This window comes from Niveibacterium sp. 24ML, assembly GCF_026586805.1.
In the GTDB taxonomy this organism is placed as follows: domain Bacteria; phylum Pseudomonadota; class Gammaproteobacteria; order Burkholderiales; family Rhodocyclaceae; genus Niveibacterium.
In genome coordinates, this window is the sequence record NZ_JAPFHA010000012.1 from 1 (window position 1) to 113224 (window position 113224).

A 113224-nucleotide genomic window follows, 5' to 3' on the forward strand; every position below is an offset into this window, starting at 1 on the left:
CAGAGTCGTCAAGAACCGAGCACACAAATTTCCGACGAAAAAAATGCCAGACAGCGGTTAACTGACTGGCATTGGCCAACAGGCGGCCTTTTTCATTTTTTCAACGCATCACGCGGCTGCGACTTAGCCGCCCAACGCGTCAGCCATCACACGCCGGTAGAACTCGTGAAAGTGCTGCATGCCATCCTCCATCGGCGTCTGGTAGGGCCCCACTTCGTTGCGCCCCTCTTCCATCAGCGCTCGCCGGCCACGATCCATGCGCTCGGCAATCTCGTCGTCCTCGATGCAGGTTTCCATGTAGGCAGCCTGCTCGGCCTTGATGAAATCCGGCTCGAACGCAGCAATGTCCTCCGGGTAGTAGAACTCGACCACATTCGTCGTCTTGTCTACGCCGCGGGGAATCAGAGTACTGACCACCAACACATGCGGATACCACTCCACCATGATGTTGGGGTAGTAGGTCAGCCAGATAGCGCCGTGCTTGGGCAGTTCGCCACCGTAGTAATCCAGCACCGCCTTGTGCCACTTTGCATAGCTGGCTGAGCCAGCTTTGGCCAGCGAGGTAATGCCGACACGCTGCACCGAGTACCAATCGCCAAACTGCCAGGTCAGGTCGTCACAGGTAACGAAATTTCCAAGACCAGGGTGGAACGGCGCAACATGGTAGTCCTCCAGATAGACCTCGATGAAGGTCTTCCAGTTGTAGTTGCACTCATGGATCTCAACGTGATCGAGCACGTAGCCGCTGAAATCCAGCTCGCTGGCAAGTTTCATCCCGGCAAGATCGGCCTGGGGCGAGCGCGGGCCCTTGAACAGCAAACCATTCCACGATTCAAGCCGTTGCTTGTTCAGGTGTAAACACGGGTTCTGCGGAAAGTGCGGTGCACCGATCAGCTCGCCGGTGTTCTCGTAGGTCCAGCGATGGATCGGACAGACGATGTTGTTCGCCTTGCCGCTGCCCTGCAACATGATGGCCTGGCGATGGCGGCAAACGTTCGACATCAGCCACAAGTCGTCGGCATTGCGAATCAGCATTTTCGAGTGATCCATCCACTCGATCGAGCGATAATCGGTTTGCTCGGGGACCATGAGCTCATGCCCCACGTAGCCAGGCCCGGCATCGAAGATGAGGCGCTTCTCCAGTTCGAAGACCTTTTCATCGAAGTACCACGACACGGGCAGTTGCGACACTGCCGGCGCCAGCTGTTCACGCTGAGACATAAAGGAAATCCCCAACCTCCACCGCCGGCGCGGGCCGGCTAAGCAAAAAGCGTTAAAGTATAGTTAAACCAGTCACCTACGAAAAGCGCTCCGGCTCGGGCATGATACCGCTCCCGCTCCGGAACTTTTCCGCATCACGGCAACACATCCTCGATGGCCAAAACAAGCGACAAACCCAAATCCTTCGAGGCGGCATTGACCGAACTAGAGTCGATCGTTGCCGCCATGGAAACGCCCGATCTGCCGCTCGAACAATCGCTTGCCCACTTCGAGCGAGGCACACGCTTGCTCCGCTTTTGCGAAAACGCCTTGGGGGATGCTGAAGCGCGCATTCGTATTCTTGAAGGCGGCCAGCTCGAACCCTTCCAGGCCGCCACGACCGTGAAGCCCGACCAATGACCGACATGCAGCTCAGCGCATGGATGCGCCAGCGACAAGCCGAAGCCGAATCAGCGCTTGATCGCATCCTGCCCGACGCGGCAATCGCCCCCCAACGCCTTCACGAAGCAATGCGTTACGCCACGCTGGGTGGCGGCAAGCGCGTGCGCCCCCTGCTTGTATTCGCTGCGGGCGAGCTCGCGAACGCAAGTCAGCATGCACTCGAACAGGCGGCGTGCGCGGTCGAACTGATCCACGCCTACTCCCTCGTCCACGACGACATGCCTTGCATGGACGACGATGTGCTGCGACGCGGCAAGCCCACCGTGCATGTCCAGTACGACGACGCCACCGCGCTGCTGGTAGGCGACGCCTTGCAGACGCTGGCGTTCCAGAGTCTTTCCGAGACGGCCCTCTTCGACGATGCCGTGCGGCAAGTCGATGCACTGCGGCTGCTTGCGCTGGCCTCCGGCTCACGCGGCATGGCTGGCGGCCAGGCCATCGACCTCGAATCGGTTGGGCAGGCCATCAGCCGCGAAGCGCTCGAAGTGATGCATCTGCACAAGACCGGCGCGCTGATTCGCGCATCCGTCCAGCTGGGTGCCCTCTGCGGCAATGCCGACCCGGCATCACTCGCAGCACTCGATCGCTTTGGCAAGGCGATCGGCCTGCTCTTTCAGGTGGTGGACGATCTGCTCGACGCCGCCGCCGACACGGCAACGCTTGGAAAAACCGCCGGCAAGGATGCCGCCAACAACAAGCCGACCTACGTCACCCTGCTTGGGGCGACCGAGGCAAAGCGGCTTGCAGAAGATCTTCGACGTGACGCGCACGACAGCCTCGCGGCCTTCGGCGACCGCGCACGCCGCCTTGCTCAGCTGACCGACTACATCGTGGATCGGTCTTTCTGAGCACAGGCACATAACGCTTTTGGGACACCGCTTGACATGACCACCTATCCCTTGCTCGACCGCATCGAAAGCCCGGCGGATCTGCGCCAGCTCGATCGCAAGGACCTCCAGCCCCTGGCCGACGAACTCCGTGGCTTTCTGCTCGAATCGGTCTCCAAAACCGGCGGCCACCTGTCGTCAAACCTCGGCACGGTCGAACTGAGCGTTGCGCTGCACTACGTCTACAACACGCCCGAAGACCGGGTCGTCTGGGATGTCGGCCACCAGACCTACGCCCACAAGGTTCTCACCGGACGCCGCAAGCAGATGTCGACGCTGCGTCACTACAAGGGGCTGTCGGGGTTTCCGCGTCGCAGCGAAAGCGAGTTCGACACCTTCGGCACCGCGCACTCCTCCACCTCGATCTCAGCTGCGCTCGGGATGGCGATTGGCGCGCAGCGCGACGGCATCGCCCGCAAAGCGATCGCCGTGATTGGCGACGGCGCAATGAGCGCCGGCATGGCCTTCGAGGCACTCAACAACGCCGGCGTTGCCGACAGCGACCTGCTCGTGATCCTCAACGACAACGAGATGTCGATCTCGCCGCCGGTTGGCGCGCTCAACAAACACCTCTCACGCCTGCTCTCGGGCCGCCTCTTCAACGGTGCGCGCGAGATCGGGAAGCGCTTTCTCGAGCAGCTCCCACCGCCGGTGTTCGAATTGGCCCGCCGCACTGAAGAGCACGTGAAGGGCATGATGATGCCCGGCACCCTGTTTGAAGAGTTCGGCTTCCGCTATTTCGGTCCGATCGACGGACACGACCTGGAAGCCTTGGTGCCCATGCTCCAGAATCTCCGCGAGCTCAAAGGCCCGCTCTTCCTGCACGTCATCACGCGGAAGGGGCAAGGCTACAAACTCGCCGAAAACGACCCTATCCTCTATCACGGCGTCGCAAAGTTCGATCACACCGAGGGCATCGCCACCGGCGCGAGCAAAGTCGCTGGAAAGCTCACCTACACGCAAGTCTTTGGTGACTGGCTTTGCGACATGGCCAAGGCCAATCCGCGTCTGGTCGCCATCACCCCCGCGATGCGCGAAGGTTCGGGCATGGTCCGGTTCGAGCAAGAACACCCCGACCGCTACTTCGACGTCGGCATCGCCGAACAGCATGCACTCACGTTCGCAGCCGGACTCGCGTGCGAAGGCGCCAAACCGGTTGTTGCGATCTACTCGACTTTCCTTCAGCGTGCGTACGATCAGCTGATCCATGACATCGCACTGCAAAACCTGCCGGTCATGCTCGCAATCGACCGCGGCGGGCTCGTTGGCGCCGACGGCGCCACGCACCACGGCGCGTTTGACCTCTCCTTCCTTGCCTGTGTGCCAAACATGCTGATCATGGCGCCGAGCGATGAAGACGAGTGCCGCAAAATGCTCACCACCGGGTTCCTGCACGATGGTCCGAGCGCTGTGCGCTACCCTCGTGGCAGCGGCTGCGGGGCCAAGCCCGATCCAGCGCTGACCCCCCTGCCGATCGGCAAGGCCCAACTTCGTCGGCAAGGCAGGCGCGTCGCCCTGCTCGCCTTCGGGTCGATGCTGGGCCCCGCGCTCGAAGCCGGAGAGCGGCTCGACGCGAGCGTTGTGAACATGCGGTTCATCAAACCGATGGATCTCGACATGCTGAGCAACATCGCCAAGTCGCATGAACTCATTGTCACGCTTGAAGAGAACTCAGTGATCGGCGGCGCAGGTTCGGAAGTGGCCCGCGCCCTTGAGAACTTGGGCGTGGCTATACCCATGCTCCGGCTCGGCCTACCAGATCAGTTCATTGACCATGGCGAGCAAAGCCAGCTCCACAAAGAGATCGGCCTAACCGCCGAACAGATCTACGAGCGCATCTCGGCTCGACTGGCCTCTATCGAGCCCATAGTTTAGTCAAACCCAAGGGAATGCTAGGATCGCGCCTTGATTCGGGGCGCCTCCGCCCCCATCTCCCACAGATCCGGGGCAGCCGCCCGAACCCACGCAGGACAACGCCTTCCTCCGGCAGATCCAGTGAGCCCCGGCAGGAAAGGATGTATGGATACCAAGAACACCCGCGATGCCGCGGCCCCCATGGCTGACGTACAAGGCAGCGAAGACCGTCGCCAGCTCGCCATCAACAAGGTTGGCATCAAGTCGATTCGCCATCCGGTCAAGGTCGCTGACCGCAGTGGTGGCATCCAGCACACCGTTGCCACTTTCAGCATGTATGTGGGATTGCCGCACAACTTCAAGGGCACCCACATGTCTCGCTTCATCGAGATCCTCAACGGACACGACCAGGAAATCTCGGTCGAGTCATTTGAGCCGATGCTGCGTGAAATGATCGAGCGCCTCGAGGCCGAAACAGGTCACATCGAGATGACGTTCCCGTTCTTCATCAACAAGGCCGCCCCGGTCTCCGGTGTGAAGAGCCTGATGGATTACGAAGTCACGTTCGTAGGCGAGATCAAGCCCGGCGGGGAGTGCGAGTTCACAATGAAGGTGCTCGTACCCGTCACCAGCCTCTGCCCCTGCTCGAAGAAGATTTCCGATCGCGGCGCCCATAACCAGCGCTCACACGTCACGGTAAGCGCCTACGCGAAAGATCGCGTATGGATCGAAGAGATTGTGCAACTCGTCGAACAGGAAGCCTCGTGCGAACTGTTCGGACTGCTCAAGCGCCCCGACGAAAAGTGGGTCACCGAACGTGCCTACGACAATCCGAAATTTGTCGAAGACATGGTTCGCGACGTGGCAGGCCGCCTCAACGCTGAACCCCGCATCCACGCATACGCGGTCGAATGCGAGAACTTTGAATCAATCCACAATCACAGCGCCTACGCTCTGATTGAACACGACAAGAGGGCCCGCTAACGCAGCCAGCAACACAAGCGCACATCCAGAGAGGGCCGCCTGCGCGGCCCTTTTTTGATCTACCCGAACACGCAAAAGCAAAAAGCCCGCAGAAGCGGGCTTTTTGTACAGCTGAGGCGCAGGCGATCAGCGCTTCGAGAACTGCTTGCGACGACGTGCGCCGTGCAGGCCAACCTTCTTACGCTCAACCTCACGTGCATCGCGAGTCACGAAGCCGGCCTTCTTCAGCACAGGCTTCAGGGTCTCGTCATAGTCGATCAGCGCGCGGGTAATGCCGTGGCGCACCGCACCAGCCTGACCCGACTCGCCGCCGCCATCAACGTTGACCAGGATGTCGAACTTGCCGACGGTCTCGGTCAGCTCGAGCGGCTGGCGCACGATCATGCGACCAGTTTCACGCGAGAAGAAAACATCGACCGGCTTGCCGTTGACAACGATGTTGCCCGAGCCCGGCTTGATGAACACACGTGCCACTGCAGTCTTGCGGCGGCCCGTGCCGTACTTGTAAGGATTCGCGATCGCCATTGCTTGGCTCCGTTAGATTTCGAGGGCCTTCGGCTGCTGGGCACTGTGCGGGTGAGCATCACCGGCGTAGCACTTCAGCTTCTTCAGCATCGCGTAACCGAGCGGACCCTTGGGGAGCATACCCTTGACGGCCTTGGTCAGCACACGATCCGGGAAGCGCTGCTGCAGCTTCTGGAAGTTTGTTTCGTAAATGCCACCCGGATAACCGGAGTGACGGTAGTACTTCTTGTCCAGCGCCTTGGCGCCGGTAACACGCAGCTTTTCAACGTTAACAACGACGATGAAATCGCCGGTATCAACGTGCGGCGTGTACTCAGGCTTGTGCTTGCCACGAAGGCGGCTTGCGATTTCCGAGGCAAGACGGCCGAGAACCTTGTCGGTTGCGTCCACCACGTACCAATCACGCTTAACTTCGTGCGGCTTGGCCGAAAACGTCCTCATGAGAATGTCCCTTGGTTTCTTCTAGGACCCAGTTCTAGGCCCAAATGCGGAAAGCCGGCAATTCTACACGCCAACTCCCGAGAAAGTCAAACATCGATCGAAAGCAACAAAAAAAAACGCAGCCCGCTGGAGCTGCGCCAAGTCCACACCAAAGGAGGAGGGTGGAGGAGACAAACCCGGGGTATCTCCGGCTCGCCATTGCGTCACCAGATCAACCACTACGGTTCGCATTATGGGGATAGCGCTTGTGCAACGCAAGAATCCGGACCCTCGGCCCAAGCGAAGCTATTTATATCGGGATAAGTACTGCTTATGTTCGTGTAAGCAATTGTGTTTGCTGGAAATTTTATGTTGACTGACTCGTCATTCAGTGGGTCGTTAAGGCTGACAAAACAGCATGGATGCTGCATCGCAGCATTGCCCGGAAGCCGGTAAAATGTGCCGCGTAAAAACCTATAACGCGAACGCACAAACAGGAAACGCAAGATGGAATGCAGCGTGAAGTGGGTAGATGGAGCAACATTTCTGGCCAGCACGGGTAGTGGACACTTCTTGAACATGGAAGGCGCGGCGGACGCCGGCGGCCTGAATCGCGCGCCGCGTCCGATGGAGTTGCTGCTCGCGGGCGCCGGGGGCTGCTCCGCATTTGATGTTGTGACAATCCTGAAGCGGGGCCGCCATCCGGTCAGCGGCTGCGAAGTAGCACTCAAAGCAGAGCGCGCCGACGCAGACCCGAAGGTCTTTACGCGAATCCACTACCACTTTACGGTTCGAGGCAAAGGCCTGAAGCACGAGGCCGTCGAGCGCGCGGTGAAGCTATCCGCCGAGAAGTACTGTTCCGCGTCGATCATGCTGGGCAAGACCGCTGAAGTCACCCACGACTTCGAGCTGATCGAGGACTGAAATCAAAGACAAAGAAGGGCTGCTCGCGCCGCCCTTCCTCTCCTGATCGCCAATCCGTCCGCTAGATGCGATACGCGAGGCGAGTCATCACCCCTGAGGCCAGCTTCATCGCGCCGCGCACCGGCGCCGGCAACTCGGCGGCACCCAGGGCGAGCGCAGTCTCGGCGTGGCTCGCCTCATCGCGCTTCATCTGTTCAAGAATCGCCTGCGAACGGGTGTCCGACGGCGGCACACGGTCGATATGACTTGCAAGGTGCGCCTCAACCTGGCGCTCCGTTTCCGCCAGGAAACCAAGACTCCAGCGATCACCGAAGCGGCCGGCCAGCACGCCGATCGACAAGGCGCCGGCGTACCAGAGCGGATTGAGCAAGCTCTTGCGGCCGCCCACGTCCTGAAGCCGTTGCTCCGTCCACGCAAGATGTTCGGTCTCTTCATGAGCGGCCTGCCGCAGCGCATCGGTCACCGCGGGGTCGTGCGAGGTCAGCGCCTGCCCCTGGTAGAGCGCCTGAGCGCAGATCTCGCCAACATGGTTCACCCGCATCAAACCGGCAACATGAGCCCGCTCAGCGTCCGAGAGCGCCGCATCTTCCTGGCCTGCGCCGGGGGTCGGGCGACTGCTCCGCGCAGGCGCGAAAACGGTTCGTAGCGCTCGGTCAAACTCAATGATCAGACTGTCAATCATGATTACTCGGATGCGCCTCGCTCAGAACATAGTTCGCCGGCCGCTCGGGCGGGGTGCTGCCGCGAAAGAGCACGCCCGACAGTTCATTGAGCGCAAGTCGATAGACCTGCCGCTTGAACTCGATCACCGCCTCCAGCGGCACCCAGTAGCCTGCCCAACGCCAAGCGTCGAACTCCGGCTTTTCGGTTGCCCGTAACGACACGTCTGCATCGCGAGCAAGCAGGCGCAACAGGAACCAGATCTGCTTCTGCCCTCGATATGTATTGCGCCACTCTCGTTTAACCCAGTGGCGTGGAACGTCGTACCGCAGCCAACTGCGCGTGCGACCAAGAATCTTCACGTGCTCCGGCCGCAAGCCTACTTCCTCGTAGAGCTCGCGGAACATAGCCTGCTCAGGCGATTCCCCATGCTTGATGCCGCCTTGCGGGAACTGCCAAGAATGCTCGCGGATGCGTTTACCCCAGAAGACCTCGTTTCGCGCGTTGACCAGGATGATGCCGACGTTGGGGCGATATCCGTCCCGGTCGAGCATGAAAACCACCTGAAAAATAGCTGAATTGGGCTGGATTCTTCCACATGCGGCAAACGAAGGAAAGCGACGGCCGCTGCGCTAAAATGGCGGATTGACCCAATCTATCGAATCGACATGCGCGCACGCCAGTTCTTCATCACCACCCTTAAAGAAGCCCCCGCCGACGCTGAAGTAATCAGCCACAAACTGATGATGCGCGCGGGCCTGATCCGCAAGCTCTCTGCCGGGATCTACAACTACATGCCGATGGGGCTGCGTGTGATTCGCAAGGTCGAGGCGATCATCCGCGACGAGATGAATCGCGCTGGCGCGGTGGAACTGAGCATGCCGCTGGTGCAGCCCGCCGAGCTTTGGCAGGAGACCGGTCGCTGGGACAAGATGGGCCCCGAGATGCTGCGCCTGAAAGACCGGCATGAGCGCGACTTCGCGATGCAACCGACTTCCGAGGAAGTGGTGACCGACATCGCCCGTCAGGAGCTCAAGAGCTACCGCGCGCTGCCGAAGAACCTCTACCAGATCCAGACCAAGTTCCGCGACGAGCGCCGCCCCCGCTTCGGGATCATGCGCGGCCGTGAATTCACGATGAAGGATGCCTACTCCTTCGACCGCGACGTGGAATCGGCAGGCAAGAGCTACGAGAACATGTATGCCGCTTACCGCAAGATTTTCGACCGCCTTGGCCTCACCTACCGTGCGGTTGCGGCGGATACCGGCGCGATTGGCGGCGATCGTTCGCACGAGTTCCAGGTCATTGCCGAAACCGGCGAAGACTCCATCGTTTACTGCCCGACCTCGGACTACGCTGCCAACATTGAGCTTGCCGAAGCCCTGCCCTTACTGAGCGCCCGCGCCGCCGCCTCACGCGCGATGGAAAAGGTTTCCACCCCTGGCAAAACCTCTTGCGCCGACGTCGCCGCCCTGCTCGGCACCGACATTTCGAACACGGTCAAGTCGCTGGTGCTGGCGACCGACGAATTGAACGACGCTGGCGCAGTCGTCAAGACCACGGTCTGGCTGCTGCTGGTCCGCGGCGATCACGACTTGAACGAAGTCAAGGCCGGCAAGGTGGAGGGTCTGAAGAACGGCTTCCGCTTCGCCAGCGAAACCGAGATCGTCGAACACTTCGGCTGCAAGCCTGGCTACCTCGGCGCGATCGGCCTCAAGAAGCCGGTCAAGATCGTCGCCGACCGCACCGTCGCGCTGATGAGCGACTTCATCACCGGCGCCAACGAGCCGCACTTCCACATCGCGGGCGTGAACTGGGGGCGCGATCTGCCGGAACCCGACGTCGTGGCCGACATCCGCAACGTGGTCGAAGGCGATGCCTCGCCGGATGGCCAGGGCACGCTGGCGATCCAGCGCGGCATCGAAGTCGGCCATGTGTTCTACCTCGGCACCAAGTATTCAAAGGCGATGAACGCCACCTTCCTCGACGAGGATGGCAAGCCCAAGCACTTCGAGATGGGCTGCTACGGCATCGGGGTGACCCGCATCCTCGGGGCGGCGATCGAACAGAACCACGATGCGCGCGGCATCATCTGGCCGGATTCGATCGCGCCCTTCACGGTTGCGATCTGCCCGATCGGCTACGACCGTGCGGAAGAGGTGAAAGTCGCCGCGGACGCGCTTTACGCCGAACTTACCGCGGCGGGCATCGACGTGATCCTCGACGACCGCGGCGAGCGCCCCGGCGCGATGTTCGCCGACTGGGAGCTGATCGGCGTGCCGCACCGCGTAGTGCTGTCTGACCGCGGGCTCAAGGAAGGCCAGGCCGAGTACCAGGGGCGCCGCGATGCGGAAGCAACGAAGGTGGCCGTCGCTGAACTGGTCGCCTTCGTGAAATCGCGACTTGCGCCGTAAACAAGGCATGCGGATCCAATCAGTTGCCCTGCTGCTCAGCTTTGCGCTGCTTGCGCCGCCCGCTCTTGCGGGCGCGCAGCGGGAAGAGGATCTTTCGGCCAGCGTGCGGGCGGCGTTGCATGGCGCGGTCTCCGACCGCGCTGCGCCGGAGCCGGTATTCCCGAGCGCGACCGAGCGGGTGCGCTGGCTTGGCGAAATGTCGCAGCGGCTCTACAAGCGCATCCCGGATCCGCAAGAGCGTCTGATCTTCCTGAAAACCGTGTACTACGAAGCGCAGCGCGCAGGGCTGGATCCGCAGTTGGTGCTCGGCCTGATCCAGGTTGAAAGCGGCTTCAAGAAGTATGCGGTCTCGAGCGTCGGCGCCCGCGGCTACATGCAGGTGATGCCGTTCTGGGTTCGCGCGATCGGTACGCCAGACCAGAACCTGTTCCACCTTCGCACGAATCTGCGCTACGGCTGCACGATCCTGCGCCATTACCTCGACATCGAAAAAGGTGACCTGTACCGCGCGCTGGGTCGCTACAACGGTAGCCTGGGCCGGCCGGAATATCCGAACATGGTTCGGGCGTCGTGGGAACGTAACTGGAGCTGGCAGGCGGCGGAAACCCTTGCCCAGCAGCCGCTGCCGGCACGCAACTGACGGCCGCCTGCAGACCGATGCGCGGGGCACCCTTGATCGCAGCGGCAAGCACCCCAGTGCGCCCGGCACCCGCCCGCATCCGGCGCCGCGTGCTCACATGCGCGTTCGTCGCGCTGATCTCAGCGGGCTGCGCCAGTGCGCCAGACCGATCCGCATCGGCCCCAAGCCCGGCAAAGGCGCGCAATGGCGTACTCGCGAGCGCGTCGGGCAAGACGCTCTACACCTTCGACAAGGATTCGGCCGGTAGCGGGAAAAGTGCCTGCAGCGGCCGCTGTGCGCTTGACTGGCCACCGATGTATGCCGCGCCGGGCGCGAAGGGGGGTGGCGACTGGTCGGTGATCATTCGCGATGACGGCAAGCCGCAATGGGCATGGCGGGGCAGGCCCCTCCACTTCTGGCACAAGGACCTCAAGCCCGGCGACAGACTCGGCGATGGCATGAACGGCATCTGGCACGTCGCCAAACCCTGATCGCCCCACGCGCCCTTGCGCCCGCCGAGCCAGCGCAGCAGCCCGACGCCGACCGCCCCCGCGCCCGGGTTTGAACCAGCCGGCGCGCCGCGAGTCCGAAGCCATGTAAGCTCGGCGCCCTCGCCCCGGTCATCCGTGGCAGGCCCTCGCCATGCGCGATTGCCGTGCCGCCACCCAAGACCCGCCCGGAGAGCCCACATGCTGATTCGCATCAACCAGGATGCCCACCCGATTGCGCCCTCGGAGATCACGCCCGAGTCGCTCTACCGCGGCCGGCGCAACTTCATTCGCGCCGCGGGCCTGGGCGCTGCGGCGCTCGCCGTGTCGCCCGCGTTCGCGGCCGCCAAGCTGGGCGCGATCCAGAAAAGCCCGCTCTCAAGCACCGAAGCGCCCACGGCGCTCAAGAGCGTGATCAGCTACAACAATTTCTACGAATTCGGCACCGGCAAGGAAGACCCGGCTCGGAACGCCGGCCGCTTCAAGACCCGCCCCTGGACAGTCAGGGTCGATGGGCTTTGTGCCAAACCGCGCACCTTCGCGATCGACGATCTGCTCAAGCTTGCCCCACTCGAAGAACGCATCTACCGCATGCGTTGCGTGGAAGGCTGGTCGATGGTGATTCCGTGGAACGGTTTTCCGCTCGCCAGCCTGCTCAAGCAAGTGGAACCGCTCGGCAGCGCCAAGTTTGTCGAATTCGTCACCGCCGCCGACCGCGCCACCATGCCGGGCCTCGCCCTGCCGGTGCTCGACTGGCCCTACACCGAAGGCCTGCGCATCGACGAAGCCATGCACCCGCTCACGATTCTCGCCCTCGGCCTGTACGGCGAAGAACTGCTGGCGCAGAACGGCGCACCGCTGCGCCTTGTGGTGCCGTGGAAATATGGCTTCAAGGGCGCCAAGTCGCTGGTCAGCATCCGCCTCACCGACAAGCAACCGGCCACGGCCTGGAACATCGCCGCGCCGAACGAGTACGGCTTCTACTCGAACGTGAACCCTGAGGTTGACCACCCGCGCTGGAGCCAGGCAAGCGAACGCCGGATCGGGGAATTCACCAAGCGCAAGACCCTGCCCTTCAATGGCTACGCGGATCATGTGGCCCGACTCTATGCCGGCATGGATTTGAGAAAGTTCTACTGATGCGCGCTGCTGCACCCACCGCCCCACCACCTGGGCGCCGCCCACCGCACGGCCCGAGCGCCCTTCAGCTCGCGGCTGCCAAGTCCGCGCTGTTTCTGATCTGCCTGCTGCCGCTGGGGTGGTATCTGAACCGGCTGCTCAACGATCAACTGGGCGCCAACCCGATCGAAGCGATCACCCGCGCCAGCGGCGAGTGGACACTGCGCCTCTTGCTGGTGACCCTTGCCATCACGCCGCTGCGTCGCCTCACCGGCTGGCACTGGCTGATCCGCCTGCGCCGGATGCTCGGGCTGTTCGTATTCTTCTACGCCAGCCTGCATCTGGCCACTTACCTCTGGCTCGACCAGTTCTTCGACTGGGCCGCGATTGGCAAGGACATCCTCAAGCGCCCCTTCATCACCGTGGGCTTTGCGGCTTACCTGCTGCTGGTGCCGCTAGCCCTGAGCTCGCACAACGCAGTGATCCGCTGGCTAGGCGGCCGCCGCTGGCAGGCGCTGCACCGCTCGATCTACGCGATTGCGGTGCTGGGGGTCGTCCACTTCTGGTGGCTGGTCAAGCGCGACATCACCGAACCCCTGATCTACGCCCTCATCCTCGCCGCCCTGCTCGGCGCGCGGGCCTGGTGGCGCGAGCAGGAACGCCGCCGGCAGTTGGCGCCGCGGAGGCCACCGGCCGGGAAAACCGTGATCCCGATCGTGCCGCGCTGAACACAAGCGCCCGCGCGCATGAAAATCGGCGCCGCTTGGTACGGGCTACTGCCGTACAGGTTGCCGACCATCAGCTTTTGCGCCGTTGCCGGCCCCCTCCTGGAATGGTTCGCACCCGGCGGTCCCACGCTGCAGTTCAACGGCATCATCAATGCCGAACTGCGCATGCCGATCCTTCCCTGAACCCCCCGGCACAAAAAGCAAAACCCCGCCGCACCGGCCAGTGCTGCGGGGTTTCGTTTTTCCGCTCGCGGGGCCGCACACAGCCAGCCCCGGCATGCGTGGCGCTTACTTCACGACCAGCAGGCTCTCGTCCCACTTGGCGTGCTTCTCAAGGCCGAGCAGGTTGGCCGTGGTCGCAGCAATGTTCGACAGGCCGGCCTTTTCGGTCTGCTTGAGGCCCAGCTTGCCGCCAGTGACGTTGTCGTAAAGGATCAGCGGCACCGGGTTGAGCGTGTGCGCGGTCTTGGCCTTGAAGGAGCCATCGGCGTTTTGTGACGGCTGCTTGGTCTTCTTGTCCAGCTCGTACATCTCGTCGGCATTGCCGTGGTCGGCGGTGATCAGCGCCACGCCGCCCAGTTCGTCGATCACCGGCAGGATGCGCGCAAGCGCCAGATCCACCGCCTCGATCGACATCGTCGCGGCGCGGAAGTTACCGGTGTGGCCCACCATGTCGCCGTTGGCGAAGTTGCAACGCAGAGTGCGGTACTTGCCGCTGCGCAGCGCGTCGATCATCGCGTCGGCAATTTCGGCCGCCTTCATCCACGGGCGTTGCTCGAAGGGCACCACGTCGCTGGGCACTTCGAGGTAGGTCTCGCCGTCAAACTTGTTCGAGCGGTTGCCGTTCCAGAAGTAAGTGACATGGCCGAACTTCTGGGTTTCGGAGCAGGCGAACTGCTCGATGCCGCTCTTCGAGAACCACTCGCCGGTGGTGTCAAGAATGACCGGCGGGTTCACCAGGAAGCGCTTGGGCAGCTTCAGATCGCCGTCGTACTGCAGCATGCCGGCGTAGGTGACTTTGGGCACGCGCACGCGGTCGAACTTGCTGAAGCCGTCTTCTTCGAACGCGCGGGTGATTTCGATCGCGCGGTCGCCACGGAAGTTGTAGAACACCACCGAGTCGCCGTCTTCAATCGTGCCGACCGGCTTGCCATCCTTGGCGATCACGAAGGGCGGCAGATCCTGGTCGATCGTGCCGGGGAACTTGACGCGCAATTCCTTCACCGCCTGCGAGGCGCTGGCGAACTGGTCGCCCTCGCCCAGCACATGGGTGTGCCAGCCTTTGTCGACCATGCTCCAGTTGGCGTCGTAGCGGTCCATCGTGATGTTCATGCGGCCGCCGCCCGAGGCGATCTGCGCATTGAACCCGCCCGTGCTGATTTCCGCGAGGAAGGCCTCGAAGGGCTCGACGTATTCAAGCGCGCTGGTTTCCGGCACATCGCGGCCGTCGAGCAGTGCATGGATGCGCACGGCCTTCACACCTTCCTCCTTGGCCTTGACGATCATCGCCTTGAGGTGGTCGATGTGGCTGTGCACGTTGCCGTCCGAGAACAGACCGATGAAGTGGATCACGCCACGGCCAGCCTTGGCACCGGCCACGATCTGCTGCCATGCCTCGCCCTGCCAGATCGCGCCCGACGCGATGGCATCGGCCACCAGCGCTGCGCCCTGGCTGTACACCTGGCCCGCGCCAATCGCGTTGTGGCCGACTTCCGAGTTGCCCATGTCGTCGTCAGACGGCATGCCGACGGCCGTGCCGTGCGCACGCAGGGTAACGTTCGGATAGTTCGCGAACAGTTTGTCCAGCGTGGGCTTGCGTGCGGCGGCGATGGCGCTGCCGGCTTCGGTCTTCGGAATGCCGTAACCGTCCATGACGATCGTGACGACCGGGCCCTGGATGCCAGCGAAGGAGGAGAGTTTGTTGAGCATGGTGTATCCCTGAAAGAGATGATTGTTTTCAAGAAGGAGTTCTGTCCGACTGCGCCTTGCGGGCGTTGAGCCGGGCCACGAATCGCTGCGGACGCGCTCTTGCAGGCGTTTCAGACACGGTGATTCGTTGCGAGTGCCCGGCTGTCGGGCAATGCGACCACTATCGTGCGCCCAGGTAGCCGGGGGGCGGGCCGGGCGCGATCCGATGGCCGGCAATGATATGTCTTTTTGACACGCGAAACCTTGCGCTGACTGGGGGTGGATGCCACCTGACAGCAGCGCATCGAACGCCCCCGGACAAAGAGGCCGCTGCGGCAGCTGAGCGGCTTGCCGCCGGGCATCGCGACCAGCCGCCCGCTACGGCGGGGCGCGCGGGCATCTCAAGTCATGCATGGCGCGGCCGATATCGCTTTGAACAGGCGCCGTAGACATGGCCGGATCGGCTTCAGGAGACTCACCCAGGTGCCGCGCACCAAACCCTTCGATTTACTGCGGCAAAGCGCAATCCTGATACTCGCGCTGTACGGCGCACTGGCATGGATTGCGGCCTTGGCCGACGTGCCGGCCGCCAGCGCGAACGGCAGCTGGCTGCACCCCAGTGCCGGTGGCATGGCACTGGCGAGCGCGCTGGCCTTGTCCGCGCACGCCAAGGCCAGCCGCGTGCTGCGCGCCGCGATCCTTTTGCTGGTGGCGCTAAGCCTGGTGCCGCTGGCGCTGCCGGCCACGCAATCCGGCGCTGGCATTCGGCTCTGGCCCGAGAATGCCCGCAACTGGTCGGCCGTGTTGTGCGGCATCGGCTGGGTCGTCTGGGCGATCGGCACCGCCTATCCGCGCCACGCCGTGGCTCGCCTGCAGAACCTGTGCGCCGCCGCGCTGATTGCCGGGGCGGGCCTGATCATCACCAGCCACTTTCTCCGCCTCGACTTGATGTATGCAAACCCCGCGCTGTCGGCCAAACCGGTTGCGCTGGCGGTGATCTTGCTGATTCAGGCCGTGCTGCTGTTGCACGAACGCGCCGGACAGCGTGACGCCGAACTGCGCGAAGAGGCGCTCATCAGCCGCATCGGCCTCGGGGTGCTGAGCATCATCGCCTTTGCCACCGGGCTGATCAGCTTTACCGCCTTGCAGGACGAAATCGAATCAGCGCTGTACCAGCAGTTGCAGGCCAACCTGCAGAACCGGCAATTCGTGTTCTACACGGCCCTCGACGCACTTCACATGAACGCAGCGCCCCTGGTGCGCGACGGCGAGTTCAGCGCGGCACTCGCTGCGCTGGACGACAACACCCCGCCCGCGCAACGCATGAAGGTGCTGCAGATGGCCGAGAACCTGCTGCCACCGGCCAACCCTTCGCAAACCGCCCGCGGCAGCATCAGCCGGGCGATTGCGCTGCGCGACCTGAGCGGACGCGCCATCGCACAGAACGGCGCCTTCCTCACCGGCGAGACCCTGTGGCTCACGGCGCGCCGGCGCAGCGAAGTGCGGCTGATGTGGCAGGGCGAACTGCCCTTTGCCGTGCAAAGGCTCGAAATCGAAAACGCGCAGCGCACACGGGTCGGCGAGGTGCTGATCCAGCACCCGGTACCCGCTTGGGAACTGCTTTTCGGAACCAGTTTCGATCTGGGCCGCAGCGGGCAGATGGCGGTCTGCGGCCTCAACGAAGCAAAGCTTCTCTGCCTGCGATCGCGCGCGCGCAGCTTTGTATGGGATCCCGCGCACAACCCGATCCGCCAGCAGATCGAAGGGGCCGCCCTCTACAGCGATTCGGGCTCGCTCACCGAACCCCAGTTCGTACCGGGCGAAGACGGCCGGATGCTGGTGGCGGCCTATCGGCCCATCGCCAGGATGAACCTTTCGAAGCAGCTCTCGAGCAACGGCCTGATGATGATGATCACGATGCCGGCCGAAGAGTTCTACGAGCCATTGCGCCGCCATCTACAGAAAGTACTGCTGTTCGCGATCCCGACCATCGCACTGGGCGGCCTGCTCCTGATGCTGATGATGCGCCCGCTGGTGCGGGCCTTGCGCGACAAGCAGGCGCGCTTCCGCGAGCTGACCGAACTGTCGTCGGACTGGTACTGGGTGATGGACGACCAGTTACGCTTTACTGAAATGATGGGCAAGGGGCTGGCGGCATCGGGGCTGCTCGCCAGCGACTGGATCGGGCGCCGCGTCGATACCTTGCGCGCGGCCGCCGGCAGCGAGGTCGCCGCCAGCGAACTGACCAGCCGCATGCTGCGGCGCGAGACTTTCGCCGGCGCCAGCGTGGCGCTCATGATCGGCGTGCCGCCTGCGCCACGGCACCTGCAGATATCGGGCGCACCGCAGTACCGGGGCGCACGCTTTCTGGGTTATCGCGGCGTGTGCATCGACGTCACCGACAAGCAGATTGCCGCCGACAACCTGCGCCGCGCCCAGGAAGCCCTGATGCGCAGCGAGAAACTGGCCTCGCTCGGCAGCCTGGTTGCTGGGGTTGCGCATGAGCTGAACACGCCGCTGGGCAACGGCATCACCGCCGCCAGCAGCCTCGCGAGCGAAGCGCGCACATTCGGCGAGGCAGTGGCGGGCGGCACGCTCAAACGCAGCGCCTTGCTGCAATTTACTGAACAAGCCGCCGACAGTGCCGCGTTGATCGAACGCTCACTCGCGCGGGCGGCACATATCGTGCAGCAGTTCAAACTCGTGTCGGTGGACCAGCCCGGTGATGCACGGGGCCATTTTGATCTGGCCAGCGCGATTGGCGAGTTGCGCGGGGTGCTCGACCCGCGATTCCGCGACAAAGGCCTCAAGCTGCAGATCGAGATACCGCCCGGCCTGCGCTTCAACAGTTACCCGTCGGCGCTTCAGCAAGTCATGGAAGGACTCTGCGAAAACGCGCTGCTGCATGCCTTTGACGCGCAGTCCGATGGCACCCTGAGCATTGTCGCAACCCCTCTCCGCGACGGCCGTGTCCGCATCGAGGTGCGCGACGACGGGCGCGGCATGAACGAGAACGAGGTCGCCCGCGCCTTCGAGCCCTTCTTCACCACCCGGCTGGGAACTGGCGGCAGCGGACTGGGCCTGTACATCGTGCATTCGATCGTCACCGACGTTCTCGGCGGCCGCATCAGCCTCGCGAGCCAGCCCGGCGAAGGCTGCACGGCAACGCTGGAAATCCCGCTGGTGGCACCCTGAGCGCACGCCATCCGGGGGGCAAGCCTGCGCCGGTCAAGAAACCTGCGCATCGGCCGTTAATCCGGCACTAGCAGTTGCTGGGCCCGCGCGCGATCGGTTGCGCATTGCGCGCCCCGCGCGCCCCGCGCAGCACGCCAGCACTGCCCACGGACGACACACCCAATGCAATCACACAAAGCCTGCGCAACCCTGCTGATTTCAAGCCTTGGCCTCAGCCCTGCGCTCGCGCAGACCAACCCCGGTGATGCCGTGCTGGAGCTGGATCTTGCGCAACTGGCCAGCATCGCCGTGCCGCAGAGCGCGACGATCACGCCCACCACCGCACGCCGACTACCCGCATCGGTCACCGTGATCGACCGGCAGATGATCCGCGACACCGGCGCACGCAACCTGTTCGACCTGCTCGAAACCTACGTACCCAGCTTCCACTACCTGCCGCATCACTGGGAGGCGCCGCACATGGGCATGCGCGGCCTGATCGGCGACCGCGAAGACAAGTACCTGATCGTGCTCAACGGCCGCGTCCTGAATGAACGCACCCACTTCGGCGCCATGAGCGAACGCGATCTGCCGATGCTCGACGACATCCAGCGGATTGACGTGGTGCGCGGGCCAGGCTCGGTCGTCTACGGCCCCGGCGCGGTGTCGATGGTCATCAACATCCAGACCGAGAGCTTCGGCAACAACAGTGGCGACGCCGCCACGGTGAAGCTGGGCGCGGTTGAGACGTTTCAGAGCCTTGAGCTGAAGAAGGGGCTCGCTTTCGGCGACCCCGGCCATGGTCTGCTGCTGTACGCGGGCATCGCGGCTTACGAGGGCGCAGACCAGGATGACGCCCCGATGGTCTACGGCAACAGCTTCACGACCAGTTGGGGCCAGGTCATACATGCCGGCGAGCCGACCCCGTTCGAGGTGCCGGACAACCACGCCGCCTACCGCGACCAGGCCAAGATCAAGCTGCACGCCGACTACCAGTTAGGCGACTTCCGCGCCTGGCTGCGCTACACGCGCGGCGGCGAGGCGCTGACTTGGGAACACAAGAGCTTCGGCACCAAACCGATCGGCTCGGCCAAGCCGGGCACGCCGCAGTCGGCGATTCCGACGCAAGGCGTGGGCTACCAGCAAGTCACGCTGGATCTGTCGCAACGCTGGGTCTTGAGCCCTTCCTTGTCGCTTGAACTCAAGGGGGGTTATGACAGCTTCGACTACGAACGGGCGGTTTCCAGCGTCAACACGCCCTGGACGCCGGTAGAAAACCACCGCGAAGACCAGTTCCTGCTGCGTGCCACCCTCACCGGTCAGGCAAGCGAAACACAAACCTTCGCGGCTGGCGCCGAGTACAGCCACGCGAAGTACGGCATCGCGAGCCCAGGCTACCCCGACACACCGGCCTACTCCACCGCGCTCGGCCTGATGCCGGAGTGGGGCACATCGGCCTACGGGATCTTTGGCGAACACCAGTGGCAAGTGTCGGACACGCTGACCAACTTCCTTGGTCTGCGCATCGACAAGGACGATTACTCCGAATGGATGTGGTCGCCGCGCTGGGCGCTGGTCTTCGCACCGAATGAACGGGATACCTTCAAGTCGGTGCTCAGCCGCTCGGTGCGCAAGAACAACGCCGAAGAGTTGCGCAAGCAGCACCTTGGCGGCGCCACCTCCGAGCCCGAAATCGTGCAGGGCATCGAACTGATCTACCAACGCAGCTTCAGCCGCGAACTGCGGATGGATCTATCGACCTACTACAACGCCGCTGAAGTCATCGGCTTCGACTCCACAACCTTGGCATCAAACCGGGTCGCCGACTTTACCTACGGCGGCGTCGAGTTTGAGTTGAGCTACAAGACCGACGATCTGCGGCTGAGCTTCTCGCAGTCCTACCTGCGGCTCGACGACTTCAATGTCGAGCCCGGTGCGCGACAGAAGATATCCGTGGCCCACCTTGGCTACGGCAACGATCTGAGCAACTGGAGCAACAGCATGACCAAGCTCGCCGCCGCCTGGCAGGTGCATCCGGACTGGCGGCTGAGCGGCGATCTACGGGTATTCTGGGGCTATGCCGGTTCGGAATACACGACGCAGAACACCAACGACATCAATGACGGGCTCGCACCAGGCCCGTTCTCAACCACCGCCGTGTCAGACCGCGGATACACGGACAGCTTCCAGGAAGCCGCCTTCCTTGACCTGGGCGCGCAGTACCAGGTCAGCAGACAGGGCAGCCTGAGCCTGAATGCCTACAATGTGCTCGGCTGGTTCGACGAGCAATACAACAAGCGCATGTACCTCATCAACGTAAGCAACTACCGTACTGAAGCGCCGGCCGCGGCACTGACCTACCGGCATGCGTTCTGATTCATTGGCCGCGCACCGGCATCCCCCCATCACAGCAGGGAAGACTGGCTGAATCGATGCCCTGCCGGATCGCCAGAACCCTAAGATGGCTGGCCGCCAGCGCGCTGGCGCTGCTTGCCGGCGTTTGCCTGGGCGCGCCGACCGACGCCCAGGTCAAGGCCGCCTACCTGATCAACTTCACCCGCTATGTCGAATGGCCGGCGCCCGGCGGGCATCAGCTCTGCCTCGTGGGCGCCGACGAAATCGCCGAATGGCTGGAGCGCTCGCAAGCGAAGACCGGCTTCGTCGTGCGCCGTCTGCTCGACCCGAACGAAATCGAAGGCTGCACACTGCTCTTTCTGGGCCGCGACAGCACCCAGGTGCGCCAATGGCTCGCCGCGCGGCGCGACCGCGCGATTCTCACCGTCAGCGAACAAGGCGGCTTTCTCGACAAGGGTGGCATCATCAACCTGATGTACCAGAGCAACACCTTGCGATTTGAAGTGAATCTCGATCATGCGCGCCAGTCCCGCTTGCAGGTGAGCTCACGCCTGCTCGCGCTGGCCGAGCGGGTTGAGGGCGGCAAACCATGAAGCTGCAGGGCCGCCTGATCCGCGTGAGCATCGGCGTGCTGTTGCTGGGCCTGGCCCTGCACCTGGCGCTGCTGGTGGGCTACGAACAGCTCACCTACCGCGACCGCATCCTGCAGGATCTGCGCGGCCGTGCGCAGATCCTCGGGCTTAACAGCGCGGCGGCAATTTCCTTCAACGACGCACGGGCCGCGCGCGAAAACCTGCAGACCCTGCGCGCCGCGCCGGCGGTGACGCTGGCTTGCCTGTACAACGAACAGCGTGCCTTGCTGGCACAGTACGGCGCCGGCCAGGCACCCTGCCCGGCCCAGCCTGATGCGGCCCAGCGCGCCGGATTGATGCGCCACATCGAACCGATCCGCGTTCAGAACGAAACTGTTGGCGCAATCCTGCTTGAAGAGCGCCTGCCAAGCCTGAGCGAGCGCCTGCCCCGCTACGGCCTCACCCTGCTCAGCAGCATCGGTGTCGAAACCCTGCTGGTACTGGTGCTCGCCGTGGCCTTGCGCAGCCGCGTGGTGCAGCCGGTGCAACAGCTCGCCGAGCTGGCCGCGCGGGTGACCGAGAAGCGCGACTACGCGCAACGGGCCATGGTGCTCGGCAAGGACGAAATCGGCGCTCTGAGCGAGGCCTTCAACCGCATGCTCGCCGCGATCCAGGAACGTGAAGCGGCGCTCGAAGACGGCGCACGCCTGCTGCAGGCCCTGATTGACCATGCCCCCGCCACCATCACGATGAAGGGCATCGACGGCCGCTACCTGCTCGCCAACCAGCAATTCGCCCAACTGGCAGGCCGCAGCGGCAAGGCCATCATCGGCCAGCGCGACGAGGATCTTTTCGAGGTGCCGGTCGCGGCCTCGCGCGAGAACCTCGACCGCGCGGCCGGCGAATCGGAAGCCGGCCTGCGCAGCGAAGAACAGTTGGGCGGCCGCGTCTGGCTGTGTGAGCGCTTCCCGCTGCGCAACGCCGCCAACGAGATCTACGCCGTCTCGGCGATCTCGACCGACATCACCGAACAGCTCGAAACCCAGGCCTCGCTCGCCCAGGCGCTTGCACGCGTGACCGAATTGAACGAAACCCTTGAGGCCCGCGTCACGCAACGCGGTGCCGAACTCAAGCAGGCGATGGCGCAACTGGTGCATAGCGAGAAGCTCGCCGCACTGGGCAGCCTGGTCGCCGGCATCGCCCACGAGTTGAATACGCCGGTAGGGATGGTCGTCACCACCTCATCGACCATGGCTGACCGGGCGCGCGACTTTGAGAAGCTGGTTGCCGAAAACCGGGTCTCGCGCAGTGGCTTCAAGGACTTTCTCGATGACCTGCGCGACGGCATGCGCCTGATCGAAAACAACAGCCTGCGCGCGGGCCGCCTGATCAACGACTTTAAGCAAGTCGCGGTCGACCAGACCAGCATGCGGCGGCGCGAGTTCGCGCTCGACGAACTGGTCCGCAACACCCTGCATGCGCTCGGCCCCATGTTCCGCCACGCTGCACACCGGATCGAAGCCAACATCGATGCGCGGATCGACTGCAACAGTTACCCCGGCGCGCTCGAACAGATCATGACGAACCTGATCCAGAACGCGCTGGTGCATGGTTTCAAGGACCGCGATTCCGGCCTGATCACCGTCAGCGCCTCGGAATCCGACGGCATCGTCACGCTGCGACTGTGCGACAACGGCAGCGGCATCGACGCCCAGCACCTGCCGCACCTCTTCGACCCCTTCTTCACCACGCGGCTTGGCGAAGGCGGCAGCGGCCTGGGGCTCTACATCGTGCATAACCTGGCCAGCGGCATCCTGGGCGGCAAGATCGAGGTGAGCTGCCCGCCCGAAGGCGGCGCCTGCTTCACGCTCAGCTTCCCGGCCTGCGCGCCGCCGCGCGAGCGGATGCTCGACTGACGCCGCGATTCAGGCCTTCGGCCGCTGCGCGGACTTGGGCCGGAACGCCTTGACGATCGACTCGTCCGTCTCGATGTACGGCCCGCCAATCAGGTCGATGCAGTAAGGCACGGCGGCAAAGATGCCGGGCACGCGCACCGAGCCATCTTCATTGCGCACGCCTTCGAGCGTTTCGCGAATCGACTTCGGCTGGCCCGGCAGGTTGAGGATCAGGCTTTTGCCCCGAATCACGCCTACCTGGCGCGAGAGGATCGCGGTGGGCACGAAGGCGAGTCCGATCTGCCGCATCTGCTCGCCAAAACCCGGCATCACCTTGTGCGCTACCGCCAGCGTAGCCTCGGGCGTGACATCGCGTGGCGCCGGCCCGGTGCCGCCGGTGGTGAGCACCAAGTGGCAACCGGCAACATCGCACAGCTCGATCAGCGTGGCTTCAATAGCCCCCTGCTCGTCCGGGATCAGGCGGGTCTCGGCGCGCCAGGGCGTTGTGAGAGCCTGGCCAAACCATTCGTTGAGCGCGGGCAGGCCCTTGTCTTCATAGACACCGGCCGAAGCGCGATCACTGATCGACACCAGCCCGATGAGCAAGCCCTCGCTCATGCTTCGTCGGCCTCGCCATCATCTCCCGCGTCAGCCGCCTGATCCGGGTCTTCGGCGTATTCGAGCTCACGCAGAATGCGGAAGATCTCGCGATAGGCGCGCGGCGGCTTGGCTGCTTCACGTTCCTTGAGCGCATTGCGCCGCAGGTTGCGCAGGTGTTGCAGATCAGCGCCCGGATAAACGCTGGCAATGTCGCCCAGCGTGCCTTCATCTTCGAGCAAGCGCTCGCGCAGGCGTTCGAGCTTGTGCTGGCGCGCGATCTCGGCCTTCGAGACGCCGGCAATGGCGTCCAGCGCCTCGCGAATCGGCTCCGGGTCAACTTCGCGCATCAATTTGCCAATGAACTGCAGCTGGCGCCGCTTGGCTTCGTGCTTGCCGACCCGCGCATATTCGAGGATGGCCTCGTGCAGGCGCTCGGGCAGCGGCACCTTGGCCAGGCGCGCGGGCGACAGCAAGACAAGCTCTGAGCCCATGTCTTGCAGCTTGTGCATATCGCGCTTGCGCTGCGATTTGCTGGGGCCGTCGTACTCTTCCGAGTCGTCGTCATTCTGGTGCTGTGGATTGCGGTGCATGGAGTTTCCGAAGGCGATTTGGCCACATGAACGTAAAATTATAGCTTTCGACCCGATGGATGCTTCGAATGGCTACTGAAACCGGCTTCAGCTTCACCCAGGACTCGCTGCGCGAGATCGCCGCCGATGTGCTGCGCCATGCGAAAACACAGGGCGCATCGGCTTGCGACGTCGACGTCTCTGAGGGCTGGGGACACTCGGTCACGGTGCGCCAGCAAGAGGTGGACACACTTGAATACCACCGCGACAAAGGCGTTTCGGTCACCGTGTACCTCGGCCAGCAACGCGGCCACGCCAGTACCACCGATTTCAGCAGCAGGGCACTGCGCGATACGGTGGCCGCAGCCGTCTCGATTGCCCGCTTCACCGCGAGCGATCCGGCCGCCGGCCTGCCGGACGCCGATCAGCTCGCGCGCGACCCCCGCGATCTCAAGCTGTTTTCCCCCTGGGCTACCGATGTCGAGGCGTCGATCGACATGGCGCGCCGCTGCGAAGCCGCAGGCTTTGCGGTCAGCCCGCTCGTGACCAACTCCGAGGGGGCCTCGGTGTCCACCCAGCAATCGCAGTTTGTTGCCGCCAACAGCCTTGGCTTCTGCGAAGGTTACGCCAGCACCCGCCACGGATTCGGCTGCTCGATGATCGCCGGCGAAGGCGATGGCATGCAGCGCGATGACTGGTACGTCACCCGCCGCGACGCCGCCACGCTACCAAGCCCCGAATCGGTCGGCGACTACGCGGCCCGGCGCGCGCTATCGCGCCTGAACGCCCGCAAGCTCGCCACCTGCGAGGTGCCGGTGCTGTTCGAAGCACCGCTGGCCGCCAGCCTGATCGGCCATTTCGTCAGCGCCGCCAGCGGCAGCAGCCTCTACCGCCGCAGCTCCTTCCTGCTCGATGCGCTCGGCACCAAGGTGTTCTCGAACGCCGTCACCCTGATCGAAGACCCCTTCCTGCCGGGCGGGCTGGCAAGCGGCTGGTTCGACGACGAGGGCGTGGCCACCGCACAGCGTGAAGTGGTGACGCGCGGCAAGCTCAACGGCTGGTTCCTCGGCAGCTATTCGGCCCGCAAGCTGGGCATGCGCTCAACCGGCAACGCTGGGGGCGCCCACAACCTGATCCTCAAACCCGGCAAGCTGGATCTGAGCGGCCTGCTCAATAAAATGGGGCGCGGCCTGTTCGTCACGGAACTGCTTGGCCACGGCGTCAATACCGTCACCGGCGACTACTCGCGCGGCGCCGCCGGCTATTGGGTCGAGAACGGGGAGATTGCCTACCCGGTGCACGAGATCACGATTGCCGGCAACCTGCGCGACATGTTCAAAGACATCGTCGCCTGCGGCAACGACACGCTTGTGCGCGGCGCAAAGCACTGCGGTTCCGTGCTGGTGGGCAACATGACGGTGGCCGGCGACTAAGCACAGTGGGCGCGCAAGCCGCGCCCCTGAAGGCACCCCGCCAATGCTTACGCGCGCCTTACGCAGCAAGGCCCTGCGGCAGATGCACCACGTGCAAGGTCCCCCTTCACCTTTACACAAAAGCTCTCGTATAGTCGCGACGTTCCCGCACACACAAAACCCAACGACGAGAGGAGACAACGTGGAACGTCGCTCATTTTTGAAGAACGCCGGCGCAGGGCTTGCGGCGGGTGCCGCTGCAGTGGCCGGCCCGGCGATGGCCGCCGATCTGCCCACGATCAAGTGGCGTCTGGCGTCCAGCTTTCCGAAGAGTCTGGATACGATCTACGGCGCCGCCGAAACCATGGCCAAGCGGGTTGCCGAAGCCACCGGCGGCAAGTTCCAGATCCAGGTCTTCGCCGCCGGCGAGATCGTTCCCGGCCCGGGCGTGCTCGACGCGGTGAAAGACGCCACGGTCGAGTGCGGCCACACCGCGTCCTACTACTTCGTGGGCAAGGACCCGACCTTCGCGTTCGACACCGCCGTGCCATTCGGCCTCAACAGCCGTCAGCAAAACGCCTGGATGATGCAGGGCGGCGGCCTGCAGTTGATGCGCGAGTTCTTCAAGGATTACAACATCGTCAACATTCCTTGCGGCAACACCGGCGCCCAGATGGGCGGCTGGTATCGCAAGGAAATCAAGACGGTGAAGGATCTGGAAGGCCTCAAGATGCGCATCGGTGGGTTCGCCGGCAAGGTGCTCGCCAAGCTGGGCGCGGTGCCGCAGCAGATCCCGGGTGGCGACATCTATCCTGCGCTGGAAAAAGGCACCATCGACGCCGCAGAGTGGGTGGGCCCCTACGACGACGAGAAGCTGGGCTTCAACAAGGTCGCCAAGTTCTACTACTACCCCGGCTGGTGGGAGGGCGGCCCGCAACTGTCGCTCTACGTGAACCAGAAGCAGTGGGATGCGCTGCCCAAGGAGTACAAGGCGATCCTCGAAGTCGCTTGCGCCTACGCCAACACCGACATGCAGGCCGAGTACGACGCGAAAAACCCGCTGGCCTTGAAGAAACTCGTGGCCACCGGCACGCAGTTCCGGCCGTTCAGCCCCGAGATCATGGCCGCCGCGCACAAGGCTGCCTTCGAGCTTTACGACGAAACCGCCGCGTCGAACCCGAAGTTCAAGAAAGTCTACGACGCATGGCGCAAGTTCCGCGACGACCAGATCCTCTGGTTCGGCGTGGCCGAGAGCCGCTACGACAACTTCCTGCAACAGCAACGCGCCGGCGCTGCGGCTGACAAAAAGCCCAAGAAATAAGCGGCTGCCCGTCACAGAAACCCCCGCGCGTGCGCGGGGGTTTCCTTTATTGCATAACCCGACTAAAATACTCAGGAACAAAGGGGAGTAGCTCCCGATCGGATGTTCGTCAATACGCGGCCTTTCACAGGCAGCCGGACTTCCGGGCAGCACGCACAGCAGTGCGACTGCGAGCAAGACCTTTGCCGTCACTGGCAAAGGTCCGTCCATGAGAACGGCCTTTTCCGGTAACGGATGGGCCGTTTTTATTTGGATGTATTCGGGAGAATCAAATGGCAACAATTGGTACGTGGTGGATGTGGGCGGGCTTTTTCGTGCTCGTGCTCGCATTCATCCTGATGGACCTCTTCCTGCTCGGCGGCCGCAAGGCGCACAAGGTCGGGGTCAAGGAAGCGGCAGGCTGGTCGATCTTCTGGGTCAGCATTGCAATGGCGTTCGCCGCTGCGCTGTGGTTCTGGCTCGACGCCACGTCCGGGCGCGAGATCGCCAACCTTCGCACCACCGAGTTCGTCACCGGCTACCTGATCGAGAAATCGCTCGCCGTTGACAACGTCTTCGTCTGGCTGATGATCTTCAGCTACTTCGCGGTGCCGATCGAATACCAGCGCCGTGTGCTGCTGTACGGCGTGGTCGGCGCCATCGTGTTGCGTACCGTGATGATCCTGGCCGGCGCGGTGCTGATCGCAAAGTTCCACTGGATCCTCTACCTGTTCGGTGCCTTCCTGATCATCACCGGTATCAAGATGCTGATCGTCGCGGACGGCGAATCGGACTTGGCGAAAAACCCGGTGCTGCGCTGGATGCGCGGACACCTTCGCATCACCGACAAGATCGAGGATGAGTCCTTCACCGTCGTCCGCAATGGCGTGCGCTGGTTCACCCCAATGTTCGTCGTGCTGGTGCTGGTCGAGATTTCCGACGTGATCTTCGCGGTGGATTCGATCCCGGCGATTTTCGCGATCACCACCGACCCGTTCATTGTGCTGACCTCGAACATCTTCGCGATCCTGGGCCTGCGCGCGATGTACTTCCTGCTGGCCGACATGGCGGACCGCTTCGTGTATCTGAAACACGCGCTGGCAATCGTGCTGCTGTTCATCGGCGCGAAGATGATGCTGGTCGAGTGGTACAAGATCCCGATCGGTATCTCGCTCGGCGTGGTGGCCACCATTATCGCGACCGGTGTGATTGCAAGCCTCTGGCGCACACGCAAGGCGCTGCCTGCAACGCACACCTGACGCAGAAGGAAAAAGCCCCGCAGCGATGCGGGGCCTTTTTTTCTTTACTCGCTGGAGGGCGCGGGGTCGGGCGGCGGGATCTCGGGCGCGGGGAGATCGGGCTCTGGCGGCGTCAGCTCGGGTTCGAGCATCTGCTCCTGCGGTATCTCGATCTGAACGTTGTCCACATCCACATCGACCTTCTTGTCCAGCCCCATCGTCACCATGCCGGGGAACATGATGACCAAGCCAACCATGATGATCTGGATGACGACAAAGGGCACCGCCCCCCAGTAGATATCGGTGGTCTTCACCGCCGCAGGGGCAACGGAGCGCAGGTAGAACAGCGCAAAGCCGAAGGGCGGGTGCATGAACGAGGTTTGCATGTTCACCGCCAGCAAGACCCCGAACCAGATCAGATCGATGCCCAGCTTGTCCGCCACCGGCGCCAGCAGCGGCACGATGATGAACGCCAACTCGAAGAAGTCGAGGAAGAACGCGAGCAGGAACACCAGGATGTTGACCACGATGAGAAAGCCCACCTGCCCGCCCGGCAAGTCGATCAAGAGGTGCTCCACCCAGCGGTGACCATCGACACCGTAGAAGGTCAGGCTGAATACCCGCGCACCGATCAGGATGAACACGACGAAGGCGGTCAGTTTTGCGGTTGACTCCATGGCCTGCTTGAGCAACTTCACGTCGAGCCGTTTGCGCATCATCGCCATGACCAGGGCGCCGGTCGCGCCCATCGCCCCGCCTTCAGTCGGCGTTGCAATACCCAGGAAAATCGTGCCCAACACCAGGAAGATCAGCAGCAGCGGCGGAATCAGGACGAAGGTGACCTGCTCGGCAATGCGCGACAGCAAGCCCAGCTTGAAGAGGCGATTGAACATGGCGAGCACGAAGGCGAGCATCACGCCGGAGGCCATTACCATGACCACCTTCTCGTCCATCGGGGCCTGCGGCCGCTCTGCGTAGTAGTAGTGCTCGAAGCCCACCGCCGCGCACACTGAAAGTGCGAGCAGGATAGCCAGCGAACGCAGGCCGCTATGCCCGTTCGGTTCGCGAATCGTGCGTGCTTCCGCCGGCAATGCCGGTACCCAGGCCGGCCGCACCATCGTGATCAGCGCGATGTAGCCGACGTAAAGCCCCGCCAGCACAAAGCCCGGAATGAAGGCGCCCTTGTACATGTCGCCCACCGAACGCCCAAGTTGGTCCGCCATGATGATCAGTACCAGCGAAGGCGGAATGATCTGTGCCAGCGTGCCGGATGCGGCGATCACACCGGAGGCCACGCGTTTGTCGTAGCCATAGCGCAGCATGATTGGCAGCGAGATCAGGCCCATCGAAATCACCGATGCGGCCACCACGCCGGTGGTCGCCGCAAGCATCGCCCCAACGAAGATCACCGCGAAGGCGAGCCCGCCGCGCACCGGTCCAAACAGCTGGCCAATGGTTTCGAGCAGGTCTTCGGCCATGCCGCTGCGCTCGAGAATCAAGCCCATGAAGGTGAAGAACGGAATCGCAAGCAGGGTGTCATTGCTCATCACCCCCCAGATCCGATCCGGCAAGGCCTGGAACAGCGAAGGCTGCAAGAGCCCGAGCTGAATACCCACCAGCCCGAACACGACGCCCGTCGCCGCAAGCGCGAACGCCACCGGATAGCCCATCAGCAGCATGACGACCATCGAGAAAAAGATGATCGGCGCGATGTTATTGATGAGGAAGTCCATTACTTGCCCTCCCCTTCGGCCAGTCGGCGCATCTTGCGGATCTCTTCGGCCAGTTCCTCCTCTTCAGAGGGGCCCGCAATGCCTTCAGTTGGGTCGGGGCCCCGTCCGGCGAGGAATGCGACCCGCTTGAAGATCTCCGAGAAGCCCTGAAGGATCAGCATGAAGATCCCCACCGGCAGCAGCAGACGCGCCGGCCACAGCAACAGCCCGCCCGCATTGGCCGAGGTTTCGCCGCTGTGAAAGCTGCTCATGAACACCGGCCATGAGAGCTTCAGAATGATCAGCGCCATCGGGAAGAGGAAGAAGACAGTGCCGAAGATATCGATCCAGATCTGCGTGCGCTTCGAGAACTTCCCGTAGATCACGTCGATCCGCACATGCGCGTTCTTCTGCAGCGCGAAGGCGGCGCACAGCAGGAACACGGCGGAAAACAGGTACCACTGGATCTCCAGCAACGCGTTGGAACTCATGTTGAAGATCTTGCGAACGATCGCGTTGCCGGTGCTGATCAAGGTCATGACCAGGATCAGCCAGAACGCGGCGCGCGCGATCCGCTCGTTAAGCAGATCAATCAGGCGGGATAGCCGCAGCAGAATAGCCAAGGTGATGTCTCCTCACTGGTGGTTCCGGGCATTGTTTTGGGGGCCCGTTTATCGTTGTGGCGCCAGTATGGCACTGGCAGCGTCAGGACATAAAATCCACCTTCACACCAAGATGGACACCCTGCCGCATGACCGCCCGCCTCTGTCTCATCCGCCACGGCGAAACCGCCTGGAACGTGGAACGCCGTATCCAGGGACACACCGACATCCCGCTCAACCACACCGGGCAGGAGCAGGCGCGCCTGCTTGCCAGCAGCCTGGCCGACGAATCCTTCGACGCGATCTACGCCAGCGATCTGAGCCGCGCCCGCCAGACAGCAGAGGCGACCGCGCATCGCTTGCACCAGACCGTGACCCTGGACCCGAGCCTGCGCGAGCGCCACTACGGCGACTTCCAGGCGCGCACCTACGACGAATCACGCGCGCGCTACCCTGAGGCCTATGCCCGCTTCGAGGCACGCGAACCGGATGCCGCCTTCCCCGGCGGCGGCGAGAGCCTGCAAGTGTTTTTCGAGCGCGTTCGCAGCGCGCTCAACCGCATCGCCGACGCCCACCCATCGGGCAATGTGCTGGTCGTCACCCACGGCGGCGTACTCGACATGGCGCACCGCGTCGCCGCTGAACTGCCCTTGCAGCAACGCCGCGACTTCCCGATCAGCAACGCCACCGTCAATTGGTTGATGCGCGAAGCCGGCACCTGGCGCGTGCTGGTGTGGGACGAGCGCAGCCACCTCGACCAATCACTCGATGAGCTGCCGTAGGCTTCGCCGCACTGCAAAAAACCTGAGGAAACAAGCACCTGTCGCGTGCTAAAATGCACGTTTTACCCCACTGCCAGACCAACATCGCCATGTTCTCAAAGCAGCAAACCATTGCCAAAGCCGATCCGGAACTCTGGGCCGCGATCGAAGCGGAAAATCGCCGCCAGGAAGATCACATCGAGCTGATCGCCTCTGAAAACTACGTCAGCGCCGCGGTGATGGAAGCCCAGGGCTCGCAGCTGACCAACAAGTACGCTGAAGGCTACCCGGGCAAGCGCTACTACGGCGGTTGCGAGCATGTCGATGTGGTTGAGCAACTGGCCATCGACCGTCTCAAGAAACTGTTCGGCGCCGAAGCGGCAAACGTGCAGCCGAACTCCGGCTCGCAGGCCAACCAGGCCGTGCTGATGGCCTTCGCCAAGCCTGGCGACACCATCATGGGCATGAGCCTGGCCGAAGGCGGCCACCTCACCCACGGCATGCCGCTGAACATGAGTGGCAAGTGGTTCAATGTTGTGGCTTACGGCCTCAACGAAAAGGAAGCGATCGACTACGAGGCAATGGAAGCCCTGGCGCGCGAGCACAAGCCGCGCATCATCGTTGCCGGCGCATCGGCCTACTCGCTGCGCATCGACTTCGAGCGCTTCGCCAAGATCGCCAAGGAAGTCGGCGCGATTTTCTGGGTGGACATGGCGCACTACGCTGGCCTGATTGCCGCTGGCTACTACCCGAACCCGGTGCCGCACGCAGATGTCGTCACCTCGACCACGCACAAGACCTTGCGCGGCCCGCGCGGCGGCGTGATCCTGATGAAAGCCGAACACGAGAAGGCGCTCAATTCGGCGATCTTCCCCGGACTGCAGGGTGGTCCGCTTGAGCATGTAATCGCCGCGAAGGCAGTTGCGTTCAAGGAAGCGATGACGCCGGAGTTCCGCAACTACCAGGAACAGGTGATCAACAACGCCCGCGTGATGGCGCGCGTGCTGTCGGAACAGCGCGGCCTGCGCATCGTTTCGAACGGCACCGAAAGCCACCTCTTCCTGCTTGACCTGCGCGCGAAGAAGATCACCGGCAAGGACGCCGAGGCCGCACTGGGCCGCGCCCACATCACGGTGAACAAGAACGCGATTCCGAAAGACCCGGAAAAGCCCTTCGTCACCAGCGGCATCCGGATCGGCTCGCCTGCCATGACGACCCGCGGCTTCACCGAAATTGAAGCCGAACGCGTTGCGCACCTGATCGCCGACGTGCTGGATGCGCCGGCCGATGAGGCGGTGCTCGAACGCGTGCGCGGCGAAGTCTCGGCGCTGTGCAAGAAGTTCCCGGTCTACGGCGCGTGACGGCAAGCCTTCGACACCGCTAGACTCGACGGGCGCCGCATTGCGGCGCCCGTTTCACATCCAGAACACCATGCGAGCGCCCGAACTGCCATGAAATGCCCCTTCTGCAGCACCCCGTCCACGCAGGTCACCGACACCCGTGAGAACGACGAAGGCGACATCGTGCGCCGCAGGCGGCGCTGCATGCACTGTGACAAGCGCTTCACGACCTACGAGCGCATCGAGCTTCGCATGCCGCAGATCGTCAAACGCAACGGCAGCCGCACCGAATACGACCACGAGAAACTGCGCGGCAGCATGAAGCTCGCGCTGCGCAAACGGCCCGTCACCGCCGAAAGCGTGGACGCCGCCATCGGCCGCATCGAAGAGAAACTGCTCTCGCTGGGTGAGCGCGAAATCCTCAGTGAAAAGCTTGGCGAGTTCGTGATGCGCGAACTTCGCAAGCTCGACAAGATCGCCTACATCCGCTTCGCCTCGGTGTATCGCAACTTTGAAGACGCGGAAGAATTCTCCGAAGTCATCCGCGAAGTCAGCGCGCGCCCACCTGCGCGCGCCCGCAAACCCAAGGCCAGCGAGTGAGCTTCAGCTGCGACGACGACCACCGCCACATGGCGCGCGCGTTGCAACTGGCAGAGCGCGGGCGATACATCACCAGCCCCAACCCGCGCGTAGGCTGCGTGATCGTGCGCGACGACCGGGTTCTCGGCGAAGGTTGGACTCAACCGGCCGGGCATAACCATGCCGAAATCGAGGCATTGAATGACGCTGCCGCACGCGGCGAGGATGTCCGGGGCGCGACCGCGTATGTAACGCTTGAACCCTGCAGCCACTTTGGCCGCACACCGCCCTGCGCCGACGCGCTGATCCGGGCGGGCCTCGGGCGCGTGCTTGCGGCAATGGAAGACCCGAATCCGCTCGTCAGCGGAAACGGCCTGCGGCGCCTTGAGGCCGCCGGTATCCGCACAGCAAGCGGCCTGCTGGCCCAGGAGGCCGGCGAGCTCAACGCGGGCTTTGTCTCGCGCATGACGCGCGGACGCCCTTGGGTGAGGCTCAAGATCGCCGCGTCCGCCGACGGCCGCACCGCGCTCGCGAATGGCGAGAGCAAATGGATCACCGGCCCCGCCGCACGACGCGACGTCCAGCATTGGCGCGCCAGCGCCTGCGCAGTGCTCACCGGCATCGGCACGGTGAAAGCGGATGATCCGCAGCTGAACGTGCGCGAACTCGCGACGCCGCGCCAACCCATCCGGGTGGTCGTCGACGCCCGCCTCGAAACCCCGAGCGATGCCGCGATGCTGCGCAGCGGCGGCGCCGTCTGGATTGCCTGTGCGGATGATTCCGGCACGCGCGCTGACGCCTTGCGTGCGGCGGGCGCCCAACTGATTCCGTGCGCCACCCACCACGGCCGCATCGATCTCGCAACGCTGATGCAGCAACTAGGCGAACGGCAGATCAATGAACTGCTGGTCGAGGCTGGCGCGCAGATCACTGGCAGCTTCATTTCCGCCGGCCTGGCCGACGAAATCCTGCTCTACCTGGCGCCGTGCCTGATGGGTGATACCGCACGCGGCCTCGGGGCGCTACCCGAATGGCTGTCGATGGCCGATATCCCGCGCCTGCGGTGGGCTGACGCACGCAAACTCGGCGACGATCTGCGTCTGGTGCTCAGACCCTAGCGGAGGGCCCCTGCGCCGCGTGCGACGGGGCTGCGCCCGCACGCTGCACCGTGGGCCCGCAGAACTCGATCGCGGCATCGAAACGCCTGCCCGACAGCGCTGCGCGTCGCAGCCCTCAAAAGGCAGGCGCCCCCACCCACCCAAGCCTGCGTCTCACCCGCACACCGCGCACGAGGGATCACGCGGATAGCGCACCTCTCGCCAACGCATCGCCAATGCGTCAAGCAAGAGCAAGCGGCCCACCAATGCTTCCCCGCAGCCAGCGAGCAGCTTGAGTGCCTCGGCCGCCTGGGTGGCGCCGATGATGCCGGTCAGCGGCGCAAACACGCCGGTTACCGCACAGCGCAACTCTTCAAGCGCCTCCCCCTCGGGAAACAGGCAGTGGTAGCACGGTGCGCCCGCACGGCGCAGGTCAAACACGCTGACCTGACCATCGAAACGGATCGCGGCACCGGAAACGAGCGGCTTGCGGTGCTTCACGCAGGCACGATTGACCGCATGGCGGGTGGCGAAATTGTCACAGCAGTCGAGCACCACGCTCGCCTTCGCCACCTCGGCGTCCAGCGTCTCGCCCTCAAGCCGCGTCGCCAGGGCGACAACCTCGATCTGCGGGTTGAGCGCCAGCAAGGCCTGCCGGCCTGACTCCACCTTGGCCAGCCCAAGCCGCGCCTGCGTATGCAGGATCTGACGCTGCAGATTACTCAGATCGACTTCGTCACCGTCGGCAAGTACCAGCGTGCCCACGCCGGCCGAGGCAAGGTAGAGCGCCGCCGGCGAGCCCAGCCCACCGGCCCCCACCACGAGCACTCGCGCATTGCTGATCGCGGTTTGCCCAGCAATGTCGATTTCTGGCAACAGGATGTGGCGCGAATAGCGCAGCAGTTGGTCGTCGTTCATTCGAACCTGGAAGCAGATGGCAGACAGCAAAACGGCGCGGAATCCATCCGCGCCGCCCGGCGGTTATTCGCCCAACCCGCGCTACTTGAATTCGCGCAGTTCGGCGGGTGTGTCGTCATGGTCGCCGTGCAGATGGTGCTCCCACGCCTGCACGTAGACCTCGTTCGACTTCTTGATCAAACGCTCGGGCGAGCGGGCGTTGCGCAGTTGCGTCTCTTCGCAGTAGCGGATCAGCGCGTTCATGAGCCGGGTGTAGATCGAGGGGTCAAGCTGGAAACCCATACTCACCAGAAGCTCGGAAACCTCTTCGAGCGAATGGTCCACCAGCGAGTAACTGATCCAGAGCACATGGGGCCGCACACCACGCTCAACAACCAGGCCCGGCACGGCGGTAAGCCTTTGCATGGCCTGATCCGCCTGCCCCGCCGGGAATGCATGAAAGCGCAACTCGCGGCGTTTGCGCAGCGATTGCGCATCGCAGTTCAGACTGCGCGCCCGGTGTTTCCGCCCGGCAAGCCGGTAAGCCTTGTCCCGTTCCAGCATGGCGTTTCCCCTTGCGTTGCCGGCGCAGCCCTCAACGCGCTTGCTGCGCGATCTGCATCCCCTTCAGGACGTTGAGTGCCTGCGCCAGTTGATGGTCGTTCTTGCCACCGATCTCGAACGGCGCAAGCGGAGCTTCCTGCTCGTCGCCATCCTTACCCTTGGTCTTCTGGTTGCCCGACTTCGCCTTTGCGCTCGGTTCGACTTTGGCAGGCACGGCCGGCGCCGCATCGGCCGCCGGCGTTTCAAGGTGGCGCTCCAGATCCATTTCACGCAGGCGCTGGAAAGATCCGGTCGGGGTGTCATCCACCACGATGTCCGGCGCAATGCCCTTGGCCTGGATCGAGCGACCGCTCGGCGTGTAGTAACGGGCCGTTGTCAGCTTGATGGCGGTGTTGCCGGCCAGCGGCAGGATGCTCTGGACCGAGCCCTTGCCGAAGGTCTGCGTTCCCACCACCACGGCGCGTTTGTGATCCTGCAGGGCGCCTGCCACGATTTCAGACGCCGACGCGCTGGCGCCATTGACCAGCACCACCATCGGCACTTTCTTGGCCGATGCCGGCACGGCCTTCAGGAAGTCGTCCTTGCTGCCGCGCAGGTAATCCTGCGGCGCAACGAAGAATTTGTGACGCGAATCATCGGTACGCCCGTCGGTGGACACGACGAGCGTCTGCTCCGGCAGGAACGCGCCCGATACACCCACTGCGGCGTGCAGCAGACCACCCGGATCGTTGCGCAGATCCAGAACGATGGACTTGATGCCCTGCTTGTCGAGCTTGCTCAATTCCTTCGCGATCGACGGAGCCGTGTTTTCCTGGAACTGGGCCACACGCAGGTACGCGATGCCCGGCTCGATCATGCGTGCCTTGACGCTCTGAACCTGGATCACTTCCCGCATTAGCGTCAGCTCGATCGGCTTTTGTTCGCCTTTGCGCGCAATCGTCAGCTTGATCGAGGTCTTGGGCTTGCCCCGCATTTTCTTGACCGCGTCGTTCAGGCTCATGCCCTTAACAGCCGTACCGTCAAGCTTGATGATCAAATCACCCGGGCGAACCCCGGCGCGGAACGCCGGCGTATCTTCGATTGGCGAAATCACCTTGACGAAGCCGTCTTCCATGCCGACTTCGATACCAAGGCCGCCAAATTCGCCTTGTGTCCCAACCTGCAGATCCTTGTAGGCCTCTGGGTCGAGGTAGGTTGAATGCGGATCAAGGCCGGTGAGCATGCCGCTGATGGCGCTGGTGATGAGCTTCTTGTCATCAACCGGCTCGACATAGCCTTGCTTGATGGCATTGAAGACCTCGGCAAACGCGCGCAGTTCTTCAACCGGCAATGGTGCAGCGACCTCCTTGTTGGCGCTGGCCGAGAAGTTGAGGCTGAGCGCAACACCCGCGCACAAACCCACCATCACGAGGCCCGCTTGCTGCAACTTACCGCGCATCTTTGTTTCCTGTGCCATCTGATTCTCTGTTGTGTCGATCCGGCTCACCGCTTCTTCAGCGCGCCGACACCCATTTCGCGGGGTCTTGCGCCTGACCGTGATGCCTGATTTCAAAGTATAAACCCGATTCTTCGCTGCCCCCGCTCGCGCCAATGCTGGCAAGCGGATCACCGGCCTTGACGATCGAACCGGCCGGTTTGTAGAGCGCTTCGTTGTTGCCGTACACCGTCATGAACCCGTCACCGTGATCGACGATGACAAGGTTTCCAAAGCCACGGAGCCAGTCGGCATAAACCACCCGACCGGCGGCCACTGCACGCACATCGCCTTCGGCTGCGCGAATGAACACGCCCTTCCACTGCGCACCCCCTTCCGCCCTTGGAGCCCCAAAGCGCCCGACAAGTTCGCCACGAACCGGCCACTTGAGCTTGCCCTTCAGGCCCGCAAAGGCAATCGATGGCGTGCGCTCATCGGCCGTGTCTTCCGCCTTGCCGGTCACCGGCTCGGCCGCCACCTCCGGCGCGCCGGGCTGGCGTTGCACCTCCGGCTTCGCTTGAGCGCCCGCCGACGGCTTTGCGGACTGCGACCTGGATGCCGCGTCTTGCGCGGGCTTGGGTTTGGGTTTCGTGACCGGACGCGGGGGCGGCAAACGCGACAAGCCATCGATCAGCTTCCCGAGCCGCTTCTCATCCTGCTTGAGCGAGCTGACTTGCTTGCGCTGAGCCTTGATCTTGTCCTGGATGCGCGCCAGCACTTCGGCGCGTTTCTTCTGCTCATCCTGCAGCTGCCGGGTCTGCGCCGCCTGCTCACGCTCCAGTGCGGCAATCGCCTCACGCCGCTGCCTGACCGCTTCGATCAGGCGCTCGTGCTCCGCAAGGCTGGCCCGGGCCGCCTCGATTTCGGCACGGCGCGCCTCTGCCAGACGCTCAAGGTAGTACGCGTCGCGTGCGATCTGATTGGGGTCGTCACTGCCAAGCAGGGTGCGCGTGCCAGCCCGGCGACCAAACACGTAGTAGCGATACAGCGTATCGCCCAGCGCCTTGCGCTGCCCCTCCAGGCGCGCCGCTACGGCGTCCCGTTCGGCCTCGCGACGCCGGAGTTCGGCCTCGGCCGCCACGCGCTCGCTGGCGATCTCTCGCAAACGGCGGCGCGCGGTCGAAATTGCCTTCTCCGCGTCCGAAAGTTCATCCGCAGCCTCGGTCCGGGATGCCTCGCTGGCCGCAATTTCTTCTTGCAGGCTGCGAATACGCTGATGCAGTTCGTCCAGATCGGCCTTGCGGGCATCGATGTCCGCCGCACCCCCCGTCGCTGCAGCCACAGACGTAGCGCACAGCAGCGCCAGCAGCATCACGATATGCCGCAAGGCGGCCGCAGCCGCAGAAGCTGCGCCCTGGCGCATCGGCAAAGGGACTACGCAGGCCAATGCCGCAGCAGTACGCAGCCCTTCGCCGCACAGACAAGAGGAAAAAACTCGGCGCTTCAAGCAGACTCACCAAGGCGCATCAAATTCACCGTGTGCACGCAGACTCCTGAAGCAGAAAGCAGATCGGGCGCGATTGCCCGCGATCGCAGCGCAAGCGCCGCGAAAGGCGTCTTGCGCAAGATGATGGTATTTTATCGGATTCGGCCGCCGCACTTTTCCTATCAGGCCGGTTTATGAGTTGGGACATGGAGTTCATCAAGCAAAACGTTTTCCTCGTGGTGATCACGGTCGTCTCTGGCGCCATGCTGATCGCCGAACTGCTGCGTGGTCGTTCTGGCGCCGGCGGCCTCACGCCGGTCGAAGCCACGCTCCTTATCAACCGCGAGAATGCGATCGTGCTCGATGTGCGCGACGCAAGCGAATTCGCCACTGGCCACCTGCCGAATGCTCGCAACATCCCGCTGATCGATCTGGAAAAGCGCGCCAGCGAGCTGAGCAAATTCAAGAGCAAGCCGATCATCGTGGTTTGCCAGACGGGCGCCCGTTCGAACCGCGCGCTGGCAACCCTCAAGGCTGCCGGGCTCGAAAAAGCCTACAACCTGACTGGCGGTCTTGCGCTCTGGCGCAAGGACAACCTGCCCGTCGTGAAGAGCTGAGCGGCCGATCATGAGCAAGATCGTCATGTATGCAACAGCGGTTTGCCCGTTCTGCGTGCGCGCCGAGCAGCTGCTGCGGCGCAAGGGCGTAACCGAGATCGAAAAGATCCGCATCGACCTTGATCCCGCCCAGCGCGACCACATGATGCAGATCACCGGGCGGCGCACCGTGCCGCAGATTTTCATTGGTGATCGGCATGTCGGCGGCTGCGACGATCTGTTCGCGCTCGACCATGCCGGCGAACTCGACCCCTTGCTCGCCGGCAAGGGCGCGTAAGAATCGTCGGGCATAATCTTTTTCCCGCAGCAGGCCGCACCGTCTGCCGCAACAAATCACACAACCACATCAGGCAGTCCCGAAAATGAGCGAACAAGCACAACCGGTCTTCTCGATCGAAAAACTCTACGTCAAGGATCTCTCGATCGAGGTTCCGAACGCCCCCCAGATCTTCCTTGAGCGTGAGACACCGCAGATCAGCGTTGAGCTGAACACCTCCGCCAACAAGGTTGACGAGGGCATCTACAACGTTGCCGTCAACGTCACTGTCAAGGCTGTGCATGGCGAAAAGACGGTGTTCCTGGTTGAAGTCGCGCAGTGCGGCGTATTCCAGATCCGCAATTTCCCGGAAGCCGACGTGCAGCCGGTGACGATGATTGGCTGTGCCAACATCCTCTTCCCGTACGCTCGCGAAGCAGTGTCCGACGCCATCTCGCGCGCAGGCTTCCAGCCGATCCTGCTGGCACCGGTGAACTTCGAAGCGCTGTACCAGGCCCGCATGGAACAGCAGCAAGCCGCTGGCAAAGACGTGGTGATCCAGTAATCACGCATGCGCACGCTTGCAGCCTGGCTGTCCGCCGCCGCGATTGCCTTCCCGGGCGCCGCGGCGGCGCTTGAATTCCGCGCCGTAGGCGAGGTTTCCATCCTCTACGACGCACCGTCGAAACAGGGCAAGAAGCTGTTCGTCATCCAGCGCGGCACACCGATCGAGGTGATCGTTGACCTCGAGCAGTGGGCCAAGGTTCGTGACGCAGCCGGCAGCATCGCCTGGATCGAGCGCAAGTCGCTCGCCAGCGCACGCACCGTGATCGTGACCGCACCAAGCGCCGAAGTCCGCCAGCAGGCTGACGCGGCCAGCCCGCTTGCCTTCACAGCCGAAAAGGATGTCATTCTTCAATTCGGTGAAAAGCTGGCCAGTGGCTGGGTACGCGTCAAACATCGTGATGGCAGCGCCGGCTTTGCGCGCGCCCAGGACGTCTGGGGCGAGTAGGCTGCCATGAGCCGTATCGCGATTCTTGGCTCGGGTGCCTGGGGTACCGCCTTGGCGCTGAGCTTTTCCGCGCGACATTCGATTGCGCTGTGGGGCCGGGAAACCGACCTTCAGCAGCAATTGCGCGAAACCCGCCAGAACCCGCTTCTGCCGGGCATTCATCTACCTGAGTCCGTTGCTGTCGTTGACGAGCAGGCGCAAGCCTTCGCTGGCGCCGAGCTGGCGTTGATCGTCACGCCGACGGCAGGCTTGCGCAGCTGCCTGCGTGCGGTTGCCGAACAAGCACCTTCCTTGCCCGTCATCTGGGCCTGCAAGGGCCTTGAAGCCGGTACGGGCAAGCTGCCGCACGACATTGCCACAGAAGAGCTGGGCGCGGCGCATCCGGTGGCGGTGCTGACCGGCCCCAGCTTCGCGCAAGAAGTGGCGGCGGGCCTGCCCGGCGCGGTGACGCTGGCGGGCAATTCGATCGAATTCGCCAAACACTGGGCGGCGCAGCTGCACCATAGCCGGCTGCGGATCTACGCGGCCGACGACCTGATCGGCGCCGAAGTGAGCGGCGCAGTGAAAAACGTGCTGGCGATCGCCACCGGCATCTGCGACGGCATGAGCTTTGGCCTCAATGCCCGCGCAGCCCTGATCACGCGGGGGCTGGCCGAGATAACCCGCTTCGGGCTGGCGCTTGGCGGCCGCCGCGAAACCTTCAGCGGACTTGCTGGCGTCGGCGACTTGATCCTCACCTGTACCGGTGATCTGTCGCGTAACCGACGCGTGGGCCTGGCGCTGGCCGAAGGGCGCAAGCTCGACGAGATCCTCACGACGCTCGGGCATGTTGCCGAGGGCGTACCCACCGCGAGAGAAGTCGCCAACCGCGCCCGCGAGCTGGGCGTCGATATGCCGATCACCGCTGCCGTCGATGCCGTGCTGAGCAATCAGCTTTCGCCACGCGACGCGGTAGAACGCCTGCTCGCCCGCGACCCGAAGATCGAAGGCTAAGCTGGTCTTAGGCGCCAGCTGGCGCCGTAGCGGCGCGCGCGGCGGTTGAGCCCCGCACAATCAAGTCCCCACGCAACACGACCCGGCGCACCGCCTGTGAAGGCTGCGCAATGCGCTGCAACAGCAGTTCGATCGCCGCGCGCCCGATGTCGTAGGTGGGCTGCGCGACCACGGTAAGGCCCGGATCAACCAGCCGAACCCAGGGCAGGTCATCGAAGCCCGCCACCGCGATTTGCGCCGGGCAAATCAGCCCCAGTTCGCGCACCCCCTCCGCGATGCCGAGCAGCAGCAAGCCATTGCTCGCAATCAGCGCTTCCGGCGGCTGGCGCCCACCCAATAGTTCGAGCGTGGCGCCACGCGCCTCGGCCACCGCCGGCCGTAACGCCCGCCCCTGCAGCGTCAGGTTCGCGCGCATCATCGCCTGCGAGTAACCCTCGTAGCGCTGTTGGCCAGTCGCGCTGGCGGCACCGTAAAGGCAGGCAATCTTTCGATAGCCGCGCTCGATCAGGTGTTCGGTGAGGCGGTAGGCGGCATCAAGGTTATCCAGCACCACCGCATCCGCTTCGGTACCGCGTTCGCAGCGGTCGACCAGTACGATCGGGAATCCGTAGTCCGCCGCCTTGAAGTGCGATAGCAGCGGCAAGGTGGGCGAGAGGATCACGCCGCTGACGTTTTCGTTGCGCATCAGCTCAAGGTAGAAGGCCTCCTTCTCAGGGTCTTCGTCGGCGTTGCACAGGATCACGCGCTGCCCATGCTCGTAGGCCATGTCCTCAACCGCGCGGCTGACCTCGGTAAAGAAGGGGTTGCGGATGTCCGACACGATCAGACCAATGGTGTCGGTGCGGCGCGAGCGCAAGCGCCGCGCAGCCAGATCCGGCCGATAGTCGAGCGCCTTGGCCGCCGCCTGCACCCGCGCCCGGGTCTCTTCGCTGACACCCGGCAAACCTGCCAGGACACGGGAGACAGAGGCAACCGAAACCCCGGCGTGTTTCGCCACATCGATGATTCGTGCCATTTCACCCCCCTTGCGATACGTAATCGATTACAGCCACATTCTGCAATAAAAGGCGATGACGGCGCGGATCGGCGGTGACTTTCTCGCTTGGCGCCACAAGCCATCCTGCCAAAACCCCAACGGCCAGAAGGCCGTTAACCGGAAGCCTGAGCAGGGATAAACAAAACTCTTTGACACATCAAATGTAATCGATTACAACTAGAGCATGCAAACTTGGCATGAATGACCGGAGTAGGCGATGGAAACGATTACAAGCAAGTGCGTTTTGCTGAACGCTCAGGCCTCGGACAAGACGGCGGCGATCCGCCTCGCCGGGCAACTTCTGGCTGACGCGGGCTACATCGAGCCCGCCTACATCGAGAGCCTGCTCAAGCGCGAGCAGGTCGCGAACACGCTGCTCGGGGCCACGGTCGCGATCCCGCACGGCATGGTCGAAGACCGCCACCACATCCGCCACACCGGCGTCGCAGTGGTACAGATTCGTGGCGGCGTCGCGTGGAAGGGCGAGGACAAGGCCCGCCTGGTGGTGGCGATCGCAGCCCAGTCCGACGAGCACATCGCGCTACTGCGCCGGCTGACACGCCTGATGCAGCGCCCCGAACGCATCGACATGCTGGTGAACACTGACGACCCGCAGCTGATCGTCAGCGCGCTCGCCGATGTTCCGGCAGCGCCGAGCTTCCCTGCGCCGGTAGCGCTGCCGTGGCCGGCGGACGCAGAAACAAGCTGGATCCTCGATTACCCGAACGGCCTGCACGCCCGCCCCGCGACGCGCTGGGTTGAAGTGGCCAAACGCTTCGCTTGCGAGATCCGCATCATCAAGGGCGACGAGTTCGCCGACGCCAAGGCACTCACTGCCCTGCTCTCGCTCGGCGCAACGCGCGGCGAAACACTCAAGATCGCGGCGCGCGGCAACGACGCCCGCCGCTCAGTCGACGCGATGCTCGACGTGATGAGCGCGATCTCGGCCGACGAACAAGCGGACGCCGAACGCGCCCGCCGCAACGCCATCGCTGCTCGCAAGCAAGCGCCGGACTGGACGCCGGAAGGCGCACCACAAACGCTCTACGGCCTTGGTGCAAGCCCCGGCCTCGCGGTCGGGCGCCTGGTGCGCCACGCCGCGCAACGCTTTGACGTGCAGGACGAGCCTGGCGATGTGATCGCCGACGGCGAGGCGCTCGAAGGCGCGGTGCTGCGTGTCCAGCAAGAGCTGCTTGCGCTCGAAGCCGACACCCGCACCCGCCTTGGCGCTAACGAAGCCGCGATCTTCGCCGCGCATCGCGAACTGCTCGGCGATGCCGACCTGCTGCGCGACGCGATGGTGCAGATCCTGCGCGGGCACGGCCCGGCCTGGTCCTGGCAGCATGTGGTCAAGACCCGCGTCGAAAAGCTGCAAAGCCTTGCCGACCCGCTGCTCGCCACCCGCGCCACCGATCTGCGCGATGTCAGCGAACGGGTGCTCGGCGCGCTGCTCGGCGTCAGCCGCCAGCGCATGGTGCTGAGCACGCCGACGATCCTGGTCGCCGAAGACCTCACGCCGTCCGATACCTTGCAGCTGGACATGCGCTTCATCGTCGGCCTCGCGATCAGCGGCGGCGGCCCCACATCACATACCGCGATCCTCGCCCGCACGCTGGGCCTGCCCGCCATTGTTGCCGCCGGCAGCGCACTGCTGGCAACACCGGAAGGCCGCAACGCGGTGCTCGACGGTTCGGTCGGCGCGATCTATCTGGATGTGGCGCGGGGGGATCTCGACCGCGCTGGCGCGGTGGTCGCAAAACAAGCCGCCGCGCGCGAAGCACTGCGCGAGAGCCGCTACCAGCCGGCCGTCACGACTGATGGCCACACGATCGAAATCGCCGCCAACGTCGCCAACGCCAAGCAGGCCGCTGCCGCAATCGAAGCCGGCGCGGAAGGCGTCGGCCTGATGCGTACCGAATTCCTCTTCCTTGAACGCGACACCGCGCCAGACGAAGACGAGCAATACCGCATCTACCGCGACATGACCGAGGTAATGGCCGGCCGCCCGCTGATCATCCGCACGCTGGACATCGGTGGCGACAAGCAGGTGCCCTACCTGAACCTGCCCAAGGAAGAGAACCCCTTCCTCGGCGTGCGCGGCGCCCGCCTGTTGCTGACACGCCAGGATCTGCTCTACACCCAGCTGCGTGCGCTCTATCGCGCCGCCAAGCATGGCCCGATCAAGATCATGTTCCCGATGGTCACCCACACCAGCGAGATCGAAGCGCTGCGCGCCCACTGTTCTCGCGCCCGCGTCCAGGTCGATGGTCCGGTGGTGCCGGTTGGCATCATGGTGGAAGTTCCCGCCGTCGCCGTGATGGCTGACCGTTTCGCGCCGCTGGTGGACTTCTTCTCGATCGGCACCAACGACCTCACGCAATACACGCTGGCGATCGACCGCCAGCACCCCGAGCTTGCCGCGCAGGCAGACAGCCTCCACCCGGCAGTGCTCGCGCTGATCGCATCAACCGTGCGTGCCGCCAAGGCCGCAGGCACCTGGGTTGGCGTGTGCGGCGGGCTGGCGGGTGATCCGCTCGGCGCCCGCATCCTCACCGGCCTCGGTGTCGATGAGTTGTCGATGAGCGCGCAGGACGTTGCCTCTGTGAAAGCCGCGCTGCGCGGCGATTCCTACGCCGCGATGCAAGCACTTGCCGAACGCGCGATTGCCGCAAGCACCCCTGACGAGATCCGCGCGCTATGACTACAAAGACACCCAAACGCGCACCAACGGTGCTGACGATCACGCTCAACCCGGCGCTCGACCACACGGTCGAAGTCAGCGGCCTGCAGGTCGGTGAAGTGAACCGCGCGCTCAAGATGCAGGTAGACGTGGGCGGCAAGGGAATCAACGTCGCCTCATGCCTGGCGGACTTCCGTGTCGCCACCGCGGTGAGTGGCCTGCTCGGCAGCGAGAACGCCGCGCTGTTCGAAACACTTTTCGACGCCAAGCACATCGAGAACCACTTCCACTACCTCCCCGGTCTCACCCGCATCAATACCAAACTGGTGGACCGTGCCAGCGGCGAAACGACCGATGTGAACATGCCCGGCCCCTGCCTGGCGGCAGACGCCATGGCAGCGGCAAACGCGCATCTCGACGACTGCTTCGCCACCCTGCTGCCGCATGCCGGCTGGGTGGTGCTGGCGGGCAGCCTGCCGCCCGGTTGGCCGGCCGAGACCTACGCGCGCCTGATCACCGCCGCCCACAGCCACGGCGCCCAAGTCGTGCTCGATGCCAGCGGCGCCGCATTGAGCGCAGCGATTGCAGCCGGGCCGGACATCGCCAAACCCAACCGCAGCGAGCTGGCCGAACTGGTGGGCCATGCCCTGCCCGACACGGCAGCGGTCGTCGCCGCCGCGCGCACGCTGCTGCAGAACAACGCCGCACTGCGCATGCTCGTCGTGTCGATGGGTGGCGACGGCGCACTCTTTATCAAGCGCGAAGAATCGGTGCTGGCCCACCCGGCGCCGATTGAACCACTCAGCACCGTCGGCGCGGGCGACGCCATGGTTGCAGGCATCGTTGCCGCAACGCTGGAAGGCGCAAGCCTGACCCAGACCGCGCGCCTCGCGACCGCATTCTCCGCCGCGAAACTGCAGCGCCTCGGCCCGCACCTGCCCGCACCCGAGCTCGTGCGCGATCTGGCCGAGAACATCACGACCAACACGCTTGCCTGACCCCGAACAGCACACACCGCACACCACACGAGGAGATCCACCATGTCACGAATTGTCGCCGTGACCGCCTGCCCCACCGGCATCGCGCACACCTTCATGGCCGCCGAAGCGCTTGAACAAGCTGCTGCGCGGCTGGGCCATGAAATCCGCGTCGAGACCCAGGGCTCAGTCGGTACCCGCAACATGCTCAGCGACGCGGATATCGCCGCCGCTGACTTCGTTATCATCGCCGCCGACACGCAGGTGCCGAAAGAACGCTTTGCCGGAAAACGTATTGTCGAAGTGGCCACCGCACCGGCGATCCGCGATGCCGACGGCCTGATCCGCCATGCAGTCGTCGGTACCCCGAACGCCACCAGCGTATCGTCCCCCGCTGCCGCCCCGGCGCCCCGGGATCCGTCGCTGCCGCAGATTGTCGCGATCACCTCCTGCCCCACCGGCATCGCCCACACTTTCATGGCCGCCGAGGGCCTGGAAGGCGGCGCCAAGGCGGTCGGTCGCACGATCAAGGTCGAAACCCAGGGCTCGGTTGGCGCGCAGAACGGCCTCACCGCCGCAGAAATCGCCAATGCAGAGATCGTCGTGATCGCCGCCGACACCAAGGTCGACAAGACCCGCTTCGCCGGCAAGCGCATCTACGAAACCAACACCAAGGCCGCGATCAACGACGGCGCCGGACTGATCCGCACCGCGCTCACCGAAGCGCGCACCGGCGCCGCGCAGGACCCCGCCGAGCAGGTCAAGGAAGCCAAGGCGCAACAGGCCGCCGCCCGCACCGGTGCCTACAAGCACCTGATGACCGGCGTGTCTTTCATGATCCCCTTCGTCGTTGCCGGCGGCTTGCTGATCGCGCTCGGTTTCGCACTGGGCGGCATCTATGTCTATGAAGACGCCAACAAGGGCACGCTGGGCTGGACGCTGTTCACGATTGGCGCCAAGAGCGGCTTCGCGCTGATGGTGCCGATTCTGGCTGGCTACATCGCGCACTCGATCGCGGACCGACCCGGCCTCGCGCCGGGCATGATCGGCGGCATGATCGCCGCATCGATCGGTGCGGGCTTCCTCGGCGGTATCGCGGCAGGCTTCCTCGCGGGTTACACGGTCAAGTTCCTCAACGACAAGATCCAGCTCGGACGCAACCTCGACGGCCTCAAGCCGGTGCTGATCCTGCCGCTGCTCGGCACCACCATCGTCGGGCTGCTGATGTACTACGTGGTCGGCGAGCCGGTGGCCGTGGTGCTCGCCGCGATCACCGCCTGGCTGAAGGGTCTGCAGGGTTCCAGCGCCGTGTTCCTCGGCCTGCTGCTCGGTTCGATGATGGCCTTCGACATGGGCGGCCCGATCAACAAGGCGGCCTATGCCTTCGCGACCGGCCTGATCGCCAGTGATGTGTTCGCACCGATGGCCGCCGTGATGGCTGCCGGCATGACCCCGCCGCTGGGCATCGCGCTCGCAACCGTGCTTTTCAAGAACCGCTTTTCGGCAGACGAACGTGAAGCCGGCAAGGCCACTGCGGTGCTGGGCATCGCCTTCATCACGGAAGGTGCGATCCCCTTCGCGGCAAAAGATCCGCTGCGCGTGATCCCGGCACTGGTGGCCGGCTCGGCCACCGCTGGTGCGCTGTCGATGGTGCTCGGCTGCACGCTGCGCGTGCCGCACGGTGGCGTGTTCGTATTGCCAATTCCGAATGCCGTGAGCAACCTCGGTGGCTACCTGGTCGCCATCGTTGCCGGCACCGTCGTCACAGCCTTGGCACTGTATGCACTGAAAAAACCGATCGAAGCGCGCACCTGAACCCGCGCCACCCACTCAACGCCCGCCGGCCTCGGCCGCGGGCGTTTTTCGTTTGCTGCGCGTCCACACCTCTCGTGTGGATAGACACGCGACCGCGCGCCATTGCGCCAGTATCATCGCGGCATCGGCGCCGCACCGCGATGCCCCCGCTACCGCACTGGAGAACAACATGGCTCAAGAGAACGTCAGCATGGCGCTTTTCTGTGACTTCGAAAACGTGGCCCTCGGTGTGCGCGACGCCAAGTACGAGAAGTTCGACATCAAGCCGGTGCTCGAACGCCTGCTGCTCAAGGGCAGCATCGTCGTCAAGAAAGCTTACTGCGACTGGGATCGCTACAAGACCTTCAAGGCCACGATGCACGAGGCCAACTTCGAGCTGATCGAGATTCCGCATGTGCGTCAGTCGGGCAAGAACTCCGCCGACATCCGCCTCGTCGTCGATGCACTGGACCTCTGCTACACCAAGGCCCACGTGAACACCTTCGTCATCATCAGCGGCGATTCCGACTTCTCGCCGCTGGTATCGAAGCTGCGCGAGAACGCCAAGCAGGTCATCGGCATCGGGGTGAAACAATCGACTTCCGACCTGCTGATCGCCAACTGCGACGAGTTCATTTTCTACGACGATCTGGTGCGCGAGAGCCAGCGCACCGCCGCCAAACGCGACACGCGCGAGGCGCCGCAAACGAACCGCCGCTCGCCAGAGGAAGAAAAACGTCGCAAGGACGAACTCGAAGCGCGCAAGAGCCAGGCGATCGACATCGCGGTGCAGACCTTCGACGCGCTGGTCTCCGAACGCGGCGACAGCGGCAAGATCTGGGCCTCGGTGCTGAAGGAAGCCATCAAACGCCGCAAGCCCGATTTCAACGAGTCCTACAGCGGCTTCCGCGCCTTCGGCAACCTGCTCGAAGAGGCGCAAGCACGCGGCCTGCTGGAATTTGGCCGCGACGAAAAATCGGGCGCTTATGTGTATCGCAGTGGCACATCGGCCGTGCTCGATTCACCGCGCGAGCGCCCGAACGCCAAGCCCGCAAAGCAGGAGCCAGCAAGCCACGAGGCACAGCCACCGCTCGAAGCGGCCTCCAAACCTGAGCCACGCCGCAAGGGACGTGGCACCCGCAAAGCGAGCGAAAAACAGGCCAGCGCACCGGCAGAGCAAGCAATGCTTGAAACCCCGCCGGCGGTACCGCAGCCCGCCGCGCCGCAGCCGCAGGCAGCCATCGCGGCAGAGGAACCGAAAGCCCTCGACCCCCCCGCCGCAACGGACGAGAAGCCCGCCAAGCGCGCGCGCAAACCCTCGGAGCGGACCCGGCGCACACGCAAGTCCGCAAGCAGCGCAGACGATACGTCCAGCTAGCCCCACCGCGCAGGCGTGGGCCCGCCCGCTCTGTTGCGGCGGCGGGCGCTACTGGCCCTCTGCAAAACCATGCTGGCGCCAGGCCTCGTAGGCCACCAATGCCACGGTGTTCGAAAGGTTGATGCTGCGATTGCCCGGCAGCATCGGCACCCGCAAGCAGTGTTCCGGCGCAAACTCGTCGCGAATCGTCTGTGGCAGTCCGCTGGTTTCGCAACCGAACACCAGCACGTCACCGGCTTGAAAGGCGATGCGGTCGTAACGCACGGTGCCACGTGAAGTCAGTGCGAAGAAACGCCTGCCCGCCAGGGCCGCACGACATGCGGCCCAGTCGGGATGGACGGTGACATGCGTCAGATCGTGGTAGTCGAGGCCGGCTCGTCTGAGGTGCTTGTCGGACAAATCGAAGCCGAGCGGCTCAACCAGATGCAAACGCGCCCCAAGGTTGGCGCTCAACCGGATCGCATTGCCCGTGTTGGGCGGGATCTCCGGGTGGACGAGGACGATTTCCAGCATGGCTCAGCTCACCCTTGCCCTCAAGGCGTCCATCCACGCCTGTACTTCGGGCGTGCCGTCACGGGGCGCCCAGGGTGCAAAGTCTTCCGGGGCAAACGGCACATAAGGGCCACCCTTGATTTCGATGAACACCGAGGCGGGTTCCAGCGCCACGATGGCATGCCAGGTGCCCAAGGGCACGTGAATCCCGAAGGCATCGGCCCCCGCACTCACACGAGCCGCGCGTGTGACCATGCCCGCGTCGTCAAACTCGAACACGCCGAGACTGCCGCGCACCACGATCAGCGTTTCTTCCTTGCCGGGCTGAAGGTGCCGATGCGGTGGAACATAGCTGTCCGGTTCCATCGCGTTGAAGAAGCGCTGCGTCAGCTCGTCGGTCGACGCATGCAGATTCAGGTTCTTGCGGCGGCGCGGCGAGGCGCGCGCGGCATCAATTGCCGGTGCGAGCAACGCGGTATCAAGCAACAGGCTGCGACTCATCCATCCACTCCCACAACGAAAACGGGCGCCCAGAGGCGCCCGCCATGCTTGCGTGCCGGAAATCAGAAACCGACGGTGATCCCGATATTGGCAACCGGGTAGTACTTCAGGCCGGCGATGTCGTTTGCCAGACGCTCTTCTTCCGCCTGAACATCGCTCTGCAGCTTGGAGCATGCAGGCGTGCCGGCGATGGCCGGGGCGCAGTTCGCGGTCAGGCTTGCAGTCGGCGAGCCCTGGAAGATCACGCCCAGGTCGAAGTAGAAGTTCACGCCCGCCGTCGCAACGTTGCCGTAACCAATGCCCAGGTAAGGCGCAGCCTTGTTGCCGACCTTCACTTCGCCTTCGATCGAACCAACCGCATTTGCGTTGTAGGTATTGCCGTTGAGCGTGTATGTACCCCCCACCGGCACGCTGGTCACGTTGACACGGTTGTCGTTGAACACGAAACCGCCCGTCACGCGGAAGGGGCCAAGCGGACTCCAGTCAAGCAATGCGCTGAGGTTGGAGAGCTTGAGCTTGCCGTCGTACTTCATGTCGGTTGCTTCAACGTCCATGCCGTAGTCGAGCCACGAGTAACCGATGCGGGCGAGCAGCGTCGGCGCGATGCTGAAGCCGAAATCACCCCCCAATCCAGTCGTACCCGCCCTGACCCCAACACCAACGGCCTGGGCTTGTCCAGCGGCAGCGAGGCCGGCAATCACGAGTGCAATGCGCAGAGTTTTCATTTTTCAAAGCATCCAGAATTCGGTGCGCGATTATCGCCCCAAAGCCGGCCGGCAGCGCGACTAGCGTCGCGCGAATACAACGACCAGCGCGTCAGCGCTGCGGACAAGCTCGTCCGGGGCGAGTCAATGCGCAATTTTCAGGGTGATGACGCCCGCGATGATCAGCGCCACCCCGAGGTAACGCAAGAACGAGGAAGGGTCACCGAAATACAGCACACCCACGGCGAAGGTGCCGGCAGCCCCGATCCCGGTCCAGACGGCATACGCGGTACCAATCGGAATGTGCCGCTGGGCAAGCCAGAGCATGAAGCCCGATGCACCCATGAAGCCCACCGCGATTGCGATGCCGGGCAAGCGATTCGCTGGCGTTTGCGCCAGCTTCAGACCCACCGGCCAGCCAATCTCGAACAAGCCCGCGAGTAGCAGATAAACCCAACTCATGCAGTGGCCCCCAGTCCAGGCGCAGGACTAACCCGCCGCCGATTTCGCCCCTTCGATACGCGAATCCATCCACGCCCCGCCCAGGGCGCGATACAGATCCACCGAGGCCCCGAACAGGGCGGCCTGAACCGACACCCGGTTCAGATCGGCGGAGAACAGCGCGCGGTCAGCGTCGATCACTTCCAGGTAGCTGGTGTAGCCGTTCTCGTAGCGCAGACGAGCAAGCTCGGCATAGCGGGTCAAGGACGCAACTTGCCGGGTCAGCGCAGCCAGTTCCTCGCGCAGTTTCACGCGTGATACCAGAGCATCGTCAACTTCACGGAAGGCGTTCTGCACCGTTTTCTGATATTGCGCGACAACCGCCTCGCGCGTTGCCCGGGCACTGTCGACCCCTGCGCCGATACGTCCGGCATCAAAGACCGGCTGGGTCAGGCCGGCCACGCCGTTCCAGACCTGCGATCCGTCGTTGAACAAGGCCGAAAGATCGCCGCTGGCAACGCCGAACAGACCGGTGAGGCTGATTCGCGGGAACCAGGCCAGCCGCGCCGCATCGACCCTGGCGTCGGCCGCCGCCAGTTGCGCCTCTGCGGCGCGAATATCCGGGCGCCGGGTCAGCAGTTCGGATGGAAGCCCGGCCGGTACTTCCGGATCACGCAACTGTTCGAGCTGCTTGCCCCGTTCGATCGGGCCGGGATTACGCCCCAGCAGCACCGACAGCGCGTTTTCGGTGCGGGCAATCGCCGCCTGCGCCTGGGGCACGGCCGCGAACGCCTGCTCATACTCCGAACGCACCTGCGCAAGCTCGACCTCGGAAATCACGCCGCCATCAAAGCGCAACTGGAACAGGTCCAGGCTTTCCTTGCGAAGCGTCAGCGTGCGCTGTGCGATCTCAAGTTGGGTATCGAGCTGGCGCAAGGTGAAGTAGCTCTGCGCCACGCTTGCCGCCAACGACAGGTACACCCCGCGTTGCACCTCGCGCTGCGCCAGCAAGTCGGCGCGAGCCGCATCGGTGGAACGCGCAAGCCGCCCCCAAAGATCCACCTCCCACGAGGCATTCACGCCAAGGCTGAACGAATTGACCGGCGTGGGCGGGAAATCACCGCCCTTGCCACGCGCAGCCTGTGCGCCGATGCCCAATTGCGGGAAACGATCGGCGCTCGTGGCGGTGACGCGAGCGCGGTAGTTTTCAACGTTGGCGGCGGCGATGCGCACATCGGGGCTCGCGCGCAGCGCCTGGTCCATCAAGCGGTTCAGCGCGGCATCGTCGTAAGCGAGCCAGAAATCCCTGGCCAGCGCAGTATTCGCCTCGGATGTGGCATCGCTGGCGTTACGCCATGCCTCGGGCGACGCGAGCGTTGGTTTGGTTTCGCTGTGGATCAGCGCGCAGCCGTTGAGCATCACGACCAACGACAGCGCCAGAGTCGTCTTACGCATGATGCGTCTCCTCGGCAGGCGCGGCGGCCCCCTTGCGCCGCCGGATTCGTTCGGCAAGCGTTTCAATGAGTACGAAGAACAGCGGTACGAAGAACAGCGCCAGTGTGGTTGCGCCAATCATGCCGCCGATCAAGCCGGTGCCGATCGAGTGGCGCGAGTTCGAACCGGCGCCAGTCGCAATCGCCAGCGGCACCGCCCCCGCAACGAAAGCGAGCGAGGTCATGACGATCGGTCGCAAGCGCAATCGCGCCGCCTCCACCGCCGATTCCACGATGCCCAGCCCCTCCTGCCGCTTCATCACCGCGAACTCAACGATCAGGATGGCGTTCTTCGCCGACAGGCCGACCAGGGTGACGAGGCCCACCTGGAAGTAGATGTCGTTCTCCAACCCGCGCAGGAATATCGCCACCAGCGCGCCGAAGATGCCGAAGGGCACCGCGGTAATCACCGAGAAGGGCAAGCCCCAGGATTCGTACTGCGCAGCGAGGATCAAGAAGACCATGATGATGCCGAACACGAACACGATCGCCGTGGTGCCGCCTGCCTGCTTTTCTTCGTAGGCAAGGCCTGCCCAGGCGAACGAGAAGCCGTCGGGCAAGGTCTTGGCGGCCACCTCCTCCATGGCAGAGATGGCCTGCCCCGAGCTGAATCCCGGCGCTGCGTTGCCGGTCACCTTGGCGGCAGAAAAGCCATTGAAACGGCTGATCAGTTCGGGCCCGGTGGTGAAGTGCGTGGTGGTGACCGCCGACAGCGGCAACATCTTGCCGCCCGACTGCCGCACGTAGATGTTCTGCAGATCGTCGGGCGATTCACGGTACTTCGGCTCGGCCTGCAGGATCACCTGGAAGACGCGCGAGAAGGCGTTGTACTGGCTCACGTACAAGGAACCGAACAAGGTCTGCATCGCGGCATAGACGTCTTGCACTGGCACGCCGAGGGTCTCGGCACGATTGCGATCGACATCGACCTTCAGTTGGCGTGAGGCGGCATTGACGAGGGTGGTCATGTCGGCTAGCTCAGGCCGCTTGCGTGCCTCGGCAATGAAGGCTTTGGTCACGCGGTCGACTTCGGCATAGTCCGCGCCGCCCTTGCTCTGAATCCAGAACTCGAAGCCGCCGGAACTGCCCAGGCCCGGTATCGGTGGCGGCAGCAGCGGCACCACCACACCGTCCTGCACCGAGGCCGCCGTCTTGCGCACATGGCCGATTGCCGCCTGCGCCGAACTCTGGAGGCTGCCGCCACGCTCTGCGAAGGGCTTCATTTCGACGAACACGATGCCGGCACTCGCCTTCATCTGGTTGTCGATGATGCTGAAGCCCGGAATCGACGAGGTGTTCCGCACCGATGACAGTTCGGCAAACTGCTTGGCGACCGTCTCGGTCGTCTTCTGCGAACGGTCAAGGCTGGCGGCATCGGGCAGGATCGTCGCGGCCAGCACATAGCCCTGGTCTTCGATCGGCACGAAGGAGCCCGGAATGTGCTTGAACAGACCCAGAATGGCCGCGACCATCACCGCGAACACCATCATTGCCAGCGCGACGCGCTTTATCGTCAGTTGCACCCCTGCGGCGTAGCGCGCGGTCAGGTTCTCAAACATGCGGTTGAACCAGCGGAAGAAGCGGTTCGGCTCGCCATGGGCAGGCTTGAGCATCAAGGCCGCCATCGCTGGTGTGAGAGTGAGCGCCACAAAGCCTGAAAGCGCCACCGAAATCACGATCGTGATGGCGAACTGCTTGTACAAAAGGCCCGTGGTGCCGCTGATGAAGGCAACCGGAATGAACACCGCACCGAGCACCAGCACGATCGCGATCACCGGGCCGGTCACCTCGTCCATCGCCTTGAAAGCCGCGTCGCGCGCCGAGAGCTTGAACTCGTGCATGTTCCGCTCGACGTTCTCGATCACCACGATCGCATCATCAACGACGATACCGATCGCAAGCACGAGGCCGAACAGGGTCAGCATGTTGATCGAGAAGCCCAGCAGCGTCATGCCGACGAAGGTGCCCACCAGCGACACCACGACGGCCACGGTCGGAATGATCGTTGCGCGGAAATTCTGCAAGAACAGGTAGACCACCAGCACCACCAGCACAACCGCCTCAAAAAGCGTGTGCACCACTTCGTCGATCGAGTCTTGCACGAAGGTGGTGGTGTCGAGCGAGACGAGGTAGTCCATCCCTTCCGGGAAGGTCTTCTTCAGTTCGACCATGGTGGCGCGAACATCCTTGGCCACCTGCAAGGCGTTCGACCCGGCCTGCTGATACACCGAGATCAGCGTGGTTGGCTTGCCGTTCATGGTGGCGCGAACGAGGTAGTCCTTCTGCCCGACCTCGGCCTTGCCGACGTCGCCGAGCCGCACGATCGCCGCGCCCTTGCTGTCGGTGCGCAGGATGATGCGTTCGAACTCGGTCGGGTCGGAAAAGCGCCCGCCCGCGACGACGGGGAAGGTCAGTTCCACCGGTTTGTCGGTCGGCGAGGCGCCGATGCGGCCAATACCGAACTGCTGGTTCTGCGCGGCCACCGCCCGCTGGATATCGCTGGGCGTGATGCCCAGCGCCGCCATGCGATCGGGTTTGAGCCAGATGCGCATCGCCAGATCCGGCACGCCCATGATCGATGCCTGGTTTGCCCCTGGCACCCGCTTGAGCGCATCGAGCACATACACGTTGGCATAGTTTGCGATGTACTTGTCGTCGAAGCGGCCATCGGGTGAATACATGCCGATCAGCATCAGGAAGCTGTTCGACCGCTTCGCCACGCTGACGCCGGCCTTCTGCACGATGTCCGGCAACTGCGTCATCGCCAGGCTGATGCGGTTCTGCACCTGCACCTGCGCGATGTCGGGGTCGGTGCCAACCTTGAAGTACACCGTCAGCGAGTACTGGCCGGAGGCCGAGCTGGTCGACTGCATGTACATCAGGTTATCAACGCCGTTGATCTGCGCTTCAAGCGGCGCGGCAACCGAGTCTTCGATCGTCTTCGCATCGGCGCCCGGATATGCGGTGGAAATCGTGACCTGCACCGGCGAAATGTCGGGGTACTGCGCGATCGGCAGCGAATACATGGCCGCGAGGCCCGCGATCGTCAGCACGATCGAGAGCACCGTGGCCAGAATCGGCCGTCGGATACAGAGGTGGGAAATCATCTGGGCGCCCCCTTAGTTCGCGGCCGGCGCCGACTGTTCGGCCGCAGGCGCCGCGAGCACAGTGTCCGGCGCGACGGTATGGGGCGGCAGCTTCTTCACGATCTTCACCGGCACGTCCGGGCGCAGTTTCATTCCGCCATCGACAACCAGTTGGTCGCCCCCCTTGAGCCCATGGGACACCACCCAGTTATCACCCTGCATCGATGCAAGCTGGAGCGGCCGCGCCTGCGCCTTGCCCGCCGCATCCACCACGAACGCGATGTTCCCCTGCGCGGTCTGCAGCACCGCACGCTGCGGCACAACGATGCCGTTCAGGCGATAGGCACCATGCAGCCGCACCCGCACGAACTGGCCCGGTCGCAAGGCGCCTTTGGCGTTTGGCAACTCGGCGCGGGAAAGGAAGGTACCGGTTTCCTGGCTGAACGATGCATCGGTAAAGGTGAGGCGCCCGGTTTCTTCGAACACCGAGCCATCGGCAAGAATCACCTCAACGCGGAAGTCGCCTTCCTTGGGCGCGCGCACGACACCTTTCTTGACCATCTCGCCGAACTGCAGCGCCTGGTTTTCCGAGATGCTGAAGTTCACCCGCATCGGCGAGAGTGCCGCCACGTAGGTCAGCAGGCTGTTCTGCGTGTCAAGATAGGTGCCCTCGGCCGCTTTCGAGAAACTTGCGAGTCCGGTCACCGGCGAATGGATCGAGGTGTAGGAAAGATTCAGTTCGGCGGTAATCACGCTCGCCTTGGCGGCCTCAACGCCCGCCGCAGCGGCGCGGTACTGACCGATCGCGTCGTCCTTGTCCTTCTGGCTGACCGCGTTCTTTTCCGCAAGCGGCTCGATGCGCTTGCGGTTGGCCTCGGCGGTCACCAGCCGCGCTTCTTCCTGCGCCAACTGGGCCTTTGCCACCTGCACCTGGGCCTCGAAGGGCTTGCGATCAAGCTGGAAGAGCGGCTGCCCCGCCTTGACCATGGCACCTTCGCGATACTCGCGCTTTTCCAAGAAGCCGCTCACGCGCGCACGAATCTCGACCTGGCGCGAACTCTCGGTCTGGCCAACGAACTCCGGCACGACCGGCACGTCCTGAACAACGATTGGCTGCACCGTCACCTCCGGCAACATGCCAGCCGGTGCAGTCGAATCGGTGCGCGAACACGCCGCGAGGAGAAGCCCCAACAGCAGAGGTGCGATGTGCCGCATCGCAGAACGGTTCTGATGACGCATTTATCTGATCCTCAAGGCGATGCCACGGTGCCGCCGTGCGCGGCGGACTGCTGTGGCGATTCAAATACCTGAACGCGCTTGCACTGCGCTCACCCACACACGGCAACCGCTCTGCGGGCCGGCAAAGTGTCTTTCTGTCGTGCCCATCAATCGCACCTACGACCGACTGCGATCCAGAGTCTTCGACCCCACCGCATCAGCGCACCAGCCCCCCACTTGAACGCCGATCTGCCGAGATGGGGCGCGCCAAGCGGGTCTAATTCATCCTCCTTGCCGAAGGCCTGTTTGCCCTCCGCTGCGGCAGGTTCGTGCATCTTGCGCGCCGGGTCAAGATCCACCCACCCTGAATTGCCCTCGCAGGAAACCGAAGCTTCCGGCGCCTTGGGCTCCAGGCTCAGGCGAAGCGGCGGCGCCACTTCCGGGCGGGTCTCGGTATCGGCAGGCCGCATGCTACAACCACTCTGCCAGCGAGATACCGAGTCCGAACGTGGTCTGGCGATGGTTGTAGTCGATCAGCGACTCGCCATAACCTGTGAAGACCTGCAAGTGACCCTTTAGCTTGCCGGTGATCGGCATCGCCCAGTCAAACTGCAGCGAGCCGTGATTCTCGTCGCCGCCACGCAGGCTGTGCCGCCCCACGGCAGAAAAAACGTGCTGCCCGGTCTTGTAGGCTAGGATCAGATCGCCGCGCCCGACGTAGTTCTCGATGTCCGGGTTGTCATCCTTCTCCGGGTCTTCGCTCATGCGGTACCAAGGCCGCACGAGCATCGAGAAACCGCCGCGTTCAAGGCCGGCCTGCGCATAGATGCGATTCCACGAGCGCGACACCACACCGCTTTTGCCGTTCGACTGATGGATCAAGCCCAGGTTCAGCATGCTCATCCGCATGCCAAGGAAGCTTAGATCGGTCCGCCAGGTGTTGATGAGTTCCGGCGCGTAGTTCGTCTCGCGGAATGGTGACGACAAGTCTTTGGTGTAGACCTGCCAGTAGGCTTGCTGGGTATAGCCGAACCACAGATCCCCGTTATCTCCCACCATGTTCTCGAAGGCCTTGACCTTGAAGCTGAGCTGGAACTTCGCCTCGACCGCATCCCACTCCAGTTCATTCACGCCAAACGGCGACAAAGCATCACCAACCGACCCGCGACTGGGCGAAGACGGCGCGCGATTCACTGCGCTCGAGTATTTCACCGGTAGCAAGTAGATCGGCGCATGGAAGCGAAACTGGAAGGTGCCGGTCTTATCTTGCGGCTGCAGTTCCCAGCGTTCTGACAGCACCGAGAACGGCCGCTCGCTTGACGTGGTTGGCGCGCTCGCCGCCACCGGTGCAGCGGCCGCCGGGAACTCGCGGTCGAAACACGCCAGGCGCTTGCCTTGATCAGGCTCACTGGAACACGGATGAGGCGCCGCCTGAGCAAGCGACGCAATGAATAGACAGGGAATCAGAATGCAGCCCAGGCGCGGCATGTCGGGTGTGCTCCAGGTGATTGGTTGCGCAGCGAGCGCGAGCACGAAACGCCGCGTGCCGCGCAAAAGAGTTGGCGCCGAAGGTATCGCGACAATGGCTCTATGCGCGCCCGCAATTCCCCAAAATGGGTATTCCGGCAGATGTTTAACCGTGACTGCGCGCGCTTGATGTGGTTACTGTGCTCGCCGCTGTGCCAGCACGGGGCTCACACCCGTCGCCACCGATCACACGAATAACTACACCGGGCCATCCATGAACATCGACAAAGACCACTTCGCTGCCAACCGTGGCCGGATCAATATTGCGCTTTCGCAATTTACGATTCCGCTGTTCCTGCGGACTTACAAGTTCTTCGAAGGAGACTTCGCCGCGGTCATCGTGCTGGGCGAAATTGCGCATCGGAACATCGAGCAATGGCTCGCAAACGGTGTGAACCAGGAAGCGGATCTGGACGACCCGGCCGTGCGGGCCCGTGCCTACCGCCCCTGCAATGCACTGTCGATTGCCGAAACCTGCGGCATTCCGCGCGAAACCGTGCGCCGAAAGGTCCATGAGCTGATTGCACGGGGCTGGGTTCAGCGCGACGAGAAGGGCCACCTCTACCTCGTTCGCGGCATGAGCGCGGACTTCGACGATCTGACGTTGGAAAGCCTGCGCGCCTTCCTGGATACGGCGGACACGCTGCGTGCCCTGCTCGCCCGAGGGCAGGAACGCTAGGCTCAGGCGAGCCAAACCGCCGCACTCCGGCTAAGGCAGGCCCAGGGCGCGCGCAGCCGCCGACGCAGCGGCCGTGCGGGTTTCCACGCCCAGCTTCTCGAAGATGTGTTCGAGGTGCTTGTTCACGGTGCGCGGGCTCATGCCAAGGATTTCGCCGATGTCGCGATTGGTCTTGCCACGCGCCACCCACAGCAGCACCTCGCTTTCACGGGCGGTCAGTTCGGCGCCGGCGCGCTTGCTCGTACCTGTGCCCGCGGCGGTGAGTGCAAAAACCGTGATGGCCTGGGCCGCCTCGCTGACGCGGCGCGCCTGCAGGCTGCCGTTCGCGAGCCGAAGCGCCGCGCCGGGTGCCTCGCCCTGCCCGCCCAGAAGCCCCGCCAGTTGTGGCGCGATCGGCAGCCCTTCAAGCAGATTCAGGCCGGGCTCCAGCGTACCGAGCAACTGCGTGGCCGCATCGTTGCACCAGAGCAGTTGCGCCGCCTCGTCCACCGCCAGCATGGCATTGCTGCTGGCGTTCACCGCCTCGCGGGTGGCGCGCACCAGGCGCGCGGTACGGGTGTGGGCCTGCAGCCGAGCAATCACCTCCGGCGGAGAAACCGGCTTGGTGACGTAGTCGTTACCGCCAACTGCAAAGCCCCGCACGATGTGTTCGGTTTCACCCAGACCGGTCATGAAGATCACCGGCACGTCTTCACTCTGCTCACGAATCCGCTCGCAGGTTTCAAAGCCATCCATGCCGGGCATCTGCACGTCGAGCAGGATGGCGCCCGGCAGGTGTCTGGCCAGATACGCAAGCGCCAGCTCGCCGCTAGCGGCGGTGTGCACCTGAAGGCCGACGGCCCCCAGTTCGAGCGACAGCAGCGCCAGCGCATCAGCGCTGTCATCTACCAGCAGTACGTCGCAGGCTTCTTCAACTGAATGCATGGTCTTGCAGGGTCTGACTGAGGGTTGCGATCAGCGCGGCATCGTCGCTGCCGATCAGGGGCAGGCAACGCGCCGCCCAGGGTGCGAGGTCCGGGCTGTCTTCGCCCAGTTCTTCAAACCGCGCGCGCAAGGCACGCGGGTAACCGCCCGCAGCCAACGCGAGCAGTTCTCGCAGCACATCGGGGCCGGGCGGGACGATACGCGGTGCGGCCGGCGGCGCCGCGTGCAGCCATTCAAGGCCCAGCGCGCTGCGAACCTGTTCGAGCAAATCCGCCTCGGCAACCGGTTTGGTGACAAACCCATTGCAGCCGCTCTGCGCCCGCGCCTGTTCGGTGTTGTCATGCGCGTTGGCAGATACCATCACGATCGCGAGGCCGCTGTGCCCGGCTTCGCGCAGTTGGCGGCATACCACCCATCCGGTCGTGTCGCGCAGGCTGATATCGAGCAGCAACAAATCCGGCGTGCGCTGGGCCAGCGCAGCCAGGCAGGCGGCACCGCTGTCGACTTCTTCAATCAAGAAACCGAGCGGCTGCAGCATCGCGCGCAGCACCCCACGATGGGCCGCTTCGTCATCCACGATCAGCACATGCTGGCGCCGGCCAAGGTAACCGCTGACCGGCACAGCCAAAGCGCTGACTTCGACATTCGGCAAAGTCGGCAGGTAGAGCCGCACGACAAAGCGGCTGCCCTCGCCCCGCTTGCTGTACAGCTGAATGTCGCCGCCCATCAGCTCGACCAGCAGGCGGGTGATCGTGAGCCCGAGCCCGGTGCCCTCGGCGCCGACCCGTCCGGCACCGCGTTCGAAGGGCTGGAAGATGCGTTCATGCTCGGCCGCGTCGATGCCGACCCCGGTGTCGATCACCTCGATGTGTGCGATCTCGCGCCGGTACCGCACACGCAGGCAGACCTGGCCCTGCTCGGTGAATTTGACGGCGTTGCCTAGCAGGTTGATGAGGATCTGGCGCAAGCGCTTGGGGTCGGCATGCACGCGCTGCGGCAAGTGGCCGCGCGCCTCGTAGTGGAAGGAGAGGCCCGAGCTTTCCGCCAGCGGGCGGAACATCTTGACGATCTCGGTGAAGAATTCCTCAAGGTACAGCCCTTCCTGCTCCAGCCGCAGCTTGCCTGCTTCGATGCGCGACAGGTCGAGCAAGCCATCGACCAGGCTGGCAAGGTGCTCGCCGCTGCGGTGGATGGTGCCGACCGCGTCGCGCAAGGCACCCGCCAGCGCCTGCTGGCGCAAGAGCACCTGCGAATAGCCAAGGATGCTGTTGAGCGGCGAGCGCATCTCGTGGCTCATGCCGGTGACGAAGCGGCTCTTGGCAAGGTTGCCGCTCTCGGCCACTTCCTTGGCTTTTTGCAGGGCCGCGTCCGTCTGGCGGTGGGCGTCGATCTCGCGTTGCAGAAGCTGGTTCTGGCGATCCGACTCTTCCTGCGCGACCAGCCGGCTCTCGTTCGCCAGCACCAGCCACCAGGCGGCCACCGCAGTAAGCAGGAAGATCCCGGCGAACACCTTCCAGAAAAGGGGGGCAAGGTCAGCCGAGGCCGGCCCGCCGGGGTGCAGCAATTCCTGCGCGTAGAGCAACCAGAGCATGGCGCCGAACACGCAGACCATGCCGCCGAGCACCAACGCAAATTGCCCCACGCGCCGCGCCATCGGCAGCGACACCCGATGCGGCCACCAGCCCGCCAGCAGATCGGCCAGTTGCTCGTGCGCGCGCGATCCGGTCTTGCAGCGGTCGCCGCAGCGGGCGTCCAGCGTGCAGCACAGCGAGCAGATCGCGCCGCCGTAGGCCGGGCAATGCGCCATGTCGTCCGCTTCGAACTTGTTGCGGCAGACCGCGCAGCGCAACACCCGGTGACGCGGCCCGAAGTCCACCGGCGCACGCGCAATCGTGTAACGCTGCCGCGTGAGCAGCGAGATCAGTGGCGCCGCCAGCAGCGACACCAGCAAGGCGATGCCGGTGGATGCCGGGCGCCAGCCCTCACCGAACAAGCCCACGTAGGCCGCGACCGAGAGCACCGATGCGATCAGCATCGCCCCGAAGCCCGAGGGGTTGATGTCATACAGGTAGGCGCGGCGAAACTCGATGTTGCGGGGCGACAGGCCCAGCGGCTTGCTGATCACCAGATCGGCCACCACCGCCCCGACCCAGGCCACCGCAAGGTGCGCGTAGAGGCCGAGTACCCGTTCGATCGCCTCGAACACGCCCATCACCATCAGCAGCACCGCGATCAGCACGTTGAAGGCCAGCCACACCACACGCCCCGGATGGCTGTGCGTCAGCCGTGCAAAGAAGTTGGACCAGGCGAGCGACCCGGCGTAGGCGTTGGTGATGTTGATCTTCAACTGCGACACGATGACGAACACGCCCGCAAGGAAGATTGCACCACCGTGATCGCCGACCACCTCGCGGAAGCCGGCCAGGTACATCTGCATGGGTTCGAGCGCGCGCGACAAGGGCAATTCATGCTGCAAGACCAGGAAGGCGAGGAAGGCGCCGCCGACCATCTTGGCTGCGCCCATCAGGATCCAGCCCGGCCCGGCAATGATCACCGCCAGCCACCAGCGCGCCTTGCGGCCAGGCGTGGGCTCGGGCATGAAGCGCAGGAAGTCGACCTGTTCGCCGACCTGCGCGATCAGGGATGCGGCCACCGTGGCCGCCGCGCCGAAGGCGGCCCATGAAAATTCATCGCTGCCGGCGCTGCTGCCGTTGAGCGAGCTGAAGGCGACGAAGGCCTCCGGGTTCTTGATCGCCACCGCGATGAAAGGCAGCACCAGCAGCACCAGCCACACCGGCTGGGTCCACATCTGCAGGCGACTGATCAGGGTGACGCCGTGGGTCACCAGCGGCACCACGATCAAGGCACTGAGCAGGTAGCCCAGCCAGCGAGGCATGTCGAACCATAGCTCGAAGGCCTGCGCCATGATCGCCGCTTCGATGGCGAAGAAGATGAAGGTAAAGCTGGCGTAGATCAGCGAGGTGATCGTCGAGCCGAGATAGCCAAAGCCCGCGCCGCGCGCCAGCAGATCCATGTCGAGCCCGTGGCGCGCCGCGCGATACGCGATCGGCAGGCCGGTGAGGAAGATCACCAGGCTGACCACGGCAATCGCCCACATCGCGTTGGTGAAGCCGTAGCTCAGGGTGATGGCTGCACCAATCGCTTCCAGCGCGAGGAAGGACACTGCACCAAAAGCGGTATTCGCGACGCGGAACTCGCTCCATTTGCGGAAGCTGCGCGGCGTGAAACGCAGCGCGTAATCCTCCAGCGTTTCGTCCGACACCCAGCGGTTGTAGTCCCGCCGCACCTTCATGATGCGCTGTACCGGTTGCGGTCTGGCGACTTCCTGGTCCACCCGTAATCCTTCTGAAACGCGCCTGTTAACGCCTTTGTTCACGCCGGAAGCACGCAAGCGGCGTGCCCGATTGCGTGCAGTCTGTGGTGCCGATTCTGGTGTGCGCAGTGCGTACGCGCAGTACGTCAAATGACTTATTTCGCGTACCCGGCACTGATCCCAAAGTGCGCTCCAACAACGCAGCAAACCACGACCGCCACGGCGGCCAGTGCGGAACAAGAAACCCGGCTGCGTTGCTTTGAAGCCCGCGTTCATCAGGAGAGACCATCATGCGTGACCACGCTTCGCCCAAGCCCCGATCCACCCTTCGCCGCCATCTCATGCAGGGCCTCGTCGCCCTGCCGCTGATCGGGCTGTCTGCAATCGGCCAGGCAGCGCCGCCCGCCACCGCCGTGGTCAACACGACCAAACTGGCGGTCACCGATACCGAAGTCACCGTCGGCCAGTTGCACTCGGCCACCGGCACCATGGCGATCTCGGAGACCGGCTCGATCCAGGCCGAACAACTTGCGATCGACCAGATCAACGCGATGGGCGGCGTGCTCGGCCGCAAGATCAAGGTGATCAAGGAAGACGGCGCCTCCGACTGGCCGACCTTCGCCGAGAAGTCGAAGAAGCTGCTGATCAACGACCGCGTTGCGGCGGTGTTCGGCTGCTGGACATCGGCCTCGCGCAAGGCGGTGCTGCCGATCTTCGAGAAGGAAAACGGGATGCTCTACTACCCCACCTTCTACGAGGGCCTGGAGCAATCCAAGAACGTGATCTACACCGGCCAGGAAGCGACCCAGCAAATCCTCTGGGGCCTCGACTGGGTGGCCAAGGAGAAGAAGGCCAAGACCTACTTCCTCGTGGGTTCGGACTACATCTGGCCGCGTACCTCGATGAAGATCGCGCGCAAGCACATCGAGTCGGTCGCCAAGCTGGGCAAGGTGGTCGGTGAGGAGTACTACCCGCTCGGCCACACCAACTTCAACTCGCTGATCAACAAGATCAAGGTTGCCAAGCCGGATGTGATCTTCATTGCCGTGGTGGGCGGCTCGAACGTGTCCTTCTACAAGCAGCTCAAGGCGGCGGGCGTGACGGCGGCAAAGCAGACCCTGCTGACGATCTCGGTCACCGAAGACGAAGTGCTGGGCATCGGTGGCGAGAACATGGCCGGCTTCTACGCCTCGATGAAGTACTTCCAGTCGCTCGACAACGCCAACAACAAAGCCTTCGTGCAGGCCTTCAAGGCCAAGTACGGCGCCAAGGCAGTGATCGGTGACGTGACGCAAGCGGCCTACCTGGGCCCGTGGCTGTGGAAAGCCGCCGTCGAAAAAGCCGGCAGCTTCGATGTCGACAAGGTTGCCGCCGCCTCGGTGGGTATCGAGTTCAAGGGCGCGCCTGAGGGCTACGTGAAGGTGCATCCGAACCACCACCTGTGGAGCAAGACGCGCATCGGCCAGGCGCAGGCCGACGGCCAGTTCAAGGTGGTTGCCGAATCGCCCGAGCTGATCGAGCCGAATCCCTTCCCCAAGGGCTACCAGTAACAGCCTGACCCGTCACCCCGTGCCACGGCGCGCGGGGTGACGGCCGCCGCGCGAACACGCAAACGCACTTCACTCTGTACTTGGGAGGTAAGCACCATGGCATTCGCCGACATGCTCAACATCGGGATGATGCAAGGCTTCGCAGGGCTTAGCCTGTTCGCGGTGCTGCTGCTGATGGGCCTTGGCCTGGCGATCATCTTTGGCCAGATGGGGGTGATCAACATGGCGCATGGCGAGTTCATGACGCTGGGCGCCTACACCATCTTCCTGTTCTCCACGCTCGCCGAGAGCTTCTTCCCGCAATTCACCCAAAGTTACTTTCTGGTCGCCATCGTCGCGGCCTTCTTTGTCGCCTTTCTCGCGGGCTGGTGCGTCGAGTGGGCCTTGATCCGCCACCTCTACAAGCGCCCGCTCGATACGCTGCTGGCCACCTGGGGCGTATCGCTCGGCATGCAGCAGTGCTTTCGCAGCTTCATCGGCCCCAAGGAAGTCAGCCCCACCCTGCCGGACTGGCTGATGGGCTCGTGGTCGCCGCATGAGGGGCTCGACATCCCGATCAACGGCCTCTTCGTGATGGCCCTGACGCTTGTTGTCACCGGCGGCGTACTGCTGGCGCTCTACAAGTCGCGCTGGGGGCTGCGCGTGCGCGCCACAGTTGCCAACCGCCCGATGGCCAACGCGATCGGCATCAACACCAAGAAGACCGACCGCATGACCTACGCCATCGGCTGCGGCATCGCCGGCGTTGCGGGCGCGGCCTTCACCACGATCGGCTCGACCGGCCCCACCAGCGGCTCGCTCTACATCGTCGATGCCTTCCTGGTGGTGACCTTCGGCGGCGCCGCCAGCCTGCTTGGCACTGTGGCCTCGGCCTTCGGCATCGCGCAGATGCAATCGATCAGCGAGTTCTTCATGACCGGCTCGATGGCCAAGGTGCTCACGCTGATGACCATCGTGGTGATCCTGATGATGCGGCCGCAGGGGCTGTTTGCCTCAAAGATCCGCCACTGAGCGCTGCCCCATGAACCCGCCCGGCGCCCGACCTGCACCGCATTACCGGAGAGACGCATCATGAACAAGATCAAGGCATTCATCGATCAACGTGGCCTCGGCAGCTTCCTCATCCTCGCCGCCCTGATCCTGGTGGTGTTCCCGCTGGCGATGGACATCTTCCGCCTCAACCTCGTCGGCAAGTACCTCACCTACGGCTTCGTCGCGATCGGCCTGGTGATGTGCTGGGGCTACGGCGGCGTGCTGAGCCTGGGCCAGGGGGTGTTCTTCGGCCTCGGCGGCTACGCGATGGCGATGTTCCTCAAGCTCGAAGCGTCCGACCCGATCAGCACCAAGATCCAGTCCACACCGGGCATCCCGGACTTCATGGACTGGAACCAGCTGACCGCGCTGCCGCTGTGGTGGGAACCGTTCAAGTACCTGCCCTTTGCGCTGGTCGCGGTGCTGCTGGTGCCCACGCTGCTGGCCTTCGTGATCAGCTTCGCGATGTTCAAGCGCCGCGTCGGCGGGGTGTATTTCGCGATCATCACGCAGGCGGTTGCGCTGATCATGACCGTGCTGATCATCGGCCAGCAGGGCTACACCGGCGGGGTGAACGGCATCACCGATCTGAAGACCCTGCTCGGCTGGGATATCCGCACCAACAGCGCCAAGTACATCCTCTACTTCGCCAACGCCTTGCTGCTGCTCGGCTGCATCTACTTCTGCCTGTGGGTGCAGAAAAGCAAGTTGGGCACCTTGCTGCTTGCGATGCGCGACAAGGAAGACCGGGTGCGCTTCTCCGGCTACGACGTGTCGATGTTCAAGGTGTTCGCCTTCTGCCTCGCGGCGATGCTCTCGGCAATTGGCGGCGCGATGTTCACGCTGCAGGTCGGCTTCATGTCACCGAGCTTCGTCGGCATCGTGCCGAGTATCGAGATGGTGATCTTTGCCGCGGTGGGTGGGCGCATGTCGCTGATCGGCGCGGTGTACGGCGCCTTGCTGGTGAACTTCGGCAAGACCTACTTTTCCGAGAGCTTCCCCGACCTCTGGCTCTTCCTCATGGCGAGCCTGTTCATCGGCGTGGTGATGGCTTTCCCGAACGGACTCGCGGGGGTCTACACCAGCCACGTCAAGCCCTGGCTTGCGCGCCGCAAAGCCACGCAAGCCAAGTCGCAGGCGCTTGCGGTGCCGCCGGCAGACAACCCGCCGCCGGCCAGCCCCCCGCCTGCCAAAGAGGCTGAAGTCCCCGGCCTGATCCGCGCCACTTGATCGCTTGCCTGATCGCATTCCTGCTCGTTGAAGGGAGTCTCACATGAGCAATACCGACTTCGTACTCGCGGTGGAAGACCTGACCGTTTCCTTCGATGGCTTCAAGGCGATCGACGCACTGAACCTGTATGTCGACAAGGGTGAGCTGCGCGTGATCATCGGCCCCAACGGCGCCGGCAAGACCACGCTGCTCGATCTGATCTGCGGCCGCACCGCGGCCAGCGCCGGCAGCATCAAGTTCAAGAACGTCGAGATGACGCGCCTGGCCGAATACAAGCGCGTGCGCTCCGGCATCGGCCGCAAGTTCCAGACGCCTTCGATCTACGAAAACCTCAGCGTGTTCCAGAACCTTGAAGTGTCCTTCCCGCGCGGCCGGGGCGTGTTCGGCGCGCTCGCCTTCAAATGCGATCAGGAAGTGCGCGACCAGGTGCAGAGCGTGGCCAACGAGATCGGCCTTGGCGAATTGCTCGACATGGAAGCCGGCCTGCTCTCGCACGGCCAGAAGCAGTGGCTGGAGATCGGCATGTTGCTGATGCAGGACCCGGAGCTGCTGATGCTCGACGAACCGATCGCCGGCATGAGCGCACGCGAGCGCGAGCTGACCGCCGACCTGCTCAAACGCATCTGCAAGAACCGCTCGATGATCGTGATCGAGCACGACATGGCCTTCGTTGCGCAGATCGCCCACAAGGTCACCGTGATGCACCAGGGAAAGATCCTCGCCGAGGGCTCGATGGAGAAAGTCCAGCAAGACCCCAAGGTCATCGACGTCTATCTGGGGCACTGAGCGTGGTGATGACCCTGCAAGCGCTTTACCGCGAAGGCGCGAAGGCGACGCGAAGTGCCACGAAGAAGGACTTGGGCGCCTCGTCTTGTCTGTTGCATCGGCTTTGCTTTGCGGCCCTTCGCGCGCCCTTCGCGCCTTCGTGGTCAATCTTCAGATCCAAGGAGTAGTGCAATGCTCAACGTATCCGATCTCGTCGTGTGTTACGGCCAGAGCGAAGCCCTGCATGGGATCTCGTTCGAAGCCAACAAGAACGAAACCGTGGCGATCATGGGCCGCAACGGCATGGGCAAGACCACGCTGTTCAAATCGCTGATGGGCGTGCTGCCCACCCGCAGCGGCTCGATCCAGGTGGCCGGCAAAGAAGTCTCGAAAGACGAGAGCTATCGCCGCGTCGCCAAGGGCATCGCCTATGTGCCGCAAGGCCGGATGATTTTCCCCACCTTGTCGGTCGAAGAAAACATCCAGACCGGGCTGGAGAACGCCGCCGTCAAGAAAGTGCCGGACGAGATCTACGCGCTCTTCCCGGTGCTGTGGGAAATGCGCCGCCGCAAGGGCGGCAACCTCTCGGGCGGCCAGCAGCAACAGCTGGCGATCGCACGCGCGCTGGTCACCGATCCGAAGGTACTGCTGCTCGACGAACCGACCGAGGGCATCCAGCCTTCGATCATCAAGGACATCGCCAAGGCGCTCAACGAGATCCGCAAGATGCGCGAGATCACGATCGTCGTCTCGGAGCAGGTGCTCAGCTTTGCGATGGATGTGGCCGACCGCCTCTTCGTCATCGAAGGCGGGCGCCTGGTTCACGAGAGCCCGCGCGCCAGCACCGACGTTGCCCACATCAAGCAGTTCCTGTCGGTGTAGCCAGCAGGGCTGCGCAGTCAATCCAGCGTTTTCATCGGGAGTTCCGGGGGCGGCCCCCGCGCCGCGCCCGCTTATCAAGGAGGTGTGCCATGCCTGAAACACTCATCAAAGTCGACCTGAAGCAGTCGCCCTACGAGAACGAGAACATCCACAACCGCTGGCATCCGGATATCCCGATGGCCTGCTGGGTCAAGCCCGGAGACGACTTCGTGCTGGAGACCTACGACTGGACTGGCGGCTACATCCAGAACAACGACAGCGCGGACGACGTGCGCGACGTCGATCTTTCCACGGTGCACTTCCTCTCGGGGCCCGTTGGTGTTCACGGCGCCGAGCCGGGCGACCTGCTGGTGGTCGAGCTGCTCGACATCGGCGCCAAGCAGGACAGCCTGTGGGGCTTCAACGGCTTCTTCTCGAAGAACAACGGTGGCGGCTTCCTTGTTGATCACTTTCCGCAGGCGCAGAAGTCGATCTGGGACATCGAGGGCATGTTCACCAAGAGCCGCCATGTGCCCGGCGTGCGCTACGCGGGCCTGATCCACCCCGGCCTGATCGGCTGCCTGCCTGATCCGAAGATGCTGGAAACCTGGAACACGCGCGAAGTGGACTTCATTGCCACCCAGCCCGATCGCGTGCCGCCGCTCGCCAACCCGCCGTTCGCCAAGACGGCGCACGCCGGCAAGGCCAAGGGCGAGGTCGCTGCGAAGATTGCCGCCGAAGGCGCCCGCACCGTGCCGCCGCGCGAACACGGCGGCAACTGCGACATCAAGGATCTGTCGCGCGGCTCGAAGATCTTCTTCCCGGTCTACGTCGAAGGCGCTGGTCTCTCGGTCGGCGATCTGCACTTCTCGCAGGGTGACGGCGAGATCAGCTTCTGCGGCGCGATCGAGATGGCCGGCTGGGTGCACATGAAGGTATCGCTGCTCAAGGGCGGCATGGCCAAGTACGGCATCAAGAACCCGATCTTCAAGCCCAGCCCGATCACGCCCAAGTACGACGACTACCTGATCTTCGAAGGCATCTCGGTGGACGAGTACGGCAAGCAGCACTACCTCGATGTGCACGTTGCCTATCGGCAGGCCTGCCTCAACGCGATCGAGTACCTCAAGAAGTTCGGCTACTCCGGCGCGCAGGCGTACTCGATCCTCGGCACCGCGCCTTGCCAGGGCCACATCAGCGGCGTCGTCGACATCCCCAACGCCTGCGCCACGCTGTGGCTGCCGACCGACATCTTCGAGTTCGACATCAACCCGAGCGCTGCCGGGCCGGTGAAGTACCTCGATGGCTCGATCGACATGCCGATCTCGCCCGACCTGTAAGCGCATGAGGCCCTCTCCGCGCCGCGGAGAGGGCAAGTCCCACGGATCAGGAGTTGTGCCATGCCTCTCTACGACTACGAGTGCCCGGACTGCGGCGGTTTCGAGACCCTGCGCAGCATCGCCAGCCGCGACGCCCCCACCTTCTGCCCGCGCTGCGGCACGCGTGCCACACGGGTACAAACCCTGCCCGCACTTTCGCTGATGGACGGCAGCATCCGCACCGCCCACGCCACCAACGAACGCGCGCGCCACGAACCCAAGCGTTCAAGCACGCATGTTCATGGGCCCGGCTGCGGTTGCGGAAGCGGTGTCAGCAAAAGCACCGTCAAAGCGGCCGACGGCAGCAAGACCTTTCCGAGCAAACGGCCATGGATGATCAGCCACTAGCCGCACACAAGCAGCCGCCGCTGGCACTGGCGCTGGGCTAAAGCCCTGCCCCCCAGCGGGTCTGCAAGCCCATCGTGTAGAGGCTCATGTTGTTGCCGGTGCGGGCGTAGAGGCCGTTACTCGCGGCCAGCTTGAGCGAGAGATAGCGGCTCAGCGGCATGGCAAAGGTCGCGCCAAGGCGCCAGTTCTCTTGCAAGTCGTTGCCTTCCTGGCCGTTGATGATGGTGCGCCCGCCCTGATAGTAGCTGGCGCTCAGGGATGCCCACGCGCCCGCTGAGAAGTTGTAGACGGTGTGCGCCTGCAGCGAGTAGAGCGGGTCCTGCTTGCGCTCGGAGCCACCGAAGAAGTCGGAATTGGTGGTGTAGAACACCGTTGCGGCGGCCAGTTCCAGGACCATCGGCCCGAAGGCTTTCGACAGCCCGATCTCGGGTTTGATCGTCCAGCGATTGCCGCTGAGGTTGACCGCTTTCTGATTGTCATAGGCACCGGTTGGGGCCGACACCTCGACGCTGGCACCAACGATCAGGTCCTGCCGATAGTTGCGGAAGTCGGCCAAGGAAAGCGCTGGCGCCCCAAGCAGGTGATACGACACGCGGAAGAGCGAATCCGCCAGCCCCTGCTGCGAGCGCTCGATCGGCTGGCCTGCGAAACTGGCCGATCCGGACAGCGATGCAAACGGCTGCACGAAATCCACCCGGCCGGTCTGGCCTGCCATCTCGAAAACCCGGGTGTAAGCGAGAAACGAACTGACGATATTGAGCTCAGGATCCTTCACCGGCAGCGCCGGGTCGAAGGCAATGCCGCCTTTCGAATAGCCAAGCCCCAGAATGGCGAAGTTCATGCCGACCGGGGCGTTGGAATAGTTGCGTGGCTCGATCGACTGCGCGAAGGCGCCACGACACGCGAACGCACACAGCCCGATCGCCCAGGCTCTGGCTGGCCACCCCGCGCTGCGCCGGCGTGCCAAAGGCGCCGGCTTATCGCCGCTCTTCATGCAGATCCTCTCGATTCTCGTCATCGCACCGGACATCCGTCGGGCATGCCCAAATCAATTGTTGTAAATGATCTCGACTGACTCGGGGCGCAGCCAGTCACGCAGCATTTCGAGCAGGGGCTCTTCAAGTCGCACGCGCCAGTTCTGGCCCAAGGGCAAGTCGGCCTCGGCGGCCGCATTGCGATAGTGCAGGCGGATCGGGCAGCCCACCGCGCCCTCTTCGCTCTGCCGATACTGCATCAGCAGCGCCTGCAGCCGCTCGGCGCTCTCTCGCGCACTGGCATTGCCAACCAGTTCGCTGTTGATGTCCAGCCGCAAGGTGCGCGCGAAACGCGCACGCGCCTCGCCCAGCGTCATCAGCTTGTCGGCAATGATGCGCAGGCCGCCGGTGAAATCGTCGTGGCTGACCTTGGCTTCGACGATCAGCACTTCGTCCTGCACGATGCGCGCCTTGTTGGCCTCCAGCACCTCGGCAAAGACGGACACCTCAAGCTGCGCGGTGCCGTCGTCAAGTTGCACGAAACACATCTTGCCGCGGTTGCCAATCTTGATCCGTTGGCCCGAGACCACGCCGGCAAACACCTGTGGTTCCTTCTGCGGTTCGAGCCGCGCGAGCGGCTTGCGGATGAAGCGCGCCACCTCGGCCTTGAAGGCGTTGTAGGGGTGGCCAGAGAGGAAGAAGCCGATCGCGGTCTTCTCCTCCATCAACTGCTCGCGTTCCTTCCAGGGGCGTGCCTCGACATACTGGATCGCCTGCGATTCGGCATGCTCCGGGGCGTCGAACAGCCCGACCTGCGCCGCATTCGCCGCCGCCTGCTCGGCCGCTTCCATCGCGATGCCCACCGAGGCGACCAGGCGTGCGCGGTGCGGATCGAGCGTATCGAAGGCACCGGCACGGATCAGCGCTTCCACCACGCGGCGGTTCACCGCGCGGCGATCGACCCGCTTGCAGAAATCGAACAGATCCTTGAACGGGCCATCGGCGCGGCGCGCGGCAAGAATCGCGTTCACCGCCGGTTCGCCCACGCCTTTGACACCGCCCAGGCCGTAGCGGATGGTCTTGGCATCGGTCGGCTCGAAGCGGTATTCCGAGGCATTCACATCCGGCGGCAACACCTTGATGCCGTTGGCCACGGTGTCTTCGAAGAAGATCTTCACCGTGTCGGTGTTGTCCATATCCACCGACATGGTGGCTGCCATGAAGGCCGCGCAGTGGTGCGCCTTGAGCCAGGCGGTGTGATAGGTGACAACGGCATACGCGGCGGTGTGCGACTTGTTGAAGCCGTACTCCGCGAACTTGGTCATCAGGTCGAACAGGCGTTCGGCCAGTTCGGGGTCGTAGCCCTGCTTCTTGGCGCCTTCCGCGATCGTCTCGCGGTGCTTGGCCATCTCTTCGGGCTTCTTCTTGCCCATCGCCCGCCGCAGCATGTCGGCGCCACCGAGCGTGTAGCCGCCGATGATCTGCGAGATCTGCATCACCTGTTCCTGATACACGATCACGCCGTAGGTGGGCGACAGACAACCTTCAAGGGCCGGGTGGTAGTAGTCGATCGCCTGCTGGCCCTTTTTCCGCAGGATGAAGTCGTCCACCATGCCGGAGCCGAGCGGCCCCGGTCGGTAGAGCGCGAGCACCGCGATGATGTCTTCGAAGCGGTCGGGCCCGAGCTTCTTCAGAAGCTTCTTCATGCCGTCCGATTCAACCTGGAAGATCGCGGTGGTGTTCGCGTCTTTCAGGATCTGGTAGGCGGCCGGGTCTTCGAAGCCCAGGCTCATCAGGTCGATGTTCTGGCCGGTGAGCCGCTCGATGTATTCGAGCGCGAGCTTGATGATGGTGAGGTTTCGCAGGCCGAGGAAGTCGAACTTCACCAGGCCGACCTGCTCCACGTCGTCCTTGTCGAACTGCGATACCGGCGAGGCGTCTTCGCCATCGGCGATATACAGCGGGCAGAAGTCGGTGAGCTTGCCCGGTGCGATCAGCACGCCGCCGGCGTGCATGCCGACGCCGCGCGTCATGCCTTCGAGCGGCAGCGCAAGCTCCCACAGCTCGCGGATCGATTCGCCATCGCCCGGGTCGTCCATCATCTCCCTGATCGACGGCTCCTGCTCCAGCGCTTCTTCCAGCGACACCGGCTTGTTCTGCACCACCGGGATCGCTTTCGAGAGCCGGTCGCACATGCCGTAAGGCAGATCGAGCACACGGCCGACGTCGCGCACCACCGCCTTCGAGGCCATGGTGCCGAAGGTGGCGATCTGGCTCACCGCGTCCTTGCCGTAGCGCTCGCGCACATACTCGATCACGCGCCAGCGGTTGTCCTGGCAGAAGTCGATGTCGAAGTCGGGCATCGACACCCGTTCCGGGTTCAGGAAGCGCTCGAACAGCAGTGCGTAGGCGGTCGGGTCGATGTCGGTGATCTTGAGCGAATACGCGACCAACGAGCCGGCACCGGAACCGCGCCCCGGCCCCACCGGCACGCCGTTGTTCTTGCCCCACTGGATGAAGTCCGCAACGATCAGGAAGTAGCCCGGGAAGCCCATCTGGATGATGGTGTCGGTCTCGAACTTCAGGCGTGCCTCGTAGCGCGGGCGTTCGCGCTCGCGATCCTCGGGGTGCGGGTAGAGCTGCAGCAGACGGTCTTCAAGCCCGCGCTTGGCTTCGGCGACGAGGAAGTCGTCGAGCGTCATGCCATCGGGCGTCGGGAACTGCGGCAGGAAGTTCTTGCCCAGCGTGATCGTCAGCGAGCAGCGGCGTGCGATCTCGACCGAGTTTTCAAGCGCCTCCGGGATATCCGCAAACAGCTCGGCCATCTCGGCCTGCGTCTTGAAGTACTGGTCTTCGGTGAACAGCTTGGGCCGGCGGGTATCGGCCAGCACATAGCCTTGCGAAATGCAGACCCGCGCCTCGTGCGCCTTGAAGTCTTCCCGCTTGAGGAACTGCACCGGGTGGGTGGCCACCACCGGCAGCTCGAATTCGGCGGCCAGCACCAGCGCCTGGCGGATGTAGCTCTCGGTGCCCGGATGCCCGGCGCGCTGCACTTCGATGTAGAAACTGTCGGGGAACTGGCGCTTCCAGTCACCCAGCAGGCGGCGGGCCGATTCAATATTGCCGGCAGCGATTGCGGCACCCACGTCGCCCAGCATGGCGCCGGAAAGGCAGATCAGCCCCGACACCGCGCCTTCGTTGAACCACTCGCGGCGCATCTCGGCACGCCCGCGGTGCTGGTTCTCCAGGAAAGAGCGCGTCACCAGTTCGCAAAGCTGGCCAAAGCCCGCGCGGTGCTTGCACAGCAGCATCACCCGGAAGGGTTTGTCGCGATCGGCGTCGTTGGTGATCCAGGCGTCAACAGCAATGATCGGCTTCACCCCCGCGCCTCGGCAGCCCTTATAGTGCTTGACCATGCCGAAGAGGTTGGCAAGGTCCGAAATACCCAGCGCGGGCATGCCATCGGCCGCGGCCGCCTTGATTGCATCGTCGATCCGCACGATGCCGTCCTCGATCGAGAATTCGGTGTGCAGGCGCAGGTGAACAAAGGCGGGGGCGTGTGGGGCGATCGAAGCGGCAGTCATGGGCAGATTTTACCCGTCGCAGCCCGGTAAACCCGCACGCGCAGTCTGTGCGCCGGAAGATCGCTCGCCTGGCCGCGCCGCAAAGCCGCGAATCGTGCGGCAGAGGGGGCCTTCAGGTGCTTGAATACAAAACCGGAGGCTCACACTACCTGCTCGCACACATGAAAGGCGGCGATGTGTGGGTAATGAACCCGGACGGCGGCAGCGACACGCGGCAACCCGATTTGTTCGCATGGGTGAATGGCCCGCCCGCCAGCATCGCCACGATCGGTGGGGTGAAACACATCTTCAGCGGCATTTTCGTGCAGGTGAGCTGATCACACCCCGCGCGAGGCCGTGACGCCCGTCAGGGCTGCGGTGTGCACGGAACCGGCGTGCGCGGCATGCGCCTGCTACCCTGAGAAGTGCGATCCCGATCGCATTGGCGGGCAAAGCGGTTACGAACCGTCAATCACTTCTGCATTGAAGGAGAACGCTCATGCTTCAAAGCTATAGAAAAGCCGCCGGCCACATCATGCTGGCCCTTGCATTGCTGGCAGGAGGCCCGGCATTTGCTGCCGACGCAAAGCAGCCGGTCGGCAAAGTCTCGATCGAAGAAAAGCAGTTCGGCCTGATTCTGGGCGGCAGTTCGGGCACCGGCACATTGACCTTTCAGGGCAAGAAGCACAGCTTCAAGCTGGGCGGGATGAGTGTGGGCCTGAACGCGGGCGCTTCGAAGATGAGTGCAGTCGGCAACGTCTATGAACTGACCGATATCGCGCAGTTCCCCGGCACCTATACCAAGCTTGACGCAAGCGTCGCTCTGGGCGGCGGCGTGGGGGCCATTCAGCTCAAGAACGAAAACGGCGTAATCATGACCCTGACCTCGCGCACCAAGGGGCTGGACGTCAATCTGGGCAAGATCACCGGACTGACCATCAAGATGGAGTAAAGCGCAGCCGGCACACGCGCGGGGCGCCGGCCGTTCATCGAAAGCAAGCCGGCCTGCCTTGCAAGAAACGCCAAGGCCCATCTATAGGTGGGCCTTGGCGTTTCTTGCCACATCGGGCATAGCACCGCAGTAGCCGCATAGAAAACAGCAGCACAGCAAGCAGCCAGCCTCAACTTCCTGCAAGGCCGGCCGTAGACAGGGAGGTTCGTTGTGCCCAGTCGGCCGCGTTCGGTCACTGCAGCACAATCCGCGCATCGGAAACGGGGCCTTGGGGGGCGAGATGAAGCAGCAGGAGGAACAAGGGCGTGGCTGGCCGATCTGGTTGCGGCTGGTGCTTGCCGTATGGCTGATGTTCGGTGTCGCCTGGACGATCACCATCGCCTGGACGCATGTCGAACAAGAATCAATGGCGCGGCACCAGGCGGAAAAATTCGCCGACAGCGTGCATCAAATGACGATGGCCAGCCTCACCGGGATGATGATCACCGGCACGGTGGCGCAGCGATCGGTGTATCTGGATCAGATCGTCAATACCCGCAACATCAGTGAGCTGCGCGTTCTGCGCGGCGACGCGGTGATCAAACAGTTCGGGCCCGGCTCCGACAAGCCGCTGCAGCCCAGCCCCGAGGAAGCGCAGGTGCTCCACACGGGCAAGCCGGTCTATCGAGCCGACAAGACGCGCGCCGAACTGGTCGCGATCCTGCCGGCATTGGCGGCACGTAACTATCTGGGAAAAGACTGCCTCGCGTGTCACAGCGCCGCAAAGGAAGGTGATCCGCTTGGCGCAGTCAGCATGCGGATTTCCCTCGAAGAGTCACGTGCCGAGGCGGCGGCATTCACGGGCAAGCTTTTCATCGTTGCGACCCTTCTCAGCATCCCGGTGGTGCTGTTGATCTACTTTTTCGTCAAGCGCGTGGTGACCCGCCCGCTTGCGGAGATGAGCGCCGCCATGCAGGTGATTGCCGACGGCGAAGGCGATCTGACACGTCGTTTGCCCACCCGCCGCAACGATGAGATCGGGCGTGCCGCAGCAGTGTTCAATCAGGTGATGGAACGCTTCCAGGGGCTGATCCATCACCTCGACGAAGTCGTCAACCGGGTCTCGGGCGCCTCGCGCGAATTGGCCAGCCACGCGGCCACGCTGGTTGAGCGATCACGCCGCCAGAACAACCACTCACAGCGAGCGGCCCAGGCCATCGAACGGATCAGCGAGCAGGTCAGCGTTGTCAATGAACGCGCCCAGCATGTGCGCCAACTTTCGCTCGACAGCCAGGCCCGCGCGCAGGACGGACGCGCCAGCGTGAAGGAACTCGTGACAGGCATTCGCTCGGTCGAACAGGCGGTTGGCGATCTTGCCCAGACCGTGGACCTGTTCGTTACCAGTACCAATGCGATCAACGCCACCACCGGCGAAGTCACCGAGATTGCCAACCAGACCAACCTTCTGGCACTCAATGCGGCAATCGAAGCCGCGCGGGCCGGCGAAGAAGGCCGTGGCTTCGCCGTTGTGGCCGACGAAGTGCGCAAGCTGGCGGAAAAGTCCGCCCACTCGGCGCACGAAATCACCGGACTTGCCAACCAGATATCCGGCCAATCAACCCAGGTACGCGCATCCATCGACGACGGCGCTCGCAACCTTGCAACCAGTGTTGCCTCGCTCGACCAGGTCGAATCCGTGTTCAGCGAAGCCTCGGCGTCGGTGGAAAAAGTGTGTGAGGGCCTCAACGAGATCACCTCCGCCGCGCAGGCGCAAACTGAAGCCTCACGCGAAATTACTGCGATGATGGAAGAGATTGCCGAGAGCGCACGCCTCAACGATCTTGCCGTCGAGAAAACGCTGGAAGAGACACAGGGCCTTGAGCGCCTCGCCGAGGGCTTGCAGGCCGAGATTGGCCGCTTCCGAACCTGAGCCACCCAGCCACAGGCAGGGCGCGTCCGTAGGCTGACCGCGCCCTGCAAAGCCTTGCAGCGCCTCGTTCGCCTGCGTGCAGTGCACCGGCCTTGGCCCTGGACTGATCCTGCTTGCGAACCCCCTGCCCGATCTTGCGCGCCTGAGGGTGGACTTGCGCTGCCACCGTCCGAACACCGCCATGCGCGGGCAGGATGGCGGCCGTCAATCCACCTCCCCAGGCTTCAACACATTCAAGCCGCTTGGCATGCCCCGCAGCACCTACCGCAGTAGCGTGAAGCTTGGCGGCTGGCCTTTGCAGTATCGCGAAGGCGGCCGTGAGCACCTTGAGCACTGCATTGCCGAGCAGGACATCGTGCGCATCGCCAGCTGGGGCATGAATCACATCGGCCTGCCTGCGGATCAATCGGCAATCGCGGAGCAATCGCCGCGTGCGACGTGCGGAGGCCGGAACGGTCACAGCTTTGCCGCGCAGCGTGATGCAGCACACACGATACAAGACCGTACCAAACAACCAGCGCGGCACACAGGCAATTGGGAGAACGGCCATCCCCAGCAGCCCAATCCTTGCCGTGATCAGTCCTCACAAAGCGGCGCGCCGTGCAAGCCCGCCACAAAACGGGCATGCTGCGGGCTCCCCCCGAGAGAAACATCAATGATCGAGCCCCTCCTGCTGTGCGCCGCCCCGGTGTGGACTTTCGACGGCGACACGCTGCTGACAAACGCCAGCGGCTTCTTCTTCGAGCGCAACGAGCGCCTGTTTCTGGTGACCAGTCGTCATGTAATGTGCGACGAAGAAAGCGGCCATAACCCACGCCGGATCGAGCTGGAACTGCATATCGACGCCGCCAACATGGCCCGCTCGACCGGGTTCTCGATCCCGCTGTTTCGCGATGGCCGCAGCCTGTGGCGGCAAGGGCGCGATACCGCCGGCGAAGTGGACGTCGCGGTGATCGAAATCGAACGCAGCGCGCTGCCACCCGGCACGATCTACTATGCATTCAGCCCCGCGCATTTGCTCCAGCCCGGCGATCAGGTCGAAGTCGGCTCGTCGGTGCTGGTCGTGGGTTACCCGCTTGGCTTCCACGACACGGTGCACCATTTGCCAGTGGTACGGCAGGCCGGTATCGCCTCCTCCTTCGGCATGCGTTTTCAGGGTGAGGGTTACTTCCTCACCGACGCGCGCACCCACCGCGGCGGAAGCGGCGCGCCGGTCGTGATGAAAGTCGGCAACACCAGCAATGAGCGCGGCGCGCTTCCGTGGCTGCTGCTGGGCGTGCACTCCTCGCGCCTGGATGTCGGCACCCGAGATCTCAAACTCGACGAAGCGCTCGGCCTGAACTGCGCCTGGTACGCCGACATCCTGCTGACCCTGACCGCCGACTGAGCTGTTGTATCGCTGCCCTGCAGCGCCCGCCTAACCGATCAGGACTGAGGTCGAAACAACCGAGCCGCAGGGCGTCCGCGCGGCAAAGGCCAACGGGCGCGCAACACTGGTCAAGAGCCAAGCCAGCCAATCAACCGAAGCGCAGATTCCAAGATGGGGGCCATGAAGCGAAAAACCCGCCAGGAGGCGGGTTTTTCTTGGGAAAGCTTGGGGCGACATACCGGGATCGAACCGGTGACACCTGGAATCACAATCCAGTGCTCTACCGACTGAGCTAATGCCGCCACTGGGTACTACCTTGCGTCGTTTGGTCCGCCCGACAGGAATCGAACCTGTAACCCCCGGCTTAGAAGGCCGGTGCTCTATCCGATTGAGCTACGGGCGGTTTCCGTCGGCACGAATTCCAAACTTCGCTGGTCGGGGTGGAGAGATTCGAACTCCCGACATCTTGCTCCCAAAGCAAGCGCGCTACCGGACTGCGCTACACCCCGAGAGGGCAAGAATATACATAGCTTGCCCCGATTCGTCAAACATCTTTGTTGAATCCCGCCACAAACTCATCGCCTGCAAGCCAACCATGGCCCTGTTGCTACTCAGACGACAGCAAAGCATGCAGCACGTCTGACCGTTCCTTGCGACAAGAAATCGATTCTGCTATTAACGCTGCTTCTTTCAACTAACCAGGGAAAGCAACCATGGCCGGGGAGATTAACCGCCACTTCAAGCCATACGTTCCGAAGAAGGGCGAGCAGTACATGAACGAAAAGCAACTGGCCCACTTCCGCGAAATCCTGGAAGCTTGGAAGCAGGATCTTCAAATCGATATTGAACGTACCGTCCACACCATGCAGGACGAAGCCACCTCGTTTGCCGACCCCAATGATCGTGCGAGCCAGGAATCCGACATCGCGCTCGAACTACGAAATCGCGACCGGGAACGCAAGCTGGTCAAGAAAATTGATCAAACGCTCGCGCTAATCGCCGCGGGCGAATACGGTTATTGCGAGAGCTGCGGAATCGAGATCGGGCTCAAACGCCTCGAAGCCCGCCCTACCGCCAGCCAGTGCATCGACTGCAAGACACTGGACGAATTACGCGAACGCCAAGTGGCACGCTGATCGAGCTGCTGCTTTCTGGATCGATTCACGCAGATCTGAGCGAGCAACTCACACGACAGATGCAAAAAAGGCGCCTTGCGGCGCCTTTTTCGTCTGCACGAGCAGATTAGAACGTGTGGCGAACGCCGATCTGGAAACCCGTGCGATAGCCATACCCACCGTTCGTCGCATCTGCAACTTGATAGGCCGGGTCCTTGCCTGCAGCGATTGCTGCCAGTGCAGCCGCATCGGCGCCGTTAGAGGTATCGATCTGCGAATACGCAGCATACAGCGCGGTGCGCGAAGACAGCGAGTAAAGACCGCCCAAGCCGAACTGCGTTGCCTTCAGGTCAAGATCGTTCTTGTCCTGGGAGTAGGTGTAAGAAGCGAGCAGCGAGAAGTTGCCGAACGGAACGGTAGCGCCGCCAAACCAACGGTTATATTTGACGGCTTCGCCATTGGCATCAAGCGAAGTGCCATCCTTCGGCTGGGCATATGCAAGCGAAAGCTTGGCGACACCAAAATCAAATATGCCGCCCAAATCCCAGGAAGAAATCGAGGCTTCTGAGCCCTTGGTCTGCTGGTGGCTGTAGTTAGCAGCCAAGCTGACCATCTTGCCCAATTTGAGTTTCGGCGCAACAGAATAGTAGCTCTTGTTGCCAGAGTTTTCGACCGTCTCATCGCCGCTGGCCGACTTCGAATACATCGCCTCTACAGCGAAGACATCGCCAAAGTACGGCGTCGTCACATAGGCCGCGTTGTCAGCACGCGCAGCGATGTGCGTGAAGATGTTGTTCGTCTCTGCCACAGCGCCCAAACCAAACGGATCGGCATTCGCGTAGAGGTTGAACTGCGGGGTGTATTGGCGACCAAAACGGAACTCAACGACACCAAAATCCAGGCCGGCCCAAGTCTGACGACCCCATGCGAGACCACCTTGGTTGCTGCCGCCAGTATCGGCCTTCACGCCGGCTTCAATCTGGAACTTGGCCTTCATGCCGGGCGTAAGCTGCTCAACACCCTTGAAACCGAGGCGCGAACCATTCAGCTGGCCACTGTCCAGCCCTTGGCGGCTACCTTTGTCGCCATAATGATCAGTACGGTACGAGTAACCAACGTCAACCAAACCATAGATCGTAACGCTTGTGTCGACCGCAAATACCGGAGCGGCAACGAGGCCCGCGATGGCGGCGGCGATCAGTTTCTTTTGCATGCACTTCTCCTCTTAGTCTGAAGATGCGACGCCGGCGGAACCCCCTGGGCCGTCGTCTTTCTGCTCTCGAATGGAGAGATGACCGGATATTGCAGGTGCAGCATTGCGCCCCGCAAGGCAAACGGCGCTTGGTCTGCAATCGCCCTGAAACATTGTTGCTTACAAGCAACAAACGTCAGGATCTCGCTACGCATCAGAACGCGAGCGCGAGCGTAAAGTGCAGCCGGAACTTCTCATCTGACTGGCCGTAGGCCACATCGACACCTAGCGGCCCGGCCGGACTTCGCCAGCGGCCACCCAGCCCATAACCCACGCGCCAACGCATGTCCTGCCATGTGTCGTTCGCGTCGCCGGCATCCACGAAGGTTGCAAGCCCCCACGGCCCTGACACCCACCTCACGTACTCCAGACTCGCAACGGCCAGCGTTCGGCCGCCGACAATTGCAACCCCGTCCTGAACGCCAAGACTCTGATAGTCATAGCCGCGCACGGATTGAGATCCACCGGTGCGAAACAGGAAGTCTTGCGGGATCCCTTCGCTGGACGGTGCAACGGTGTAACCGGCTTCTCCGCGAAGGATGAAAGTCCCGCTCTCACCGAGCGGTCGAAAATACTGACCACGGCCGTACACGCGGAGGAAGCTCTGGTCGGAAAAGAAGTGCTTGGAGCCACCGCCGATCTGAAAGCTCACGCCGTAGCCGCGCTGCGGATCGGCGGGGTTATCGGTGACGCGATAGCCTGCCTCGCAGTTGAGCGTCAGTGCGGTACTGATCTGCTCAACGCCGCCTTCGGGCTCCGTGGTTTCATGTTGATAGTTGATGCTGATCCGCGTTGTCGTGCGCTGCAAAGTACGCGCCCGCTGCACGCCAACCGAGAACCTTGAGGTGGCCAGATTCTGGATGTTCTCGGCAAGCCCCGAGAGCCCCACCGCATCCCTGAAGCCGGAGTGGGTTTGCGGCAGAAACACATCAGCAAACGCGGACTGACGCTTTTCCTCCAAGCGCACGGTGCTGTTGAGTTCCCAGGCATTGCTGAAGAGGTTGGCATCGCGGTAGTTAACTTCACCGCGAGCCCCGGTGTTGCTCGAGAAGCCAACGCCCACACCGAAACGTCGCGGCTTTGCCTCGGTGATCGACACACGCAGCGGTGAGGCGTCGGCAAGGGCCGGATCGCGATCAATCTCGACAATGGCCCCGGAAAAATAAGGCGTGCTTTGCAGCGAATTCTGCAGCGTCACAAGGCGCTCATAGTCGTACCGTTCGCCTTCGGTAACTGAGCTGTAGCGCTCGACGAGATCTCGGCTGTAGAGCGAAAGGCCCACCACATCAATCGGGCCAATCCGGAACGCGGGGCCCGAATCAATGACCACCAGCAATCGTGCAACCGCCCGCTCCGGGTCGATATCGGCAGTGGAATCGACGATCCGCGCCGCGGCGTAGTCTTGGCTCGACACATCTGCGAGCAGCTTCGCCTTGGCCGCGCTCCACCCCGCCTGAGAAAATGCGCCCCCCTTGCCGAGCGTCCATGCCGCCAGCAGCGATTCCCGGCGAGCGCGCAGATCGGGCCGCTCACCGTTGAGATCCCCCTCGAACCGGAGCACCACCTCTTGAACAACGGCACGCGGTCCAGGCTGCACCCTCACCAGGGCCGGCGATCCAGGCGCCTGCTCCACATCAATCTGCGACGAGAAGTACCCTTCGGTTTCCAGCAGCTCCGGGATGTCCTTTCGCGCGCGCCGGATTCGCGCAAGCGTGTCACCCTCATCGGTCTGGATGTCGCCTTCGGCGCCCAGATCCGGGTCGGCCGAATCCGCGGCGGCGTCCCTCGCGTCGAAGGCCGAAACATACTTGAGGATCAGGGGCCTGACAGCCCCCGGGGCTTCAAGGCGCAGCGGCGCCGCCACCGCCGTCGAAACCGGGAGCAGCCCGGCCAGAGCGATCAGGCTGACGGCGCAGAGACATGACAAACGCCGGTAAGCGAATGCAATCGATTTAGGGTCTGAGTAGGCGGGCACGGCCGGATTCTATCCGCGCCGCGCCCGGCTTGGCAGTGCAACTCGACTTACGCTTCCGCGTAGTAATTCGCCACCCGTTCGACTTCATTGCGCGAGCCAAGCACAACCGGAACTCGTTGATGCAACTGCTCAGGCTGCACCTCAAGGATTCGCCGGTGCCCCGTCGAAGCCGCCCCGCCCGCCTGCTCGACGATCATGGCCATCGGATTGGCCTCGTACAACAAACGCAGGCGGCCAGGCTTGGACGGATCGCGCTTGTCACGCGGATACATGAAGATGCCGCCGCGGGTAAGCAGGCGATGCACGTCCGCCACCATCGAAGCAACCCAACGCATGTTGAAGTCTTTCCCTCGCGGCCCCTCTTTGCCTGCAGTCAGCTCATCGATATAGCGTTGGATGGCCGGATCCCAAAAACGTGCGTTGGACGCGTTGATTGCGTACTCACGCGTGTCGTCCGGAATCCGCATGTCCGGGTTGGTCAGCACCCAGGTTCCGAACTCGCGATCCAGCGTGAATGCGGCCACGCCCGCCCCCACCGTCAGCACAAGCAGGGTCTGCGGACCATACAGGGCATAGCCCGCCGCAACCTGCTGAGTCCCTGGCTGCAGAAAGGCCCTCTCGTCGGCCTCGGCGCGGTCCGGACAGCGCAATACCGAGAAGATCGTGCCGACGGAAATGTTCACATCAATGTTTGACGAACCGTCGAGCGGATCAAACAACAGCAGGTATTCGCCTTTCGGGTACCGGTTTGGAATGGCGTACGGCAGCGGCATCTCTTCCGAGGCCATCGCGGCCAGATGCCCACCCCATTCGTTTGAGAGCAGCAGGATCTCGTTCGCAACCACATCAAGCTGCTTCTGGGCCTCCCCTTGAACGTTATCGGTGCCGACTTCACCAAGCACACCGGCAATGGCCCCTTTGCCGACATTAACGCTGATCGCCTTGACGGCACGAGCGACCACCTCGATCTGCAGCCGCAGATTCACCGGTATTTGCTGGTGCTCGCGCTGCTGCTCGATCAAATACTGCGTGAGCGTGACACGACGCATGACTACTCCCCCCCGAGATCAATCGCACAGCCTGCGTTGGCGCCAAGCCAGCGTTCGACCCCCCGATCGAACTCCGCCCCGTTCTGATGCGCCATCGCCCAAGCCCGCCTTCGCGTTGTGCACTGCGATTATCGGCGCGCCCCTGACAGCGCAACATTAGAGCCACTACCTATGCCGTCACCGGGCCAAGCCTGGCCGCAGAGGTACAATCATGCTTACACGGCAGCCGCGGCAAGCGCCGCACTGAATCACACTCATGCGAATCATCATCGTCGGCGCAGGCTTGGAAGGCGTTGTCAGCGCTTGGTATTTGGCACGCGACGGACACGACGTCACCGTGCTTGAACGCCGTGAAGGCCCGGCACTGGAAACCAGCTTTGCCAATGGCGGGCAGGTATCGGTGAGCCACCCTGAGCCTTGGGCGAACCCCCGGGCGCCGGGGCAAATTCTTCGCTGGCTTGGCCGGGAAGATGCGCCTTTGCTTTTTCGCATGCCCGCAGAGTGGGCCCGCTGGCGCTGGGGCATGGCCTTTTTGCGCGAGTGCACACCTGGCCGCACGCGACGCAATACCGAAGCGATCGCCCACCTTGCGGCATACAGCCTCACCTGCCTCAAACTCCTGCGCGGCGAAGCCCAGCTTGACTATGACGCCGAGCGCCGCGGCGTCCTTCACCTGTTCTTTGACCGCCATGAGTTCGCCCGCGCGCCTGAACGCGCAGCCGAGTTGACCCGCTGCGGCCTGCACGCAAGCGTCGTCACTCGCAACCAGTGCATTGAGCTTGAACCCGCGCTGAGCGCCTGCGCAGGGCGGCTCATGGGCGGGCTGCATGGCCAGGACGACGAATCCGGCGATGCCCACCTATTCACCGAACGACTTGCCAAGCGCCTCGCGGCCGGCAGCGTGCGCTTTCAATACTCAACAGCGGTGAGTGCAATCCGCGAAAGCAAGGGCAAGGTTGCCGGTGTCGTGCTTGCTGACCCGAATGGTGTTTTCAGTGAAATCGAGGCCGATGCGGTGGTGGTTTGCGCCGGCCCGTGGAGCAATCAGCTTCTTGCGCCGCTAGGCGAACGATTGCCGATTTACCCCGTCAAGGGTTACTCGGTCACGCTACCCATCGTGGACGAGAAACGCGCGCCGCATGTCAGCCTGACCGACGAAACACGACGGATTGTGTGTTCAAGACTGGGAGATCGCTTGCGTGTCGCGGGCACGGCAGAACTCAATGGTTTTGACATGGCGGCCAACCCAGCCCGCACCGCAGGTTTGCTCAAGTGGGTTGAAGCGCACTTCCCTGGCGCCACGGATACCAGCGCCAGCGAGAACTGGAACGGGCTGCGCCCGGCCACGCCAAACAATCTGCCCGTGATTGGCGCCACCCGCACGAGAGGGCTCTGGCTCAATACCGGCCATGGCACGCTGGGGTGGACGCTGGCTTGCGGGTCAGGGGCGGCGCTGGCTGACCTGATCGCAGGCCGCACGCCGCAAATTTCCGGGTTTCCGTTCAAGGCAGCCGGTTGAACCCAGCCGGCTGGCAGTTCAGCGCATCATCCCGGGCATCATGCCCTTCATTGAGCGCATCAACTTGCCCATGCCGCCCTTGGACAATTGCTTCATCACTTTTTGCGTCTGTTCAAACTGATTGAGCAGACGATTGACTTCCTGCACCTGAACCCCCGCGCCAGCCGCGATCCGGCGCTTCCGGCTGGCCTTGATCAGCTCTGGTTTGCTTCGCTCAGCCGGGGTCATCGAGTTGATGATGCCCTCGATCCGTCGAATCGACTTCTCTTCAACCCCACCCTGCAACTGCGAGGCCGCCTGCGCAAACTGCGCCGGCATTTTGTCCATCAGCGATGACAGCCCGCCCATCTTCCGCATCTGGGAAATCTGGGCCTTGAAGTCATTCAGGTCAAACCCCTTTCCGCTCTTGAGCTTCTGGGCAAACGCCTTGGCTTGCTCCTCGTCGACGTTCTGACGAGCCTCTTCAACCAAGGACAGAATGTCGCCCATGCCCAGGATGCGGCTGGCCATCCGGTCGGGGTGGAATTCATCGAGGCCGGTGAGCTTCTCGCCCACGCCGGTGAACTTGATCGGCTTGCCAGTGACATGCCGCACCGACAAAGCGGCGCCGCCGCGCGCGTCGCCGTCGAGCTTGGTCAACACCACGCCGGTCAGCGGCAAGGCTTCGTTGAACGCTCGCGCGGTATTCACCGCGTCCTGGCCGAGCATTGCATCAACAACAAACAAGGTCTCGATCGGTTTGACCGCTGCGTGGAGCGCCTTGATCTCCGCCATCATCGCTTCGTCAATTGCAAGCCGCCCCGCCGTGTCGATCAACAACACGTCGAAATAGTGGCGCTTAGCATGGTCAATGGCCGCATTGGCAATGTCGATCGGCCTCTGCTCTGCGCGTGACGGAAAGAACTCCGCCCCGGCCTGCGCCGTCACCGCCTCCAGTTGGTCAATCGCCGCGGGGCGATAGACGTCACACGAGACGGTGAGCACCTTTTTCTTGTGCTTCTCGCGCAGCATCTTCGACAACTTGCCGACGGTAGTGGTCTTGCCTGCGCCTTGCAGGCCCGCCATCAGAATCACCGCGGGCGGCTGTGTCGCGAAATTCAGCGTCGCCTGAGCGCCGCCCATCAACTCGGTCATCTCGCGATGGACCACTCCAACCAGCGCCTGCCCGGGCGTCAGCGAGCCAATCACATCCTGCCCAAGCGCCTTTTCGCGCACACGGGCAATGAAGTCCTTCACGACGGGAAGCGCGACGTCAGCTTCCAGCAGCGCCAAGCGGACTTCGCGCAGCATCTCCGCGATGTTGTCGTCGGTCAGGCGGGCTTGGCCGCGCATGGTCTTGACGACCTTGGCAAGCCTTTGAGTCAGATTATCGAGCATGGTCCGGGAGCGATCCTGGCCGCACTGAGCGCACGACCATTCAGGTAAACTGCGAAGATGCCTGCGATTCTACTTCATCTGCCTGCCGCCTCGATCTACATCGGGCTTGCAATCGCCTACCGCAGGCTGCACGGAGACTCCTCGCCAAACCAGCGACGCTGGGCTCAGGCTGCGTTGCTTGTAGCGCTTTTGCTGCACGGGGCAGCGCTCGCCAACGACATTTCGAGCCCGTCTGGCCCACGCTTTGGCTTTGCCGCAGCACTATCAATGACCCTTTGGCTCGCCCTCGTATTTTATTGGTTAGAGAGCTTCTATACCCGAATCGAAGGGCTCACAGCCCTTGCGATGCCGATCGCCGCGATTTCTGTGCTCTTGCAGCTGATCTTTCCGAATGAACACATGCTGCCGAATGCCGGATCCACGGCATTTCGGCTTCACTTCATCGTCGCGATGCTGGCGTACAGCCTGTTTACACTCGCCGCCCTGCACGCGCTGCTGATGGCCGCGGCGGAACGCCAACTGCACAGCGCACGCATGACGCAGGCGATGTCGTCCATCCCGCCGCTGATGACAATGGAGAGCCTGCTCTTCAAGCTCGTCGGCAGTGGTTTCATTTTGCTGACACTCACCGTCGGATCTGGCGTTTTCTTTTCCGAAGCCCTGTTCGGAAAACCACTCGCGTTCTCACACAAAACCGTGTTCGCCATTGCAGCATGGGTACTCTTCGGCACGCTGCTCGCCGGCCGCAGCCTCTGGGGATGGCGAGGCCGAAAAGCGCTCCACCTCACCCTCGCCGGCTTCGCCTGCCTGTTGCTCGCCTACGTCGGCACCCGCTTTGTGCTGGAAGTCCTGCTCGGCCGCCCTTAGGCGCGATGGTCAGCCCGTGGGCATTGCAAACCCGCAAGCCGAAACACCGCGCACACCTAAACTTCCTGAGCAAAATGCCGAAAACGGGATAATCGGCTTATCGGCCCGCCAAAAAATCGGGAAGCCCCGCAGGCGAGGTCAAGAGCCGATGGATGCGCGGAGCAAGAGCCGCAGATCACCGCGCCAAGATCCACACACCTGCATCTGAAGCCCTGACAGGGCGCGGCTTTACAAGGGGTGAGGGCTAGCGCATCATCGCGCACCGGTCGTACTAATGTCGAGACAGCGGTTTAATGGCATCAAATCCACAGCAAATCGCACTCAGCGGACTCGCCCGAGCTCTGGTTCAGCACGGGCGTTTGACTGAGCAGCAAGCGACAGAGCTCGCAGATCAAGCAAAAGCATCAAAGCAGGTATTTGCACTGGAGCTGGTGCAACGCGGCGTCATGAGCAGCCGCGATCTGGCGCGCTTCTGTGCTGAGACATTCGGATTCCCGATGCTCGACATCGCTGCTTACGATGAGAACCAGATTCCACGCGACGCCATCGACCGAAAGCTGATCGCGCAGCATTCGGTCGTCCCGCTCGCCAAACGCAACAACAAGCTGACGGTCGCAATCGGCGACCCGACGAACCTGAGAGCGCTAGATGAGATCCGCTTCCAGACTGGCGTAGCCGTCGATGCGATCATTGTTGAAGTCGACAAGCTGTTCAAGCTCTCACAGAAACTGGGTGAAAGCACCAGCGATCAGCTGAAGGGCTTGACTGGCGACATCGACGAAGAGCTTGGGGAGATGGCCGATGCCGAATCCTCATCAAGTTCGGAGGCCGAACAGAACGTCGATGTCGATGACGCGCCGGTCGTCAAATTCATCCAGAAAATTCTGGTCGACGCGATCAACGAAGGCGCATCGGACATCCACTTCGAGCCTTACGAAAAGTACTACCGGATTCGCTACCGCACCGACGGCATTCTTCGGGAAATTTCACAGCCCCCTCTGGCGCTTCGCGAAAAGATCGCTGCCCGCATCAAGGTCATATCGAGACTGGACATTTCCGAGAAGCGCGTGCCGCAAGACGGCCGCATGAAGCTCAAGCTCTCGGCTAACAAAGCGATCGACTTCCGCGTCAGCACGCTCCCATGCCTGCACGGCGAAAAGATCGTGATGCGTATTCTCGACCCAAGCTCCGCGATGCTTGGCATTGATGCGCTTGGCTATGAGCCAGACCAGCGCGCAGCGCTCATGGACGCCGTGCAACGGCCGTATGGCATGGTGCTCGTGACTGGCCCCACTGGTTCCGGGAAAACCGTTTCGCTGTACACCTGCCTGAACATCCTTAACAAGCCAGGGGTGAACATCTCGACGGCCGAGGATCCGGCGGAAATTAACCTGCCGGGCATCAATCAGGTCAACGTGAATGACAAGGCTGGCCTCACCTTCTCGGCGGCCCTCAAGTCCTTCCTGCGTCAGGATCCGGATGTGATCATGGTCGGCGAAATTCGCGACATCGACACAGCAGAGATTTCAATCAAGGCCGCTCAGACCGGCCACCTTGTTCTGTCGACGCTGCACACCAACGATGCACCGACCACACTTGAGCGCATGAAAAACATGGGCGTCGCACCGTTCAACATCGCTTCAAGCGTGATCATGATCACTGCGCAGCGACTGGCGCGACGCTTGTGCTCATGCAAACGCCCGATCGACATTCCGATCCAGGCGCTGATCGATGCGGGCTATCAAGAAGAGGAACTCGATGGCTCTTTTGAACTCTTCGGCCCGGTCGGATGCGATCGATGCAAGGGGTCGGGCTACAAAGGGCGTGTAGGTATCTACCAAGTGATGCCCGTAGGTGAAGAGATCGCGCATATAATTATGACAAACGGCAACTCTATCGATATCGCGGCCGAGGCTCAGCGCCAAGGCATCCGCGATCTTCGGCAATCGGGGTTGCTCAAAGCCAAGCAGGGCGTGACCTCGCTTGCAGAAGTACTGGCAAACACGAACGACTGATCACAGGGCAGGCAAATGGCGACAGCATCACGGACAGTTCGCAAACCGGCAGGGACCGGCGAGAGCGTATTCACCTGGGAAGGCAAGGACAAGAACGGCCGGGTGGTTCGTGGCGAAACACGCGCGGGCAGTGCTTCCATTGTTCAGGCCAACCTGCGCCGCCAAGGCATCGGCAATGCCAGAGTCAAAAAGCGGTCTTTCTCCAAGGGCGGGAAGATCACGGACAAGGACATTGCACTTTTTACCCGCCAGCTTGCAACGATGCTCCGCTCAGGCGTGCCACTGCTGCAGACTTTTGACATTGCAATCAAGGGCGCCACCAATCCGGCGCTGGCCCGCTTGCTGAACGAAATCCGTTCAGACATCGAAACAGGCGCCGGTCTCGCAAATGCGTTTCGCAAGCATCCAGTGTATTTCGATGCCCTCTACGCGAACCTTGTAGCGGCAGGCGAGCAGTCTGGCGCGCTTGAAGCATTGCTCGACCGTTTGGCCACATATAAAGAAAAGATCTTGGCAATCAAAAGCAAGATCAAAGGGGCGCTTTTTTACCCTATTTCTGTTGTCGCGGTGGCGCTCGGCGTAGTTGCAGTGATGATGCTCTTCGTCATTCCTCAGTTCAAATCCGTTTTTACGAGCTTTGGTGCAGAGCTTCCTGGGCCGACCTTGATGGTCATGGCCATGTCCGATTTCTTCATTGAATATTGGTATATCGTCTTTGGTGGAATATTCGGGGCGATAATTGGTTTGTCGTTTGCATACAAGCGATCGCCGCAAATGCAGTTCACCATGGATCGTCTGCTTCTGAAGTTTCCAGTTATTGGAGAAATCATTAAAAAGGCAACCGTGGCCCGCTGGACTCGCACGCTTTCAACCATGTTTGCCGCAGGTGTCCCCTTGGTAGAAGCGCTCGACTCAGTTGGCGGCGCAGCGGGCAACCGGGTCTACGAGATCGCTACCAGACAGATCCAGAATGAAGTCAGCACGGGTACCAGTCTTACCGTCGCCATGCAGAACGTAAACGTATTCCCAACCATGGTGATACAAATGGTCTCGATTGGCGAAGAATCCGGCCAACTGGATGCGATGCTTGGCAAGGTTTCGGACTTCTTTGAGCGGGAAGTGGACGATGCGGTCGATGCGCTTTCACAGTTGCTTGAACCATTGATCATCGTCTTTCTGGGTACGGTCGTCGGCGGGCTTGTCGTAGCCATGTACCTCCCAATCTTCAAACTGGGTCAAGTCGTTTAAGGCGTCCGGCACAGACAGCTAGGAATACTGCTTTGATGGAATTGATCGCTTCGTCACCGCTTGCCTTTATTCTGATTGCGAGCGTTCTGGGGCTTTGCATTGGCAGTTTCCTGAACGTGCTGATTCATCGCCTGCCGAAAATGATGGAGCGGGACTGGCATGAGCAAGCAGCGGAATTGCGCGGCGAACCTGCCTCTGCCGGTGAGCCCATCACGATATCCCGGCCGCGTTCGCGCTGCCCGCATTGCGGAACGGCCATCGCCAGCTGGCAGAACATTCCCTTGCTCAGCTACGCTCTACTTGGCGGCAAGTGCGGACATTGCAAAGCACCAATCGGGCTTCGCTATCCGATAGTCGAGTTGCTTGGCGGGCTAACGGCTGGATTTGCAGCCTGGCACTTCGGATATGGATGGCAAGCCGCCGGCGCAATGGTCTTTGCCTGGTCGATGATTACGCTGACGTTGATCGACCTTGATACCCAATTACTGCCGGATTCAATCACCCTTCCCTTGCTCTGGCTCGGCCTTCTGCTCAACTTGGGTAGCACCTATGTCAGCCTGGATACAGCGGTGATCGGCGCGATGGTCGGGTACCTTGCGCTCTGGTCGGTTTACTGGTTGTTCAAACTGGTCACCGGTAAAGAAGGCATGGGGTATGGCGATTTCAAGCTGTTGGCCGCCATTGGGGCATTTGTGGGTTGGCAGCAATTGCCGCTCGTCATCCTCGCCTCATCGGTTATCGGCGCCGCCGTGGGTATCGCGATGATCGTCTTCGCGCGCCATGGGCGATCTACCCCGATCCCGTTCGGCCCCTACCTTGCGGGCGCTGGTTTGGTTGCGCTCTACTGGGGTCCGTCCTTGACCACAGCCTACCTGGCACTGATGTAGCGTGCAGAAACGAAGGCAGGGCAACCCGCCTTCGACGTCGGTCAGCCTTGATTGACGCGCCGGACTTTCGTGGTCCAAGCCTCAGCGCGCATCCCGATGCTACATACCCCGCGGCCATCCAAGCATTGCCTGCTGCAATGCGTTAGAATTTTGGGCTTGATTTTCAGGAGCTTAGCCATGCCCATCTACGAATACCGTTGCAGCGATTGCGGTTTTCAGAAGGATGTACTGCAGAAGATCTCAGACGCAGCGCTGACGGTTTGCCCTTCGTGCGGGAAAGAGACCTTTGGCAAGGCCCTTACTGCTGCGGGATTTCAACTGAAGGGCTCTGGCTGGTACGCCACCGATTTCAAGGGCGGCGCGTCAAGCGCGGCCGCAGCAAAACCAGCAGAGTCCGCAGCGACAGAAGCCGCCAAGCCCGCCGGTTGCGGTGGAAACTGCGCCTGCCACTGAGATGCCTTTCAAGAAATACCTGATTGCTGGCTTGCTGATCTGGGTGCCGCTGACCATTACGGTCTGGGTGCTGCACCTGATCGTTGGCACGCTCGACCAGTCGCTTTTGCTGCTGCCAATTGAATGGCGGCCCGAGCGCCTGTTCGGCTTCGGCGTTCCCGGTCTGGGTGCGCTGCTCACCTTGATGGTCGTCGTGCTGACCGGGGTGGTGGTGGCGAACTACTTTGGCCAGCGCCTGGTCGGCTTCTGGGAGTCGATGCTCGCCCGGATTCCTGTCGTCAAGTCGATCTACTCCAGCGTCAAACAGGTTTCGGATACGCTTTTCGCACCGAACGGACAGGCTTTCCGCAAGGCCCTGCTGGTGCAGTACCCGCGTGAGGGCAGTTGGACAATTGCGTTCCTCACCGGAGCGCCGGGCAAGGAAGTGGCCCAGCATCTGACCGGTGATCACGTCAGCGTCTATGTGCCGACAACGCCGAACCCGACTTCGGGCTTCTTCCTCATGATGCACAAGGAAGCGGTCGTCGAACTGGACATGAGCGTTGATGAGGCGCTCAAGTACATCATCTCGATGGGGGTCGTTGCGCCGGCCCACCCCGGCGCGGGGCACAAGCGATAAGCATGCACCTCATCTTCCTGTTTTCCCCCACGTATTCAGGCACCGCAGGCTCAGGATTTGGTGGTCAGCCTGCGAGTTCGCCGAACGGCGGTGCGCGAAATCGGACGGGCTGAACGCGTGGCAAGCGCTCAGCCCTGAGTGTCCCCGAGACGCCCCGAAGCGCCAGAACACACACTATCTGTCACGCCGCACTGCGCGGCACAGCAATCGAATCAAGCAAATCCGGAGTTACCGATGCGTACCTGCTACAGCGGCCTCGTCAGCGCCGCCCATCTCGACCAGATCGTCACCCTTACCGGCTGGGCCCACCGTCGTCGCGATCACGGCGGTGTGATCTTCATTGACCTGCGTGACCGCGAAGGCCTGGTCCAGGTTGTGTGCGATCCGGACCGCGCCGAGACCTTTGCGGTCGCGGAGTCGGTCCGCAACGAGTTTTGCCTGAAGGTGGTCGGCAAGGTCCGCCGCCGCCCGGAGGGCACGACCAACGCCAACCTGATCTCGGGCGAAGTCGAAGTGCTGTGCCACGAACTCGAAGTGCTGAACCCGTCGGTGACCCCACCGTTCCAGCTCGACGACGACAACCTGTCGGAAACCGTCCGCCTGACGCACCGTGTGATGGATCTGCGCCGTCCGTACATGCAGAAGATCATGCAGCTGCGCTACCGCACCGCACGCGCTTTCCGCCGCTTCCTTGACGATCAGGGCTTCATCGACATCGAGACGCCGATGCTCACCAAGAGCACGCCGGAAGGCGCGCGCGACTACCTGGTGCCCAGCCGCGTGCATGACGGCCAGTTCTTCGCCCTGCCGCAGTCGCCGCAGCTCTTCAAGCAGATGCTGATGGTGGCCGGCTTCGACCGTTACTACCAGCTGACCAAGTGTTTCCGTGATGAGGATCTGCGCGCTGATCGCCAGCCCGAGTTCACCCAGGTCGATATCGAAACCTCCTTCCTGACCGAGACCGAGATCACCGCGATCATGGAAGAGATGTTCCGCACGGTGTTCAAGGAAGCGGCCGACATCGAGCTGCCGAACCCCTTCCCGCGTATCAGCTACGCCGATGCGATGGCGAAGTACGGTTCCGACAAGCCGGATCTGCGCGTCACACTCGAATTCACCGAACTGACCGACGTGATGAAGAGTGTCGAGTTCAAGGTGTTCGCGGGCGCCGCCAACATGGAAGGCGGCCGCGTTGCCGCTCTGAAGATCCCGGGTGGTGCGGCACTCTCGCGCGGCGAGATCGACGCCTACACCCAGTTCGTCGGCATCTACGGCGCCAAGGGGCTGGCGTACATCAAGGTCAATGAAGTTGCGAAGGGTCGCGACGGCCTGCAGTCGCCGATCGTCAAGAACATGCCGGACGATGTGCTCAGCACCATCATCGCCCGCTCGGGTGCAGTCGATGGCGACTTGATCTTCTTTGGCGCCGACAAGGAAAAGATCGTCAACGATGCCCTGGGCGCGTTGCGGACCAAGATCGGCCACGAGAAAGGCCATGTCGATGGCCGCACCTGGGCGCCGGTGTGGGTGGTCGACTTCCCGATGTTCGAGTACGACGATGAAGGCAAGCGCTGGAATGCCTGCCACCACCCCTTCACCTCGCCGAAGGATGAGCACATCGACCTGCTCACCACCGACCCGGGCAAGTGCCTTGCCAAGGCCTACGACCTCGCGCTCAACGGTTATGAAGTGGGCGGTGGTTCGGTGCGTATCCACCGTGAAGACGTGCAGTCCAAGGTCTTCGCTGCAATCGGGCTGTCGAAGGAAGAAGCAGAACTCAAGTTCGGCTTCCTGCTTGACGCGCTCAAGTACGGTGCGCCACCGCATGGTGGCCTGGCCTTCGGCCTGGACCGTATCGTCATGCAGCTGGCGGGCACCGACTCGATCCGCGACGTGATCGCATTCCCCAAGACCCAGCGCGCCCAGTGTCTGCTCACGCAGGCGCCGAGCCCGGTGGACGAGAAGCAATTGCGCGAGTTGCACATCCGCCTGCGCAACGTCCAGCCCGCAGCCTGAGCGCCATGATCGGGTAAGCCCTCATCGCCCGGCCCGCAGAACCGCCGCACGCCCTCGTGGCCTGCGGCGGTTTTGTTTTGAGCCCGCCAGGCCACCAGCTCAAGCCACGCCAGACAAATGCCGTTGACCCGGCCAACAGGGGCGGAGGCACCAGATGGCAGGCAAGGTCGAGGATCTCACCGTCCTCGTGGTCGAAAACCAGAGCAACATGCGCACCCAGCTTCGCAACATGCTTGCGATGTGCGGCATTACCAAGCTGGAGGCTGCGCAAAGCGCGGGCGCGGCGATCCGCAAACTGCGCGATTCAAGCTTCGACATCATCCTGTGCGAGTACCACCTTGGCGAAGGGCAGGACGGGCAGCACTTTCTTGAAGACATCCGCCACCACCACCTGATCCCGCTTTACACGCTGTTCATCATGGTGACCGGCGAGCGCAGTTATGAACGCGTGGTCGGCGCTGCGGAACTGGCGCCCAACGACTACATCCTCAAGCCCTTCGCGCCCGATCTGTTGAGGACCCGGCTTGAGCGGGCGCTCAACAAACGCGAAGCCTTCATGCCGACCTGGCAACTGATCGAGGCCGGGAATGCCGCTGATGCGATCGCCGCCTGCCAGGAAGGAGAATTGAAGTACCCGGTCTTTGCGATCGACTTCCAGCGTCTGCACGCCGAACTGCTCATCACCACCGGGCGGGCCGAAGAAGCTCAGGCGGTATACGAAAAGGTGCTGGCCCGGCGCGCGGTGCCATGGGCGAATCTTGGGCTGGCCAAGGCCCTGTTCATGCGCAAGCGCTATGAGGAAGCCGAAACGCAGCTCGTTGGCCTGCTCAACGAAAGCGAGCAATACCTGGACGCCTGGGACTGGCTGGCCAAGACGCGCGAAGCAGTCGGCGCGCTGGTCGAGGCACGTCAGGCGCTAGAACGTGCCGCCGAACTCTCGCCGCACACCCTGCGCCGCATGCGCCACATTGGCGAAGTGGCGCTGGAACTGGGCGATCTCGAAGCCGCCGAGCGCACCCTCAACGATGTCGTCCGCAAGGCAAAGTACTCGGACTTTCGCGACCCCGAAGATCATGTGAAGCTGGTGAAGGCGCAACTGGGCGTTGGCGCGCCCGACCGCGCCACCGCCACCCTGCGCGACCTCGATCGCAGCATGCAGGGGCTGCCCAAGACCGAATTGTGCAAGGCCCTGTCATCGGCCATGGTTTACACGCACCAGGGTGAAGCCGACAAGGCAACCGAAGCCGCCGAGCGCGCCGCCGGACTGCTGGACGCGCGCCTGGGCGTGAGCACCAATCTCAAGAAGGATCTGGCCAAGGTGTGCATCGAGCACAAGCTTGAAAGCCAGGCCGCCGACGTGGTCATGGACATCATGCGTCACGCCGCCGATGACTCAGCCGTCGATGGCATTACCAAGATGCTCGACAGCCTCGGGCGCGCAGACATGGGCAGCTCACTCGCACAACAGATGAAAACCGAAGTGCGCGACATGATGGGCGAAGGCGCGCGCATGGCCCAGCGCGGCGACTTCGAGGGCGCCGTGACGCACATGCTCGAGGCCGTCCGGCGCATGCCCGGCAACACTATGGTGCTCTACAACGCCGCGCTGGCGCTGCTCAAGTACATCGAAAACTGCGGCTGGGATGCCCACTACGCCGAACAATCGCGCGGCCTGATCGCGCGGCTGCAGAAGGTCGACCCCGGCAACCCCAAGCTGGGCGCCCTGCACCTCTACTTCGACGGCCTCGCCAAGCGCTTCGGGGCGAAAGGCTAGCCCAAGCGAGCAGCGCCGCAAGGCACGACGCCGCAGCCCGGGGCAACAAGGCCGCTGCTACACTTGGCGCGCTTTCCACCTGCCAGGCACGCAATGCAAACACGCTGGATCACCCAGGCCCTGCTCGCCACGCTGCTCGCCGCGGGCGTCTTCGCCTATGCCCGCAGTGGCGCACCGTCTGACGAGATCGCCACCGCCGCCCTCCCGCCCGAGGCGCGCCAGACCCTGCAACTGATCGATCAGGGCGGTCCATACCCCTACCGGAAAGACGGCGTCGTATTCCACAACCGCGAACGCCTGCTGCCCGCGCGCGAACGCGGCTGCTACCGCGAATACACCGTGCCGACACCCGGCTCGAAAGACCGGGGCGCGCGCCGCATCGTCACCAGCTGCGACGGCCCACGCTACTACACCGCCGATCACTACCGCAGCTTCAAGAGGATTCGCCCATGAGCCCTGCCGCCCTGCCCAACGGCCTCAACGGTGTGTTCCGCTGCACTGCGGAGCGTGCCGCCACCCTGCAACGGGCGGCCGAGGGCCGGCGCTTCATCACCGCGTCGATCGACCTGCCAAAGCATGTGCGCCACGCCACCCTGTTTGAAGGCTTCGCCTCGGCCCTCAGGTTCCCGGAATGGTTCGGTGGCAACTGGGATGCCCTGGCCGACTGCCTGACCGATCTGAGTTGGCTCGACGAACAGGGTTACCTGATCATCCTGCGGGGTAGCCATGCCGCGTTTGCAAAGGACTCGGAAGACTGGGACACCCTGACCGACATCCTGTCCGACGCGGCAAGCTTCTGGCACGAAGCAGGCATTCCGTTCTGCGTGTTGGTCGAAGAAGGCCCGAACAGCTTGCCGGAGCTGCCTGCCACATGAGTTTCAAGAAACCGGTTTCGGTGCTGGTGCTGATCCACTCGCCAGCGCTTGAAGTGCTGCTGATCGAGCGCGCGGCGCATCCGGGCTTCTGGCAGTCGGTCACCGGCAGCCAGGAGGACGACGAGCCCCTCGCGCTGACCGCCGCGCGGGAACTGCACGAGGAAACCGGCATCCTCGCGCAGCCGGGGCAGATCGAAGACTGGCACCAGCAACAGCAGTACGAGATCTTCCCCCAGTGGCGGCACCGCTACGCACCGGGCACCACCCACAACACCGAACACGTCTTCAGCATTTGCGTGCCGCGCGATACGCCGGTGACCCTAGCGCCCGGCGAACACCGCGCCTGGCGCTGGCTGCCCTGGCGCGAGGCGGCCGCCGCCTGCTTCTCGGAATCCAACCGGGACGCAATCCTCGCCCTGCCCGCCCGCATGCAAGCGGGCTGATCCCTTTGCCATCGGGCGGTGGCCTCGCCCTCCCGCCCAAAAAGCTCCACGTCAGATGTAAGGAAACGGGCCCTGACCCCGTCTACCTGCATACCGATGCACCGCGTTCGACGCGGCTGCCGGCAACACCACCCTGACCTGGAGCTTTCACATGAACGCGAAGACCAAACCGCAAGCCCTCTCCGCCCTCTGCATCGCCACCGCACTGGGCATCGCTCTGTCACAGCCCGTCGCAGCCGCCGATAGCAGCGAGAAGGAAAAATGCTTTGGCGTGGCAATGAAGGGCAAGAACGACTGTGCGGCAGGCCCGGGCACCAGTTGCGCCGGCACCTCGAAGGTCGACTATCAGGCCGATGCCTGGAAGTACGTGCCCAAGGGCACCTGTGAGAAGACTGCAAGCCCCACGTCCGCCACCGGCTTTGGTCAGCTCAAGGCCTTCAAGGCCAAGAAGGCCTGAACGCCATGCTTCACGCGCCAGAGGCCGCCCCGCGGCCTGGGCGGGGCCTGCGCGCCGGCGCGGGCTTGCCGCTCAAGCCGCAGTATTTCGCCGCCGCGCGCGCACGCCCTGGCGCGGCGGCGTTCTACGAGGTACATGCCGAAAACTACCTGGGCACCGGCGGCCCGAACCAGCGCATGCTCGAATGGGTGCGCGACAACCACGGCCTGTCGATCCATGGCGTGGGGTTGTCGATCGGTGGCGAAGCGCCGCTCGACCCGACCCATCTTGAGCGCATCGCTGCGCTGCTGGAGCGCCACCCGCCAGACGAGTTTTCGGAGCACCTGGCCTGGTCAAGTCACGGCGGGCAGTTCCTCAACGACCTGCTGCCCCTGCCCTACGACGCCGCCAGCCTGCAGCGCGTGTGCCAGCACATCGACCAGGTGCAGACGCGCTTGCGGCGGCGCATCCTGCTGGAGAACCCTGCGACTTACGTCGAGTTCGCGCAAAGCACCTACAGCGAAGTCGATTTCATTGGCGAGATCGTCAAGCGCACGGGCTGCGGGCTCCTGCTCGATGTCAGCAACGCCCATGTTTCATGCAGCAATCATGGCCGCAACACGCAAGCCTACTTGCAGGCCTTGCCGCTTGCCGCGGTGAGGCAGATTCACCTGGCCGGCTTTGCCACCGAACACGACAGCGCCGGCGCGCCGCTGCTGATCGACACCCACGACCGCCGCGTGGCCGCCGAAGTGTGGGCGCTCTACCGTGGCCTGATCGCGCAACTCGGGCCCTTGCCCACCTTGATCGAATGGGACGCCGACCTGCCCGGCTTCGACGCCCTGTGCGACGAGGCCGACAAGGTGAGGGCCTGCCTCGAGCAATACAGCGGGCAGATCGGGCAAGCCGCATGAGCCCGCACGACGCCTTCTTCGCAGCGCTGCACCAGCCCGCCGCGGCCCCGCCCGCCGGGCTGCGCAGCTGGAACGGATCGGACCTCGGCCAGCGCTTTGCCGTCTATCGCAACAACCGGATCGTGTCGCTCACTGCGGCGCTCGCCGATGGCTTTCCGGTGCTGCAGCAACTCGTCGGTGACGCATGCTTCAACGCACTGGCGCGGCACTACATCGAAGCGCATCCGCCCGAATCCCCCGCCTTGTTCGAGTACGGCGAGGCGCTACCAGACTTCGTCGCGGCAAGCGCGCCGATGCGGCCCTACCCCTATCTGGCCGACATCGCGCGCCTTGAGTGGATGCGCACCCGTGCCTGGCACGCGGCCGATGCGCTGCCGCTGACGGCCGCGCAGTTCCAGGCCTGGCTGCAGACGCCGGAGACCTTGCCCGAGCGGCGCCTGCGCATGCACCCCTCACTGCAGATCCTCGACTCGGATTACGCCTGCTTCGACATCTGGCACGCACACCAGCAGGCAGAGCCGCCGCAAGGCTTCAACACCGAAGGCCCGCAGCAGGTGCTGGTGCTACGGCGAGCGGACACGGTTGAAGTCACGCTGATCGATCCCGGCGTGGCGGCGCTGATTCACGCGCTGGCGCGCGGTGCCACGCTCGGCGATGCCCTGCAGGCCGCATCCGGGCACGCACCGGGTTTTGAGCCGGCCGCCGCACTTGCCACCCTGATCCGCAGCCAATGCTGCTGCGGCGCACCCCCCAGCCCGGAGCCCCACTGATGAATACCCTTGTACTCAGCCATGCGCTGATCCACGCCATCAAGGCCTTCAACCACATCGCCAGCCGCATCCCGGACTCGGCAATCGCCGTGCTGGGCCGCTTTTCAACGGCGGCGATCTTCTGGAAGTCCGGCCAGACCAAGATCGAGGGCTTCGCGCTGGATCTGGTCGACGGCACGCTGCAACTGGGCATGCCGAAGCTCTCTGAATCGGCCGTGGCGCTGTTTGCCGAGGAATACCGCCTGCCCTTGCTCGACCCCGGCGTCGCCGCCACCGCCGCGGCGCTGAGCGAGCATCTGTTTCCGATCCTGCTGCTGCTCGGGCTTGGCACCCGCTTTGCGGCTGCAGCCTTGCTGGGCATGACGCTGGTGATCCAGCTCTTCGTCTACCCCGGCGCCTACCCCACGCATGGGGTATGGGCGGCAGTGCTGCTCTTCCTGCTTGCACGAGGAGGCGGCTGTTTGTCGCTCGATTACCTGATCGCCAAGCGCGCAGGCGGCAACGAAAAAACCGCCGGCGCAATGTAAGGATTGATCGCGCAGCCCCGTCTACTCCCATGCACAGCCCGTGCAGTTGCCAGGCGAGCTTGCCTGACGACACATCCACCAAGCACAGAGAGGTTTTCAAAATGCAGAACATCAAATCCGGTCTTGCCATCGCCACCGCCGCCGCTGCGCTGTTTGCACTGGGCGCCGCCCCTCTGACGGCGGTCGCCGCTGAAGACGGCGGCGTCAAATGCGTGGGCGGAAACAGCTGCAAGGGCTCGTCGGAATGCAAGACCGCCAAGAATGAATGCAAGGGCCAGAACGGCTGCAAGGGCATGGGCTGGACGAAGACCAAGACGGCCGAGGAATGCACCAAGGCCGGCGGCAAGGTCGCCAAGTCGTAATCGGCAGGGGCCGGTTGCGACAACCGGCCCCGCCTCCCTTCCGCCCCCTTCCACCCCCCTTGGCCCGGAGCATTGCGTGAATCAGCCCCTTGCAGGATTCGGACTCGGCCTGCGGGTCGAGCACTACGGCGACTTCGTCGAGACGCGGCCCGCGGTGGATTGGCTCGAAGTCATCTCCGAAAACTACATGGTGCCGGGCGGCAAGCCCCTGCATTACCTGGACCGCATCCGGCGCGATTACCCGATGGTGATGCACGGCGTATCGCTATCAATCGGCTCGACCGATCCGCTCGACCGCACTTACCTTGAAGCGCTCAAGGCGCTGGCGGACCGGGTTCAGCCGGCCTGGATCTCTGACCACCTGTGCTGGACGGGCGTTGATCACCAGAACCTGCATGACCTGCTGCCAATGCCCTACACCGAGGCGGCCCTGCGCCACCTGTGCGACCGCATCCAACAGGTTCAGGAAGCGCTCGGGCGGCAGATCCTGCTGGAAAACGTTTCAAGCTACATCGGCTACGCGCAGGACGAGATCCCCGAATGGGAATTCGTGGCCGAGGTGGCAAAGCGGGCAGACTGCCTGCTCCTGCTGGACGTGAACAACGTCTACGTCAGCAGCGTGAACCATGGGTTTGACCCCCACCGTTACATCAGTGCAATGCCGCGCACGCGCGTGAGGCAAATCCACCTTGCCGGCCACGAAAACCACGGCAGCTACCTGATCGACACCCATGACCACCCGGTCTGCGACCCGGTATGGGCGCTCTACGACTACACCTTGCAGGCCCTCGGCACGGTGCCCACGATGATCGAGCGCGACGCTCACATCCCGCCGCTTGATCAACTGCTGGCGGAGCTCGATCGCGCGCGCGCCATCGCAGCGCGGCATGCAAACGTGCGGGATGCAGCATGAGCGCGCTGGGCGACCTGCAACGCGGCCTGCGCGACGCGCTGATGACGGGGGATTGCCCTGCTGCGCTGATCACCGGGGGCGCCGGCGACACCGCGCAGCGCTTCGCGATCTACGCCCATGCCTATCGCGCCCGCCTGATCAGCGCACTGCGCGACAACTACCCGGTGCTGTGGGCAGTGCTGGGCGACGAAGCCTTCGACACGCTGGCAAGTGGCTACCTCGCAACCTACCCTTCACGGCAGGCGTCGATCCGCTGGTTTGGCGCGCAGCTGCATGAGTACGTGAGCGCCAAGCCTGAGCACCTGCCGCATCCCGCGATTGCCGACCTGATCCGCATGGAGTGGGCATTGCGGGCGGCCTTCGATGCCGCCAACGAACTCCCGCTCATGCCAGCCGCGCTTGCGACCCTCGCGCCGGAAGACTGGCCCGCGCTGCGCCTGCGCGCGCACGCCTCGGTTTCACTCTTGCAGATGGGCTGGGCGGTGGAGCCACTCTGGCATGCGATCGAGCAGGATCCGGAGGGCGACACCGCAGCGCCCGAAGCCAGCCCGCACGCGCTGCTCATCTGGCGTAACGGCCTTGAAACCCGTTTTCGCACACTCGACTCGCCCTCCGCCGCTTTCCTGACGGCGCTGATTGCAGGCGAGCCCTTCGCCGCCGCATGCGAGGCCTGCGCCGCCCACTTGCCCGATGCAGGCAAAAGCAGCGAAGTCGTCGCTGGCGCCCTGCAACAGTTCATCCAGGACGGCATCTTCAGCGCCGCTCCCGCCTTCTAAGCAGCACCACCAGCACACCGCTGCAAGCCTTGTGGCACAAGGGCTTACCCCCTTTGCGCGAAGGCAAATCTGCCTACGAATCCGCTTGAAACGCGGCGGGAAAGCCCTAGATTTGAATCAGGAGAGCGGGCCACTGCCCGGCCCGATGACTCCGCGAACCCTATGGAGGACATCATGGCCAATCTGATCAAACGCGATCCGCTTGACGATTTCTTCCGTGGCTTCCTCGTACGCCCGGTTGATTTCGCCCAGGATGCCGACGCGCCAAGCATCAAGCTCGACGTCAAGGAATCGGCGGAAAACTACACCGTTCATGCCGAACTGCCGGGCATGAAAAAGGACGATATCCATGTCCATGTCGACGGTCCGATCGTCTCGATCACCGCTGAACGCAAGGAAGAAAAAGAAGTGAAAGAGGGCGAAAAGCTGCTGCGTACCGAACGTTACTTTGGCAAGGTCAGCCGCAGCTTCCAGCTTGCAAGTGAAGTGGATGACGCGCGCGCCACCGCGCGTTTCACCGACGGCGTGCTTGAACTGACGCTGCCAAAGAAAGCCACCACACAATCTCGCAGGCTCACGATCAACTGACTTGGTGAGCAGCGTTGAACGGCGGAACGCGAAAGCCTTCCGCCGTTTTCGTTTGCGCTAAACTCGCGGGGTTTTGAAGCCTCCCCTCTGGAACCGCCATGTCCGATCTCGAATCACTCGCCCCCGCCCTGAAGGCCAGCGTTCTCGCCGAGGCACTGCCTTACATCAAACGCTTCTTCGACAGGACCATCGTCATCAAGTACGGCGGCAACGCCATGACCGATCCGATGCTCAAAGACTGCTTCGCACGCGATGTAGTGCTGCTCAAACTGGTTGGCATGAATCCGGTGGTGGTGCACGGTGGCGGACCGCAAATCGATGATCTGCTCAAGCGCATCGGCAAGCAGGGCCAGTTCATCCAGGGCATGCGCGTCACCGACGAAGAAACCATGGACGTGGTGGAAATGGTGCTCGGCGGCCATGTGAACAAGGAAATCGTCAACCTGATCAACCGCCACGGCGGCAAGGCCGTGGGCCTGACCGGGCAGGACGGCAACTTCATCCGCGCCCGCAAGCTGCTGATGCCGAACAAGGACAAGCCCGAAGAGATGATCGACATCGGCCTGGTCGGCGAGATCACCTCGATCGACCCCAGCCTGATCAGCTTCCTCGACCAGGGCGACTTCATCCCGGTAATCGCCCCGATCGGTGTCGGCGAAGAAGGCGAAACCTACAACATCAACGCTGACGTTGTAGCCGGCAAGCTGGCCGAGATCCTCAAGGCAGAAAAGCTGGTGCTGCTGACCAACACCCCCGGCGTGCTCGACAAGGACGGCAATCTGCTCACCGGCATCACCCCGCGAGAGATCGACGAGATGGTCGCCGACGGCACCCTCTCGGGCGGCATGCTGCCGAAGATCCACTCCGCGCTGGAAGCCGCGCGCAACGGCGTGCGCTCGGTGCATATCATCGACGGCCGAGTCGAACACTGCCTACTGCTCGAAATCCTCACCGACCACGGCGTCGGGACGATGATCAAGAGCCACTGATCACCTTTGCCGGAACAAAAAAGGCCGCATCAGGTGCGGCCTTATTTTCTGCTGTGATGCGCTGACAGTCATTTTCACTGCGCTTTGACGGCCTCGCTCTGATTCGCGCCATCGAGCACCGGCGCCGATTGCGCGCTGGCAGGCTCGGCAGCCTTCGTTTTCGGCGGCAAGTCCTTCCAGATGCCCGCCCGCTTGAGCTTTTCACGCAAGCCCGGCAAGGGGTAATTGAGTGCATAGGCCATATGCGCGTACTTCAGGGAATCGTCGTAACGCTTCAGGTCAAAAAAGGCCAAACCCAGGTTGTAGTAAAGATTAGGATCCTCCGTTGCAGCCTTCTCGGCCTCCTGCAGCAATTTGATCGCCTCATCCCGTCTCCCTACCTTCAGCGTGTAAATCCCCCAGAGCATCTTCACCACCGCATCATCGGGTCTAAAGCGCGCTCCCCGCTCAAACCAGCAATCAATGGTGTAGCGGGAGCCCCGTGGCTTGCTCGTCTTCTCCTTGAACGACAAATTCATCATCGCAAGCAGCGCGCGGTGATGATTTGGAAAGGCACGCAACGTGTAGTCGATGTCTGCACCCGGGTTGACGCCGGTCTTTCCGCGCTTCAGCGTCTCGACTTCAGGCGTAAAGTGGGCCCCTTCCACCATACGGATCGGTAGGCCAAGCGCAGTGCGGCTACCTGCATTCTCGACCCGGTAATCGAACGGGCCGAAGTTGTTCGACAGCCCGCCGCACAGGAACCTCTCCTCTTGTGCACGCGCTGGCAGAACCACGGCGCCAAATAGCGCAAAGACGGCAGCCCATCGGACCACCGCACGAAACGCGCTTACTGATAATGCGACTCTCGTCATTATTTCATCCGCCCATTCAGCAGAAAACGAAGTGCACCGATACGCGCTATCAGAAAATGATGCGCAAGCACCGTTAGCGAAAACGTAAACGTGCAGACAAACAGGAACTTGATCCAGGCTGGCAAGCCAAGGTGCATGACCGCCAAGCCCAAGGCAATCACACACACATGGTGAAGCAAATAGATCGAGTAGCTCGCCGCCACGACAAGCCCGAGGCTTCGACTGCCATTCCTGAACAATACTTGGCAGAGCCGCAATACCGCGGCAATCAAGACCCAGACGATCAAGATATTTGCAGAATTTTTCAACTCTCCCTCCATGCCATTAAGTCTTGGTAACAAAACCTCCAGCATCGGCCCTAGGATTGCAGCAAATATTATTGCTGGGATTGGCACTGAGTAATATTTCTGCCGCAACGACGGGAGGTTGAACATCAAAAATCCGGCGATGAAATATGGCAAACCGTTAGCCAAACGGAATAGCGTCGTCAACCCCATCAGGTCGAAATATCCTAATCCACTAACTCTGACAAGCAGCGATATTCCCATTGAAAAAACTGTCAGGAACAGCATCAGAAAGAACCAATGCACAGCTCCAAGGTAACGAAAAACAGCGCTGAATAGCATGCCATCAAACGCCACTTTGACAAGCCCGATAGATGGGAGCATCACGGCGAGATCGACGAGAAACCACAAATGATATAGCGGGGTGAGCTGTCCCCAAGGCGTAAGTGCCGTCCAGTCACCGCCCGCCATAACAAACTCCTGAACTCGATTGATGACCACCCAGGTAAACAGCAGTGGCACGCCAAGTCTCAAATATCGGTCCTTGAGGGTCCGTACGAAACCCACCTTGGCATACGTTAGCCCACAAAAAAAACCGGACAGCCAGAAGAATCCTGGAACCCGAAATATATGAATGAAGGCCACCAACCAGTTGAACGCCGCATTTGACTCGGAATCCTTAACCAACCAGCCGGAACCCACCGCGTAGATGTTGCCTGTGTGCAACACAATTCCCAGCACCAACAAGGTGGCTCTAGCAGCATCCAGGGACCACTCACGCTGGCTACGCTGATTCATTGCATTCTCGTTCTTTTCTCTGTTCCAGGCTGCCTTCGAGCGCTCCCCTTAATGCTTCGGCAAGCCTCGAATATCCTTTGGCAGACAAATGAATGCCGTCATCTTCGAGCAAAGTCTCACGCTCACCTTCAGACATCTGCAACGCAGTGGGGTGCGGCACGAACTTGCACGACGGACGCTCCTTACACACAGACACAAGCTCCAGGTTCATGTGTTGAACGAGAGCCCTGACGCGGCCGTCGCACAACGACTCACTTTTCTTGCGCGAAGGAATCTGAACACCAACGAGCAAAAGCGGTGCGGCGCCTTGATCTAGCGCTACCAAAGCTCGCAGATTGTCGGCGCTCGGCGTTCTGCAATTCAACACGATGTCGTTGAAACCGGCATTGATGACGATGGCCGAAGCCGATTTCAGCGATCGATACGATTTCGCGCGCGCAATTAGGCTCGCCAATCGTTCGCCACCAACGCTTAAGCTCAACCCGTCGGGAACGACGAGCGAATGATCGAATCCCTGAAAGGTGCTTGTGCCGATAAAAACGACACGCCTCGATCCGCTCGCACCATCCAGACGTCTCAGGTGTCCCAGCATCGCGGCCTCGAATATCTCTTGCGTATTGACGCTCGTGCTTTTGAGAACGCCCAAATAGAATCCCAACATGAGCGACAGTGCCATTCCGCAGGCAGTCGCGGCGACAAACACAGGGGGTTTCAAGAGAATTTTCACGTTCGCTGAATCCTCGCACGCCACGCGGCCCTTACCGCACGTCGCACCTTAGCCTGCAATATCTGAATTCAGCCATGCCACGGTCGACTCTTCGACCGCCGTACGCCACTTGCGCGACGAGAACGTGTGATTCGCATCGCTAAGCTTGAGCCAAGTTACCCGACAGGCGGCCAAGCCCTCGGCGAGCTTTCCGTCGCGGGCCGCAAGCTCGAATTCCGCGGCGGTGAGATCGTTTCCGGAAAGCCCCAACAGCACAGGACCATGAAATCTCAGCAGACTTGCGCCGACGCGCTCCGGCAATTGCGCGTTTGACATATCAATCGGATCTCCGGGGCGAGCACAACGGGCCGCTCGAAGGTTTCTGGCAAAGTCGGACAAGCGAGTGCGAATATCGACCCGGCCGGAAATAAGCTTGCCCCAAAAGTCTGCGGAAAAAAGCCGACCGCCGTAGTAACTCTTGACCAAGGCTGCGGCCTCACCGGATTGGGTTCTGACCCACGGATTGAGCAGCACCAAACCACAGACATCTGAACACGACTCAGCGAAAAAACTAGCTGCCGTTGCACCATCGCAAAGCCCCCAGAGCACCACCCGTTCTACGCTTGGCACCCGTCCTTTGAAATCCGCGATCGCCGCGGCAATGTCGTCCGATACCCCCTCAAAGTCCCTTTGGGTACCTGCCGCATCACCCATTCCGCGGTAATCAAAGCGCAAACACGCGAACCCGGCCTTTGCCAATGCGCGAGCCAGCAGCACGAACTGCCGATGGGAACCCACGCGGGTCTGCGGACCGCCAACCACTACGACAACACCAACGCTCGCCGGGCGCCCGTCAGGAAGCGACAGGATCGCCGGCATCGCGTCGCCGCGGCAGTCGATCAGGAATGTCTGTTCCTTCATGCGCGCGCGAGCCCGGTCAGTTTTTCAATCATTTCGAGGCAAATTCCCGGCAAAGCGGGCACGGCCTCGATTTCCTGTGTTTGCCAGAATGCCGGCCCACGAAGCATTACCGACTCCACTTGTCTGCCCGGATGTTCGCGCAGCCGTCCGAGCGCACGCTCAGCCACCGGCGAAAAGGCCCCCTCTGCGGACCCAACTTCGATCCAGCCAATGCCGGCGACACCCGCACCCAGTTCGAATTCCGCCGCGTCCATCCCTTGCGCCAAGGCGGGCGATAAACCATAGCCAGCGATTTCAACCGTCTCCCCGCGCGCCAAGCGTTCGCGCAACTCGCGGGTATCGATCCTGGCAGTCGCGTCCTGGCCCAACTCTGCCGCCGCGCCCAAGCGCAAGAACTGCGTCAGGGCCTGTTTTCCGGATGTCACCGGATTGATCGCAACCACCGCATCTGCCACCAAGCCGGCACGCACGGCGTCCGCAGCGAGCAATGCGCCCAGCCGAAGCCCACACACAACCAGTGGTAGCGAGGGCTCATCTGCAGTGGCGGCGAACAAGGCAACTTCGTCCACCCACGCCTGCCAGCTTGCCTCGGAAAAATCCCCGGCGCTGTCTCCGGTACCCAAGTAGTCACCAAGCGCCACCAGCCAACCGGCTTCCGCCGCAGCACGGGCTATTTCCGCCAGCATGCGACGCGATTTGTTGGCCTCTTCGGCGAAGGGTTGCAGCAACACAAGCCGCCCCCGCGGGGCTCCTGTTGCGGGCGAGAAGCGCATGACGAAACGATCACCTCCGGCTGCGCTGACAAACTCCGGAGTACAGGTGACGGACACTGTGATCAGGCGAGCTTCGCGTCGACCAACGAGGCAAGGCTGCCGAAGCTTGCAAACGCCGCACCGTCGATTTCGTCGTCGTCAAACACCAGCCCGAAACGCTCTTCGATAGCACCGATCACGCCGACAACCGCCATCGAATCGAGTTCAGGCAGAGCGCCCAACAGGGCGGTTGTGTCGGTAAAGTTCGCGGCACGACCACCCAGACTCAGCAGTTCATCGAGAATCGCGGCCAGTTCCTTGCGAGTATCCAAAGCATTCCCCAATAAATCGAAGTGACGCAGGCGCCAAGGACTTAACGGCAACCCGCACAGAGAGGCCCGTATTATAGGGACGAGGGGGACTGTCCCTCGTGACAAACTGCCAAGCGACGCCGCCACAATGCCCACCCCCCTCAGCTCAGTGCCGGTGCCCCGGCTACCGGTGCTTTCCTGGCCGTATTTTTTTGATCGACGTTCCTGCTCCTTGCCGGCCGTGACGAATGCTGCTTCGGTCACGCCGACCACCAGCGGGCGAGCGGCAATCGCCCTGGCGCTTCGCACCTTGGGCTGCAAGCATGGCGACCGCGTTCTGGTGCCGACCTATCACTGCCCGACAATGGTTGCCCCCATTGTGGCGCTGGGCGGAGAGCCGGTTTTCTATCCGATCGACGAAGCGGGCAGCCCACAACTGAGCACCCTGGAGGCGCAACTCAAGCACGGCGCGATTGCCGTCATCGTGCCGCACTACTTCGGCCTGCCGCGCCCGATGCGAGCGATCCGCACACTCTGTGATCGCTATGGCGCCGCATTAATTGAAGACTGCGCCCATGCGTTCTTCGGACGAATCGAAGGGCGAACAATTGGCGCTTGGGGCGACTTCGCGATCGCCAGCCTGACCAAGTTTTTCCCGGTGACGGAGGGTGGCTGCCTGATTCAGAACCGGCCTCACCCAGCCCTACTTAAACTCGGTGCTCGTGGCTTTTCGGACAGCATCAAGGTCATCGCAGATGCCATCGAGCTTGGGGTCATTCACCAGCGGATAAGGGGCCTGAACCTGATCCTGGGGCCGCTTTACCGCGCCAAGTACAAATTGCGCGGGCAAGCCTTGCGGACCCAGGCCCCACCGCCTCCGACTCCGGATCTTGATGCTTCAGTTAAGCAGGCGAAGTTCGACTTCGCTGCCGACGCCCTGCCATTCCGACGCATTGCCTCATCCGCTTGGCGCTTGGTAAAGCTGGGAGGCGCGGGCCGCATCGTTGCAAGGCGACAATCCCGTTTCAACTGGCTTGCCGAGCGCCTTGCGCGCCTGCAAGGTGCCCGGCCACTGTGCACCAATGCCGGTGACAACGCCGCGCCTTACGTTTTTCCGCTGTGGGTGGACGATCCCGAACGCGTTTATCAGAAGATCCGCCTGAGCGGCGTTCCGGTTTTTCGCTGGGACGATCGCTGGCCCGGCACACCAAGCCTGCCTGGGGATGTGGGCGGCACCTGGTCACACCACGTGTTCCAGATCGGCTGTCACCAGGATCTGACCTCGTCTGATCTGAGCTGGATCGCCGATACACTTGAATCAATCATCGACGGCAAACAGGGATGAAGCGGCGCGGCGTATTGATGATCGCGTTTCATTTTCCGCCGCACTCGGGCAGCAGCGGTATCCAGCGAACGCTGCGCTTCGCGCAACGGCTCCCGGCGCATGGCTGGGAGCCAATCGTCCTGACGGCATCAAACTGGTCCTACGAACACACCAGCCCTGCCTTGCTCGGTGACATCCCGCCGACGACGCCGGTCTATCGCGCCTGGGCCTTCGATGCCAAGCGCCATCTTTCACTGCGCGGGCACTACCTGGGTGCGCTTGCTCGCCCGGATCGATGGCGCAGCTGGTGGCTACCGGCGGTCATCCACGGCTTGCTTGCAATCCGGAAACACAAGCCGGACGTGATCTGGAGCACCTTTCCGATCGCGAGCGCGCACCGCATTGCAGCAACGCTGTCACGCCTCACAGGCCTACCCTGGGTCGCCGACCTGCGCGATCCGATGGCCCACGATGGCTATCCGCGAGAGCAGGCAATGTGGGATGCCTACGCCAAGGTCGAACGGCGGGTTTTCTCCAGCGCCACAGCCATCGTCACCGTCACCGAGGGATGCGCCGCGTACTATGCTGCGCGCTACCCGGATGCGGCATCGCGCATCCATGTGATTAAAAACGCCCACGATCCCGAGGCCACGCCAATACCTGCGAGGCGCGCCCTGCCTCGCGACGACAAGGCCCCCCTCACGCTGCTGCACAGCGGCATCGTCTATCCGTGGGAACGTGATCCAAGGGCGCTGCTGGGGGCCGTTGGTGCGCTACTCGCGAAGAAGCCAGAGCTAGCCAGGCAGCTGCGTATCGTGTTCAGGGCGCCGGGGGATGAAGCCTGGCTCAGCGCCGAAATTGCAGCGGCGGGGGTGGGTGCGGTCGTATCGGTCGCACCGGCGATCCCGTTTCGTGAAGCGGTGGCCGAGATGCTTGATGCGTCAGTGCTGCTGATCCTGCAGGCTGGCAACTGCAACCTGCAGATTCCCGCAAAACTCTACGAATACGCGCACACCGGGCGGCCAGTGCTGACCCTCTCTGATCCATCGGGAGAAACCTGGAAAGAATCCCAACGACTCGGACTGGGCCCCTGCGCACCGCTTGACGACGCAAGGGCGATTGAGGGCGCACTGATCAACTTGCTCACACGGCCTTTGCCCGAAGTTTCTCCGGCTGCCAATGAAGACTATGTCGCCCGAACTGGGGCTCTGGCAGCACTACTCGACGCCCTCTAACGCTTGAATCGGCAATAGTTCCTGGGCATCGGGGCTTGCGCCGCCTAACATGCGCGGTCTTCAAATCAGGCAGGCAGAACGATGACAATCACATGGGAAATCCGTCCGGGCTCGGCGCTCGAAGCCGCAGCACAGGAGTGGGACACACTATGTGCGGATATCGGAGCCATGCCTTTCCTTGAGACGCGATTTCTGCTCCCGCTGCTGAAGCATTTCGGCTCAGGCAAGGAACAGCTTTGTCTTGCCAGGGACAAGGGTGTTCTGATTGCCGCGGCCTTGCTTGCCCCCACCGCTTGGGCACGCTGGGAGACGTTTCAGCCTTCACAGTTGCCGCTCGGCCCGTGGATCCAGCAACAGTCGGTCAGCCTCGAAACGCTGTTGGGCGGGTTGATCCAACGCCTGCCCGGCTTTGCGCTGACACTCGGGGCGACCCAGCTGGATCCGAT

The 113224-nt window shown here is 63.0% G+C and carries 105 protein-coding genes and 3 tRNA genes (1 of these 108 cut by a window edge); 68 read left to right on the top strand and 40 right to left on the bottom strand.

Translation table 11 applies throughout. The annotated features are described in order from the left end of the window. Positions 1-123 precede the first annotated feature (123 nt). Positions 124-1221 carry an aromatic ring-hydroxylating oxygenase subunit alpha gene (locus tag OPU71_RS11560; protein WP_420712374.1) on the bottom strand — a complete coding sequence of 366 codons (1098 nt, stop codon included), beginning with the start codon at positions 1219-1221 and terminating at the stop codon, positions 124-126. A gap of 153 nt (positions 1222-1374) precedes the next feature. Here OPU71_RS11560 and OPU71_RS11565 point away from each other — a divergent pair, with 153 nt between their 5' ends. The 4 genes from OPU71_RS11565 (at position 1375) to folE2 (ending at position 5387) form a co-directional block, all read left to right on the top strand. Then, a complete protein-coding gene (locus OPU71_RS11565; protein WP_267728131.1) occupies positions 1375-1620 on the top strand; it encodes an exodeoxyribonuclease VII small subunit in 246 nt (81 codons plus the stop codon). After that, on the top strand, positions 1617-2510 hold the full coding sequence (locus OPU71_RS11570; protein ID WP_267728132.1) for a polyprenyl synthetase family protein: 894 nt from the start codon (positions 1617-1619) through the stop codon (positions 2508-2510). Before OPU71_RS11565 ends, OPU71_RS11570 begins: the two co-directional genes overlap by 4 nt. 36 nt (positions 2511-2546) lie before the next feature. Next, positions 2547-4424, top strand: coding sequence for a 1-deoxy-D-xylulose-5-phosphate synthase (dxs, locus tag OPU71_RS11575; RefSeq protein WP_267728133.1), 1878 nt, complete (start codon positions 2547-2549; stop codon positions 4422-4424). 144 nt (positions 4425-4568) lie between these two features. Continuing rightward, positions 4569-5387 (top strand): GTP cyclohydrolase FolE2, encoded by an 819-nt coding sequence (folE2, locus tag OPU71_RS11580; protein WP_267728134.1) that lies wholly within the window; start codon positions 4569-4571, stop codon positions 5385-5387. Between the two features lie 126 nt (positions 5388-5513). Here the strand turns inward: folE2 and rpsI are convergent, their stop codons facing one another. Then, positions 5514-5912 carry a 30S ribosomal protein S9 gene (gene rpsI, locus OPU71_RS11585; RefSeq protein ID WP_267728135.1) on the bottom strand — a complete coding sequence of 133 codons (399 nt, stop codon included), beginning with the start codon at positions 5910-5912 and terminating at the stop codon, positions 5514-5516. 12 nt (positions 5913-5924) lie between these two features. Continuing rightward, positions 5925-6353, bottom strand: coding sequence for a 50S ribosomal protein L13 (rplM, locus tag OPU71_RS11590; protein ID WP_267728136.1), 429 nt, complete (start codon positions 6351-6353; stop codon positions 5925-5927). Positions 6354-6839: 486 nt separating this feature from the next. Here rplM and OPU71_RS11595 point away from each other — a divergent pair, with 486 nt between their 5' ends. After that, the gene (locus tag OPU71_RS11595) at positions 6840-7256 is read left to right on the top strand and encodes an OsmC family protein (protein ID WP_267728137.1); all 417 of its coding nucleotides are present in this window, start codon (positions 6840-6842) and stop codon (positions 7254-7256) included. Between the two features lie 61 nt (positions 7257-7317). Here the strand turns inward: OPU71_RS11595 and coq7 are convergent, their stop codons facing one another. Both coq7 and OPU71_RS11605 read right to left on the bottom strand, forming a co-directional pair. Further along, complete coding sequence (gene coq7 / locus OPU71_RS11600; protein ID WP_267728138.1) at positions 7318-7938, bottom strand: 2-polyprenyl-3-methyl-6-methoxy-1,4-benzoquinone monooxygenase; 621 nt, start codon at positions 7936-7938, stop codon at positions 7318-7320. Further along, positions 7931-8470, bottom strand: coding sequence for an RNA pyrophosphohydrolase (locus OPU71_RS11605; protein ID WP_267728139.1), 540 nt, complete (start codon positions 8468-8470; stop codon positions 7931-7933). The genes coq7 and OPU71_RS11605 overlap by 8 nt, the downstream gene beginning before the upstream one ends. Before the next feature lie 114 nt (positions 8471-8584). Between OPU71_RS11605 and OPU71_RS11610 the strand changes: the two genes are divergently transcribed. The 6 genes from OPU71_RS11610 to OPU71_RS11635 all read left to right on the top strand — a co-directional run bounded on the left by OPU71_RS11610 (position 8585) and on the right by OPU71_RS11635 (position 13467). Continuing rightward, positions 8585-10330, top strand: coding sequence for a proline--tRNA ligase (locus OPU71_RS11610; protein ID WP_267728140.1), 1746 nt, complete (start codon positions 8585-8587; stop codon positions 10328-10330). Positions 10331-10337: 7 nt separating this feature from the next. Beyond that, positions 10338-10970, top strand: coding sequence for a lytic transglycosylase domain-containing protein (locus tag OPU71_RS11615; protein ID WP_267728141.1), 633 nt, complete (start codon positions 10338-10340; stop codon positions 10968-10970). Between the two features lie 89 nt (positions 10971-11059). Continuing rightward, the gene (locus OPU71_RS11620) at positions 11060-11440 is read left to right on the top strand and encodes a hypothetical protein (RefSeq protein WP_267728142.1); all 381 of its coding nucleotides are present in this window, start codon (positions 11060-11062) and stop codon (positions 11438-11440) included. A 198-nt stretch (positions 11441-11638) separates the two neighbouring features. Beyond that, on the top strand, positions 11639-12577 hold the full coding sequence (gene msrP / locus OPU71_RS11625) for a protein-methionine-sulfoxide reductase catalytic subunit MsrP (protein ID WP_267728143.1): 939 nt from the start codon (positions 11639-11641) through the stop codon (positions 12575-12577). Further along, the gene (locus OPU71_RS11630; protein WP_267728144.1) at positions 12577-13284 is read left to right on the top strand and encodes a sulfite oxidase heme-binding subunit YedZ; all 708 of its coding nucleotides are present in this window, start codon (positions 12577-12579) and stop codon (positions 13282-13284) included. Before msrP ends, OPU71_RS11630 begins: the two co-directional genes overlap by 1 nt. 18 nt (positions 13285-13302) lie before the next feature. Continuing rightward, positions 13303-13467, top strand: a complete 165-nt coding sequence (locus OPU71_RS11635; RefSeq protein ID WP_267728145.1) for a hypothetical protein — start codon at positions 13303-13305, stop codon at positions 13465-13467. Positions 13468-13572: 105 nt separating this feature from the next. On the opposite strand, the gene gpmI is transcribed toward OPU71_RS11635, so the two are convergent. Then, positions 13573-15213 carry a 2,3-bisphosphoglycerate-independent phosphoglycerate mutase gene (gene gpmI, locus OPU71_RS11640; RefSeq protein WP_267728146.1) on the bottom strand — a complete coding sequence of 547 codons (1641 nt, stop codon included), beginning with the start codon at positions 15211-15213 and terminating at the stop codon, positions 13573-13575. Positions 15214-15675: 462 nt separating this feature from the next. Here gpmI and OPU71_RS11645 point away from each other — a divergent pair, with 462 nt between their 5' ends. From OPU71_RS11645 to OPU71_RS11660, 4 genes are all read left to right on the top strand, one after another. After that, a complete protein-coding gene (locus OPU71_RS11645) occupies positions 15676-18387 on the top strand; it encodes a sensor histidine kinase (RefSeq protein ID WP_267728147.1) in 2712 nt (903 codons plus the stop codon). Positions 18388-18549: 162 nt separating this feature from the next. Beyond that, positions 18550-20742 (top strand): TonB-dependent receptor plug domain-containing protein, encoded by a 2193-nt coding sequence (locus OPU71_RS11650; protein ID WP_267728148.1) that lies wholly within the window; start codon positions 18550-18552, stop codon positions 20740-20742. Between the two features lie 56 nt (positions 20743-20798). After that, positions 20799-21314 carry a YfiR family protein gene (locus OPU71_RS11655; RefSeq protein WP_267728149.1) on the top strand — a complete coding sequence of 172 codons (516 nt, stop codon included), beginning with the start codon at positions 20799-20801 and terminating at the stop codon, positions 21312-21314. Beyond that, positions 21311-23209: an ATP-binding protein gene (locus tag OPU71_RS11660; RefSeq protein WP_267728150.1), complete on the top strand. Its 1899-nt coding sequence runs from the start codon at positions 21311-21313 to the stop codon at positions 23207-23209. Before OPU71_RS11655 ends, OPU71_RS11660 begins: the two co-directional genes overlap by 4 nt. Before the next feature lie 9 nt (positions 23210-23218). Here the strand turns inward: OPU71_RS11660 and mog are convergent, their stop codons facing one another. Both mog and yjgA read right to left on the bottom strand, forming a co-directional pair. After that, the gene (mog, locus tag OPU71_RS11665; protein WP_267728151.1) at positions 23219-23806 is read right to left on the bottom strand and encodes a molybdopterin adenylyltransferase; all 588 of its coding nucleotides are present in this window, start codon (positions 23804-23806) and stop codon (positions 23219-23221) included. Continuing rightward, complete coding sequence (yjgA, locus tag OPU71_RS11670) at positions 23803-24378, bottom strand: ribosome biogenesis factor YjgA (RefSeq protein ID WP_267728152.1); 576 nt, start codon at positions 24376-24378, stop codon at positions 23803-23805. Before yjgA ends, mog begins: the two co-directional genes overlap by 4 nt. A 68-nt stretch (positions 24379-24446) precedes the next feature. On the opposite strand from yjgA, the gene pmbA reads away from it, so the two are divergent. The 3 genes from pmbA (at position 24447) to OPU71_RS11685 (ending at position 28328) form a co-directional block, all read left to right on the top strand. Beyond that, positions 24447-25790, top strand: a complete 1344-nt coding sequence (gene pmbA / locus OPU71_RS11675; RefSeq protein WP_267728153.1) for a metalloprotease PmbA — start codon at positions 24447-24449, stop codon at positions 25788-25790. A 181-nt stretch (positions 25791-25971) separates the two neighbouring features. Then, positions 25972-27090: a TRAP transporter substrate-binding protein gene (locus OPU71_RS11680; RefSeq protein ID WP_267728154.1), complete on the top strand. Its 1119-nt coding sequence runs from the start codon at positions 25972-25974 to the stop codon at positions 27088-27090. A gap of 272 nt (positions 27091-27362) precedes the next feature. Continuing rightward, a complete protein-coding gene (locus OPU71_RS11685; protein WP_267728155.1) occupies positions 27363-28328 on the top strand; it encodes a TerC family protein in 966 nt (321 codons plus the stop codon). 44 nt (positions 28329-28372) lie between these two features. Here the strand turns inward: OPU71_RS11685 and OPU71_RS11690 are convergent, their stop codons facing one another. Next, the gene (locus OPU71_RS11690) at positions 28373-30040 is read right to left on the bottom strand and encodes a TRAP transporter large permease (RefSeq protein WP_267728156.1); all 1668 of its coding nucleotides are present in this window, start codon (positions 30038-30040) and stop codon (positions 28373-28375) included. Beyond that, positions 30040-30642 (bottom strand): TRAP transporter small permease subunit, encoded by a 603-nt coding sequence (locus tag OPU71_RS11695; protein ID WP_267728157.1) that lies wholly within the window; start codon positions 30640-30642, stop codon positions 30040-30042. The genes OPU71_RS11690 and OPU71_RS11695 overlap by 1 nt, the downstream gene beginning before the upstream one ends. A 128-nt stretch (positions 30643-30770) precedes the next feature. Here OPU71_RS11695 and OPU71_RS11700 point away from each other — a divergent pair, with 128 nt between their 5' ends. From OPU71_RS11700 to ribD, 4 genes are all read left to right on the top strand, one after another. After that, on the top strand, positions 30771-31403 hold the full coding sequence (locus OPU71_RS11700; protein ID WP_267728158.1) for a histidine phosphatase family protein: 633 nt from the start codon (positions 30771-30773) through the stop codon (positions 31401-31403). Between the two features lie 89 nt (positions 31404-31492). Continuing rightward, positions 31493-32743: a serine hydroxymethyltransferase gene (gene glyA / locus OPU71_RS11705; RefSeq protein ID WP_267728259.1), complete on the top strand. Its 1251-nt coding sequence runs from the start codon at positions 31493-31495 to the stop codon at positions 32741-32743. A 90-nt stretch (positions 32744-32833) separates the two neighbouring features. After that, positions 32834-33322 carry a transcriptional regulator NrdR gene (gene nrdR / locus OPU71_RS11710; RefSeq protein WP_267728159.1) on the top strand — a complete coding sequence of 163 codons (489 nt, stop codon included), beginning with the start codon at positions 32834-32836 and terminating at the stop codon, positions 33320-33322. Continuing rightward, positions 33319-34419 carry a bifunctional diaminohydroxyphosphoribosylaminopyrimidine deaminase/5-amino-6-(5-phosphoribosylamino)uracil reductase RibD gene (gene ribD / locus OPU71_RS11715; RefSeq protein WP_267728160.1) on the top strand — a complete coding sequence of 367 codons (1101 nt, stop codon included), beginning with the start codon at positions 33319-33321 and terminating at the stop codon, positions 34417-34419. The genes nrdR and ribD overlap by 4 nt, the downstream gene beginning before the upstream one ends. A 153-nt stretch (positions 34420-34572) precedes the next feature. Here ribD and OPU71_RS11720 read toward each other — a convergent pair whose 3' ends face one another. The 4 genes from OPU71_RS11720 to OPU71_RS11735 all read right to left on the bottom strand — a co-directional run bounded on the left by OPU71_RS11720 (position 34573) and on the right by OPU71_RS11735 (position 38696). After that, positions 34573-35316 carry a HesA/MoeB/ThiF family protein gene (locus tag OPU71_RS11720; protein ID WP_267728161.1) on the bottom strand — a complete coding sequence of 248 codons (744 nt, stop codon included), beginning with the start codon at positions 35314-35316 and terminating at the stop codon, positions 34573-34575. An 81-nt stretch (positions 35317-35397) separates the two neighbouring features. Next, positions 35398-35859 carry a hypothetical protein gene (locus tag OPU71_RS11725; RefSeq protein WP_267728162.1) on the bottom strand — a complete coding sequence of 154 codons (462 nt, stop codon included), beginning with the start codon at positions 35857-35859 and terminating at the stop codon, positions 35398-35400. Positions 35860-35890: 31 nt separating this feature from the next. Further along, positions 35891-37297: a S41 family peptidase gene (locus OPU71_RS11730; RefSeq protein ID WP_267728163.1), complete on the bottom strand. Its 1407-nt coding sequence runs from the start codon at positions 37295-37297 to the stop codon at positions 35891-35893. Between the two features lie 55 nt (positions 37298-37352). Further along, positions 37353-38696 (bottom strand): peptidoglycan DD-metalloendopeptidase family protein, encoded by a 1344-nt coding sequence (locus OPU71_RS11735; protein ID WP_267728164.1) that lies wholly within the window; start codon positions 38694-38696, stop codon positions 37353-37355. Positions 38697-38965: 269 nt separating this feature from the next. Between OPU71_RS11735 and OPU71_RS11740 the strand changes: the two genes are divergently transcribed. The 5 genes from OPU71_RS11740 to OPU71_RS11760 all read left to right on the top strand — a co-directional run bounded on the left by OPU71_RS11740 (position 38966) and on the right by OPU71_RS11760 (position 41637). Continuing rightward, positions 38966-39376 carry a rhodanese-like domain-containing protein gene (locus OPU71_RS11740; protein WP_267728165.1) on the top strand — a complete coding sequence of 137 codons (411 nt, stop codon included), beginning with the start codon at positions 38966-38968 and terminating at the stop codon, positions 39374-39376. A gap of 10 nt (positions 39377-39386) precedes the next feature. Then, a complete protein-coding gene (gene grxC / locus OPU71_RS11745) occupies positions 39387-39653 on the top strand; it encodes a glutaredoxin 3 (RefSeq protein WP_267728166.1) in 267 nt (88 codons plus the stop codon). Between the two features lie 85 nt (positions 39654-39738). Next, positions 39739-40197 carry a protein-export chaperone SecB gene (gene secB / locus OPU71_RS11750; RefSeq protein WP_267728167.1) on the top strand — a complete coding sequence of 153 codons (459 nt, stop codon included), beginning with the start codon at positions 39739-39741 and terminating at the stop codon, positions 40195-40197. Between the two features lie 6 nt (positions 40198-40203). Next, positions 40204-40644: an SH3 domain-containing protein gene (locus tag OPU71_RS11755; RefSeq protein WP_267728168.1), complete on the top strand. Its 441-nt coding sequence runs from the start codon at positions 40204-40206 to the stop codon at positions 40642-40644. Positions 40645-40650: 6 nt separating this feature from the next. Then, positions 40651-41637 carry an NAD(P)H-dependent glycerol-3-phosphate dehydrogenase gene (locus tag OPU71_RS11760; protein ID WP_267728169.1) on the top strand — a complete coding sequence of 329 codons (987 nt, stop codon included), beginning with the start codon at positions 40651-40653 and terminating at the stop codon, positions 41635-41637. A gap of 7 nt (positions 41638-41644) precedes the next feature. On the opposite strand, the gene OPU71_RS11765 is transcribed toward OPU71_RS11760, so the two are convergent. Beyond that, on the bottom strand, positions 41645-42652 hold the full coding sequence (locus OPU71_RS11765) for a LacI family DNA-binding transcriptional regulator (RefSeq protein WP_267728170.1): 1008 nt from the start codon (positions 42650-42652) through the stop codon (positions 41645-41647). Between the two features lie 238 nt (positions 42653-42890). On the opposite strand from OPU71_RS11765, the gene ptsP reads away from it, so the two are divergent. The 4 genes from ptsP (at position 42891) to OPU71_RS11785 (ending at position 49502) form a co-directional block, all read left to right on the top strand. Beyond that, the gene (ptsP, locus tag OPU71_RS11770) at positions 42891-45374 is read left to right on the top strand and encodes a phosphoenolpyruvate--protein phosphotransferase (protein ID WP_267728171.1); all 2484 of its coding nucleotides are present in this window, start codon (positions 42891-42893) and stop codon (positions 45372-45374) included. Continuing rightward, positions 45371-46351, top strand: coding sequence for a 1-phosphofructokinase (pfkB, locus tag OPU71_RS11775; RefSeq protein ID WP_267728172.1), 981 nt, complete (start codon positions 45371-45373; stop codon positions 46349-46351). The genes ptsP and pfkB overlap by 4 nt, the downstream gene beginning before the upstream one ends. 42 nt (positions 46352-46393) lie before the next feature. Then, positions 46394-48145: a PTS fructose-like transporter subunit IIB gene (locus tag OPU71_RS11780; protein ID WP_267728173.1), complete on the top strand. Its 1752-nt coding sequence runs from the start codon at positions 46394-46396 to the stop codon at positions 48143-48145. A 169-nt stretch (positions 48146-48314) separates the two neighbouring features. Then, a complete protein-coding gene (locus OPU71_RS11785; protein WP_267728174.1) occupies positions 48315-49502 on the top strand; it encodes an NYN domain-containing protein in 1188 nt (395 codons plus the stop codon). A 48-nt stretch (positions 49503-49550) separates the two neighbouring features. On the opposite strand, the gene OPU71_RS11790 is transcribed toward OPU71_RS11785, so the two are convergent. The 8 genes from OPU71_RS11790 to OPU71_RS11825 form a co-directional block, all read right to left on the bottom strand. Next, entirely contained in the window at positions 49551-50015 is a 465-nt protein-coding gene (locus OPU71_RS11790; RefSeq protein WP_267728175.1) for a tRNA (cytidine(34)-2'-O)-methyltransferase, read from the bottom strand. Between the two features lie 3 nt (positions 50016-50018). Beyond that, on the bottom strand, positions 50019-50495 hold the full coding sequence (locus OPU71_RS11795) for a WbuC family cupin fold metalloprotein (RefSeq protein ID WP_267728176.1): 477 nt from the start codon (positions 50493-50495) through the stop codon (positions 50019-50021). A 62-nt stretch (positions 50496-50557) separates the two neighbouring features. Then, the gene (locus OPU71_RS11800) at positions 50558-51220 is read right to left on the bottom strand and encodes a hypothetical protein (protein WP_267728177.1); all 663 of its coding nucleotides are present in this window, start codon (positions 51218-51220) and stop codon (positions 50558-50560) included. 123 nt (positions 51221-51343) lie between these two features. Beyond that, positions 51344-51661 (bottom strand): DMT family transporter, encoded by a 318-nt coding sequence (locus tag OPU71_RS11805; RefSeq protein ID WP_267728178.1) that lies wholly within the window; start codon positions 51659-51661, stop codon positions 51344-51346. A gap of 27 nt (positions 51662-51688) precedes the next feature. Continuing rightward, positions 51689-53095 (bottom strand): efflux transporter outer membrane subunit, encoded by a 1407-nt coding sequence (locus tag OPU71_RS11810; RefSeq protein WP_267728179.1) that lies wholly within the window; start codon positions 53093-53095, stop codon positions 51689-51691. Further along, positions 53088-56240: an efflux RND transporter permease subunit gene (locus OPU71_RS11815; RefSeq protein ID WP_267728180.1), complete on the bottom strand. Its 3153-nt coding sequence runs from the start codon at positions 56238-56240 to the stop codon at positions 53088-53090. The genes OPU71_RS11810 and OPU71_RS11815 overlap by 8 nt, the downstream gene beginning before the upstream one ends. 12 nt (positions 56241-56252) lie before the next feature. Further along, complete coding sequence (locus OPU71_RS11820; RefSeq protein WP_267728181.1) at positions 56253-57458, bottom strand: efflux RND transporter periplasmic adaptor subunit; 1206 nt, start codon at positions 57456-57458, stop codon at positions 56253-56255. Between the two features lie 450 nt (positions 57459-57908). After that, the gene (locus OPU71_RS11825; RefSeq protein WP_267728182.1) at positions 57909-58970 is read right to left on the bottom strand and encodes a phospholipase A; all 1062 of its coding nucleotides are present in this window, start codon (positions 58968-58970) and stop codon (positions 57909-57911) included. Between the two features lie 208 nt (positions 58971-59178). Here OPU71_RS11825 and OPU71_RS11830 point away from each other — a divergent pair, with 208 nt between their 5' ends. Beyond that, positions 59179-59643 (top strand): hypothetical protein, encoded by a 465-nt coding sequence (locus OPU71_RS11830; protein ID WP_267728183.1) that lies wholly within the window; start codon positions 59179-59181, stop codon positions 59641-59643. Positions 59644-59673: 30 nt separating this feature from the next. Here OPU71_RS11830 and OPU71_RS11835 read toward each other — a convergent pair whose 3' ends face one another. Next, a complete protein-coding gene (locus OPU71_RS11835; protein WP_267728184.1) occupies positions 59674-60567 on the bottom strand; it encodes a response regulator in 894 nt (297 codons plus the stop codon). After that, positions 60554-63922, bottom strand: coding sequence for an ATP-binding protein (locus OPU71_RS11840; RefSeq protein WP_267728185.1), 3369 nt, complete (start codon positions 63920-63922; stop codon positions 60554-60556). The genes OPU71_RS11835 and OPU71_RS11840 overlap by 14 nt, the downstream gene beginning before the upstream one ends. Before the next feature lie 269 nt (positions 63923-64191). Here OPU71_RS11840 and urtA point away from each other — a divergent pair, with 269 nt between their 5' ends. The 7 genes from urtA (at position 64192) to OPU71_RS11875 (ending at position 71067) form a co-directional block, all read left to right on the top strand. Continuing rightward, positions 64192-65451: an urea ABC transporter substrate-binding protein gene (urtA, locus tag OPU71_RS11845; protein WP_267728186.1), complete on the top strand. Its 1260-nt coding sequence runs from the start codon at positions 64192-64194 to the stop codon at positions 65449-65451. A 96-nt stretch (positions 65452-65547) separates the two neighbouring features. Then, the gene (urtB, locus tag OPU71_RS11850) at positions 65548-66462 is read left to right on the top strand and encodes an urea ABC transporter permease subunit UrtB (protein WP_267728187.1); all 915 of its coding nucleotides are present in this window, start codon (positions 65548-65550) and stop codon (positions 66460-66462) included. A 60-nt stretch (positions 66463-66522) separates the two neighbouring features. Further along, positions 66523-67713 carry an urea ABC transporter permease subunit UrtC gene (urtC, locus tag OPU71_RS11855; protein WP_267728188.1) on the top strand — a complete coding sequence of 397 codons (1191 nt, stop codon included), beginning with the start codon at positions 66523-66525 and terminating at the stop codon, positions 67711-67713. Positions 67714-67756: 43 nt separating this feature from the next. Then, on the top strand, positions 67757-68500 hold the full coding sequence (gene urtD, locus OPU71_RS11860) for an urea ABC transporter ATP-binding protein UrtD (RefSeq protein ID WP_267728189.1): 744 nt from the start codon (positions 67757-67759) through the stop codon (positions 68498-68500). A 171-nt stretch (positions 68501-68671) separates the two neighbouring features. Beyond that, positions 68672-69361: an urea ABC transporter ATP-binding subunit UrtE gene (urtE, locus tag OPU71_RS11865; RefSeq protein ID WP_267728190.1), complete on the top strand. Its 690-nt coding sequence runs from the start codon at positions 68672-68674 to the stop codon at positions 69359-69361. 89 nt (positions 69362-69450) lie between these two features. After that, positions 69451-70680, top strand: coding sequence for a formamidase (fmdA, locus tag OPU71_RS11870; RefSeq protein WP_267728191.1), 1230 nt, complete (start codon positions 69451-69453; stop codon positions 70678-70680). Between the two features lie 60 nt (positions 70681-70740). Continuing rightward, positions 70741-71067 (top strand): FmdB family zinc ribbon protein, encoded by a 327-nt coding sequence (locus tag OPU71_RS11875; RefSeq protein ID WP_267728192.1) that lies wholly within the window; start codon positions 70741-70743, stop codon positions 71065-71067. Between the two features lie 37 nt (positions 71068-71104). On the opposite strand, the gene OPU71_RS11880 is transcribed toward OPU71_RS11875, so the two are convergent. Continuing rightward, positions 71105-72061 carry a transporter gene (locus OPU71_RS11880; RefSeq protein WP_267728193.1) on the bottom strand — a complete coding sequence of 319 codons (957 nt, stop codon included), beginning with the start codon at positions 72059-72061 and terminating at the stop codon, positions 71105-71107. A 54-nt stretch (positions 72062-72115) separates the two neighbouring features. Continuing rightward, a complete protein-coding gene (gene dnaE / locus OPU71_RS11885) occupies positions 72116-75625 on the bottom strand; it encodes a DNA polymerase III subunit alpha (protein WP_267728194.1) in 3510 nt (1169 codons plus the stop codon). A 116-nt stretch (positions 75626-75741) separates the two neighbouring features. On the opposite strand from dnaE, the gene OPU71_RS11890 reads away from it, so the two are divergent. The 4 genes from OPU71_RS11890 (at position 75742) to OPU71_RS11905 (ending at position 79852) form a co-directional block, all read left to right on the top strand. Then, positions 75742-75942 carry a hypothetical protein gene (locus OPU71_RS11890; RefSeq protein WP_267728195.1) on the top strand — a complete coding sequence of 67 codons (201 nt, stop codon included), beginning with the start codon at positions 75742-75744 and terminating at the stop codon, positions 75940-75942. A gap of 161 nt (positions 75943-76103) precedes the next feature. After that, positions 76104-76556, top strand: a complete 453-nt coding sequence (locus tag OPU71_RS11895) for an EipA family protein (protein ID WP_267728196.1) — start codon at positions 76104-76106, stop codon at positions 76554-76556. Between the two features lie 280 nt (positions 76557-76836). Continuing rightward, positions 76837-78465 carry a methyl-accepting chemotaxis protein gene (locus OPU71_RS11900; protein WP_267728197.1) on the top strand — a complete coding sequence of 543 codons (1629 nt, stop codon included), beginning with the start codon at positions 76837-76839 and terminating at the stop codon, positions 78463-78465. A 655-nt stretch (positions 78466-79120) separates the two neighbouring features. Next, entirely contained in the window at positions 79121-79852 is a 732-nt protein-coding gene (locus tag OPU71_RS11905) for a S1 family peptidase (RefSeq protein ID WP_267728198.1), read from the top strand. Between the two features lie 208 nt (positions 79853-80060). Here the strand turns inward: OPU71_RS11905 and OPU71_RS11910 are convergent. The 3 genes from OPU71_RS11910 to OPU71_RS11920 form a co-directional block, all read right to left on the bottom strand. Next, positions 80061-80136, bottom strand: a tRNA-His gene (locus tag OPU71_RS11910). A 24-nt stretch (positions 80137-80160) separates the two neighbouring features. Continuing rightward, positions 80161-80237, bottom strand: a tRNA-Arg gene (locus OPU71_RS11915). Between the two features lie 29 nt (positions 80238-80266). Then, positions 80267-80343 (bottom strand) — tRNA-Pro (locus OPU71_RS11920). A 204-nt stretch (positions 80344-80547) separates the two neighbouring features. Here OPU71_RS11920 and dksA point away from each other — a divergent pair. Next, positions 80548-80970, top strand: coding sequence for an RNA polymerase-binding protein DksA (gene dksA / locus OPU71_RS11925; RefSeq protein ID WP_267728199.1), 423 nt, complete (start codon positions 80548-80550; stop codon positions 80968-80970). A 106-nt stretch (positions 80971-81076) separates the two neighbouring features. Here the strand turns inward: dksA and OPU71_RS11930 are convergent, their stop codons facing one another. The 3 genes from OPU71_RS11930 to OPU71_RS11940 all read right to left on the bottom strand — a co-directional run bounded on the left by OPU71_RS11930 (position 81077) and on the right by OPU71_RS11940 (position 85225). Beyond that, on the bottom strand, positions 81077-82162 hold the full coding sequence (locus tag OPU71_RS11930; protein ID WP_267728200.1) for a porin: 1086 nt from the start codon (positions 82160-82162) through the stop codon (positions 81077-81079). A gap of 193 nt (positions 82163-82355) precedes the next feature. Then, a complete protein-coding gene (locus OPU71_RS11935; RefSeq protein WP_267728201.1) occupies positions 82356-84176 on the bottom strand; it encodes an autotransporter assembly complex protein TamA in 1821 nt (606 codons plus the stop codon). A gap of 47 nt (positions 84177-84223) precedes the next feature. Continuing rightward, positions 84224-85225, bottom strand: coding sequence for a class 1 fructose-bisphosphatase (locus OPU71_RS11940; RefSeq protein ID WP_267728202.1), 1002 nt, complete (start codon positions 85223-85225; stop codon positions 84224-84226). 256 nt (positions 85226-85481) lie between these two features. On the opposite strand from OPU71_RS11940, the gene OPU71_RS11945 reads away from it, so the two are divergent. Next, positions 85482-86744 carry a D-amino acid dehydrogenase gene (locus OPU71_RS11945; RefSeq protein ID WP_267728203.1) on the top strand — a complete coding sequence of 421 codons (1263 nt, stop codon included), beginning with the start codon at positions 85482-85484 and terminating at the stop codon, positions 86742-86744. 18 nt (positions 86745-86762) lie between these two features. Here OPU71_RS11945 and ffh read toward each other — a convergent pair whose 3' ends face one another. Beyond that, the gene (gene ffh / locus OPU71_RS11950; RefSeq protein ID WP_267728204.1) at positions 86763-88121 is read right to left on the bottom strand and encodes a signal recognition particle protein; all 1359 of its coding nucleotides are present in this window, start codon (positions 88119-88121) and stop codon (positions 86763-86765) included. Positions 88122-88178: 57 nt separating this feature from the next. Here ffh and OPU71_RS11955 point away from each other — a divergent pair, with 57 nt between their 5' ends. The 20 genes from OPU71_RS11955 (at position 88179) to argB (ending at position 105593) form a co-directional block, all read left to right on the top strand. Further along, positions 88179-88988, top strand: a complete 810-nt coding sequence (locus OPU71_RS11955) for a cytochrome C assembly family protein (protein ID WP_267728205.1) — start codon at positions 88179-88181, stop codon at positions 88986-88988. Between the two features lie 293 nt (positions 88989-89281). Next, positions 89282-91003, top strand: coding sequence for a type IV-A pilus assembly ATPase PilB (gene pilB, locus OPU71_RS11960; RefSeq protein ID WP_267728206.1), 1722 nt, complete (start codon positions 89282-89284; stop codon positions 91001-91003). 15 nt (positions 91004-91018) lie between these two features. Beyond that, positions 91019-92251, top strand: coding sequence for a type II secretion system F family protein (locus OPU71_RS11965; protein WP_267728207.1), 1233 nt, complete (start codon positions 91019-91021; stop codon positions 92249-92251). 35 nt (positions 92252-92286) lie between these two features. Continuing rightward, positions 92287-93138 (top strand): prepilin peptidase, encoded by an 852-nt coding sequence (locus tag OPU71_RS11970; protein ID WP_267728208.1) that lies wholly within the window; start codon positions 92287-92289, stop codon positions 93136-93138. Positions 93139-93315: 177 nt separating this feature from the next. Next, positions 93316-93591, top strand: coding sequence for an FmdB family zinc ribbon protein (locus OPU71_RS11975; protein ID WP_267728209.1), 276 nt, complete (start codon positions 93316-93318; stop codon positions 93589-93591). 1 nt (position 93592) lies between these two features. Beyond that, positions 93593-94210 carry a DUF502 domain-containing protein gene (locus OPU71_RS11980; RefSeq protein WP_267728210.1) on the top strand — a complete coding sequence of 206 codons (618 nt, stop codon included), beginning with the start codon at positions 93593-93595 and terminating at the stop codon, positions 94208-94210. Between the two features lie 234 nt (positions 94211-94444). Beyond that, entirely contained in the window at positions 94445-96226 is a 1782-nt protein-coding gene (aspS, locus tag OPU71_RS11985) for an aspartate--tRNA ligase (RefSeq protein ID WP_267728211.1), read from the top strand. 154 nt (positions 96227-96380) lie between these two features. Beyond that, positions 96381-98000 carry a tetratricopeptide repeat protein gene (locus OPU71_RS11990; RefSeq protein ID WP_267728212.1) on the top strand — a complete coding sequence of 540 codons (1620 nt, stop codon included), beginning with the start codon at positions 96381-96383 and terminating at the stop codon, positions 97998-98000. Positions 98001-98093: 93 nt separating this feature from the next. Next, positions 98094-98453, top strand: a complete 360-nt coding sequence (locus tag OPU71_RS11995; protein WP_267728213.1) for a ribonuclease domain-containing protein — start codon at positions 98094-98096, stop codon at positions 98451-98453. Continuing rightward, the gene (locus OPU71_RS12000; RefSeq protein ID WP_267728214.1) at positions 98450-98875 is read left to right on the top strand and encodes a barstar family protein; all 426 of its coding nucleotides are present in this window, start codon (positions 98450-98452) and stop codon (positions 98873-98875) included. Before OPU71_RS11995 ends, OPU71_RS12000 begins: the two co-directional genes overlap by 4 nt. After that, entirely contained in the window at positions 98872-99318 is a 447-nt protein-coding gene (gene nudB / locus OPU71_RS12005; protein ID WP_267728215.1) for a dihydroneopterin triphosphate diphosphatase, read from the top strand. The genes OPU71_RS12000 and nudB overlap by 4 nt, the downstream gene beginning before the upstream one ends. Positions 99319-99469: 151 nt before the next feature. Next, positions 99470-99775, top strand: coding sequence for a DUF2282 domain-containing protein (locus OPU71_RS12010; protein WP_267728216.1), 306 nt, complete (start codon positions 99470-99472; stop codon positions 99773-99775). 5 nt (positions 99776-99780) lie between these two features. Beyond that, positions 99781-100668: a DUF692 domain-containing protein gene (locus OPU71_RS12015; RefSeq protein ID WP_267728217.1), complete on the top strand. Its 888-nt coding sequence runs from the start codon at positions 99781-99783 to the stop codon at positions 100666-100668. Next, positions 100665-101438 (top strand): DNA-binding domain-containing protein, encoded by a 774-nt coding sequence (locus OPU71_RS12020; RefSeq protein ID WP_267728218.1) that lies wholly within the window; start codon positions 100665-100667, stop codon positions 101436-101438. The genes OPU71_RS12015 and OPU71_RS12020 overlap by 4 nt, the downstream gene beginning before the upstream one ends. Then, positions 101438-101965: a DoxX family protein gene (locus tag OPU71_RS12025; protein ID WP_267728219.1), complete on the top strand. Its 528-nt coding sequence runs from the start codon at positions 101438-101440 to the stop codon at positions 101963-101965. Before OPU71_RS12020 ends, OPU71_RS12025 begins: the two co-directional genes overlap by 1 nt. Positions 101966-102066: 101 nt before the next feature. Further along, a complete protein-coding gene (locus OPU71_RS12030) occupies positions 102067-102327 on the top strand; it encodes a hypothetical protein (RefSeq protein WP_267728220.1) in 261 nt (86 codons plus the stop codon). A 76-nt stretch (positions 102328-102403) separates the two neighbouring features. Further along, entirely contained in the window at positions 102404-103240 is an 837-nt protein-coding gene (locus OPU71_RS12035) for a DUF692 domain-containing protein (RefSeq protein WP_267728221.1), read from the top strand. Further along, a complete protein-coding gene (locus OPU71_RS12040) occupies positions 103237-104016 on the top strand; it encodes a DNA-binding domain-containing protein (protein WP_267728222.1) in 780 nt (259 codons plus the stop codon). The genes OPU71_RS12035 and OPU71_RS12040 overlap by 4 nt, the downstream gene beginning before the upstream one ends. Positions 104017-104190: 174 nt before the next feature. Beyond that, positions 104191-104604: an Hsp20/alpha crystallin family protein gene (locus OPU71_RS12045; protein ID WP_267728223.1), complete on the top strand. Its 414-nt coding sequence runs from the start codon at positions 104191-104193 to the stop codon at positions 104602-104604. Positions 104605-104702: 98 nt separating this feature from the next. Continuing rightward, positions 104703-105593, top strand: a complete 891-nt coding sequence (argB, locus tag OPU71_RS12050; RefSeq protein ID WP_267728224.1) for an acetylglutamate kinase — start codon at positions 104703-104705, stop codon at positions 105591-105593. Between the two features lie 74 nt (positions 105594-105667). On the opposite strand, the gene OPU71_RS12055 is transcribed toward argB, so the two are convergent. From OPU71_RS12055 to OPU71_RS21235, 6 genes are read right to left on the bottom strand one after another with little or no spacing between them, the layout of a single operon-like run. After that, positions 105668-106447 carry a hypothetical protein gene (locus OPU71_RS12055; RefSeq protein WP_267728225.1) on the bottom strand — a complete coding sequence of 260 codons (780 nt, stop codon included), beginning with the start codon at positions 106445-106447 and terminating at the stop codon, positions 105668-105670. Then, entirely contained in the window at positions 106447-107529 is a 1083-nt protein-coding gene (locus OPU71_RS12060) for an acyltransferase family protein (RefSeq protein WP_267728226.1), read from the bottom strand. Before OPU71_RS12060 ends, OPU71_RS12055 begins: the two co-directional genes overlap by 1 nt. Further along, the gene (locus tag OPU71_RS12065; protein ID WP_267728227.1) at positions 107516-108256 is read right to left on the bottom strand and encodes an SGNH/GDSL hydrolase family protein; all 741 of its coding nucleotides are present in this window, start codon (positions 108254-108256) and stop codon (positions 107516-107518) included. The genes OPU71_RS12060 and OPU71_RS12065 overlap by 14 nt, the downstream gene beginning before the upstream one ends. Positions 108257-108304: 48 nt before the next feature. Then, the gene (locus OPU71_RS12070; RefSeq protein ID WP_267728228.1) at positions 108305-109156 is read right to left on the bottom strand and encodes a hydrolase 1, exosortase A system-associated; all 852 of its coding nucleotides are present in this window, start codon (positions 109154-109156) and stop codon (positions 108305-108307) included. Then, a complete protein-coding gene (locus tag OPU71_RS12075) occupies positions 109153-109986 on the bottom strand; it encodes a hydrolase 2, exosortase A system-associated (protein WP_267728229.1) in 834 nt (277 codons plus the stop codon). Before OPU71_RS12075 ends, OPU71_RS12070 begins: the two co-directional genes overlap by 4 nt. 5 nt (positions 109987-109991) lie before the next feature. After that, entirely contained in the window at positions 109992-110540 is a 549-nt protein-coding gene (locus OPU71_RS21235; RefSeq protein ID WP_324256060.1) for an acyl carrier protein, read from the bottom strand. On the opposite strand from OPU71_RS21235, the gene OPU71_RS12085 reads away from it, so the two are divergent. The 3 genes from OPU71_RS12085 to OPU71_RS12095 form a co-directional block, all read left to right on the top strand. Next, complete coding sequence (locus tag OPU71_RS12085) at positions 110461-111564, top strand: DegT/DnrJ/EryC1/StrS family aminotransferase (RefSeq protein ID WP_324256059.1); 1104 nt, start codon at positions 110461-110463, stop codon at positions 111562-111564. The genes OPU71_RS21235 and OPU71_RS12085 overlap by 80 nt on opposite strands. Before the next feature lie 17 nt (positions 111565-111581). Continuing rightward, the gene (locus OPU71_RS12090) at positions 111582-112778 is read left to right on the top strand and encodes a glycosyltransferase (protein ID WP_267728232.1); all 1197 of its coding nucleotides are present in this window, start codon (positions 111582-111584) and stop codon (positions 112776-112778) included. An 81-nt stretch (positions 112779-112859) separates the two neighbouring features. Then, positions 112860-113224, top strand: the 5' portion of a protein-coding gene (locus OPU71_RS12095; RefSeq protein WP_267728233.1) for a GNAT family N-acetyltransferase. 730 nt of this gene lie beyond the right edge of the window; 365 of the gene's 1095 nt are visible here — the first part of the coding sequence; the start codon lies at positions 112860-112862; its stop codon lies beyond the right edge, outside the window.

What these genes read in the sequence shown, in the direction of transcription:
- OPU71_RS11560 (WP_420712374.1), bottom strand. Translation starts at nt 1,221, where the DNA reads ATGTCTCAGCGTGAACAGCTGGCGCCGGCAGTGTCGCAACTGCCCGTG.
- OPU71_RS11565 (WP_267728131.1), top strand. Translation starts at nt 1,375, where the DNA reads ATGGCCAAAACAAGCGACAAACCCAAATCCTTCGAGGCGGCATTGACC.
- OPU71_RS11570 (WP_267728132.1), top strand. Translation starts at nt 1,617, where the DNA reads ATGACCGACATGCAGCTCAGCGCATGGATGCGCCAGCGACAAGCCGAA.
- dxs (WP_267728133.1), top strand. Translation starts at nt 2,547, where the DNA reads ATGACCACCTATCCCTTGCTCGACCGCATCGAAAGCCCGGCGGATCTG.
- folE2 (WP_267728134.1), top strand. Translation starts at nt 4,569, where the DNA reads ATGGATACCAAGAACACCCGCGATGCCGCGGCCCCCATGGCTGACGTA.
- rpsI (WP_267728135.1), bottom strand. Translation starts at nt 5,912, where the DNA reads ATGGCGATCGCGAATCCTTACAAGTACGGCACGGGCCGCCGCAAGACT.
- rplM (WP_267728136.1), bottom strand. Translation starts at nt 6,353, where the DNA reads ATGAGGACGTTTTCGGCCAAGCCGCACGAAGTTAAGCGTGATTGGTAC.
- OPU71_RS11595 (WP_267728137.1), top strand. Translation starts at nt 6,840, where the DNA reads ATGGAATGCAGCGTGAAGTGGGTAGATGGAGCAACATTTCTGGCCAGC.
- coq7 (WP_267728138.1), bottom strand. Translation starts at nt 7,938, where the DNA reads ATGATTGACAGTCTGATCATTGAGTTTGACCGAGCGCTACGAACCGTT.
- OPU71_RS11605 (WP_267728139.1), bottom strand. Translation starts at nt 8,470, where the DNA reads ATGCTCGACCGGGACGGATATCGCCCCAACGTCGGCATCATCCTGGTC.
- OPU71_RS11610 (WP_267728140.1), top strand. Translation starts at nt 8,585, where the DNA reads ATGCGCGCACGCCAGTTCTTCATCACCACCCTTAAAGAAGCCCCCGCC.
- OPU71_RS11615 (WP_267728141.1), top strand. Translation starts at nt 10,338, where the DNA reads ATGCGGATCCAATCAGTTGCCCTGCTGCTCAGCTTTGCGCTGCTTGCG.
- msrP (WP_267728143.1), top strand. Translation starts at nt 11,639, where the DNA reads ATGCTGATTCGCATCAACCAGGATGCCCACCCGATTGCGCCCTCGGAG.
- OPU71_RS11630 (WP_267728144.1), top strand. Translation starts at nt 12,577, where the DNA reads ATGCGCGCTGCTGCACCCACCGCCCCACCACCTGGGCGCCGCCCACCG.
- OPU71_RS11635 (WP_267728145.1), top strand. Translation starts at nt 13,303, where the DNA reads ATGAAAATCGGCGCCGCTTGGTACGGGCTACTGCCGTACAGGTTGCCG.
- gpmI (WP_267728146.1), bottom strand. Translation starts at nt 15,213, where the DNA reads ATGCTCAACAAACTCTCCTCCTTCGCTGGCATCCAGGGCCCGGTCGTC.
- OPU71_RS11650 (WP_267728148.1), top strand. Translation starts at nt 18,550, where the DNA reads ATGCAATCACACAAAGCCTGCGCAACCCTGCTGATTTCAAGCCTTGGC.
- OPU71_RS11655 (WP_267728149.1), top strand. Translation starts at nt 20,799, where the DNA reads ATGCCCTGCCGGATCGCCAGAACCCTAAGATGGCTGGCCGCCAGCGCG.
- OPU71_RS11660 (WP_267728150.1), top strand. Translation starts at nt 21,311, where the DNA reads ATGAAGCTGCAGGGCCGCCTGATCCGCGTGAGCATCGGCGTGCTGTTG.
- mog (WP_267728151.1), bottom strand. Translation starts at nt 23,806, where the DNA reads ATGAGCGAGGGCTTGCTCATCGGGCTGGTGTCGATCAGTGATCGCGCT.
- yjgA (WP_267728152.1), bottom strand. Translation starts at nt 24,378, where the DNA reads ATGCACCGCAATCCACAGCACCAGAATGACGACGACTCGGAAGAGTAC.
- pmbA (WP_267728153.1), top strand. Translation starts at nt 24,447, where the DNA reads ATGGCTACTGAAACCGGCTTCAGCTTCACCCAGGACTCGCTGCGCGAG.
- OPU71_RS11685 (WP_267728155.1), top strand. Translation starts at nt 27,363, where the DNA reads ATGGCAACAATTGGTACGTGGTGGATGTGGGCGGGCTTTTTCGTGCTC.
- OPU71_RS11690 (WP_267728156.1), bottom strand. Translation starts at nt 30,040, where the DNA reads ATGGACTTCCTCATCAATAACATCGCGCCGATCATCTTTTTCTCGATG.
- OPU71_RS11700 (WP_267728158.1), top strand. Translation starts at nt 30,771, where the DNA reads ATGACCGCCCGCCTCTGTCTCATCCGCCACGGCGAAACCGCCTGGAAC.
- glyA (WP_267728259.1), top strand. Translation starts at nt 31,493, where the DNA reads ATGTTCTCAAAGCAGCAAACCATTGCCAAAGCCGATCCGGAACTCTGG.
- nrdR (WP_267728159.1), top strand. Translation starts at nt 32,834, where the DNA reads ATGAAATGCCCCTTCTGCAGCACCCCGTCCACGCAGGTCACCGACACC.
- OPU71_RS11720 (WP_267728161.1), bottom strand. Translation starts at nt 35,316, where the DNA reads ATGAACGACGACCAACTGCTGCGCTATTCGCGCCACATCCTGTTGCCA.
- OPU71_RS11725 (WP_267728162.1), bottom strand. Translation starts at nt 35,859, where the DNA reads ATGCTGGAACGGGACAAGGCTTACCGGCTTGCCGGGCGGAAACACCGG.
- OPU71_RS11730 (WP_267728163.1), bottom strand. Translation starts at nt 37,297, where the DNA reads ATGCGCGGTAAGTTGCAGCAAGCGGGCCTCGTGATGGTGGGTTTGTGC.
- OPU71_RS11735 (WP_267728164.1), bottom strand. Translation starts at nt 38,696, where the DNA reads ATGCGCCAGGGCGCAGCTTCTGCGGCTGCGGCCGCCTTGCGGCATATC.
- OPU71_RS11740 (WP_267728165.1), top strand. Translation starts at nt 38,966, where the DNA reads ATGGAGTTCATCAAGCAAAACGTTTTCCTCGTGGTGATCACGGTCGTC.
- grxC (WP_267728166.1), top strand. Translation starts at nt 39,387, where the DNA reads ATGAGCAAGATCGTCATGTATGCAACAGCGGTTTGCCCGTTCTGCGTG.
- secB (WP_267728167.1), top strand. Translation starts at nt 39,739, where the DNA reads ATGAGCGAACAAGCACAACCGGTCTTCTCGATCGAAAAACTCTACGTC.
- OPU71_RS11755 (WP_267728168.1), top strand. Translation starts at nt 40,204, where the DNA reads ATGCGCACGCTTGCAGCCTGGCTGTCCGCCGCCGCGATTGCCTTCCCG.
- OPU71_RS11760 (WP_267728169.1), top strand. Translation starts at nt 40,651, where the DNA reads ATGAGCCGTATCGCGATTCTTGGCTCGGGTGCCTGGGGTACCGCCTTG.
- OPU71_RS11765 (WP_267728170.1), bottom strand. Translation starts at nt 42,652, where the DNA reads ATGGCACGAATCATCGATGTGGCGAAACACGCCGGGGTTTCGGTTGCC.
- ptsP (WP_267728171.1), top strand. Translation starts at nt 42,891, where the DNA reads ATGGAAACGATTACAAGCAAGTGCGTTTTGCTGAACGCTCAGGCCTCG.
- pfkB (WP_267728172.1), top strand. Translation starts at nt 45,371, where the DNA reads ATGACTACAAAGACACCCAAACGCGCACCAACGGTGCTGACGATCACG.
- OPU71_RS11780 (WP_267728173.1), top strand. Translation starts at nt 46,394, where the DNA reads ATGTCACGAATTGTCGCCGTGACCGCCTGCCCCACCGGCATCGCGCAC.
- OPU71_RS11785 (WP_267728174.1), top strand. Translation starts at nt 48,315, where the DNA reads ATGGCTCAAGAGAACGTCAGCATGGCGCTTTTCTGTGACTTCGAAAAC.
- OPU71_RS11790 (WP_267728175.1), bottom strand. Translation starts at nt 50,015, where the DNA reads ATGCTGGAAATCGTCCTCGTCCACCCGGAGATCCCGCCCAACACGGGC.
- OPU71_RS11795 (WP_267728176.1), bottom strand. Translation starts at nt 50,495, where the DNA reads ATGAGTCGCAGCCTGTTGCTTGATACCGCGTTGCTCGCACCGGCAATT.
- OPU71_RS11800 (WP_267728177.1), bottom strand. Translation starts at nt 51,220, where the DNA reads ATGAAAACTCTGCGCATTGCACTCGTGATTGCCGGCCTCGCTGCCGCT.
- OPU71_RS11805 (WP_267728178.1), bottom strand. Translation starts at nt 51,661, where the DNA reads ATGAGTTGGGTTTATCTGCTACTCGCGGGCTTGTTCGAGATTGGCTGG.
- OPU71_RS11810 (WP_267728179.1), bottom strand. Translation starts at nt 53,095, where the DNA reads ATGCGTAAGACGACTCTGGCGCTGTCGTTGGTCGTGATGCTCAACGGC.
- OPU71_RS11815 (WP_267728180.1), bottom strand. Translation starts at nt 56,240, where the DNA reads ATGATTTCCCACCTCTGTATCCGACGGCCGATTCTGGCCACGGTGCTC.
- OPU71_RS11820 (WP_267728181.1), bottom strand. Translation starts at nt 57,458, where the DNA reads ATGCGTCATCAGAACCGTTCTGCGATGCGGCACATCGCACCTCTGCTG.
- OPU71_RS11830 (WP_267728183.1), top strand. Translation starts at nt 59,179, where the DNA reads ATGAACATCGACAAAGACCACTTCGCTGCCAACCGTGGCCGGATCAAT.
- OPU71_RS11835 (WP_267728184.1), bottom strand. Translation starts at nt 60,567, where the DNA reads ATGCATTCAGTTGAAGAAGCCTGCGACGTACTGCTGGTAGATGACAGC.
- urtA (WP_267728186.1), top strand. Translation starts at nt 64,192, where the DNA reads ATGCGTGACCACGCTTCGCCCAAGCCCCGATCCACCCTTCGCCGCCAT.
- urtB (WP_267728187.1), top strand. Translation starts at nt 65,548, where the DNA reads ATGGCATTCGCCGACATGCTCAACATCGGGATGATGCAAGGCTTCGCA.
- urtC (WP_267728188.1), top strand. Translation starts at nt 66,523, where the DNA reads ATGAACAAGATCAAGGCATTCATCGATCAACGTGGCCTCGGCAGCTTC.
- urtD (WP_267728189.1), top strand. Translation starts at nt 67,757, where the DNA reads ATGAGCAATACCGACTTCGTACTCGCGGTGGAAGACCTGACCGTTTCC.
- urtE (WP_267728190.1), top strand. Translation starts at nt 68,672, where the DNA reads ATGCTCAACGTATCCGATCTCGTCGTGTGTTACGGCCAGAGCGAAGCC.
- fmdA (WP_267728191.1), top strand. Translation starts at nt 69,451, where the DNA reads ATGCCTGAAACACTCATCAAAGTCGACCTGAAGCAGTCGCCCTACGAG.
- OPU71_RS11875 (WP_267728192.1), top strand. Translation starts at nt 70,741, where the DNA reads ATGCCTCTCTACGACTACGAGTGCCCGGACTGCGGCGGTTTCGAGACC.
- OPU71_RS11880 (WP_267728193.1), bottom strand. Translation starts at nt 72,061, where the DNA reads ATGAAGAGCGGCGATAAGCCGGCGCCTTTGGCACGCCGGCGCAGCGCG.
- dnaE (WP_267728194.1), bottom strand. Translation starts at nt 75,625, where the DNA reads ATGACTGCCGCTTCGATCGCCCCACACGCCCCCGCCTTTGTTCACCTG.
- OPU71_RS11895 (WP_267728196.1), top strand. Translation starts at nt 76,104, where the DNA reads ATGCTTCAAAGCTATAGAAAAGCCGCCGGCCACATCATGCTGGCCCTT.
- OPU71_RS11900 (WP_267728197.1), top strand. Translation starts at nt 76,837, where the DNA reads ATGAAGCAGCAGGAGGAACAAGGGCGTGGCTGGCCGATCTGGTTGCGG.
- OPU71_RS11905 (WP_267728198.1), top strand. Translation starts at nt 79,121, where the DNA reads ATGATCGAGCCCCTCCTGCTGTGCGCCGCCCCGGTGTGGACTTTCGAC.
- dksA (WP_267728199.1), top strand. Translation starts at nt 80,548, where the DNA reads ATGGCCGGGGAGATTAACCGCCACTTCAAGCCATACGTTCCGAAGAAG.
- OPU71_RS11930 (WP_267728200.1), bottom strand. Translation starts at nt 82,162, where the DNA reads ATGCAAAAGAAACTGATCGCCGCCGCCATCGCGGGCCTCGTTGCCGCT.
- OPU71_RS11940 (WP_267728202.1), bottom strand. Translation starts at nt 85,225, where the DNA reads ATGCGTCGTGTCACGCTCACGCAGTATTTGATCGAGCAGCAGCGCGAG.
- OPU71_RS11945 (WP_267728203.1), top strand. Translation starts at nt 85,482, where the DNA reads ATGCGAATCATCATCGTCGGCGCAGGCTTGGAAGGCGTTGTCAGCGCT.
- ffh (WP_267728204.1), bottom strand. Translation starts at nt 88,121, where the DNA reads ATGCTCGATAATCTGACTCAAAGGCTTGCCAAGGTCGTCAAGACCATG.
- OPU71_RS11955 (WP_267728205.1), top strand. Translation starts at nt 88,179, where the DNA reads ATGCCTGCGATTCTACTTCATCTGCCTGCCGCCTCGATCTACATCGGG.
- pilB (WP_267728206.1), top strand. Translation starts at nt 89,282, where the DNA reads ATGGCATCAAATCCACAGCAAATCGCACTCAGCGGACTCGCCCGAGCT.
- OPU71_RS11965 (WP_267728207.1), top strand. Translation starts at nt 91,019, where the DNA reads ATGGCGACAGCATCACGGACAGTTCGCAAACCGGCAGGGACCGGCGAG.
- OPU71_RS11970 (WP_267728208.1), top strand. Translation starts at nt 92,287, where the DNA reads ATGGAATTGATCGCTTCGTCACCGCTTGCCTTTATTCTGATTGCGAGC.
- OPU71_RS11975 (WP_267728209.1), top strand. Translation starts at nt 93,316, where the DNA reads ATGCCCATCTACGAATACCGTTGCAGCGATTGCGGTTTTCAGAAGGAT.
- OPU71_RS11980 (WP_267728210.1), top strand. Translation starts at nt 93,593, where the DNA reads ATGCCTTTCAAGAAATACCTGATTGCTGGCTTGCTGATCTGGGTGCCG.
- aspS (WP_267728211.1), top strand. Translation starts at nt 94,445, where the DNA reads ATGCGTACCTGCTACAGCGGCCTCGTCAGCGCCGCCCATCTCGACCAG.
- OPU71_RS11990 (WP_267728212.1), top strand. Translation starts at nt 96,381, where the DNA reads ATGGCAGGCAAGGTCGAGGATCTCACCGTCCTCGTGGTCGAAAACCAG.
- OPU71_RS11995 (WP_267728213.1), top strand. Translation starts at nt 98,094, where the DNA reads ATGCAAACACGCTGGATCACCCAGGCCCTGCTCGCCACGCTGCTCGCC.
- OPU71_RS12000 (WP_267728214.1), top strand. Translation starts at nt 98,450, where the DNA reads ATGAGCCCTGCCGCCCTGCCCAACGGCCTCAACGGTGTGTTCCGCTGC.
- nudB (WP_267728215.1), top strand. Translation starts at nt 98,872, where the DNA reads ATGAGTTTCAAGAAACCGGTTTCGGTGCTGGTGCTGATCCACTCGCCA.
- OPU71_RS12010 (WP_267728216.1), top strand. Translation starts at nt 99,470, where the DNA reads ATGAACGCGAAGACCAAACCGCAAGCCCTCTCCGCCCTCTGCATCGCC.
- OPU71_RS12015 (WP_267728217.1), top strand. Translation starts at nt 99,781, where the DNA reads ATGCTTCACGCGCCAGAGGCCGCCCCGCGGCCTGGGCGGGGCCTGCGC.
- OPU71_RS12020 (WP_267728218.1), top strand. Translation starts at nt 100,665, where the DNA reads ATGAGCCCGCACGACGCCTTCTTCGCAGCGCTGCACCAGCCCGCCGCG.
- OPU71_RS12025 (WP_267728219.1), top strand. Translation starts at nt 101,438, where the DNA reads ATGAATACCCTTGTACTCAGCCATGCGCTGATCCACGCCATCAAGGCC.
- OPU71_RS12030 (WP_267728220.1), top strand. Translation starts at nt 102,067, where the DNA reads ATGCAGAACATCAAATCCGGTCTTGCCATCGCCACCGCCGCCGCTGCG.
- OPU71_RS12040 (WP_267728222.1), top strand. Translation starts at nt 103,237, where the DNA reads ATGAGCGCGCTGGGCGACCTGCAACGCGGCCTGCGCGACGCGCTGATG.
- OPU71_RS12045 (WP_267728223.1), top strand. Translation starts at nt 104,191, where the DNA reads ATGGCCAATCTGATCAAACGCGATCCGCTTGACGATTTCTTCCGTGGC.
- argB (WP_267728224.1), top strand. Translation starts at nt 104,703, where the DNA reads ATGTCCGATCTCGAATCACTCGCCCCCGCCCTGAAGGCCAGCGTTCTC.
- OPU71_RS12055 (WP_267728225.1), bottom strand. Translation starts at nt 106,447, where the DNA reads ATGACGAGAGTCGCATTATCAGTAAGCGCGTTTCGTGCGGTGGTCCGA.
- OPU71_RS12060 (WP_267728226.1), bottom strand. Translation starts at nt 107,529, where the DNA reads ATGAATCAGCGTAGCCAGCGTGAGTGGTCCCTGGATGCTGCTAGAGCC.
- OPU71_RS12070 (WP_267728228.1), bottom strand. Translation starts at nt 109,156, where the DNA reads ATGAAGGAACAGACATTCCTGATCGACTGCCGCGGCGACGCGATGCCG.
- OPU71_RS12090 (WP_267728232.1), top strand. Translation starts at nt 111,582, where the DNA reads ATGATCGCGTTTCATTTTCCGCCGCACTCGGGCAGCAGCGGTATCCAG.